We start from the raw sequence: 115,343 nt of genomic DNA, 5'->3' as shown, positions 1-115,343 counted from the left end.
CACAATCAAGAATGGCTAGTGCGAGTTGCTTCTTTATTGTACGAAGTTGGTTGGGTGGTCTCAGAAGCACCGGCGATTATAAATCGCGGCTATACAAACGAAACCCGCCGTCGCGGGTTAAGAGGGCGATCGCTTTGACTTTAGTTCGGTTGATTTACCTCTGAAGGTGATGAGAAAGCCGAACCGTTATACAAGCAAGCATTGGAAATGCGAAAACGCCTGTATGGAGAGAAGCACCCTGATGTAGCTAAAACCCTCAACCACCTAGCTTAGCTCTGCGAATTTCAAGAGCGATATGATAAGGCTGACACCTTTTTCAACCAAGCTTTAGAGATTTTTGAGGGATGCTTAGGAACAGAGCATTCAAAAACTATTAAGGTGCGTGAAAAGCTGGAACGTTGCCACGCCCAAGCAGATGAGCGATCGCTTCAAAATTCAATAGAAACAACTGAGGATTAAATCAGCTGTTATGGAAGAACTATTAGACCTGAAAGAATTACTGCTAAAGGGTGACATCCAAGGATCGTTAGCGATTGTAGAAGAAGCCTACTTGAATGCTATTGATGAGGCTTCCCTAGAGGTAGAAGAAGGACGTTATGAGCCAGAAGAATTAGAACAACTCATTAATAAAAAAGAGATTCTAAATCGTGCCTTGGCTTTAATCTTACCGCCAGCGTAAAGTCGTCTGGAAGTCAGAATGATACTAAAAATTTTATAAAAAAGATTGAGTGCGGTCGCACTCTTCCCTATTCCCTCTTTTCTTTGCGTCCTTTGCGTCCTTTGCGTCTTTGCGGTTCGTAAATCGAATTAGAAAATTCTAAGCCTGCCGCAGGGCATCGATAATTTGGATGTTCGCTTTGGGAAAGGGAAACTGATCGATTTCGTCCAGTGTCACCCAGCGGATTTCATCGGATTCGATCGGTTGGGGAATGCCTGTGAGGTGGCAACAGTGATGGACGTTGAGGGTGACGCGGAAGTGGGTATAGGTGTGGTCAATGGTGATGAGATGTTTGCCCACTTCAATTTCAATGCCCAATTCCTCCTGAATTTCTCTTTTAATGCATTCCTCGACGGTTTCACCAGGCTCTAATTTGCCGCCAGGGAATTCCCAAAGACCGCCCAGAAGACCGTTCTGGGGTCTGCGATCGATGAGAATTTCTTTCTGCTCGTTCCAGATAACGGCAACGCCGATGTTTTTGTGGGGGATGGGGGAAGAGGTTTCGCGCATGGGTAAAGTTGACTGAATATTCAAATTGTATGCGCGACAGTGGGACATCCAGGGACATCTGTTGCAGGCTGGGTTGTGGGGAGTGCAGATAGTGGCTCCCAAATCCATCAGCGCCTGATTAAAATCTCTGGGCTGTTCGGGGTCGAGGAGGCTCTCTGAGAGCTGCCAGAGCGGTTTTGTTGCTTTTGTTGGTGGCACTGGCAATGCTACCAGCCGCGCTAAAACCCGCTTGACGTTGCCATCTAGAATCGCCACGGGTTGATTGAAGGCGGCGCTGAGGATGCCCCCGGCGGTGGTGCGTCCAATCCCGGATAAAGCTAAAACGTCTGATAGGTGGGTAGGAAAAATTCCGTTGTGACGTTGGATAATTTCCTGAGAGGCTTTGTGCAGATTACGGGCACGGGCGTAGTAACCGAGTCCCTGCCAAACTTTGAGGACTTGCTGCAAGTCAGCAGCGGCGAGGGTTTCAATTGTGGGAAATTGGGCTAACCATCGCTGGTAGTAAGGAATAACTGTTTTTACCTGGGTCTGCTGGAGCATGATTTCCGATACCCAGATGGCGTAGGGGTCGGCGTGGTGACGCCAGGGGAGGTCTCGACCGTTTTGGGAGTACCAGGCTAGAAGCGATCGCCTAAACTCCAAAATAGCAGAACTCGGCAGACTGACTTCCCAGTCTGCCGAGCCGCTTTGTTGCTGCAATTGCAGTACAATCATCGGAACTGGCGCTGATGCCGCTCAACTTGCCTATTCAACATCAGATACATTGACTTCAGTAGCACCTGTCAAGGCATTTTCAAAGGTCATTCTTTGTTCGGCGTTCCGCAAGAAATAGCCGCTAATCATCGCCGAAGCCAGCATACGCCCTAAGTTTTCACGATTGGTGGTGATCGTTACACCAAAATGTTCTGGTGGTAGGTGCCCCAACAGCCCAACAATATTGCGTTCCATCACCTGAAATACTTCCTGAGACGCGGGTTTGGAAAGCTGAGTAATCGTCTCTGGACTCATGGATTGGACGTATTGCCAAAGCAAGTTGCCGCCTTCCGACTCACCTTCAAAGAACTCTGAGACTCGATTTGACGGGTTGTTCACTTTGTTTCTCCGTACTTTCTAGAGGCAGCTACTCTCAAATCCTTGTACCAGGGTAGATCGCTGCTCAATACTTGTTCTATCGATCGACTCGGAAACTAGCTCCGAGAGTTGTAAATCCTTCTAATACCCTTAATTTAGCAGGCTCCTTCCGGGGTCACAGTGGGCAGAACCGAACTTTAAACGGCGGATTCTTTTACCTTTATTAAGTGCTGAGAAAGTTCATACTCAAAACTTAAAACTGGCTACTCAGTCCTCAGTCCTCAGTCCTAGCTCCTCAGCCCTAGCTCCTAATCCCTAACTCCTCAGTCCTCAGCCCTCAGTCCTCAGTCCTAACTCCTCAGTCCTAACTCCTCAATTAGCTAGCCGCAATATATTCCCGCATATCGGCTTTGCGCTTGCGAAGCTTAGAGAGGGCTTCCCGTTCGATTTGCCGTACTCGTTCCCGACTGATGTTGAGAAGTTCGCCAATTTTTGCCAACGTCATGGCTTGTCCATCGGCTAAACCAAACCGCAGCGCTAATACCTCGCGTTGTTGAGGCGTTAAGTCTGACATTAGTTTTTCTAAGTCAACTTGGAGGGAAGATTGAGTTGCGAAGTCTTCTGGGGAAGGGCCGGTGTCTTCCAGTAGTTCTACCAGTTCTGTATCCTGATTATCTCCGACACGCAGATCCAAAGAAAGGGGCTGACGCGCCCGCTCTAGGTACTCCCGAACTTGCTTGGGGGTCAATTCTAGTTCGGCGGCGAGTTCGCCGACTGTAGCAGCTCGTCCCAGGTTTTGAGCAAGTTGGCGCTGAGCTTTCTTAATTTTGTTGAGTTTTTCGGTGATGTGAATGGGGAGGCGAATGGTGCGTCCTTTTTCTGCGATCGCGCGAGTAATCGCCTGCCGAATCCACCAATAAGCATAAGTGGAAAATCGGTAGCCTTTGGTGGGATCAAATTTTTCGACGCCCCGTTGCATTCCCATTGTGCCTTCCTGGATCAAGTCCAAGAGGTCTACGTTACGTTTGATGTACTTTTTGGCAACCGAGACGACGAGCCGCAAGTTGGCTTCGACCATCTTGCGCTTGGCGATTTCACCCACTGCGATCGCCTGCTGTAATTCTTTCTCTGACAACCCAGTTGAAGAAGCCCACGCCTCATCGGTTGGCTCGTGTCCTAACTGCAACAAGAGTGAATTTTTTACTTCCTGCAAGGTGGCTAAGCGCTGTACTTGTTTTCCATAAAGGATTTCCTGCTCGTGAGTAAGCAGGGGAACGCGCCCAATTTCTCGCAAGTAAGCACGGACGGTATCTGTAGAGGTCTGAGCAGTTTTCATAGCGCTGAGTCTTGAATCAGAGCGATAATTTAAAGCGATCGCAATTGTAAACTATTGTAACCTTTCTGAAAGATGCTGTGTCTATCCCAAGAGGGGGGTTCCCGTGCCGTTTCCTTCAACATCAGCTAGTAAAAGGGTACCCACGAATCCATCGGATAATTGCATCTTGAGAAACAAAATGAGAAAAATCTTGCAGATGCTTACTGACACTCAGCGACATTGATAGGTGGGGGTAGGACGATGCTCGCGGCACCTTGGTCTCCAGGAAAAAGTATTACGAAGCGTTAGCAACTCCAATTGAGCAATTGCTCTCATCAGTGAGGGACGCGATCGCGGTATTACATTATTGCACCAGGTCTGAGAGCGAAAAGCCGAAAAATAGGGATTTTCTTAAGCAAAAGGATGACTTTCTGGGCGCAAAGTGCCAGAAAACCTGGTAATCGCAGTTTGAGGAGAATCCGGTCTGTCTATTCCGCTTGGAAAACTTGGGAGAAACGACTGAGATTGATTTTGCAGAGTATATTAAATTGGCAGCTTGCTCAAGAGGCTGCGATCGCCATCGCCTTATACCATTTTGGATTTTAGATTATAGAAGACGAGCTAGCGATAGCGAAGCGCTGACTTGTCAGTTCGCGTCTGAAGCCAGCAGCCACTTCCAACAATTGATTGGCGGCGGCCTTTAGGTAAAATCGTATCCGGCTTGCTCTTTGCTCATTATTCCCTAAACCGATGACTCAAACCGTCTGGATTGCAAGACACGCCAACCGCCTCGACTTCGTGAACCCCGACTGGTTTTTAACCGCCGAACGTCCCTACGATCCACCTCTGTCTGAGGACGGCGTGGAACAAGCCAAACAACTCGCGCAGCGCCTGAAGGGAGAAAAGATTGCCCATATTTTTGCCTCGCCCTTCCTGCGAACGGTACAAACGGCGCACCAAGTTGCACAAGTGCTGAATTTACCCATCAAACTTGAGTCTGGCTTAAGCGAATGGTTAAATCCTCACTGGATGCCAGCGATGCCTGAAAGATTGTCAATGGAAGCATTGCACGAGCAATTTCCCCAAATTGACCTCAGTTACACTTCTCGCGTAATCGCGAATTATCCCGAAACTGGGGAAGAAGTAATGGAACGCTCTGGGGAAGTCGCAAGACGCCTTGCATCTGAGTTTTCCGAAGATATCTTATTGGTGGGTCACGGTGCATCAGTGCTGGGTGCAACTCTCGGTATCCGGGGGGGTACAGCCGAAACTGAAGTAAACGCCGCGCTGTGTTGTTTGGTTAAGCTGGTGCGCGATGGTGAAGAATGGGTGATGGAACTCAATGGAGATGTTTCTCACTTGAGTCAAACTGAAAAAGTCATCCGGTTTAATTAAGGTCATGGGATTGTTATTAGCAGGGGATATCGGGGGTACTAAGACGATTCTGCGCTTGGTAGAAGCGTCTGATTCTGGGGAATTATTGCAAACTCTGTATGAGGAGATTTTCCCCAGTGGCAATTTTCCCGATTTGGTGCCAATGGTGCGGCAGTTTTTGACGGCAGCGGCTGGACAACTCGGCGAGACACCGAAACCGGAAAAAGCTTGTTTTGCGATCGCGGGTCCTGTTGTCAACAACACCTCTATCCTGACCAATCTATCTTGGTCGCTTGATAGCAAACGGCTGGAGCAACAATTGGGAATCGCTGCGGTTGGTTTAATCAACGATTTCGCTGCCGTTGGCTATGGTGTCTTGGGTTTAACTGGATCAGACTTGTACACTTTGCAAGCTGGCAAGCATCAGGAAGACGCCCCGATTGGCGTGATTGGTGCGGGTACCGGCTTAGGACAAGGGTTTTTAATCCGCTTAGCATCCAACGCCCATAAAGTGTTCCCCTCGGAAGGCGGACACGCTGACTTTGCACCTCGCTCGGAGTTAGAATTTCAGCTGTTGAAATATCTGCTCGATAAGCACAATATTCAGCGAATTTCAGTCGAGCGAGTGGTTTCCGGTCTAGGCATCGTCTCAATTTACCAGTTCCTAAGAGATCGGAAAATTGCTGAGGAATCGTCAGAAATTGGGCAGATGATTAGAAACTGGGAACAAGAGATCGGGCAGAAAGACAAGACGATCGATCCCGCGGCGATTATTGGTAAAGCTGCTTTGGAAAAGAGCGATCGCTTGTGCGAACAAACGATGCAAATCTTCGTGGAAGCTTACGGTGCCGAAGCCGGGAATCTTGCCATCAAACTATTACCTTATGGCGGTCTTTACGTTGCTGGTGGCATCGCCGCCAAAATTCTGCCGTTGATTCAAGAAGGCAGTTTCCTCCATGCCTTTCTGAACAAAGGTCGCGTGAGTCCGTTACTCGAAAGAATGCCGGTGCATATTGTGCTAAATCCGCGAGTGGGACTGATTGGAGCCGCCGTCTGTGCTGCTAGATTGTAGCCAGTGTCAATAATGGGAAACGCTTTCGGATTGCCAAGAGGGGATACTTTGGCGTCTTGACAAATTTGCTGTACCGAAAGCGTTTAAATTACTTAAAAATCAAATCTAGCCGCTGCTGGGCGTTTTTGAGTGCTTCCTGGGGCGAGCTTTTGCCCAGCAAGACAGATTCCAGCGCTCTGCCGACATTTTCGGAAACCCGATTATAACCCGTGAAGATAGGACGCGATCGCCCAACCTTTGCTTGCTCTAAAAACACTTTCACTGCCGGTTGTTCCGCGACAAAGGCTTGATATTTGGCACTTTGCCGCGCCTTCAGATTTACGGGTAGGTAGCCGGTACCGAGTGCCCATTCGGTCTGAAATTCCTCTCCCGCAACATATTCAGCAAACGTCCATGCCGCTTTTTCTCGGTCTGGGGTTGTTTTTAAAATAAACAGATTCTCGCCCCCCGTCGCCGTAGCTTGTTCTTTTTGTGCTGGGATGGGGAAAACGCCAAAATCAACGCCAGTGGCTTTCAGTTGCCCCAGCGTCCAAGGGCCAGTCAGTTGCATTGCGACCTTTCCGGCAAGGAAGTTATCGGTTTCATAGCCTCGTTCTGGTAGAGACAGAATGGTTGAGCCGTCTTCAATTAAATTGCGCCAGAATTGAAGGGCAGCGATCGCGCCTTGATTGTTGGCTAAAGCGATCGCAGAAGCTTCTTGCCCTTGAGCATTTCCCAACTCACCGCCGCCACTCCACATAAATGGCAACCAAAGGAATACTGCAAATTCTCCCTTTCCTAAGGGCAAAAACATCCCGTGTTGGTCGATGCGCTTGTCGCTATTTGTATCGCGGGTTAAAGTACGAGCAACTTGCCGCAATTCGTCCCAAGTTTTGGGCAACTCGGTGATTCCCGCTGCCTTAAACAAACTGGGACGATAAAAAACTCCGACATTATTCGTCCCAAACGGCACCGACCAAGTATGACCCGCGTACTGCATTGATTCAAACAACGCGGGGTCAATTTCGTCGCGGACGGGGGATTGCGCCAGCCAATTTTCCATAGGCGCGATCGCATCCAATTCTACTAACTGACCCGTCAGCGTTGCGTTAAACCACAACAGATCCGGCGGCGCATTTCCCACTACCGCTGCCAAAATCTTCGGTAACTGCTGATCCGCTTGTCCCACATAAAGGGATTCCACCTGAATCTTCGGATGCGCCTGATTGAACTTGTCCACCAGCGACTGCAACACATCCCGATTCGGCGGCGGATTCACCCCTTGCCACAACGTCAGTCGGATGACATCCGCGGCTTCCGAACGCCCCGACTGTAGCTGACATCCTGCCAATCCTAACAGAACAATGCTTAATAGCAACCCCCGGCTCAAAAAACTCCACAGGTTTTGGAAAAAATTACTAGACCCGTTAAATCCAACTGACATAATTGAATGCCCAATTTTGAACCGAAACAGCTTTAAAATACTCACCATCAGCGACTAAAAGCCATCTTTTTGCTTAAAAACAATTGGTTTTTGCAAATATTTTTTACACTTATAATTTTCTTGCATAAGCTAAAACATCTGCTTTATTAACTTAAAGTAAAGCTTCAGCTATTGGCTACGCAGGGTATAGAAACAAGATTAAGAGGATGTCTGAGAAGTGTCAAAAGTTGATTTTATCCTCCCAGTCCCCCTTAAAAAGAAGGGATAAGTTTCTCAAAGGCCCCCAATTTATCGGGAGATTTAGGGGGATCTCTACCGTTTAAGCATCTCGATTATGACTTTTCAGACATCCTCCTAAGCGGATAGGCTTGGTATGAAGTACGGTTGATTTTTGTTTATCCTATGTTTGGACGATCGTATAAATAATTTCAGTCTATGGCTGGACATAGTAAGTGGGCAAATATTAAGCGTCAGAAGGCGAGAGTGGATGCAGTGAAGGGCAAAACCTTCACCCAGCTAGCTCGCGCGATTATTGTGGCAGCTCGCAGTGGTATACCAGACCCAGCAGGTAATTTTCAACTCCGCACGGCGATTGATAAGGCGAAGGCGGCTGGGATTCCGAATGAGAATATTGAACGAGCGATCGCAAAAGGTGCGGGGACTTGGGGAGCGGATGGCGCTCAGCTAGAAGAAATTCGCTACGAAGGTTATGGTTCCGGCGGCGTGGCGATTTTGGTGGAAGCGCTCACCGATAATCGCAATCGTACTGCCGCTGATTTGAGAGCGGCTTTTAGCAAAAATGGCGGTAATCTCGGTGAAACCGGCTGCGTCTCGTGGATGTTTGAGCAGAAAGGTGTCTGTATCCTGCAAGGAGTGGTTGACGAAGAGGAGCTATTGGAGTCGTCCCTGGAAGGGGGTGCTGAGTCCTACGAACTGACACAGGAGGAGGATACGGAGGGAGCCGACGTGTTTACCTCTGTGGCAAATTTGGAGAACCTAGAGCGAACCTTAAAGGAGAAAGGCTTTAAAGTCACCGAGGTGGAACTGCGCTGGATTCCTAACAATACGGTGGAAGTTGGCGATTCACAGCAGGCGCGATCGCTCCTCAAATTGATTGACACCCTAGAAGGACTCGATGATGTGCAAAACGTTACCGCTAACTTCGAGATGGCGGATGAGCTGATGTCTCTGAGTTTAGTGAATGGCTAATTGATGGGAATTCTGTTTTCCCTGCCTTAAGAGCGATCGCGTGTCTCTACATCCGTCTTCAGGCGCGATCGCTATCTCTGTCTTAAGCGAGGTTAATCTCCGGTCGCCAGCTTATTAAATCTTAATATTGAGGCAAAACGAACTTGTTTCAGCGGCTCAGTTCCCTGAGCTGTCATTAAAGCAAAACAATCGGAGATTCATAAATGACATTTACTACCAACGACACCAGCAAACAAGCCTTACAAAAGTTTCAGGGCTTTGATGTAGATACTCAGCTTGCCATCCTGTGGTTCGGCTACCTCGACATCAAAGACCAACTGACACCAGCAAATGCCACTTCTGCCCAAGAAGAAGCTGCCGCCTTATACCATGCAATCCTGGCAATGCCCAAGGAAGAACAGCTACAGGCGCAACGCGACATCGCTTCACGAGCCGATACTGATATTAGCCGTGCCTATAAAGCTGTAAGTTCTAGCTCTAAGCTGGATGTGTGGCTCCGGTTAGCACAAGGCATGGACAAAGGTGAAATCATTACGGTGCCTTCTGACTATCAACTGCCCGAAGAAACCAACGATTTTGTTGCTCAAATCAAACAACTGGACTTTGAAGAGCGGATTAATTTCACCCGCAGTGCTGTAATCGAAATGGGTGCTAAGTAGTCTGAAGTTGTGCCCTTTGAGAGTATGAAATCAGTCTTAAACATTGCACCGATTTTCAAAACACCTCTTCTAGAGACCGCTAATAAGAAAGAGGAAGCTTCTTCATCTGCCTAACCTTTAGCAAGCTTCCTCATTATGCATCCCCCATTAATTGCTTTGCAATTAGTGGGGTAATTTTTTATTCTACCAAACTGCATCCAGAGCATCGGTGTGTTGTCCTCTCCCTAACCCAATACTTGTTGGCGTCCAAAAACCGAATCCCCAGCCACCAAGGGCAAGGAAAGAGGCTGGGGATTCGGTTGTTTACTAGACATCGCGCTTCTCAACTTGATTGCTCCATCTGTTCGCGTCACAATAGTAAATATTCTTATTGTTTTGACTAATTTTGTTAACAATGGCGCTGGAACAGACCGTTCAAACAATTTCGTCGCCGCAGACATCGGCAGCCCAGCAAGGCTTTGACTACGACTTAGCGATTGTGGGCGGTGGAATTATTGGGGCAACTCTCGCTTGTGCCTTAAAAGATTCTGGGCTGCGGGTAGCGTTAATTGAGCGATCGCCCCAGTCTGCTGCTGTTGCCATCGGACGCGCTTATGCCATCTCCCTCATGTCGGGGCGCATTTTCGAGGGTATGGGGGTTTGGGATAAAATACTGCCTCAAATCAATGCATTTCAACAAATTCGCTTATCTGACGCCGATTATCCTGGCATCGTGCAATTTTCTCCCCAAGATTTAGGGACAGAAAGGCTAGGGTATGGGGCGGAACATCGGGTGCTGCTGACGGCTTTGCAGGATAGCTTGAGAGATTGCCCGAATGTGTCTTGGTTGTGTCCGGCGGAAGTGGTAAGTGCAGACTATCAAGCTGACGCGGTAGAGATCGAAATTGCTGTCACAGGGGAAGTTCCCCACTCAAAAATTCAACCTTCCCAAACCTCGGAGATCCCCCCCAATCCCCCCTTAAAAAGTGGGGGCGATGAGGGGAAGCAAACATCCAAAATCAGAACGCGCTTGCTGGTAGCAGCAGATGGGGCGCGATCGCCCATCCGCGAAGCCGCTGGTATCCGCACCCAAGGATGGCATTACTGGCAATCCTGTGTGGTGGCAACGATTAAACCAGAAAAACCCCACCAGAATATCGCCTACGAACGCTTTTGGCCGAGTGGCCCGATGGGGGTTCTACCGCTACCGGGGAACCGCTGCCAAGTTGTTTGGACTGCCCCGCATACAGAAGCGAAAGCTTTGAAGGAAATTGACGAAAAAGAGTTTTTGGCGGAACTGGAACGACGCACTGCTGGACTGTTGGGGCGTCTAGAACTAGAAGGCGATCGCTATGTTTTCCCGGTGCAATTGATGCAAAGCGATCGCTACACGCTTCCCCGACTCGCCCTGATTGGCGATGCTGCCCATTGTTGCCATCCGGTAGCGGGACAAGGCATGAATTTGGGGATTCGGGATGCAGCAGCGATCGCTCAAGTTTTAAAATCTGCCCATAATTTAGGGGAAGATATCGGGGATATACAGGTACTTAAACGTTACGAACACTGGCGTAAACAAGAAAACCTGACCATTTTAGGTTTTACCGATTTCCTCGATCGGATGTTTTCTAATAATTGGTTGCCAGTCGTGGCAATTCGCCGCTTAGGTTTATGGATGCTGCGGCGAATTCGTCCCGTTAAGACCTTTGCTTTGCAGCTAATGACAGGGCTTAGAGGGCGTCATCCGGAACTGGCTTCTCGGTAAAAATGACCTCTGGTTGAAAAGGACGTACCTCGGCTTGATTGCCATTCGAGATTCCAGTGGTCAAATTCTTTGCTGCTTGAATGATATCGGACGGCATCATAATCACTGTCGTCGTATTATTTTCTGCCCCAATTTCTGTCAGCATTTGTAGACGTCGCAGCTCCAATACAGCGGGGTTCTTCATAATCATTTGCGAAGCTTCTGCTAGCTTAATTGAAGCTTCCTGTTCCGCCGCCGCTTTAATGAGCCTGGCTCGTTTTTCTCGAATAGCTTCCGCTTCTTTTGCCATTGCCCGTTGCATCGCTAGGGGAATTTCCACGTCTTTCATTTCCACCCGTTCAATCACAATCCCCCAAGGTTCTGTGATTTCATCGACTATTTCTTGGACTTTGGTGTTAATCTTATCGCGGCTTTGTAAGACATCATCCAGGATATTTTGACCTACCACATTCCGTAAAGTCGTCAAAGCGATTTGGTAAACCGCCATATTGTAATCTTCAACCCGATTGATCGCCTTTGACGGGTCAAGAATTCGGTAATAAAGAACAGCATTCACTTTAATCGTCACGCTGTCCGCCGTAACAGTTTCTTGGGGTTCAATATTCACCGTTTTGGTACGGACATCGATCTGCATTTTTTGATCGATCCAGGGAATAATCCAATACATCCCCGGCCCCATAACGCCCTTTGTTCGACCCAGTCGAAAGATGACGCCGCGTTCGTATTCTCGATCTAGTTTAAGTCCAGAAGCTGCTAGAACGAAAAAGAAAACTAAAAGTGTGCCTAGAGTGGTGCCCATATTTGGCAAAAGGAAATCGTTACTAAGCCCATTCTAGACTCGCTGACAGAGTTATAGCAGGATACTGATTACCAGCCGGATCTGGCAAACCAAAGCAGCAGTATGGATGCCACGCACAAAGTAATAAATTGCAAAACAATTATTTGAACTAACCACCGAATTGTTAAGATAATTTTCATAGCCTTCCCCTCACTTATAACTGGCTGAAAAATCGCGGATGTCTTCAATATTAGCGATTGATTAATGGAGATTTGTGATGAAAGGATTGCCCAAATGTGACAACGTTTGTCCAGGTTTGTGATGAGTGTCACTTCCGCCTCGTCTTAGACGCTGAATTTGGCTGTGTCGAAAACTGGAATAACCAAAAACAGAATCATTGTGGCATACCGTTTCATGCGAACAGCCCTTCCGTACACTATCGCTGAATCATAACAATACTCTTTTTTAACACGATGCTGGAGGTTTCCCCTAACCCCCCAATCATCCCGGATTTATGAGGAATTTTAAGTATAATAAAGCCCGATGAACCGGATTCATCTTGCCTGATGGCAGCCAAAGTATTACCAATTCGTCAACTTTCTTAGTATAGATTGCGAGTTTTTCGAGAGAATTCCATACTTTTTTAAGGAATAGACTCACTGTACAGACTTATGCAATCAACACTCGCGATTAGAAAGCCTCCAGTCCGCCGCCACCGCTGGTTTGAGAGATTGATGGCAATCATTGCCACGATCAACTTTGTTTTAGTGTTGTTTGACCTCAGTTATATACCCTGGCGTGATTTCTACCTTCGGGAAATTCCCAGTCTGATTCAGGTGTACGATCCAATTAAAGGAATTGAACCGCATCGAGAAACACAGGCTTATCTCAATCGGGTGAACGAACTGGAACAGCAAGTGATGCAGACTGGGCTAGAGTCAGCAGAGGTAGAAAGCTTGCTACAGGACTTGCGTAGCCGCAGTAATGAAATGATTGAGGATAATCCATTTGCGCTGGCGAAGAAAAGCGGTGCTTTAGAAAAAATTAAGAATCAAGTGCGCGATCGCGTGGGGAAAGAATCTGCCCATCAAGCCTTTAATGAATTTTGGAGTCAAGCTTATCTTTCCCAAGCCGGTTGGCAGCAAGAACTCAACTTCTTTAATACAGAAACTCGCCCTTTGATTCAGACTAACTACTATCGCAGTTTGGGAATCAATGGAAAATTTTTTGATGAATTTTGGTTGCTTGACTTACCGTTTACAATTTTATTCGCTCTAGAATTTTTGGTTCGCACTTTCTATATCAGACGCCAATATCCTAACTTTAGCTGGCTACAGGGAATGCTGCGGCGATGGTATGACCTGTTTTTGCTGCTACCCTTGTGGCGGTGGCTGCGAGTCATTCCGGTAATGGTTCGCCTCTATCAATCTGAATTACTAAATTTTGAGCCTGTACGGCAGCAAATTAACCATGATTTTGTAGCTAACTTCGCTGAAGAATTGACTGAAATTATGGGGATACAGGTAATTAACCAAATGCAAGGAGCGATTCAACGCGGCGATCTCGCACGCAGGCTGTTTCATCCGGGGAATAGCCGCCCCTATATTAATATCAATAACACTAATGAGGTGCAAGCGATCGCAACCCGCCTGATTAACCTCAGTGTCCATAATGTTCTCCCCAAAATTCAGCCTGATTTAGAAGCTTTAGTACATCACAGTCTAGAAAGTAGTCTCAATCAATTTCCGGTTTTTCAGCAATTCCAAAATATTCCGGGTTTGAGCCGTTTACCTAGCCAGATTAGTGAAAATCTCGCTAAAAATTTATCTCAAACTGCTTACAGCAACGCCCTGAAAGCAGTTGAAGATCCAGTCGGGACAGAATTAACGACTCGGTTAATTGATAACTTTGGAAAAGCTTTAGAGGTGGAATTACAGAAAAAAGACAACTTTAAGGAAATCGAATCTTTACTGGTAGATATGTTAGAAGAAATCAAAATTAACTACGTTAAAGGCATTGCCGAAGCCGGAATGGATAAAATCTTAGATGAAGTGGAACAATTGCACCAAATTGTTCGGCGATAGATTAAGAATTTACCAGTTTTTTTCAAACTTAGCCTGGAATGAGCTAGGGATACGGTATTGCCGTGTCCCGGAGAGTGGCATCTACGCAACTCAGATGTTGCTATATTTCTTATCTTCTCTCCGGAAAACGAGGGAATAGAGAGAGAAGGGAAGGGAGAAATCCTATTTCCGATGCTTAAAGAGAGGATAGAACCCCTTCTATGTAAATTTTTACAATTGAAATGCTCCCAAATAGTAGAACTTTGGCTGTCTTTGCTGTTACTCGAAAAAATATGCGCTAACACTATCTATATCCACCCGTGAAGTGCATCGCTTAAGCTTAATCTTCCAGTCATCTCAAAATTAGCGAGGCCGCTATGAAATCAATCGTGAGTAGTGTTAGCTTGTTGCTAGCAGGACTACACCTGGTAGGAATTAGCACAGAACGGGTACAGGCACAAGCAATCATTCCAGCACCCAATACTACTGCCACCGTATCTGGTGCGGAAGGGAAGATTCTTCTGGCACAAGCTGCTACCCCCACCAAATTAGACAATGCTTTCGACCGAGAAAATTTAACGGAGATAGTGCCCCAAATTGAGCAAACGTGGGAAAAACAATATGAAGATTACTTTCGGCTCAATTTCTCCGACGAGTCAATTACAGCAAAGGATGTCGCCGATACTCTAGGCAAAATCGCGGTTCAAACGGGTCAAAAGCCTGCTCTAATTTATGTAGTGCCTAGAGCAAAACAACTAGAACTGGTGTTGATTACTCCGGGGAATCAACCGATTCACAAGCGCATCCCGGAAGCGAAGAGTGAAATCCTGCTCAAAGAAGCGGCAAAATTTAGAGAAAATATCGTAGATCCCAGACATCTGAATAGTACCCGCTATCTGCCAGCAGCGCAGCAGTTATATCAGTGGATTATTGCGCCACTGGAGGCAGATTTAAAAACAAATAAGATAGACACGCTAATCTTTTGTGTGGGTGCTGGTCTGCGGACTATACCGCTGGCAGCTTTCCATGATGGGCAAAAGTTTCTGGTGGAAAAGTATAATATTGGGCGTATTCCTGCCTTCAAACTGACGGATACCCTCTATGTCTCTCTGAAGAATTCGCAAGTTCTGGCGATGGGTGCGTCCAAATTCAAGGAGCAAACTCCCTTGCCTGCGGTGCCAGTAGAGTTATCTGCGATCGCGCAAAAGCTATGGCAGGGTAAATTCTTCTTAAACCAACAATTCACCCTGGCGAATCTGCAATCGCAACGCGCCTCAGAACCTTATAAAATTATTCACTTGGCGACTCATGCTTTCTTCGAGCCGGGAGACCCGAGCAACTCCTACGTTCAGTTATGGGACGCGAAACTAACATTGGATAAGATGCGGCAATTACGGTGGAACTCTCCACCCGTGGAACTGTTAGTCCTGAGTGCTTGTAGAACTGCTCTCGGCGATAAACAAGCAGAATTAGGCTTTGCGGGGTTAGCCGTTAACTCTGGAGCGAAGTCTGCTGTCGCCAGTTTGTGGTCTGTCAGCGATGAAGGAACCTTAGCGCTGATGACAGAGTTTTATCGGCAACTGAAAACTGCGCCGATTAAAGCAGAGGCACTCAGGCAAGCTCAGATAGGGATGTTGCAAGGGAAGGTACGTCTGCAAGATGGTCAGTTGCACAGTTCCAGAGGGGAGATATCCCTGCCGCCAGAACTGGCAGGAATTCAGAACGTGAATCTATCGCACCCCTACTATTGGGCTGCCTTTACCTTAGTCGGCAGCCCCTGGTAATTTTTAATTGAATTAAAGAGGTCGATAGACGCGATAGTTGATTTCGGGGAAGATGTTGTCAATTTCCCCCACTTTTTCTAACCAACCGCTGTCGATTTTGCCATCTTTGATCTCGTCGTAGAGTTTGTGGAAGCGCATCAAGTGCGATCGCGTTCTTCTCACCGCATAAGGCACCATCGTTCCGGTTCGCATAATAAACGCCCAGTCAGAAGATTGTGCCAGCAGCACTTCCCGCGCCGCTTGATTGAGCGCTTTCCACTCCAGCTCATCCGCTGGTTCCCGCCGCGCCAGCTCGATCATCCGCTCTGCTGCCTTATGCAAGTGCGGGTAAATCCATGCGTTCGTTTCATTCAGCCAATACTCGTGGAAGCCTTTATAACCCCAACTCGACTGAGAAGGACGGCAGACTTGCTGCGTAGGATTCTCTTGTAAATAATCAGCCAAATGCGTCATCCGATACGTGCCTTGGTCATACCAAGACTTGCGGAACAGATAATCGATAAACCAAGGACCTTCGTACCACCAGTGACCAAACAATTCCGCATCGTAAGGCGAAACGATGATTGGCGGACGCTGCATAATGTGGTGCAAATGCTCAACTTGCCGCTCTCGGTTATAGGTAAAGTTAGCAGCGTGTTCAGCAGCCTTTTCCCGCGCCCAATAAGGGTCATAAAGTTGCTTATCGCCCAACCCTAAACCGCGCCCAGTAATTTTGTGATATTTGATGCCCGTATTCTTTCGCTGACCGTTGGGCATGATGTAGGGCTTGATGTATTCGTATTCCGCTTCCCAGCCCAAATCTTTGTAAAATTCCCGATATTCCGCCGCACCGGGATAGCCTACTTCCGAAGACCACACCTGTTGCGAAGACTCGTGATCTCGACCAAAGGCAGCAACTCCGGTTTCTGTAAAGATAGGCGCATAAGAGCCAAAGCGGGGACGGGGACGGGCGTAGAGAATACCATGTCCATCCGTCAGGAAGTAGCGCAATCCCGCATCAGCGAGCATCCGCTCTAACCCTTCATAATAGGCGCATTCCGGCAACCAAATCCCTTTAGGAGGACGCCCAAAGTTTTGCTCGTAGTGTTCTACTGCGACCTGAATTTGTGCCCAGACTGCCTGAGGATACATCTTCATCAGCGGCAGGTAGCCGTGCGTTGCGCCGCAGGTGATGATCTCCAGGTTATTACTATCTAAAAATTGCTTAAACGCCGTTACCAAGTCGCCGTCATAGCGTTCCCAGGTTTGACGAATCTCGCTAAATTCATGAACGTAATGTTCGGCAAGATAGCGAATATGACCGTTATTCGCATTATGCTCAACTTCTAGTTCAACGAGTTCTTCCAGTTTCGCTAAGTGGTCATCGTAGCGCTCTTGCAGTAGCGGATCGCGCAGCATCGACACCAAAGGCGGTGTCATGCTCATGGTGATCTTGAAGTCAATGCCGTCCCGCTTTAAGCCTTCAAATACGTGCAGCAGAGGAATGTAGGTTTCGGTGATGGCTTCAAACAGCCACTCTTCTTCCAGAACGTAGTCACTTTCAGGATGCCGCACGAAGGGCAGGTGGGCATGGAGAACAAGAGCAAGATAGCCGATGGGCATAGTAATTCTGGGGTCTTAGATGGACATGAAATTGAAGCAGGCTGGGCAAAATTGAATTTATTTTAAGATTTTACGGCGAAAGCGAGTCAGCATTCGGCGGGTATCCCCAATAAGTTCCGGTGGTGGTTCGCCTATCCTGGTAATTGACGATCGATTTGCCTGCTCTGTTTTGAAATCAGCGTAAAGTTCAACCTGTGCTAAAAAAAGTAACTTTGACACTTAGCCTGTTAACCGGCGCTCTTTGCGTTGGTGGCTCTTTTCAATCTACGTTCGCCACTCCCCTTATTGTTGCCCAAGAAGCACCTGTCCAAACACCCGCCCCAGAACCAAAAGTCGCTCCATCCGCACCAGCTTCAGAAGCCTCCCCGGCAGCCTCCCCAGCACCGACCACTCAACCAGCGTCGTCTGAGGTAAAGCTGACTTTAGAAGATTTGCCTGCTGGGTTTCAGGAACTCCCACCGGATGTAGCCGTTGAGATTGCCTCCAAATTGGATGTTCTCAGACAACAACTAACGCAAGCGAACATGAAGCCGGAGAACTTCTTTGCTTTCGTTAATCCGGAGAACTACCAAATCGTTTTGGGCTTCACTGGAAATATGCCAAATCAGCCCGAACAAGCTAATTTTGATGCGGGTCTGCAAGAAATGCAGAACCCTCAGAAGCAACAACAGATGTTGAGCCTACTGCGGGAGAGACTCAAAGCATACCAGGGACTAGAAGTTGTAGAATACAAACCCCTGCCGGAACTGAATAACTTGGGGAATGCTTCTAGTGGGATGACGCTGGCTCTGAAGATACAACAGCAACCTGTGCGGATGGATATCGCTGCTTTTCGCCGAAATTCGACAGGAGCGTTAACAGCGGTGATGTACGTCAATGGGAAAAAGCCTGCGGTGCAGGTAGGAGATGTGGTTCGCAAGCTAGATAGCCGGATTTTGCAGGTGTCTCCTGCTGCCAATCTGCCTCGCGCCCGCTAAAGATCGATAGAAGGCGATCGCGCTGAGCTTTCTCTCTTCTGCCATAGAGGGGGATTGAAGGCGATCGCGTTGCCCAACCAGATTTAAATCCCTTTCGGGGACTTAAATCTGGTTGAAAGTTCGCGGTTTTTCTTTCCCCCGATACAGGCGGAATCGAATTTGAGTGAGATATGCTCGCAGATAAACCCACCGGGCAATAGGAATTAAACGATGGATGACAAGCCGGGAATCGTGTCTGAAGAGACAGAAGCAAACTCCTCAACTTCTGTCTCAAAAACAGACCATGCGGAATCTTTAACGCAATCCACGGATGTCAAGAAGCCATCGTTCTTCGATTCAGTTGCGACTGCTGGGCAAGCAGTGGCGAAAACAGTAGCCGGAGTCGGCATGGCAGTTGGTAACACTGCCTTCCAGACAGGTAAAGCTGTAGCGACAACGACGACTGGGGTAGCTCAAGCGGCGGGGAAACAAGCGCAAAAATTGATCGAACAAACCACACAAGGCGCAGGGCGTGCAGTGACTTTTGTGGGCGACAACTCATTTTTGCGGCACGTCACGAGGGCGTTACCCACGAATTGGTTGCTGGGGATTATCAATCAAGTTGATGTGGTAAAAGCTGAAGCTGATGTTCAAAAGCTACAGCAAAAGTATCCCGACGAAAAACCGAATCAGATTGCTCATCGTCTGATGATGGAGAAAGCGGTTTATGGAGGCGGGATGGGACTGGCGACTAGCTTGTTGCCGGGAGCAGCATTGGCGTTGCTGACGGTTGATTTGGCAGCAACGACGCTATTGCAGTCAGAGATGGTTTATCAGATCGCCGCGGCTTATGGATTAGATTTGAAAGATCCCGCGCGTAAGGGTGAAGTGCTGGGAATCTTTGGTTTGTCTTTGGGCGGTTCTCGTGCAATTAAGGCGGGTTTGGGTTTGTTAAAAGCGACGCCAGTGGCGGGTGCTGCAATCGGTGCTAGCGCGAATGCGACGATGATCTATGCGCTGGGGTATGCGGCTTGTCGCTTTTATGAGGTACAGTTGCATTCTGAGGCATCGACGGAAAAGCTGGTAGAGTCTCAGGCAGCAAGCGAGAAGTATTTAGAAACTGCGATCGCGCAACAAGCGATTATGGATCGGATTCTGGTTCATATCATCGTGGCGAGTCATCCAGGCAAATCTTGGGAAGATATCTTACCGTCGTTACAAGCTGCCAAACTTAGCCCTGCTTCTCTAGAAGCGATCGCCAATAACATCAATCAACAACAGCCTTTAGATACGCTTCTAGATCAACTCAATCGGGACTATGCGTTGCCGCTGTTAGCTCAGTGCCATACAATCTCCCAACTAGATAGCGCAGTGACACCAGCAGAATCCCAAGTCATTGAAAAAATTACCCAAAAATTTGATGTTGACGTAGAAGCAATTAAAAAAATTGCCAGTTCGATACAAGGCTGACAGACTCTACTAACGCTTGTGCGCGATCGCTCTCATCGCCCCAGTCTGCTTCAAAAAGCGAAGATTGGGGAACGAATCTCGTGCGTTTTTGTCTGTTGAGTGTTAGTCAGGCTTTTGATCTGGGAATCCTAGGAAGGAGACGATACTAAATTTCTCTCCTGCGATCGCTGCTAGCCATGACGAAACAGTGGAATTTTCGAGAACAAACCAGCGCCGGGGAAGAAGCACGCACTAGCGTTGCAGCTTTGATGAACAACAAGGCGTGCAACCAGGGGTACGACTTCTCTGCTCGGACTGGATTCTGTAGCGCTACGTCAGCATCAATAAGTTTAAGTTTGATTGCCTCATCTCTTGCATCTGAAAAACTCACCCCTCAGCTTCTTTCCCTTGTAATCAAAGCAGAGAATTACTTCTCTTTCCTGGCAGGATAAACATTGCAGGAAACGCTTCCTGGTACAAGAGATGAGATTTAGGAACTCCAAGTAACTAAATAGGCAGGTAAAAATAAATTTAAAAAATTAATTCTCAACTCAACTTAAGAAGTGTTCGGTTGTTTGAATTTCTTGATGATTAGGTTTGTATACTTACTGATATTTTTTTTGGTTATGACTGAACAAATCTCTCAAATAGCGGCGATGTTTGAACTTGGAGAATCAGAAAGTATTCTTGATAAACTCCCTCCAGAAGCAAAAAAATGGGCGGAAAGCTTGCCTTGGAGCCAGCGCCGTTATGTGCTGTCATTGTGTCATCTAATGTGTGCGGCTACTCCAGAAATGCAAGCCGAATTTCTGGATGATTATACGGCTACTGGCTTAGTTGCCAAAAGACTTCAAGACAAAAATACTCAGCAACGAGTCCAAGACTATTTAACACAATTTCACCTTAAGTTAGACTTAAATGAATCAGTTTTAAGAATTTATATTAGACAGTTTTATATTCATTCAGCTCAAGATGTAAGTAGGCAGCCCGAATTGTACTTAGAATCAGCTCTGCGGCTGGTTCTAAGTTCAGAAGAACGCAACAACGTATTTAACTACATCTTGGGGTTTGAACTAATTAAAATGATGTTTAAAATGAGCTGGTTGCAGCATGAAAGACTCTACCAGCTACAAATTAATCAAGAAGAGTTTTTAAATACTTATATAAAACCAATTCAACATGCTCATCGAATTAATGCAATCGTCGTTCCTAGTCCTAATAATCGGTTTTTTGACAAACGTAATTATTTTGTACAAAAACCTGTAATTACGGAGAGGAAGTTAATACAGCTAGTTATCGCTACTTTTAATACGGATTTAGTTACTCATTTTGGTTTTACAATTATTCGACATCTCAACTCTTTAGTTTTTGACTATGAATATATCTTTGAGGATGAACAAGAAGGTGTATTTAAATAATCCTAATTTGCTTTGGGCTTAAAACTTTATTAGGTTGATCGCGTTAGCCAAGCACAGGGTATGCAATGCTATAGCCTGGGATGACTGAAACCTCCCTACTCCATAAAGTTGCAAAGGTAGAGGAGGCTTGCAAGTACGTTATTTTTGAGCGCAAAAAAAGACAGGCAAAATGCCTGTCTCATAATGATTCAGTACAACGCCAAACTTAGAAATTCATCTCAGCAGCTTGCACTCTTTCAACTTGCTTCTTCTTCAAGACTAGCAAGACTTGACACAACATGATTGCAGCAATAAATGCCATCAACCACTTGATCCGGGTGGGGCTTTGCAAAACGATTTCGGCGTCCATTTGACCAAATCCACCGACGTTCGGATTGGAGGTCAGCGCTTCGCCAGCTTTGACTTCCTGCCCTTCGGAGACAACTAGCTCTGGACCGGCGGGAATTGTATCAACAACTGCATTGCCTTCTGCTGGTTGAATGGTGACTTCAGAGCCACCTTCTTCAGCTTGGGTAATGGAAGTGATGCGACCCGCTACGGAAGCGCTATAGACGGAATTGTTGCTCTTTTCACCTGTGGGGTAAACCTGACCGCGACCCCGGTTGCCACCCACGTGAATCGCGTATTTACCGAAGAAAACTTTCTTATCGGTCTGTGGATTGGGAGACAGAACGGGGAAGATAATTTCCTGATATTGATCGCCTGGAATGGGACCAACAATGACAATATTTTCTTTGTCTTCGCTGTAGGGTTGGTAGTAGAGTTCCCCAATTTTTTCCTTCATTTCTTCAGGAATTCTATCTTCGGGGGCAATTTTGAAGCCTTCTGGCAACATTAACACAGCACCCACGTTCAAGGGACCTTTGCTACCATCCGCTTGCACTTGCTGCGTGTTGGTGTCGTAAGGAACTTTTACGACAGCTTCAAAGACGGTGTCTGGCAGAACCGATTGAGGGACTTCTATTTGTGTGGGTTTGGCACCGAGGTGACAGTTGGCACACACAATCCGCCCCGTTGGTTCGCGAGGGGTTTCAGGATAGGTTTGCTGTGCCCAGAAGGGATAGGCACTGGCTGATTGGGGAAGGGCTAGATCGCTGGCGAGGAATATTGACACGGTGGCGATCGCAACCAGGACGGTTTTGCAAATCGCCTGTTTGCCTATTTTGGATATCGCCGATAAAGAAACTTTTCTCATCTCTCAAGAAGGGATTCTGGGTCGAATTTCAAACAATATCTATCAGTTCTTTGTCCTTAGGTTTCGTTCTTAGTTTTTTGTCCTTTTCATCCTTCGTTTTTGGTCGGTTACAAATAACCGATGACCCATGACGACTAACTGATGACTGATAACTAAGCACCGATGACTAATGACCTTATGTCCACCAAGGATTTTCGCCGGTACGGAAGTCGGTTTCCGTCCAAGGCGTTAATGTAACCTTGTCCTCCGCCACGGTAGCGTGAACCAGTGCCAGAGACAGCGGTGCTGGTCCCCGTACCACCTTGCCGGTGCTGTCATACTGGGAACCGTGGCAGGGACACATAAACTTGTTCTCACCAGAATTCCAAGGAACAACGCAACCCAAGTGGGTGCAGACGGCGTTTAAGCCGTAATTGTCAATGGTTTTCTCCTCGGTCACGACAATGTAGGTGGGGTCGCCTCTGAAGCCTTGAACCAAGGTGCGATCGCCTGGATTATGATTAGCTAAAAAATCACTCACAATGACATCGTTGCCGATGGCATCTTTGGCAGTTAGACCACCACCCGTTCCACCACTCGAAGGGGGGACAAAATACTTAATAACGGGATACAGTGCCCCCAGAGCTGTTCCTGTAATGGTCCCAAAAGTGAGCAAATTCATAAATTGACGACGCCCCATATCGGGAACGTCTGACGAGCTAGAAAGTTGAGCCATGAGTAACGTCTGAGTGTATAGCTATGTGAACAACCCTGGGCTAAGTCCCAGATTTTGTTAAAACTTGCCCAATAAATATATACCAAGCAAGTCGCAAGCCTGTTCGCCACAAACCCTTTTGTAGAAAGGTTTACAGCCTTGCTAAGGGTATTATTACATTCTTTTGCACCGTATCATTAATTTAAGAAGCGCTCCATTTATGACGAAATGTAAAGAAAAGTAATTGCGATAAAACTATGACAGGACAAGACCTTCGCCAACTCCTGATCGACAAGTGGGGACGCTCATACGATATCCAGATCAGGCGGACTCAGGGCAAAATTTTCCTCCAGGTAATGTGGAAATACTTAGAACAGGCGTCTTTTCCGCTGTCGGAGGCAGACTACATAGCGCACTTGGAGACTGTCGCCGAGTATCTTCATGGTTGGGGTGGAGCTGACCAAGTACAACATTATATTGAACAAACGCGCGATCGCCCTCGACTCGGTAAAGCAGTCAGCATCCCCCTAGACCTGGGCGAGCGAGCCTCGGAGTGGATGCTCGAACAGTTTTAGGAGCCGTGCGTGCGATTCTCACTCAATAGAACGACAGCTTCCTGTTGGCACTATTGTCGCATTCACTGCATACCTAAACTATCTTTTGATTCGCAATAGCGACACCTGTTGTCAAGTGCTTTGTCAATTATTTTTTAAAAGATTTTGATGTATGAGGGTTTTTGGGTTGGGAAGCTCCTACTTCTCAAATCAACGTTGACGAACTCATTGCAGAATGGGTAAATTTCTGAATGGAAATTTACCGCAGCACCACAATTATCCAAGGGCAAGGTGTAAGACGAACCCTCTTGCAAGCTCGCTTCAGCCAAGATAAGGGAAAGCCAAGGGGTTCAATTCGCCCTCGGCTTTGTAAAGTATTTTCGTCGGAAAATGTTTCTGAAGACAAGATTGAAAATGTTCAGCTCAGCAATTTCACCCTTGAGGTTCGTCGAGTGCAGCTATTCAGGGCGATTCCCAATACAGCAGCACTCCAGAGAGCCGAAGATGAGGCAGTTCAAAAATTAACTCGTCCAGGTTGCATCGTATTTTGCCGATCTCAGCGCCCTACGAGCTTAACTAAGCCAATCCCGCTGTAGTAGAGTCCCAAGACGGCACCCGCGAGGAGGCTTTGGGTGAGGGGGTCGGTGGAAGGCGTCAGGATGGCACCCAAAATTGCTGCTCCCAGGATCACAAACCGCCAGCCAGATAGCATTTGCCCAGAAGAGACAATTCCCAAAAAGCCGAGTAGCAGCTGAACGATCGGAATTTGAAATGCCAATCCGGTGCTAAACATCAGCAGCAACACGAATTCAAAATATCGGTCAATTGACCACAGCTGCTCGACGACATCTGCCCCGTAACTGATGAAGAAATTCAGAGCGGCTGGAATTAATGCTACATAGGCAAATGCCAGTCCCCCCACAAACAAGACACCCGACCCTAAAACAACGGGTCCTACTAAGCGGCGTTCGCGGCGAGTGAGTCCTGGGAGAACAAACAGGATGAGCTGGTACAGGATAAAGGGGCTGGCTACGAGCAAGCCACTGTAACCGGCAACTTTAATGGAGACAAAGAAGTATTCTCCGGGTGCCAGCTGGAGGAACTTGACGCCCTGCGCCGGTACTTCCAGCAGCTGGACAATTGGCTTGACAAACAGGAAGCAGCCAATAACACCTAAGGCAACTGCAATCAGCGCATAGAAAATCCGCCGCCGCAACTCCTCCAGATGGTCGAATAGAGACATCTCGATCTCAGCGGGCAGCTCATCAAGGTATTCATCTTCTAGATTGCGGTTCGCTGATTCCGGCTCCACGCCTGGATTTAGCTGGGATGCGGTATCGACTTCTGAAGGAAGCGTCATCGGTCAAGTTTGATTTGAAGATTTCTTGACTATTGTATCCGGGTCATCCGTACCGTGCGATCGCGCATGGCTCACCGACCCTTAAAAATTGAACAAAGCACAGAAATGGAAATCAACGCCACTCTTAAAAGCTGGTAATGAGGAATCGGTCATCGAAAATGGGTTTTTACCAATTTCCAATTCCCAATTCCCGATTCCCTAAAGAGCGATCTTTAATCGCGCCTAAGTGTAAATTCCAATTTTTAATTTTTGAATGCGGTTGGCTGACCTTCGGAGTATTTTGCTACCTGCTGGGAGATTTTCGGATTGTACAGGCGTAAGTAATTCCAGTAGTTGCCAAACACATTTTTGACATAACCCTGCGTTTCATCAAAGGGAATGGCTTCGACGAATTCATCTGGATCGCTGACTTTTTTGCCTTGGAGCCACTTTGACAGATTACCAGAACCGGCATTGTAACTTGCGATCGCTAACATGGAGTTATTTTTGTAGCGATCGTGAATTTCATCCAGATACCAGGTGCCTAATTTAACGTTGTCGTTAGGATTTTCCAGGCTATATTTCTTGAGGCCAATGTTTTCGGCAACCCATTTACTGGTTTCCGGCATCACCTGCATTAAGCCAACCGCACCGGCAGTGGAACGGATTTTTGGCTCAAAGCGGGATTCCTGTCGGATGACAGAGATCACGAGCAAGGGATTGAGTTGACGTTGTTGAGACCAGTTTTCAATCGCTTCGACATAAAGCGTCGGATACAAAGCCTGCCAGTAAGCAATTTGTTGTGTTAGAGCTTTGTACTGTGCTTGCTCCTCCGGGTTCTCACGGTCTTCTAAGCTGGAGATTTTAGCAATTCCTTGCAAGTGGTCTCCCATATTGAGCCGAAGCAAACCATCGGTAAATTGTTCTGCCACCGTTGGGTTGACCCGGTTTTCAAACTCCGCTTGCCAGAGCCTCCAGGCATCTTTGCCTTGACCCATTTGGTAAAGTTCTTGTAAAGCAGCAGAACCCACGGGCAATGACGGTCGCTTGGCAGGCCATTCTACTTTCGGATCTCGCTGACGCACGCTGTTAAAGTCTCCCACATCCCAGCCCAGCATGACGGCAGACCGCCAAGCATAGTAAGACTGGGGATACTTCGCCACGACGTTCTCAAAAGCTGCTTTCGCCTCCTGCTTGCGTCCCAGCTTGTTTGACCATTTACCCACCCAAAAAGCCGCCCGACGAGCTAATTCGCTATCAGGATTCTGAGTGGCGATCGGCTTGGCGATTTGCAGCGCCTCTTGGTAATTTCCACCCCGCGCCTTCGATTGAGCTAATTTCCACCGATATTCTGCCGCGGCATCGGTATTGCCATACTTGGTGAGTAATGATTGACGCGCTTCGGCTGCGGACTCAGAACTTTTAAGACTATCGAGAATTTTCGCTTCTAATAGGATGGCTTCGCCAGCTCGGTCGGGGAATTGACTGATAACTTGGTCGAGATAAGGAACCGCCTCGATAGCGGGACCGATTTTGGCGATCTGGATGAGCGCGGTTGCACTTTCGTTCGCATTGGGGAAGTCTTGCACCACCTCTTTATAAGCGCGGAGGGCTTTAACTTTCTTCTCGGCGAGATCGAGTCCCCTAGCGACCCGGTAGGCGTTGTGGGGGGTGCGGGGGGCTTTGGCATAAGCGGTACTGGCTTGACCGTATTTCCGGTTTCCCCAGTAGCCTAAAGCGATCGCTTCCCATACTTCTGGCTTGAGTTGCTCTGCTGGCAAACCTATCAACTTATCTAGCACTGAAGTAATTCCTGGAGTGTCAAAGGCATACTTTGCCAGCGACACCATCAATTTTGCTTGGTTGGGATTGTCTTTGAGTAAGGCGTGGGCGATTTCCAGACTACGGGGATGACTGGGAAATTTCTCAACGGCTTCTTCCCAATATTTCGGTTCCGTCTTCCCCAACACATATAAAGCTTCGACTGACACGGGATCTTGAGAATGGTGTTTTAACAAACCTTCCCAAGCTGCCTTGGCTTTTCGGGTGTTGCCAATCAGTTCGTAAGCTTGCGCTCTCCGAAGAGCAATGTGTCCGTCTAGGACGCGATATTCAAACTCTAATCCTTTTAACCATTCCAGTGCTTTTTCTCCCTGTTTGGAGGCAATCAGATCGCTTGCTAGGAGATAACGGGCGCGGCTGCGGTCGAGGGATCTTGGCCCTGTGGCGATCGCTTCTAGTTGTGATGCCCGCTTTTGTGGGGGTAGCGAGATTAAAGACACAATCGCAGAGTTGTCGATCTGATTTCCCGACATCAAGAAACTGCCGTACCCATGCATCGGCACCCAGCCAACTACTTTTTCCAGCCAGACGCCATACTTAGTTGGCAAAAAGGTTGCTCCCAAAAGGATTGCGCTTAGTCCCACACCCGCAGCGATCGCGACTTTGTTTCTCCGTCTAGATTGATAGGGGCGAGAAAAACTAAACTGTGACTTTCTCCGAGCAAAAATCGAGCGTGACTTCCTCATGTAACCTCCTGGCGGCGGACATTGCTCTCTCCATCTGGCATTTCAGTAACGTCGATTTCGTTATTTGCTTTTTCCAGATGGAAGACCAAACTGGTCGTATTATTGACAAGCCATCCTTCTAATAACTGGCGGCTCGTTGACTCTTTATCGCTAATAGGTAAAAATCCTTTAGAGAAAAAAGAATGGAAGGAAAGCGTGACTGACACGCCGCGTTTGCACTTGAGGGAGATCCCCTGGCATTTGGATGATTTAAGGAAGCGATGGAATTGACCAGCATTCTAAATTTGAGCGATGAGAAGATCGCGAGTATTTTGCAGCCCCTGATTTGAGAGCCTAATTTTAAAGTTGGTAGCCGTGCCATCATACGCTTGGGTTCCGGTAGCCTGATTCGCGGTCATCATGCTTATGGAACTAAACAATAAACGTTGAAATTAGACAGCTCTTACAAAGCAGCCGCTGCTGGTGCCCGATTAATGAATGAAGCACAAGCGCAAAACTCTTTGAATTCGCTGGTTATTGGGTGATACAAGCTCCCGCGCTGACTGCTTCACTCAGCAGCCATTGACATGGAACTCTATCTAAACCAGGATAATCGATTTAAGCGAACAGCCGAAGATTAGTGATCCCCGTCAGTGGGCGCGAGGAAATTTTAGGCAGCAAGCGATCGCTTCTATGAGAACAGCGGTGTTCAAAATTGATTAACACAAATTATTGAAAAATTTATATTATCCCCTCACATCTGGGAGAAAATCCCCCAGTAGAGAGTAGACACGCGGATGTTTCAGCAATAACTGGATAGCCGCAGATATTACCTGCTAGAAGCTGCCCAGAAATGCTTAAAAATTCTTCAAGTTTTCAGGATACATGAAACTTCTTGCAAAAATAAAAATGACAAAGCCTGACGAGAGCAGGCTTAATAAAGTTGTGTTTCTACACGATTTAAAAGATTTTTGCAAGAAGTCTTTGGTTAATTCTTGAGTGCAGTTGGCTGACCATCCGAATATTTGGCGACCAACTGGGCAACCTGTGGATTGTACAATCTCAGGTAGTTCCAGTAGTTTCCAAAAACCTGCCTGACGTAGCCTTTGGTTTCCTCAAAGGGAATTTCTTCAACAAATTCATCAGGATCGATAGATGGCCCTTTTTCTTTTAGCCATTTCGATACATTACCGGGACCTGCATTGTAACTGGCAACCGCTAACAAGGAGTTATTGTTATATTCCTTGTGGGTAAAATCTAAAAACCAGGTGCCCAACTTTACGTTATCGTTGGGATTTTCGGTGTTAAATTGCTTGACGCCAATTTTATCCGCCACCCATTTGCCGGTTCCGGGCATGACCTGCATTAAGCCAACTGCACCCGCAACCGAACGAATTTTTGGCTCAAATCGGGACTCTTGCCGAATCAGGGCGGTGACAAGCAGGGGATTGAGCTGGCGCTGTTGCGACCAGTTTTCGATAATTTCCAAGAACGGGAACGGATACAAGGTGTGCCAGTAAACTGGTTGTTTGCGGATTGCTTTGTATTCAGCTTGCTCTTCGGGTGTTTCTCGGTCTTCTAGAGTCGAGACCAGGTTCATTCCTTTCAGGTGGTTGCCCAATCCCACCTGCATGATGCCGTTAGTAAATTGTTCGGCAACGGTTGGCTGCATCCGGTTCTGAAATTCTGCCTGCCAGAGCGTCCAAGCATCCCATTTTTGACCGAGCTGGTACAATTCCTTCAACGTTTCAGACCCGGCAGGTAGGATGGGATGCTCGTCAGGTCGCACCACCTGCGGGGACAATTGACGGACGGTGGTAAAGTCTCCAACGTCCCAGCCCAACAAGACGGCAGATCGCCATGCATAGTAAGACTGGGGGTATTTCGCTAGGACGTGTTCGTAAGCGGCTTTTGCATCCTGCTGACGCCCTAGTTTGGCGGCCCATTTACCCACCCAAAAGCCAGCTCTGGGAGCCAAAATATGATCGGGGTTTTGGTTGGCGATTGGCTGCGCCCATTGCCAAGCCCCTAAGAAATCCCCTAGCGTCGCCTTGGCTTGGGCGACTTTCCAGCGGTATTCTGCGGCGACATCGGAACTGCCATATTTAGTCAGGAGCAATTGACGAGCTTCCGCAGCTGATTTGTCGCTGTTGAGACGATCGAGGATTTCGGCTTTGGCGAGGAGTGCCTCACCGGCTTCGTCGGGAAATTTGCGGATAACGATGTCGAGATAGGCGATCGCTTCCGGTGGCTGGGATGATAAAGAAGCCAGCCGCCTCAAAGCGAGTCCGGTTTCTTTGGCATCGGGAAATTGCTGAATCATCTGTTGATAAGCAATTTTCGCTTCGGTTCGTTTCTCGCCGAGATGGAGTCCGCGCCCAATGCGGTAGGCGTGGAGGGAGGTGCGGGGGGCTTTGGCGTAGGCTTGTCCGGCTTTGCGGTACTGACCGTTTTCCCAATAGCTATAAGCGATCGCTTGCCAATCTTCTGGCTTGAGTAGCCCTGTACCTTGCTGTTTGAGCGCCGCTTCATGAGAAGTCACCAGCCGATCCAGAATCGGGAGAATGCCGGGGTCGCTTGGAGCATTTTTGGCTAAATGTAAGAGTAATCTGGGTTGATTGGGATTCTTACTCAGGGAAGAACGCACAATTTCCAGGGTGCGCGGATGGCTTTTGAACTGAGCGATCGCTTGTTCTCTGTACTTAGGATTCGTTTGCCCCAGCACAAACAACGCTTCTGCGGCGACGGGATTATCGGGATAACTTTCGAGTAAATTCTGCCAAGCTGCGGTAGCTTTTGCTTTGTCCCCGGCAAGTTGGTAAGCTTGGGCGCGTTTCAGGGCGATGTAAGGGGCAAGAACCGGATAGTCTGCCTCCAATCCTTCCAAAGACGCGATCGCTTTTTTAGGCTGCTGTTGTTGGAGCGAATCGTTCGCCAACAGATAGCGGGCGCGATTGCGTTCTGGGGATGGGGTGCCATTGGCGATCGCTTCTAATTGTGCGACCCGCTGTGCTGCCGGTAGCGACGCCAATGGCAAAACAGAATTCTTGGATTGGCTCCCCGGATTCAAAAGGGTTTTATCGGGGGACTGACCGTTCGGGGTTAATTTCTCCAGCCAACTGGTTAATTGCGGGACTGACAGCGTTGCTCCAGCGACTAGCGCTAGTAGTCCGGCTCCAACACTTAGCAAAATTTTATTTTTCTGTGCAAGCTTTAGCATCGATCCTTATCCTTACCAACCCAAAAAGGGCAACAACCTTGTATTCCGTTAGTACCGTCTACAGAGAATCCAACGCAGCTCCATCGGAGGGGTTTCTTGGATGGGAAACACGTCACGTCCGCTCGTCCAGGATACAAACCAATTAGTGGGGGGCCATGCCTCTTGCGGAAGGTGAGCGCGCTCATAATCAAGCACAGATTCATCTGACAGCATTTCCAGAGGTAAGTCCTCCATCGCTCGCTTCAGCTCCGATCGCGTCATGATATACGATGCCGCTACCTGTGACATTTCCCGCACCCGATCGTTTGGCTCATATCCATCCACAGCTAAGAAGAGGTTGAACAGCAACAGACCGCTACCTTGGATAACATCGCACATTTTCGCCAAGAGTAAGCGGACTTGATCGTTATCCCGGAAGTGAGACACCACTTCCGCCACAATTGCGAATTTGTAATAAGCGGGTCGCATTCTCACCAGGGGATCGAGGATATCACCCTGGATGACTCGAATTGGTAAATTTTCCGCCACTGCCGCATTTAACACTTGTTCCGCCAAACCAGGAGTCAATTCTAAAGCATCAACCGGATGGCCTTTTCGCGCCAAGGGAAGGCTATTGCGACCTGTTCCTGCTCCCACATCAAGAATTGGGTTCCGAGCCGGATCTCTAAATTGGGCAGCCGTTGCCATGACTTTCGCGTCTGGGTGACTACCAAATAGGGGCGGCTCTCGGTTCTGAATCCACTGCTGGTACTCCTGGGCAACCGATAAAATCCTGGTTGAGACGTTACAGGTGAGGCTATTTAAGGAAGTAGGATCGGGTTGGTACTGAATGACTAATCGAGCATGAGGAGAAGCCAGAAAACCTTCTTGAATATTAGATGCAATCAAATCGCGCAATTTTTGCAGTTCTTCAGGAGAGAGTTGGCGACCAATCGCCTCAAACAGCCGCACTAGCCGATTGAGTGCATAATCTAGCATTGATGGCACGCAGGGCATCGTCAGTTCACCGCGGGCAGAGGAATGATGATTAAACTGTCTCTGGAGATCTTGCTGTAGCACGCTCGGATCGGGGCGGGCTACCGACTGGTTGCTAGGAACTGGCGCATTGGATGGCGACGAAAGAGGTTGAGGTTCTCCCCTAGCTTTTGAAACCATCAATCCGCTCCTAAATCCAATCGGAAAAAGTGTATTCCTATAAAGTGTATCTACAGGGGACAAGTTACGCGGGTGGGCAGACGAGTCTTGTTGATGATTTTTGAGCAATACTGTTACAGGTAGTGCTTTAAGGTAAGAGCCGGGGATGGATATTCGAGCGATTGATACGCCGCGTTTGGACTGGGCTGGGGACGCTCTCGCCCTTGGTTTTTTTGAGGATGCGGTAGAGGTCACAGACGATTTAGCGGTGCTGGATGAGAAGTTTGCTGGTACGCTGAACGAACTGATTGCAGAAACAGAATTTAAGGGAAAAGAAGGGAGTAGTGCCGTCACCCGCGTGGGTGCGGGTAGCCCGGTTCGGAAAATTATTCTGGTAGGACTGGGGAAAGCAGAGGCTTTTCAACCGGATACTCTGCGGCGAATTGGTGCGGCGATCGCGCGGTTAGCGAAGAAGGAAAAGAGTAAAATCCTGGGGATTAGCCTGCCGGTGTGGAATCAGGCACCCGATGCAACGGCTGGCGCGATCGCTGAAGGGATACTGCTAGCTCTTCATCAGGATAATCGCTTTAAGTCAGAACCGGAGGATAAGGAGCCGCAGCTAGAGCGGGTGGATTTACTCGGATTGGCAGGTCAGGAAGAAGCCATTAATCGCGCTCAATTCCTATCTTCGGGGGTGATTCTGGCGCGGGAACTGGTTGCTGCACCGCCGAATGAATGCACTCCCATAACGATGGCTCAAACCGCACAAGCGATCGCTTCTAACCACAACCTCCAGTTGGAAATTCTGGAACAAGAAGAGTGCGAACAATTGGGCATGGGCGCGTTCCTCGGTGTTGCCAAAGCTTCCGATATGCCCCCTAAATTTATTCACCTCACTTACAAGCCAGAAGGAACACCCCGCCGCAAAGTGGCTATCATCGGCAAGGGTCTCACTTTCGATTCGGGTGGTCTAAACATTAAGGGCGCGGGTAGTGGCATCGAAACCATGAAAATGGACATGGGAGGTGCTGCGGCTACCCTCGGCGCAGCGAAGGCGATTGGTCAACTCAAACCAGATGTTGAAGTTCACTTTATCTCAGCCGTCACTGAGAATATGATCAGCGGTCACGCGATGCACCCAGGCGACATCCTCAAGGCATCCAATGGCAAAACGATTGAAGTGAACAACACGGATGCGGAAGGTCGATTGACTTTAGCCGATGCGCTGGTATTTGCGGAAAAGCTCGGCGTTGATGCCATTGTCGATTTAGCCACCCTGACGGGTGCTTGCGTCATTGCCCTAGGCGATGATATTGCTGGGTTGTTTACCCCCGATGACACAGTTGCTCAAGAGTTGCTGCAAGCATCGAAAAAGGCAGGGGAAAAGCTGTGGCGGATGCCGATGGAAGAGAAATACTTTGAAGGCATCAAGTCTCCGATTGCCGATCTGAAAAATACCGGCCCTCGTCCGGGTGGTTCGATTACGGCTGCCTTATTCCTAAAGCAGTTCGTCCAAGAGACACCTTGGGCGCACCTCGACATTGCCGGTCCCGTCTGGGCGGATAAAGAGAACGGTGTCAACAATTCCGGTGCTACGGGTTACGGTGTCCGCACTCTCGTTAACTGGGTCCTGAGCCACTGATATCTCAGAGACATCCCGATTATCCAAGGCTTGGTAATCGGGAATGGTGAGTTGTCGTAGGGACACAGGCATTGCCTGTGTCCCTACTTTTCCTCAATCACTCATTCGTTCCCGTCTTTTGTTTTTTGCTTTTCACCCTCAACAGCTTGTTGAACAGCAGGGCTATCGAGAATCTCTTTTGCCATATTCATAAATTTCAGGCTGTCTGGATGAACGGTGCGCTTGAGCTGCGGCACTGGTTCTGGCTGCGACTGAGATTGTTCCGGTGTAAATTTGCGGTTTTCTGAATTCATCAAATACTTGCGCGACCTACACCCCAGTTTGTTCGGGATTGAGAACTGAGCCAAGCAAGAGAATGCTCAATACTCAGCACATTTTGAGGGGAGAAGCCGCACCCTCCAACTCAAAGACATTAAAGATTTACTTTTCCAAATATTTTAACGGAACGAGCCTAATTAGGTCGTGTCTCCCGCCAGGGTGAAGTAGACGGCTTGCCGTGTCCCACGTCCAGGGATTCGCTAATTTCTGCTGTACCCTTGGAGTCGGTCACTGCTGAACCCAGACTCACTGCCAGAGGATGCCTGCGGGCTACCCCCAACACCACGAGAATTTAGGCAATTTATCTGCTCGCTCGCCACGGTGAAGTATATGGGTATACCCAAAGGCTCGATTGCCGAATCCCATTTATGTCTTATTACAGATGATATTACGTGCGCATCTCTTCTAAGATATGGACTGACGATAAAAGTCGTTTTTGGCGAGCCTTTTAATCTAACTTTATCTAAACTTCACAAGAGTCCCCACAAAACCCGGAAATTTAAAGCTTGAGTAAAGATACTTAACCCATGTGTAGATGAGTTCGTAAGTATTGGGTAAAATCTTATGAAGCTTTAAGAAAGTTTTCCGTAAAAACCCCGATCCAATGGTGTAGATTTAACCAAGATAACTGAGGTTGACTGCAACGAGAGAGCGATCGCTCAACCCAGCAACCGCTTCGCTGTCAGTCTACTTAAGTATTATCGCGGGGAAGATTTAGTAGGCCTTCTACAAAGCTCGACGTACCCCACGCCATTCAGGGGAAAGTGCAAGAGCAGTAGGTACTACTAATCTGCATCGTTTTGAAGTTGGTGTTCTCACCCAAGCTCTACTAACACAACATCGGCATCTATCTACTCAAAAAACCGGTCAAAACTTATGGTTGACGTTACAGTAGCCATTCCCACCTTTAATAGTGAAAAGCGTTTACCCGAAGTTCTCGATCGACTCAGAGAGCAGATCAACACCGAACACTTTTCGTGGGAAATTATTGTTGTTGATAACAACAGCACCGACAAAACCGCAAAAATTGTTCAAGAATATCAAGCCAACTGGTCAGAAGTTGCTCCGCTACACTACACGTTGGAAGTTGAGCAAGGAGCTGCATTTGCTCGCCAACGGGCTGTTGAAGAAGCCAGAGGCACTTTAATTGGCTTTTTAGATGATGACAATCTGCCTGACTCTAACTGGGTTGCTGCTGCTTATGCCTTCGGTCAAGCGCATCCAGAAGCGGGTGCCTACGGTAGCCAAATCCAAGGAAATTTTGAAATCGAGCCACCTGAAAATTTTAAAAAAATCGCTTGTTTCTTGGCATTAGTGGATCGAGGTGCGGAAGCCAGCCTTTACGAACCACGCAAGAAGATCCTACCTCCAGGGGCAGGATTAGTGGTTCGCAAGCAAGCTTGGCTTGCAAACGTGCCTAAGCGCCTCGTCCTCAATCACAAGGGGAGAGAAGCTAAGTTAGCCAGTGAAGATTTGGAAGCCACATTGCATATTCAGCGCGCGGGTTGGGAAATCTGGTACAATCCCGAAATGCGTGTTTACCATCAAATTCCCCGCTGGCGCTTGGAAAAAGATTACCTAATTTCTCTCATCCGTTGCGTGGGTTTAAGTCGGTATCACATACGGATGCTCGGTCTGAAGAACTGGCAAAGACCTGTAGCTTTTCCAGCTTACCTGCTCAACGATCTCCGCAGGCTAATGCTCCATCTGATTAAATATCGCGGAGACCAAAGAGATTTGATTGCGGCTTGCGAGCGGGAACTACTGTTATCTAGCTTGATTAGTCCCTTTTTCCTTTTCAAAAATAAATACTTAGAACTTGGACAAGCTAAAATATTTGGCTTGAGAGAAGACATTAATTCTTTACCGGGACTGGTAGATCGCAAAGTATCTACTGCCCCATAAGGAAGGTTGATTAAATTTAAACTTGGACTGGCGACAACAATTAGCCGTGGGGGTTGACGCTAGCTCAATCCACGGCTACTCTGAAGGCAACTTCTGAACCCCAATCAGGGCTGGGCTTGTAGATATGTCTAAGGTAGACTTTACTGTAGCAATTCGCACTTACAACGGGGAAAAGCTTCTACCAGCCGTTTTGGAGCGATTGCGATCGCAGGTAGGCACCGAGCAGATTTCTTGGGAAGTGGTTGTCGTCGATAACAATAGCACTGACAACACCGCCAAAATCATTCAAGAATATCAATCTAACTGGCCTCAAGCATATCCGCTCATGTATTACTTTGAGCCACAGCAAGGCGCAGTGTTTGCAAGACTACGCGCCATTAAGGAAGCAAGAGGTACTTTTATTGGTTTTTTGGATGATGATAATTTTCCGAACCCAAATTGGGTAGCAGCAGCCTACTCCTTCGGGAAATCTCATCCAAAAGCAGGTGCTTTTGGAGGTCAGATAAAAGGCGAATTTGAAGTTTATCCGCCAGAAAACTTTGAAAGAATTCAATCTTTTTTGGCACTGAAAGAAAGAGGTTCAAAACCTAATCTATACGACCCGGAGAATTTAAGCCTTCCTCCAGGAGCCGGATTAGTTGTCCAAAAGCAAGTGTGGCTAGACAACGTTCCCGCTCAACTTGTTCTTCAGGGACCAGTTGGGTCATCCTTGGCAGCCAAAGGAGAAGATTTTGAAGCGCTACTCTACATCGGACGCGCTGGTTGGGAAATTTGGTACAACCCCGAAATGTGTATTTATCATCAAATTCCCAAGTGGCGGTTAGAGAAAGATTACTTAATAACCCTGATTCGAGGGGTAGGCTTAAGTATTTGTCAGCTACGCATGATTAATGCTAATAATTGGCAAAAGCCAATTATTATTACCAGAATCCTTTTAGGAAACCTGCGTAGAGCCATTCTTCAACTAATTAAATATAGAGGTAAGTTGAAAACTGACCTGGTTGCTGCTTGCGAAATGGAATTTTTCTTGAGCAGTTTAGTGAGTCCATTTTATTTTTTGAAAAAAAGTATGCAAATAAAATTTCTAACGGGGAAAAATTAGTAGAAATACAAGAATTACAACTAAGTAGTTCGAGGAATTTTGTTAATTGATTTTATTAAGCTCATAACCGTTGACTTTTAATAAGGTTCAATTAATCAAACGAACGTCTATTGAACTAAACTTGACATAGACGTGCTAAGTTTCGCCTGGTTGAACTGGTTTTTCAAAGGGTAGCTGCATCAACCATGTCAATTTTCAAGAAAAAAATCAAGGTTTTGCTCTATGGAAATGTACATGGAGCTTATCGTTGCGAAAATTTGCTCAAGTTTTTGTTGGATTCTGGATACTATGTTTCCTTCGTCTATCCAGATTTTTACCTCCGAGGAAGAGGAAGACAAACCTTTTTTACTCAATTTATTCGCAAAGTTTTCTCTAAATTTTATCTTATAGAGCTTTTTGTAAAAGCTGCTTTGGCAGACGTAATCTACGTATTGCCAATGAACGCTAATTTTATTCAAAGTGCTTTGTGGGTGTCAAAAATCTTTAAAAATAAAGTGGTCATAGAACCATACATATCGATGTATGACACTTATGTAAGAAATAAAGATGACATTCAAGAAGGAAGTAAAGCAGCCAAAGAAATATTGAAGAAAGATATCCTAGCGTTTACAAAAACAGATTATATCATTCACCTGTCCGCTTATGAACTTGCTTACTGGGCAAAAGTTTTAGACGTTGAACTCGATCAAAATAAAGTTTTTATTGCTCCTTTATTTACCGAATCTAGACTAAGCCTTAAAAGACAATTTATGGGGGATGGTATCCTAAATATCTGCTGGTGGGGAACAATTCTTCCTCTACACGGAGTAGATAATATATTACAAGCCATGAAAATTTTAAAGGAAAAAGAGATACCGTTTACTTGCAATTTATTTGGTGCTTATGGATCTGGATATGCAGAACGGTTTCATGCCTACGAAAAGAAAATCAAGCAAGAGGAACTAAGCGATCGCGTTTTTCTTAGAAAAGATTTAAAGTTTTCTGATGGCTCTCTACCTAAATATTTAGTAGAAAATTGCGACCTAGCCTTAGGTGTATTTGGTAATAACGAAAGGGCGCGTAATAGTGCAACCCCCAATAAATTAGTCGAATCCCTTGCAATGGGAATACCAACCTTGAATATGAACTTTCCTGGTTTAAAAGAATTCTTCGACCCAGAAGTAGACTTTTGGACTTGCGAACCGACAGGTGAATCAATCGCTCAAACAATTCTTACGATCGTCAATGGTACAGCCCCTCCTGTGGACTGGGAACAGACTCGCCTGAAAGCGTTGAATACTTTTAGCCTAACTCGATATCAGGAGGTTGTGACTAAAGTCTTAGATAAAGTTGAAGATGACTTGCAAAGAGAATAGGTGTCAAATATATTAAGTAGCCAGTACATAAAATTACTTAATATAGATACGGGTGCGAAGCGGAAGATTGATTTATGAAGTTAAGTATTATTATTCCCTGTTTTAATGCAGCAGATACCCTTGCGATTCAACTTGAAGCATTGGCAAACCAAGACTACTTTGACTCATGGGAATTAATTATCTCCGATAACGGCTCCACTGACGATTCACTAGCAATTGTGGAACAATATAAAGAACGGTTACCCAATCTCCGCATCGTTGATTCATCTAAACAGCAAGGGCGTTCCTTTGCACGTAATACGGCTGCAAAAGCGGCGACTGGCGACGCACTGGTGTTCTGCGATGCTGACGACGAAGTGGCTCCTGGATGGGTTGCTGCTATGGGGGAAGCGCTCTCGAAGTATGAATTCGTAGCAGGTCGCCTTGAATATCAAAAGCTTAACGAGCCTTGGGTACAAAAAGTTTATACACTTAAGCAGCGAAATGAGCTTCTTGAATACAAATATCCTCCTTATCTGCCCTTTGCAGGTAGCTGCAATCTTGGTGTTAAACGCTCTCTGCATGAATCTATCGGCGGTTTTGATGAAAACATGATCCGACTGCAAGATGTAGACTATTGTTGGCGGCTCCAACTTGCCGGGATAAAACTTCACTTTGTAAAAGACGCAGTTGTTCATTACCGGCTCCGCAGCACTCTGAACGGTATGTACAAGCAGGCACGCCTGTGGGGAGAGTATGATGTTTTTCTATATAAAAAGTATCAACCCTTGGGTATGCCCCAGCTTTCATGGAAGACCAGTGGAAAAGCTTGGTTGCACTTGTTAAAGCGCCTTCCAAAAGAAGTATTCATTAAGGAAACCCGTAGTAAATGGGTAAAAGATTTGGCTTGGCGCATAGGACGTTTACAAGGTTGCGTCAAGTACCGGATTTTAGCCTTCTAAGAATTGCAATTATTGTCTGAGATACAGGACAGAATCTTAAATGTTTTCAAGAATTAGAGTTGGAACATTTCTAACCTTTTGGATACTTTACCTTTTCTCCAGTTTGTCTCTTTTTTTTACCGGAGTACTTGGAGTCAAGCGTTCCGACTTACTATTTCATTCAGATTATCATCGAGTTATTACTCAACTAACCACGTATAAAATTAATTTTTGGCGCACTCATACTCATCCTTTATTTATTCTTGTCTTTAATCCTCTAGGATTTTTACTCAAAAAAATAATTGGTTCTGGGGAAATTGTTGGCATACTATTTAGTACCTTTTTTGGAGCTGTGTGCGTTGTTTTAACCTTAGTTTTTTTCCAGAAACTGGGGTTTAAGCCTTTTCACGCCATTCTCTACTCAGCTATCTTAGGATTATCTACCTCTCATATATTTTTCAGCTCGGTTCCCGATACGTTTATTTTTGCTGCCTGTAGTCTGATTATTATTTATTTGCTGGCAGTTGCTTACCCAGGCAGCTTAATCTACATGGTTCCAGCAACTATTTTTGCGCTCGGCATGGTAATAAGTAACGTAGTGCAGGGGATTATTGCCTATTTTTTCAGCATCTATCAGGGTAGGTTTAATAAAAAAGTTTTTACAAAACTGATTATTTTCATCGGGTTAGTTTTGTCTGGTGCTATTGCTTTGAACCTCTTGCAGAAGTTGATATATCCAAGTGTCGATCTATTTTTTATTCCAGGAAGTTATTACTCTAAAGAGGGAGATTATGTAAATTTGCCCGATCAATCTAGCAGTATTTTTTCGAGAATCCTAAAATTGCTAGGATATATTTTTATATTCAATTTTATTGCCATTAAGCCGCATATATGGAGAACTATTGAAGATAACCCACCTTCTTGGGTAAAACTTAATTCTGCACCTGCACCTTGGGTGAACTTCGATCCTCCATCTATTACAGCACTTTATATACCAGGCATTATCGCTTTTTTGCTGTGGACAGTTTTACTCCTTTGGAGTCTTTATGCCTTTATTAAGTTTCGCGCCGATAAAATGCCGATAATGAGGAGTTTAATTTTTTGTATTTTATTTAATTTTTTACTACATAATATTTATGGAAAAGACTATGAGCTGTTCTTGTTTACTCCGAATTGGACTTTTTTAGTATTGAGTTGGATGGCTCTTTCTCTAAAATTCTATAGTCATGCAGAAGGGATTAGCTCAAAAGTATCAAATGCCTTGTTATTACTGTTTGTAATCACCCAACTTTTAAACAATGCACAATTCGTTGACACGTTAGTTTCCTTGTATCAACAATCAAATTTAAGCTTGAACAAAGTATAACGAGTTTCGTAGTCAAGATAGGGCATATTTAAGTATTGCGAATTTGCTGTAAGCTAGCTTGAACTGATTAAAGGAGTTAATAGGGCTAAAAAAGCGAACTAACAAAAATCTCAAATTCAAATCTAATCAAGGAGTATAGAAGAAGCATATGTATTTTTCGCTTATTTTAGTCAATTTACTGAACTATTGGCGAAGATTAAATCCTTTAACTCGAAACCTCTTGCTCTTTACGTTTGCTAATGTTGTCGTCGTTAATTTTATATTAATAACCCTGTTTTCTACAGAGTGGAAAGACCTAGGATTATCTAGAACTGAAATCTTCTTGCGGTACGGGCGAACCATCAATGATTCATGGGAACCCATGCTAGAAGCGTTCAACTATATTCAATCCGAGCATCAGCAATTATTATACTCTAAGGTTTTTTTTGAAGAACAAACAAAATTTCAGTATCCCCCTAGCTCTCTGCTAGTCTTCTATTTTCTAAAAACAAATGTAGTTGAGGAATTTCTAGGAAATATTGGATTATCCATATTTAATAATTTAAAATTTATTTCATGGAATTTTATTATTTTAACGATTTTTTTTGTTATTCAAATATTTAATTTAAGTTTAAAAAAATACAAATGGAAAGAAAACGTAGCCATATCCAGATTCGAGCGAATTGCTATCAATTTTTTCCTAGTTTGTTTAAGTTTGAGTTTTTACCCAGTAGTGAAAGCCTATACATTAGGGCAAATTCAGTGTTGGCTTAATGCTTTGTTTGCTGTGCTTTTTTGGTGTTGGATGACAGATAGGAAAAAAATCGCAGGCATTTTAGGAGGAATAATGTGCCTGATTAAGCCCCAGTATGCTCTGATTTTGATATGGGGAATTTTGCGTAAGCAATGGAGCTTTACTCTGGGATTTATCGCCACAAGCTTGCTTGGATTGATAGTTTCAATATCCTTAATCGGCTTTGCAGATCATGTTAACTACTTAAGCGTATTATCATTTATTTCCAAGCACGGCGAAACTTTTTTTACAAACCAATCAATTAATGGTGTTTTAAATAGATTGCTATTTAACGATCCCATTCTTAACTTTAATCATAATTCTTTCCCGCCCTATAACCCTTGGGTTTACTTGGGAACAGTACTAAGTTCAATCGCTTTAATTTCAGCGGCTCTATTCTTGCCAATGCTAACGAGTGAGAAAGGAAGTATCACGGATTTCTCTATTATTGCATTAACCTCTACAATTGCTTCTCCAATTGCTTGGGAACATCATTATGGGATTCTTTTGCCAATTTATGCTTTTTTACTTCCTTATTTATTAACCAAAAAAGTATTAGGAAAGTTTACGATTTATTTCCTGGCTATAAGTTATTTCTTAACCAGTAATTATTTTGCGATCGCTAAGGATTTAGCGTACAAAAAAATAGCTTTTCTCCCCTTAAACATTTTTCTGTCTTATCTACTGGCTGGCGGTTTGATGGTTTTAGTATGTCTATACATTTTAAGGGGTACGAAATATGAGATAAATGAGAGTAACGATAACCCTCAAAATAACGTAGTTATGGAGTAGTAATAATTAGTAGTGAACTGCTGCAAATAACCTTTAAAATTATCAGAGCCTACTTAACATAACTAGTTATCAACGATTGTGCAACTTACCTGCGTATTTTTCTCGGATGCTCTTACCAAATTAGGAAGTTAGGTGAGAAATTGCCTTCTTTGCCAAATCTTTATATAAAAGAATGCATATTTATGGAGTCTTGATAGTTTATTAACGATTTTTCGACTAAAATCATTACGGAATAAGCGATTAAATTTTTTCTTATTTAATCTCGGCTTAAACTGGTACATCTAGATAAAAAAGCTACTCTCTGTGAGAATTACGAGGTTATTGCATGAAAGCAGCGCTGCTTACTGGAGGACTTGGTACTTAGGAGAGTAAAGTGGGTATTAAGTCCTAAAGGCGGAAATCATTGACTACATACAGATGCATCCACAGCTTGGGAATAAAAGTCATTTAAACCGTGGTGTTGTTGACTGTAGTATTTACTACAAGCTGGGTTACTTTAAAACGAAGTTTTGCAGTGAATCTTCCTAAAAAAATTATTTCTATCAGAAAAAAGGTTTAAAAGCAAATGAAAATTCCCGGATTTCCTAGTGATAAACAAAATTCAACTAAGCTAGCTGATAATTCTATAAAATTTCCTTATATTAAAGCTTTAAGACCACGCCAGTGGACAAAAAATCTGATTGTTTTTGCAGCGCCCTTGTTTGCTTTCAGTATTAATCTGGAATCTTTGCTAGGCTCTTTACTGGCGTTTGCTTTGTTCTGTTTGACTTCGAGTAGCTTCTATCTACTCAATGACATTGCAGATGTAGAAGCTGACCGTCTACATCCAGTCAAGAGTAAGCGACCCATTGCCGCAGGCTTAGTCAGCGTACCAGTGGCGATGGTAATGGCAGTCTGTTTGCTGGGTACTGGTTTAATTGTCGGCTGGTTGCGATCGCCCTACTTGGGAGCAACCATCACCGCATACGCACTGCTGCAAATTGCCTACAACCTGCGGCTGAAGCGGACTGTGATTTTGGATATTATTGCGATCGCAATGGGTTTTGTCTTGCGAGCCTATGCAGGTGCTGCTGCAACAAACATTGTTTTATCCCCCTGGTTTCTCCTGTGTACTGCTATGCTGGCTTTGTTTCTGGGTGTGGAAAAGCGCAAAGCAGAACTGCGGCTATTGTCAATTAGAGGTGGCAAGACCCGGTCTGTACTGAAGCGCTACTCGTTGCCTCTACTCAGCCGCATGGAAAATACGGTGACAACCGGCGCAGTCATGACCTACGCGATCTGGAGTTCCGGACCTCAAGTTCGTGGAGCATCAACACCTTGGATGTTACTTACATTACCCTTTGTTTTATACGGGGTTTTTCGCTATCAGCTACTGAGCGATCCGCAAGAAATCGCTCGGAGAAGTGATATCGATGACGAAGGAGGACAAACTGAGCGTCCGGAGGAAATTTTATTAAAAGACGTGCCGATTCTCCTGACGGTACTCTCTTGGATCGTTACCAGCTTTGTCATTCTATTCCTGAAACGTCAAGGGCTAATCGAGTAATTTTTGAGTTGTTAGTCTCTGAACTTGTTGTGGCTGAACTTGTTGTGGCTGTGAGTGAAATGACCAAATGTTAAACCGAGTGTCTCTGTTCTTTTCCCGCTCTGTTAAACAAAAATCTAAAAAACCGGCTGTCAACCAGGGGCCTTACAGTTTTCCGAGAGAGGCGTACAGCTTGGCAGCCATAGAGCTTGACTGGCTAAAGCTTTGCGGAATTCAAGGGATTATTATCGATTTAGACAACACCATTGTTTCTGAAGACGATCGCTACGTGTCTCCTGGTGCCGAAGCTTGGATCGAACAGGCAAAATTACAAGGATTTCAATTTTTCATTCTCTCGAATGGCAAGCGCCGGTATCGGGTAAAAGCTTGGTCCCATCGTTTAGAGATTCCAGCAATCAACCCAGCCAAGAAACCCTTTCCTTTTGCCTTCCGTAAAGCCATCAAATATATGCGGCTTAAACCAAAACAAGTTGTCGTTATTGGTGATAGCCGTCATACAGATGTGTTAGGGGCATGGCTAAGCGGCTGTGCGAGCATCCAAGTTGCCACGCTTCCTCATCCCTTTCGATGGTGGGAAAAACTCCTGGGAAAACGAGTCCAAACACCGTGGCCTAACGACCGCGAGCTTTGGGATTTTGATTCTTTTTATTAAGCGATGGCTTAAGCAAGCTGAATATCCAAGAAAGTGTCGTTGTTTATGTTAGCTAATCTTCTATTTCCTTTTTTAATCTTGCTGACCGTTGGCTTAAATACTCTCGCACAAACATTGTTAAAATTGGGAGCCGGTCAAAATCCCTTAAATCTTTACTTGCTGGGTGGGATTTTAGTTTATGGTCTCAGTACAGTTTTCTATATTTTAGTTTTGGGGAAGTTTAATTTATCAGTTGCTTATCCAGTGGTGATTGGCTTAACGGTGGTAGCAACGACGATTGCCGGAGCAGTTATTCTCAGGGAGAAAGTTTCTCCGGTTGATTGGGTGGGAGTGGGATTGATGATCAGTGGAATTTGCGCGATCGCTTTTGGCAGATTGTCTTCAATAACATAGTTAGTATTCTATCGGCAACCTTCTAGGCTACTGCTCTAGCCTACAAGCTCGAATCGCAAAATTAGTCGATTTTGCGATTTTTTTGCTGTTTTTATGAGTTAAAAATTTAAAACTACTAGAGGATCAACTTTTTAAAGTTTTAATAAAGACCCTCTATTTGTTTACTGTATCTTTACAGATATCTCAGTATTTTCCGCTTAGAATATTTAATTAGAGAAAATTGATTTTTTCGACTAAGAATACATTTCTATTATACATGAATCTATCTAAAGGTATAGATTCATTTTCATGAAATAAAGAGGCGATCGCATGAAAGCAGTGATACTAGCTGGAGGGCTTGGAACTCGACTCACGGAAGAAACCACAATCAAACCAAAGCCGATGGTGGAAATTGGTGGACGACCTGTACTGTGGCATATTATGAAAATTTACGCAGCTTATGGAATCAACGATTTCATTATCTGCTGTGGTTATAAAGGCTACGTAATTAAGGAGTATTTTGCCAACTACTTCTTACATATGTCCGATGTCACGTTTGATATGCGGTTTAACCAAATGAATGTGCATTGTGGCTATGCCGAACCCTGGCGAGTCACGTTGGTAGATACCGGAGATCAAACGATGACCGGAGGACGCTTAAAGCGAGTTAGAGAGCATATTGGGAATCAAACCTTTTGCTTTACTTATGGAGATGGCGTAGCGAATGTCAATATTCAAGAGCTAATAGACTTTCATCGAGAGCAAAAGTGTTTAGCAACCTTGACTGCAACTCAGCCACCGGGACGTTTTGGAGCGATTTCTTTAGAACCCGATCAACATAAAATTACCACTTTTCGGGAGAAGCCTGAAGGGGATGGTGCTTGGATTAATGGGGGTTACTTTGTTCTAGAGCCGGAAGTCATTGATTATATTGAAGATGACTCGACAATTTGGGAGCAAGAACCCCTGAAAAAATTATCTCAAGATGGACATCTGGCTGCTTACAGACATCCTGGTTTTTGGCAACCAATGGATACTTTACGAGATAAGAACTACCTAGAAGAACTTTGGAAGAGTGGGAATGCTCCTTGGAAAGTTTGGTAACAAATTTTTAGGATAAACACTCATCCATTTCAGTTGCAGGGGCAAAAATTCTTATGTATGATTTTGCAATTATTGGCGGCGGGATTGTTGGACTTTCTACAGCAATGGCTTTGGGCAAACGCTATCCCTCTGCCCGTATAGTGGTGCTGGAAAAAGAGAGCCAGTGGGCGTATCATCAAACCGGCAATAATAGTGGCGTGATTCACGCTGGCATTTATTACAAACCAGGAAGTTTCAAAGCTAAATTTTGCCGAGAAGGAAGCCGCTCAATGGTAGAATTCTGCCGAGAGCATGGCATTGCACACGAAGTCTGCGGCAAAGTAATTGTGGCAACGGAGGAAAAAGAGCTGCCACGATTAGAAAGCCTCTATCAACGCGGCTTGGAAAATGGGTTAAGGATTAGCAAGATTAGTGCAGAGGAAGTCAAAGAAATTGAACCTCATGTCGCCTGTATCGCGGGTATTCGGGTGTACGCAACCGGGATTGCCGATTACAAGCAGGTGGCTCGGAAATATGCTGAGCTAGTTGAAGCCCAAGGTGGAGAACTTCGCCTCAATACCAAAGTTGAGAAAATTGTTGGAACGGGGGAGAATCAGGTACTTGAGACAAATAACGGCACGTTTGAAACGCGCTTTGTCATCAATTGTGCCGGACTGCATAGCGATCGCGTTGCCAAATTAGGAAACGTCGATCCACAAGCGAAAATCGTCCCTTTCCGGGGAGAATACTACGAACTCACGCCACAAAAACGCTATCTCGTCAAAACCCTGATTTATCCGGTTCCTAACCCAGATTTTCCCTTCCTAGGCGTTCATTTCACCCGGATGATTGATGGAAGCGTCCACGCAGGACCCAATGCTGTTCTCAGCCTCAAGCGTGAAGGCTACAAAAAGACAGACTTTAATCTGCGGGATTTTGCGGAAGTGATGACTTATCCCGGTTTCTGGAAATTGGCAGCAAAACACGCCGACGAAGGCATTCAGGAAATTATTCGTTCCTTCAGTAAAGCCGCCTTTGTGCGTAGCTTGCAAAGGCTGATTCCGGAAGTGCAGTCGGATGACCTAATTCCCACCCACGCTGGGGTTCGCGCTCAAGCTTTGATGAACGATGGCAAGTTAGTAGACGACTTTTTAATTGTTAAAGGCGATCGCTCTGTCCACGTTTGCAATGCGCCTTCCCCCGCGGCTACCTCTTCCCTGGAAATTGGCAAAGCAATCGTAGAGCAAATTCCGGAACCCCAACCCCTACAAACAACTGTTAGCGTTTAGGAATTGAACGAATGAAAGTATTAGTAACAGGAACAGAAGGCTATCTCGGCTCGTTACTCGCGCCCCTTTTGATGAAACGCGGACACGAAGTGATTGGGGTAGACACCGGCTTCTACAAAGTAGGTTGGCTGTATAACGCCACCGATTTAACTGCCAAAACCCTTAACAAAGATTTGCGGCACATCACACCAGAAGACTTAGAGGGGGTCGAGGCAATTGTTCATATGGCAGAACTTTCCAACGATCCCGCCGGACAACTCTCACCCAATATCACCTACGACATTAACCATAAAGGTTCAGTTCGCCTTGCCAATCTCGCGAAGGCAGCGGGTGTGCGGCGCTTCGTTTATATGTCTTCTTGCAGCGTCTACGGCGTAGCAACAAAGGACGATGTGACTGAAGAGTCTCCTGTCAATCCCCAAACTGCTTATGCGGAATGTAAAACCTTCGTAGAACGAGATGTTAAGCCACTCGCCGATGACGATTTTTCTCCGACCTTTCTGCGAAATGCCACCGCTTTTGGGGCATCTCCGAGAATGCGTTTTGATATTGTTTTAAACAACTTGGCGGGCTTAGCTTGGACAACGAAAGAAATCAAGATGATCAGTGACGGAACTCCCTGGCGTCCGTTGGTTCATGCCCTTGATATCTGTAAGGCAATTATCTGTACCCTAGAAGCACCTCGCGACATTGTTCACAACCAAATTTTTAACGTCGGGGACACCGCTCATAACTATCGAGTTAAAGAAATTGCGGAAATTATTGCCTCAGTCTTCCAAGGATGCCAGTTAACCTTTGGAGAAAATGGCTCGGACAACCGCAGCTATCGAGTTTCTTTCGAGAAGATTAACAAAACCCTACCGGGATTTAAGTGTGAATGGGATGCCCGACGGGGTGCCCAGCAGTTATTCGATTTGTTCAAGCAGATTGATCTGACTGAAGACATCTTCTTGTTCCGAGGTTTCACTCGCTTGAAGCAGCTAGAGTACCTGATTCGCACCCAACAAATTGATCGAGATTTTTTCTGGAGTAAGGAGTTATTAAATCATGGCGATCGCTAAGTGTCGTTTTTGCAGCAAATCCCTTGAGCATACCTTTGCCGATCTAGGGATGTCACCCATTGCCAATGACTACCTAACACCAGAACAGCTGCGTCGGGCAGAAAAAAGCTACCCACTTCATGCCTATGTTTGCGAAAGTTGCCTTTTGGTGCAGCTAGAAGAGTTTGAATCTCCCGATCATATCTTTGGGGATGGAGACTACGCTTACTTTTCTTCTTACTCAGACAGTTGGTTGCGTCATGCCAAAGCTTACACGGACTTGATGGTAGAAAGGTTTGGGTTTGACAAAAATCATCAAGTCATTGAAATTGCTAGTAATGACGGCTACCTGTTGCAGTATTTCCATGAAAAGGGAATCCCGGTTTTAGGAATCGAACCAGCGGCAAATGTAGCAAAAGTCGCAGAGGAAAAAGGAATTCCCAGCTTAGTCAAGTTCTTTGGGGTGGAAACAGCTAAGGAACTGGCAGCAGAGGGGAAGCAAGCCAATCTGTTGTTGGGCAACAACGTCCTCGCCCACGTTCCGGATGTGAATGATTTTGTAGCGGGAATGAAGATAGCCTTGAAGCCAGATGGCATCTTGACAATGGAATTTCCCCATTTGTTACAGCTGATGCAGCAAAATCAGTTTGACACAATTTATCATGAGCATTTTTCCTACTTCTCCTTCTTAACCGTCGAAAAAATCTTTGCCGCTCACGGTTTGACCTTATTTGATGTCGAAGAAATCCCGACTCACGGCGGTTCGCTGCGAATTTACGGCAAGCATGACAATGCGGCTGAGCCAGCCATGAGCGATCGCGTCAATCAATTAAAATCCAAGGAAACCCAGGCAGGCTTAGATAAGATAGACACCTATCTGACCTTTGGAGAAAAAGTCAAAGAAACCAAGCGCAAGCTACTGACTTTTTTGATTGAAGCGAAACAACAAGGGAAAGCGATCGCAGGGTATGGTGCCCCAGCCAAAGGCAATACCCTCCTAAATTATTGTGGAGTTCGCACAGACTTTGTTGATTTTACGGTAGATCGCAGCCCTCACAAGCAAGGAACCTTTCTACCCGGCACTCATATCCCCGTCCTCAACCCCGACGAAATCCGCGAAAAACAGCCTGACTACCTGCTAATTTTGCCTTGGAACCTCAAAGAGGAAATTATGCAGCAGATGGCATTTATTCGAGAGTGGGGAGGCAAATTTGTAGTCCCAATTCCAGAAGTGCAAGTTTACCTATGATATTCACCGAAACCAAACTCAAGGGTGCCTTTATTATTGACATAGAGCAACGAGAAGATAATCGAGGATTATTTGCTCGGACTTTTTGTGCCAATGAATTTGCAGATCGTGGATTAAAGCCAAACGTTGCCCAATGCAACCTATCCGTGAACTACAAAAAAGGGACGTTGCGGGGTATGCATTATCAAGCAGCCCCCGCCAGCGAAACAAAATTAGTTCGCTGTACCCGTGGTGCCATATACGATGCAATCGTCGATATGCGTCCAGAATCGCCCACGTATTTGTGTCATGTTGGCATCGAACTAACCGCTGAAAACCGACGTGCCCTGTATATTCCTGAAATGTTTGCCCACGGTTTCCAAACCCTAACCGATGACGCCGAAGTGGTATATCAGATGAGCGAGTTTTATACACCAGGGTATGAGCGCGGGCTGCACTATGACGACCCCATCCTGGGGATTGAATGGCCCTTACCCGTCAGTGAAATTTCCGAAAAAGATTTATCCTGGCCTTTGTTCAGCTCTTATGTTCTTGTCGGGGCATAATTTTTTTCTAACTATTGAGCGAGTTGTTCGATACAGAACTACCCGCTCAATGTTTGGATAATGTAGAGTGAATGGAGCGCTACAACCCTTAAGGAAATAGCAAAGTGAACACAATCTTTTTCGATTCTGATGTTAACGATGAGGTGAGGCGAAAACATCTTTTCAACGGACAGATTTTCGTCTTCTCACCCCGTCCAAGTGCGATCGCGCTGTGCGAATTAGCTCGCGAACTCACCCAAGAAGCGTTTGGTTCTCTAGATCCACGAGAAGCACAATTTAGCCTCCCCGTCGAAAAGTTTGTGGAGATTGTCGCTCCGCTCAAGCCCAGATTTATCCATCACCCCAAGTCAAAGCAGCTGATTCGGGAACTGCTAGAGGATCTTGGCTGCGAAATGAACAAAACCTATTTCGACGTTCCGCGCATGAGGGTTGTGTGTGATGGCACCTACCTCAACGCAGGGGTTGCTTATCCGCTGCACCCGCATCGTGATACCTGGTACGCCGCTCCCCTCTGCCAGATGAACTGGTGGCTTCCCATCTACGACTATGAATCCGAGAGTTCGATGGCATTTCAGCCCCGCTACTGGAGCCAGCCAGTAAAAAATGGCTCTAGCGAGTACAACCACTATGAGTGGAACCGAGAGGGGCGGAAAAACGCCGCCCAGCACATCAAGAAAGATACCCGGAAGCAGCCCCGCCCATTAGAACACGTCGATCTCGATCCGCAGATCCGAGTCGTTACCAAACCAGGCGGAATCATCCTCTTCTCTGGCGCACAGCTGCATTGGACAGTGCCCAACACCTCCGGACGCACGCGCTTTAGCATCGACTTCAGAACCGTACACCTCGACGATGTTATCGCTAAGGACGGCGCACCGAATCTCGACTCCGCGCCTCAGGGCACTACGCTCAGAGAACTCATGCGGGGTAGCGATCTCGCTCGCATTCCTGATGACATCATTGCGCTCTACGAAAACGAGCCACCACCCAGTGAGGAGGGGCTTGTGTTCCAACCTCCAGCGGAAGTCCTAAACTCTGTTCGTTAGAAGTTAACGAGCATTCAGCGAACACTTCCAGATCCAGATGATGCCCTCTTCGGTTTAGGATCTCCCCCAATCCCTTTTTAAAAGGCAATGGGGGGGATCGCCGAGAGCTGAAATGACCGACTCAGATGTATTGCCATCTGATGCAGCAATTAACAACCCTGTAAAGGTCGCTAAAATCAGTGCTAACTTTACGGGTGCTGAAGCTAGTATTAAGGACGTTCGAGTTGCCCTTGATTTTTTGCAAAAGAGGCTTAAAGCTGTGAACCTCACCGATCTGAAGAGAGTTCTTAACCCTAATGAGATTGGCAACGAGATGTACCAGGTGATCTCAAAGCTATATCCGATTTGCCGCAGTATTACAGGAAATGGCTTTCGAGAAACTCTCAAGATTATTCAAGAACTCATTCCTTTAGAAATTCACGAGGTACCGACGGGAACGGAAGTGTTCGACTGGACGGTTCCGAAGGAGTGGAACATTAAAGATGCCTACATCAAAAATTCCCAAGGTGAGCGAGTCGTAGACTTCCAAAAATCTAACTTGCATGTTGTCAATTACAGCGTGCCGGTTCGGAAAAAAATGCCCTTTCAGGAACTGAAAGAACACCTGTTTACCCTACCAGATACTCCTGAGTGGATTCCTTATCGGACTTCTTATTATAAAGAAACTTGGGGCTTTTGTTTGAGCCACAAGCAATTTTTAGAACTAAAAGATGAAGAATATGAAGTCTGCATTGATTCATCTTTAGAACCGGGAAGCCTGACTTATGGCGAGTATTACATCAAGGGAGAAAGCCCAGACGAAGTTTTAATCTCCTGCCATGCTTGTCATCCATCTCTCTGCGACGATAATCTATCGGGCATCGCTCTAAGTGCCTATTTAGCAAAACATCTCAGCTCGATTTCTCTGAGATACTCTTACCGATTTCTATTTATTCCGGGAACGATTGGTTCCATTACTTGGCTGTGTTTAAATGAAGCCCAATCCCAAAAAATTAAACACGGATTGGTACTAACATGTGTGGGAGATCCAGGCAAAGTTACTTATAAGAGAAGCCGCCAAGGTGATGCCCAAATCGATAGAGCCAGCCTTCACGTTTTAAAGCATTCGGGGCAAGAGCATGAGATTATAGATTTCTTCCCCTATGGCTACGATGAGCGGCAGTATTGTTCGCCGGGGTTCAATCTGGCTGTGGGTTGTTTTATGCGATCGCAGCACGGTGAGTTTCCCGAATACCACACATCGGCAGATAATCTAGATTTTGTGCAACCGCAATATCTGGCTGACTCATTCTCTAAATGTTTGTCAATTTTCCACGTTTTGGAAGGCAATGGGACTTACTTAAATCAAAATCCTAAATGCGAGCCGAGACTGGGAAAAAGGGGTCTATATAAAGGAATTGGCGGGCAGAAAGAGGGGGCACTGAATGAAATGGCAATTTTGTGGGTTTTGAATTTAGCCGATGGCAATCATACCTTGCTAGACATAGCAGACAGGTCGGGTTTAGCATTTGATGAGATTAAAAGAGCAGCAGATGCTTTACTAGAACATGATTTATTGAAAGAGTGTTTGAAATCAGCAGCCGTCAGCTGAGATTAATCTAAATCCTTGCATCCAAAATTGAATGTCAGCCTTAAAAGACCAAATTGCAGTTGTAACGGGAGCTAGTAGCGGAATTGGCAAAGCGATCGCTCTCGGTTTGGCAGAGCAACGAGTCACGCTTTGCCTGGTGGGACGTAATTTAGAAGCGCTAGAGGCAGTTGCCGAAACTGCCAGAGCAACTGCATCCAAAGTTCTGCTTTATCAAGTTGATCTGACGCTAGACGAAGACATTCAGAAGCTAAAAACTCGGCTTGAGCAAGATGTAGGAAATGTTGATCTGCTCGTTCATAGTGCTGGTGTCATCACCTTAGGACACATGAAAACTGCCTCTCTGGAAGACTTTGACTGGCAGTACCGTGTCAATGTTCGCGCTCCTTATGCGCTGACACAAGCCTTATTGCCGATGCTAACAGTTCGTCAGGGTCAGATCGCTTTCCTCAACTCGACCGTGGGTTTGAATGCCAGAGGCGGGGTGGGACAATATGCTGCAACCAAGCATGCACTGAAAGCGATCGCTGACAGTCTGCGAGAAGAAGTCAACGCAGATGGCGTGCGCGTTCTCAGTATCTACCCCGGACGCACTGCTAGTCCCATGCAAGCATCGGTTCAAGAGATGGAGGGTCGAGAATACCAGCCAGATCGCTTGCTGCAACCAGAAGATGTAGCCGCCGTGGTACTCAATGCCCTCAGTTTGCCCCGCACCGCCGAAGTAACTGACATCAACATTCGACCTTTGAGAAAAGCTTAAATTTCCTTCAGGTTCATAGAATCAAAGACACATTTGGGTAATAACCAAAGGCTTAATAGGCGTCATAATCCTCAACTTTATGTTTTCACGAGCTGAGATATCATTTGTCTGACCTTATCTTCAGAACTTTTTATAGCATTTATAGGAGTTAAATCAGGTTTTCTATGAAAAATTACTTGATTTTCATTCTTTTAATCTTAGGGGCAGTTGGGCTAAATAGCCTTGCTGATAAATACTTAAAAAAGCGATGGAATTTATGGTTAGGCTATGGATTCCCTGTCTTACTTATGATGCTATTTTTATGGAATATTTCTAATCCACCTGCACAAAATTTATTTGCTGACTTTGACAAAGCTTATTACCCAGCGGGTCGTCTTGTACTAGAAAATCCCCCAAATTTATACCTACCAGATAAAAATTGCTTAGGACAACCTGATTGTCCGGCTGGGACTTTTGTAAATATTCCAATAATTGCCTATTTATTTACTCCTTTTTCATTGTTAAGTAAGCAAAATGCCCACATTTTGCTGATGTTTTTAAGTGGCATTGCGATTCTCTTCACTTACTATTTACTAATCAAGCTAGGCGAACTAACAACCGAAAAACAAAAAATCGCCCTACTCGGACTATTTGCGATCAATGGTCCTCTTTATTACAATTTGCGAGAAGGAAATTCGACTCATTTTGTCTTGTTGTTGCTAATCGCAGCTTTTTTTTGCATCCAGGCTAAACGCGAAATTTGGACGGGTGCGCTCTTAGCGATCGCTGCTTTGATTAAAATTCCCTTGTTCCTTTTTGGTGTTTACTTTGTAATGAGAAGTCGATGGCGAGTAGTGGCGGGGTTTAGTGCAGCGCTACTGGCAATTGTCGGAGCATCAATCCTTTTGTTCGGTTTCGATTTACATCAGACTTGGTTTGAGATGTGCATTCAGCCTTACGCTGGAAAGCCAATCGCCGCCTACAACAGTCAGTCACTTGATAGCTTCTTAGCTCGTTTGCTAACTGACGGTGGTCTTACTAAGTGGCTGCCTCTAGAGGTAGGATTGGGGTTCAAACTGGTGCGGTACGCATTGCTCTCACTGCTGTTTGGTGCGACTATTTGGATTTGCTGGCGCTCAAAAAAACCTGTCACATTAGAAGAAGAAAATTTAGAGCTTTCTGTTGTCCTTTGTTTAGCACTGCTTACAAGTCCTATCTCTTGGACTCACTACTATCTATTGTTACTACTACCTTTATCTCTCTATCTAGGCAACAAATTAGCAGTCCCTAATAAACAGCTTTGGTCTAGCCTAATAATATTAGGCATTTTATTGATATCGTTGCCTGTTACCTATACTCTGGCTTACTTCAAACCAGGAAATGCTCAATTTCTGAGTTATTTAGTATCCAGGGTGTTTATCTCTCATTACTTCTTCGGCGGCATCTTACTACTGGGAGTCTTGTTGGCTGCTCGATGGCAGAATTCAAAACGCTTTCAGCAATCTCAAAGTAGTGTTGGGTCTTTGTGACCATGCTTTATGGCATTAATTCTTAAGGTGTCAGTATGATTGTTTTTGTTATACCGCTCAGAAGTCACCAATCTTCAAATTCTTGGGAGCGCGTTCTTAAGTTATTTGAAAGATGTATCAAGTCAATCTCAATCAAACTTCACCAGATTTTAGGGCGATTATTGTTTGTCACAAAAAGCAGAATATTGAGTTTAATCATCCTCACATTACCTACATTGAAGTAGATTTACCACCGCCAAATCCAGCTTTAAAGAACTGCGGCTATGGAGAAATAGAAAGCTCCTGATTTGGCATATAAGTGTTTAGACAAGTTGCAAAAAGTGATGACAGGTTTCATCTATGCTCAACAGCTAAAACCCTCTCATATAATGCTATTGATGCCGATGACTGTGTAAGTAAGTATTTGGCAGAATTTGTTAATAAGCATCCTCAATCTAATGGATGGTTTGTAGATAAGGGCTATGTATATCAGGAGGGTAGCCAACTCATATATTACAAAAAATATGCTTTCAATAGATCGTGTGGAAGCTGCCGAATTGTCCGGTACGATTTGTATAATTTGCCTGAAAAGATGGAAGATGCCAAGCTAACTTCTCTTATTCGCCTTGATTCTCATAAATTAACCGAGATCAAGCAGGGAGAAAGACTTAAGCAATTACCCTTTGAAGGTGCTGTTTATATTATCGGAAATGGAGAAAATATTTATCAGACAGGTTTCGACACCTTCTTTGGTGCTAAGGCGGGAATCACGTTAAGCCTTCGCTCTTGGATAAGAGAAGCCTTCAATTATCGATTTATAACGAAATCAATTCGTAGCGAAGTTGGCTTATATAAACTGAACTAGCAATTCTAAATAAGCCTTACAAGGAAAAATAGTTATAAAGCAGTTCATTCATTTGATAGGTTGCGCGATCGCATCACTTCTTTTTCGCAGACGTCCCAAAAATAGAGAATAATATTCACTAAGCCTAATATTTTGCTTCCATCTTCTAAAATAACTGGAGTTCCTTCACCCTTAATAGGCAATAAGTCTGCCATACCTGAGATTATAAATAAACTAAAACCGACTAGCAACAGAATATAGGGTGTTGATAATATTCTGCGCCAAAATGCAACGATATAGCTCACTAAACCAAGACCGTATAGGGAATACATAATTACCTTTGGGATACCCACTAATAAATCCAGCGTCAACGTGAGCCGAAATATATCATCCAATAGAAAGATAGTCAGCGCGATCGCAGAGAAGAAGATAAATGGATCGCCTTTGTGACTATGACGAATTCTTTTTAGTAAGGTAAAGCTAAATAAACAGATCGTTAAAGAGATGCACCAGAGGATTTCTGAAAAGTGAGTGAAAAGAGCCAGGTAAGGGATGTCTTTACGAAAAGGTTCAGCAAATAGAAGTTTTATGAAATTAACTCTGGCATAGTAGTCTGAACCGTAGTAGGTGCCTGCCATTTTGACATAGACTGTCATTCCCAGAAACAGTAACAGCACTAGACCATTAAAAACGAGAACGGAGCGGTCTTCTAGGATTTGCTTTTTGAGGTCTTGCCAGATTTTTTTTGTTTGATAATTCCGCATTTTTATTCAAGCTAGTTGTGATTATTTTATAATAGAAAAACATAACAGTCTTAAATAATTAAGTTTTTATACATTTTTATGTATTTGAGTATAAATAAATTTTAGCAAACGAGTCCAGGGAACCGGGAAATATGTTTCATTTATCTTTGGACTGAAGCTTTCTGTATTTCAAGGAATACAGTAGACGAATAGATAGCTTGAGCATCTGAAAAGAGTTGGAAGAACAAAGGGTTGGGGAGACAATCAAGCGAAATTCTGTAATCTAGTCATTGGGTCAGCTTAAGTTATGTTCGTTTTATCGTTACTGTTTATTTTTACATTAGGTTTAGTATGCTTCAACCTAAAATATTTAAAGGATCGTTAGGTTATTGTCTTTAGTTCCGGCTTGGGAACCGCGTTAAGAAAGTCGGTATAGTAATTGACAGCTTCTCGCATGGCTGCTGTTACATATCTGAGCTTTTAGGGAACGCTAAAATATAACCTCAATGAGGTAAGTCTTTCAGTTTGGTTTCGGTACAGTTTTTGTCTTGGATTAAGGTAATAAAGAGAAGGAGTAACTATTTATGGCAACGAGCATCATGCAGCGTAATAATGTCCAGATGCTGGGTGATGGCAGCCAGACAATTATCTTTGCCCACGGTTTTGGCTCGGATCAGACGGCTTGGCGACATCAGGTAGCAGCCTTCGCGCCTAATTTTCGCATTGTGCTGTTCGACCATGTAGGGGGAGGTAAGTCAGATTTTTCTGCCTATAGTCCGCGCCGCTACAGCAGCTTATACAGCTATGCTGAGGATTTGCTGGATTTATGTGCCGAGTTAAAGTTAACCAAGAGCATCTTGGTGGGGCACTCGGTCAGTGGGATGGTTAGTTTACTGGCAGCATTAGTCGAGCCTGATTGCTTCAGCCAACTGATCTTTCTGGATGCGTCCCCCCGTTATCTCAACGATGACGGATATGTTGGTGGCTTCGAGCAGTCTGACTTAGATACACTCTATGCAGCCATGTCAACCAACTACTATGCTTGGGCTAGCGGTTTTGCGCCGATCGCAATGGCTACTCAGGATAAACCTGAATTGGCAGCGGAGTTTGCTAATACGCTAGCCGCTATCCGTCCAGATATCGCGCAAGCGGTCGCTAAAGTGATTTTCCAGTCTGACCACCGAGATGATTTACCACGATTGAATGTACCGACTGTGATTTTACAGGCAAGCGATGATATTGCGGTACCGCCTGAAGTTGGTCAGTACATGGCAGATAAAATTCCTCAAGGTAAGCTGATGAATATCGCTGCTAGAGGACACTTACCGCATATCAGCGCTCCCGACGTGGTAACGAGTGCAATTGCCCAATGTATCGCCGCTTAAACTTAAATCTTCTTCGATCGCGGTTGCTGCTTTGTCCTCCTGACCGACTACCGACCTTTAGAGCCGTCCTAATCTGGCTAACCCTCTTTTTCGTAGGACTGGGCGTGCTGGATGGATGGAAGCCTATGCAGATGGTCGCCCCAGTCATCTTGACAATATGCACGCTACTGCCCCTACCAGCGGTGCAAGTCGCACCCGCCGCAGGGCTTTGTATTCTGTTGTTGGGACTGCTACATGGCGATTGGCGGCTAACCCGCCAGTCACTTGAGCTGGGCAGTGTGGCTGTGTTCGGAACATTTGTAGGCTCTTTTCTGCGGGGAATCGAGTGGCGGTTGGCGTCCCAATCGGTGCTGAGTACTCTTACTAATACCGATACCAGAAATTCTCCCGATATACCGATCCGGCAAGCCCTGATCTTACTGCGGGAGTTTGTTTGTGCCGACGCAGCGATCGCGCTACGCCAACTTGATGATGTCACCGCTGAAGCCTTGGTGTGTATTCCCCAGCAGGCGCTGCCAGATCAACTGACAACGCCCACCTTGTTTGAGAAAGCGATCGCTCAAAATCGCTGTCTCTACTATCCAAACTACCCCGCTACTCCCGGTGCTTCTCATGTCTTGGTCGCTAAAGGGACTCAATCCCTCGCCATCCTTCCATTTCAGTATCCCGGTAGGGGCACGACTTTATCAGCGCCCCATAGCGGTGCAATTTTGCTGATCTGGCATCGCCAGACCAGTATCTCCCCACGTCTGCGCCAATTTATTGAGTCGCTACTTGGCGAGTTACGCACCCTTCTACAGTTCAGCGATACCACCTTGCGGCTGGAGAATCTACAAGCCCGCTTCGGTGCCATGTTAGAGACAATCCATCAGGGAGTGGTATTTGTAGATGAAAGTGGGGAGCAAGGGTGGATCAATCAAGCCGCTGCCGAGCAACTGGGACTCACCCCAGGGGCTGTAGAACCCCCCGTGCTAGCTCAGGCGATGGCATTGCTACGCACGAGCGCTGATAATCAACAGGAAATCGTGGCGCAGGCAGCAAAGTTTTTTTCCCAACCTCAAGCAGTCATTCGCAACTGGATCTGGGTGTTCAAAGGCGACACGCCAAAAACCCTAAGTATCTCTAGCACGGCGACGCGGATACACGACGTGCCCGGTCGCCTCTGGATATTCGATGATATTACCGAGCGATATTTCGCGCAACTGGCACTCGTCGAGCGTACTCAGGAATTATCCCAGGCGAATTTGGAACTGGAAAAGGCAAAAGCAGCAGCTGAAGCAGCAACTCGCATTAAGAGCCAATTCCTCGCCAATATGAGCCACGAAATCCGCACCCCGATGAATGCAATTATCGGCATGACGGGACTGCTACTCAACACTGAGTTAACTCCTCAGCAGCGAGATTTTGTGGAAACAACTCAAAGCAGTGGCGATGCATTGCTAACGCTAATCAACGACATTCTTGACCTTTCTAAAATTGAGTCAGGCAAGCTGGAATTAGAAAAGCATTCTTTTAATTTGCGAGTTTGTGTTGAAGAAGCCCTCGATTTATTAGCTTTCAAAGCAGCCGAAAAAAATCTGGAATTAGCATATTTAATTCATCCGGGAACCCCGCTCTCGATTGTGGGAGATGCCAGCCGGTTGCGCCAAATTTTAGTGAATTTGCTTAGTAATGCGGTCAAGTTTACTCAAACTGGAGAGGTAATTGTATCGGTCAGTGCAAAAGAGGCGATCGCTCAGGAAGAATCGGAAATCAGTCACGAGCCAACCCACGCATTGCCCGATTACCAAATCCAATTTGCGGTTAAAGACACCGGCATTGGGATTCCCGCCAACCGGATAGACCGCCTGTTCAAATCTTTCAGTCAAGTCGATGCTTCCACAACTCGCCAGTATGGGGGAACCGGGTTGGGACTCGCGATTAGCAATCATCTGAGCGAAATGATGGGCGGTCAGATGTGGGTCGAGAGTATGGGAGCGATCGCGGGAAATCCTCCTTCTAACTGGCAACCTACAATAAAAAAAGCTCCGGGTGCAAAGAGCAACCCTGAATTTCATTCTCCCCTTCAAGAAGGCGAAAGCGTTGCGGCAAAACCGCTAGGGCCTACATCCCCTGCTACGCTCTCGGTCGCTAACAGCCCTCATCCAGACGTAGGCTCTACTTTTTATTTCACCATTGTTGCGGCATCAGCTCCCAATGTCTCTGCGATCGCTTCTCAAAATCCTCAACCTCAGTTAGATGAAAAGCGGCTCCTAATCGTGGATGATAACGCTACAAATCGCCAAATATTGACGCTACAAGCCCAATCTTGGGGAATGCTGACTTGGGCGGCTGAATCTGGTTTTGAAGCCCTCGACTGGCTGAACTTAGGGGAACCGTTTGATATCGCCATTCTGGATATGCAAATGCCACACATGGATGGTCTGACTTTAGCGGCTAAAATCCGTCAGCTGCCTAACTATGAAAAATTACCCTTAATTGTGTTGACCTCCATCGACAGGCCAGAAAGGAGTCATGATGTCCAAGCCGTCGATTTCGCGGCATTCCTCACCAAACCCGTTAAACAATCCCATCTCTATAATGTCTTGAGCCATATCTTGGGCGAACAGCCGATCCCGGTGAAACCCTCGCGCCCAAATCTACCGGCAATCAATCCCCAAAGAGGGGCACAATTTCCCCTGCGGATTCTGTTAGCAGAAGACAATATTGTGAATCAAAAGGTAGCCTTGTATTTACTATCACAGATGGGCTATCGAGCAGATATTGCGAGTAATGGATTAGAAGTGCTAGAAGCTCTACATCGCCAATCCTATGACGTGGTACTGATGGATGTGCAGATGCCAGAAATGGATGGATTGACAGCGACTCGCCGCATCATTGGGGAATGGTTGCCTGCTTCTCGTCCCCGCATCATTGCCATGACAGCGAATGCGATGCAAGGAGATCGGGAAGAATGTCTAAAGGCAGGCATGGATGACTACCTAAGCAAACCGATCCGAACCGAGGAACTCATCCAAGCTTTGAGCAAGTGTCAGCCTTTAAGTGAGGCTGAGGAACCAGGATTGTTAGCGAAGCAGCACGTTAGCGAAGCCAAGAGCGATCGCGCCTTAGTCCAGACTGAGGCAGAAATAGACAGTGGGAGAATTTCCCCCGTCATCCCGTCACCCCCGCACCCCTCTCTTCCGACTCCCCAACTCAGTCCTCAGCCCTCAGTCCTCAGTCCTTCTATCGACAGTAGAAGAATTCCCCCCGTCATCCCGTCACCTCCACACCCCTCCCTTCCGACTCCCCAACTCAGTCCTCAGCCCTCTGTCCTCAGCACTTCTATTGATGCCAAAGTGTTGCAATCATTTCGCAAAATGGTCGGTGAAGATGCCGAGGCGATTTTAGGAGAGATGATCGATTGCTACCTCGACGATGCACCAAAACTCTTGGAAGCGATCGCGATCGCAGTTGCCCAAGCAAATGCACCCCAGTTGCAACGCACCGCTCACACCCTCAAGTCAAGCAGTGCCACCCTAGGTGCCACAACCCTCGCCCAACTCTGTAAAGAGTTAGAAATCATGGCTCGGACTGGAAATATTAAAAATGCATTAGACAAATTGCCGCAGCTTGAAGCTGAGTATGAACAAGTTAAGGCGGATTTGCACTCTCAACGCCAGCCAAATTAGCTATGAACACCACCGACGCTAATCAACATACTCCCCTCATCCTCGTTGTAGATGACGACAAATTCATGCGGCTTCAACTTCGCCGAGCGATGGAACAAGCCGGATACGAGGTAGCAGAAGCAAGCGACGGAGAGGAAGGTTTAGCCGCCTACACGCGCCTACACCCAGATATTGTGCTGCTGGATGCCATGATGCCAGTGATGGATGGTTTTACCTGCTGTCATCTATTGCGTACCCTTCCAGAGGGTGATTCTCGTGGAGAGAAGTTTGGCGATTCTCCTACAGCGACGGGAACTGCTGAAAAAAGTCGCCCCCCTAGAGGATCGCGGAACACACCCGTATTGATGATTACGGCTCTTGAAGATCAAGAATCGGTCGATCAAGCATTTGAGGCAGGTGCCATCGATTACATTACCAAGCCGATTCACTGGGCAGTTCTGCGCCAGCGCGTGCGTCGTGTCCTCCAAGCTAGCCAAGCAACAGAGGAATTGCGACAGCAAACTGAGCGGGCACAAATGAGCGAGGAGCGACTAAGGTTAGCCCTAGAAGCTGCCCACATGGGCACCTGGGACTGGAATATCCATAACGGCAAAGTTGTTTTCTCCGCAACCGCAGAAGCGAATTTTGGTCTTCCCCCAGGTTCCTTTGACGGCACCTATCAAAGCTTCCTCACCAAAATCCATCCTCAAGACCTAGAATTAGTCACTCAAGCTTTAGTACGCCCCGTGGAAGAAGGGGCGGACTATGACATCGAATACCGGATTATTTGGTCGGATGGTAGCGTTCATTGGATAGCCAGCAAAGGTCAAGTTTATTACGACCAAACCGGCAAACCCATCCGTGTGAACGGCATCAACATGGACATCACCGAGCGCAAGCACTCGGAACAAAAAATTTGCGAACAAGCGGCTCTACTGGATATCGCCACAGATGCAATTCTGGTTCAAAATCTAGACAACCAAATCTTATTTTGGAACCAAGGTGCGGAACGTCTCTATGGCTGGAAGCAAGAAGAAGCCCTCGGCAATAACACTGCTGAGCTGTTGCATAAGCAAATTTCACTAAAACTTCGAGCCGCCCAAAAAACTCTCATCGAGGAAGGAGAGTGGTATGGGGAGTTGTATCAAATGACCAAATCTGGTCGAGAAATCATTGTTGAAAGTCGCTGGACGCTCGTGCGCGATGAGGCGGAAAACCCAAAAGCAATTCTGATTGTCAACACCAATATAACCGAAAAAAAACAACTAGAAAGGCAGTTTCTCCGCGCTCAGCGTATGGAAAGCTTAGGAACGCTGGCTAGCGGCATTGCCCACGATTTAAACAATGTGCTAGCGCCTATTTTGATGTCAGTTCAACTTCTGCAAATCAAGATTCAGGATCGCCAGAGTCAACAGCTGCTTTCCATCCTCGAAACGAATGCCAAACGTGGAGCTGATTTAGTTAAACAGGTGCTTTCTTTTGCGCGAGGCATGGAAGGCGAACGGACAAATCTCCAAGTCGGGCACCTAATTTACGAGATTGCGAAGATCGCAAATGAAACTTTCCCTAAATCAATCGAGATTCATACGCATATCCAGACAAGAGAGCTGTGGCCTGTTTCTGGCGATGCTACTCAACTACATCAGGTACTGATCAATCTTTGCGTCAATGCTCGTGATGCCATGCCAGATGGCGGGACGTTGAAGATTTCCGCCGACAATACAGTAATTGATGAAAACTATGCCAGGATGAACTCAGGTGCAAAAGTGGGTGCCCATATTGTGATTAGTGTCTCTGATAGTGGAGTGGGAATGCCTACTGAGATGCTTGATAGAATCTTTGAGCCATTTTTCACAACTAAAGAAATTGGCAAAGGTACGGGTCTGGGTCTTTCAACTGTTCTTGGCATCATCAAAAGCCACGGTGGTTTTTTGAATGTATATAGCGAAGTGGGAAAAGGCACAGAATTTAAGATCTACTTGCCAGCAATCGAGGGAGAATTAACATCGCAAGCTCTAAAAAAACCATCTAATCTGTTAACTGGAAACGGCGAGTGTATTCTGGTTGTTGATGACGAAGCTTCAATTTCTCAAGTGACTCAAGCATCTCTAGAAACTTATGGCTATAAAGTTTTAACTGCGAGCGATGGGATTGAGGCAGTCGTACTGTATGCCCAGCATAAAACGGAAATTAGTGTTGTACTCCTCGATATGATGATGCCGTCTATGGACGGGCCAACAACGATTCGCACGCTACAAAAAATTAACCCGCAAGTTAAAATTATTGCGGTTAGCGGACTCTTATCTAACGATAGGGTGAGTGAGCTGGCTCGCGCTGGGGTCACAACCGTTTTGTCAAAACCCTACACTACAGAAGAGTTGTTGAAAGCCTTACATGAGGTAATTATCTAATGCAAGACTTAACAGCAACTGCTCAACTGATGCCATACTTCCTCTGCATGACTTCCTGACGACAAACGTGCCAAAAGTAAAATGCGATATTGAGGATTCCCAGTAACTTCGTGCCATCTTCTAGCATTGCCGGAGTACCATTTCCTTTGATGTGCAAGATGTCCACTAAGCCAGAAATGCCAAATAAGATACCCGCAATTATCAGCAATACATAAGGCGTTGATAAAAGTTTGCGCCAGAAGCATAAACCATAAGCGATCGCGCCAGTACCGTATACTAAGTACATCACCCCTTTGGGCACCTTAGCTACATCTCTCAAAATTAAGGTAATCCGAAATAAATCGTCGGCTAATAAAACAAAAATCCCAATCGCAGAACATAAGATAAATAGATTTGCTTTGCGATTGGGAGAAATTATGTTTAGCAAGCTAAAGCTAAACAAACAAACTGTACCTGAAAGGCACCATAACACTTCAGAGACACTCGTTAATAAGCCGTAGTAGGGTCGTCGGATTGAGAAGGGATCTGCAAAAAGAAATTCAATCCCTTGACCTTTTCCCAGAAATTTTGCGTAAACTGACAGCGCCAAAAATACTAATACAGTTCCGCCATTCAAGAAGAGGATCAGGCGATCGGCTTCTATTTGCTTCTTACTTTCTTGCAAGATTTTATTAAATACGTGAAGCTGCATTCTTATTCAAATCAGTTATCACCTATTTAACATAGCTGATAACTGATTGTACCGGCTACAGTTTAAATAGAAGCCGTTCTGTAGGTTACAACTTCTTGAGGCACGGTAGGAGCCTGAGTATTGATTTTTCTGGAATAAGTAACTCTCGCTAAAGAAATCCAAGCGGCAAGCGAAAACATGGCTGGATATGCCATCTTGAGTGCCATTAAGATTTTTCCTTGCTTGAGTCCTACCAAACTCCAATGCAGTTTGAGAAACGCCTTAATTTCCTCAAGTTTCGGAATAGACGAGCGATATTTTTCATGCACTAACGGGTAGATTCTTTCCTTGATTAAGATATTGGTTTCTAACCGTTTTTGCAGTGAAAACTTCTGATTGCATCCACCCGGCCATAATGTCCGGAAGGTAAGATACTGATTAACAAATGCGGCATCCCCATATTGGGCAATTTTAACCCAAGAGTCGATGTCATCGCAGTTACCATCTAAAGCCGAATCCCAACCGCCTGACTTGATAAAGGCATCTTTTTTGAAAGCAACTTGAACGGGTGTCCCAAAAGGAACCACTTCCATCAACATCCCGTAGTGGATATCCTCTTGTTTCACGTAAAATAGTTTGCCAGGACCGCTCGGCTTGGTGCGGGTAACTTCTTCACCGTTGACATCAACTTGAACGGCTTGACACGAGCAAATCGCTGCTTGAGGACGTTGAGCGATCGCTTTTACCATTTCCCAGACACAGTTGGGTGCCAGATAGTCATCATCATCCAGCGGTTTGATCCAGTCTCCGGTTGCCACGGCAACCCCAGCATTTACGGTAGCGGAGTGACCGCTATTGACTGGGTTGCGGTAGTAAACTACGCGATCGCCCAAGCTGCGGACATATTCTTCGGTACCGTCCGTGGAACAGTCATCTGCTACTACCACTTCGCAGGGCAAAGTTTGCGCGAGCGCTGATTCAATCGCCCGCCGCAGCAGCGGTAAACGATTATAGGTTGTAATTACGATGCTAAATTTCAGCATATAGAGCAGCTCCTGAGCCGTTATAAAGTTATTTGTTATCAGCGCAGCTTTCTACTTAAGCCACAAAAGTCAGGTACTTTTTCAATCCATTAGTTTACTTTTTCAGCCTTTAGGGGGATGAATTAGCCGATTTTACTTACGTAAGTACACTAACATCTACCCGTAGATAGAGAATAGACTTGCAAAATTTATCCGTATAAACACTTATCTTAAGCAATTTTTTTGAAGAAAGCATCAAGATAAGGTGAAGAAAATGTATATCCCGGATAATCTTCTTAAAGTTTTCGTAAAGATATCGGCAACCCGCTATCAATTCATCGGTTTGTATCATTAAATACAAACAAATTTCACAAAAGACGCGATCGCTCGAAAACCCGATTTTACAGTATCAACTATAAACTCACCGTGCTTTTAAGGATGATAACTTCGGCAGGTTTTGGGGAACTCAGTTAAGGAAAGAAGTTTCTATTGCTGTTAGAGACGCTGCCGCCAGTGAGTCGGAGCGATGTCCCATCATCTGCTTTTACAGGCAGCTATAGTGGGAAAAGTGCCAATGCCTACAGCACGCTGCGCTTACCGCGTAGCGATACTTGTAGGGGTTATCGTCGCCTAACCATCATGAGCGAATTCCCAGATTTTTCAGATTTAGGCTATCAAATCGAAAGAGAGCTAGGGCACAACCCTTGCGGGGGTCGAGTTACTTACCTGGCAAGCCGTACCAATACACAGCAGCGCGTCGTTATCAAGCAATTTCAGTTTGCCCATTCGGGTGCCCGCTGGTCAGACTATCAAGCTTACGAGCAAGAAATTAAGGTGCTACAGCAGCTGAATCATCCCAGCATTCCCCAGTACCTCGATTCCTTTGAAACTCCCACCGGCTTTTGCCTGGTTCAAGAATATAAACCGGCTCCCTCTGTGTCTACATCGCGTCACTTTACCCCAGAGGAAATTCAGCGAATTGCCGTTGCCCTGTTAGAAGTTTTAGTCTACTTACAACAGCAAAATCCCTCAATTATCCATCGAGATATTAAGCCGGAAAATATCTTAGTGGATGAACAATTGAAGGTTTACCTGGTAGATTTTGGCTTGGCTCGCATTGGAGGTGGGGAAGTCGCCGCCAGCAGCACCGTCAAAGGCACGTTGGGATTTATGCCGCCAGAACAGGTGTTCAATCGTCAACTCACTCAAGCATCCGACTTATATAGTCTCGGTGCAACGCTGGTTTGCTTGCTCACCCAAACTAAATCCACTGAAATTGGCAATTTAGTTGATGAAGCTTATCGGATCGATTTTAAGCAGATGGTGCCGCATCTAAGTCGGCAATTTGTAGACTGGCTCTCAAAAATGACGGCACCCAGCCTCAAAAATCGCTTCGAGCGTGCAGCGGATGCTCTAGAAGCTCTGAGGTCGATTGATGTTCGCCGCCGCGTACTCAAGCCAAGTGATATTGTCCGCTATGCCAAGGCATTCGGAACTCTAGACCGTCCCACAAAAACCAAGATTCTTGCCGCTGGATTAGTGCTAACATCCCTGGGGTTTGCCACGGTCAAAGACAGACCCAGTTTAGTTAAAGCGGATCTCGTCAGGCAGTTGTTGGAAACTAACCACTGTGACAGATGCGACTTAAGCTATGTTCATCTGAGTCGAGCCGATTTGAGTAACGCCTATCTAACGGGTGCCAACCTTCGGGATGCCTATCTCAGGGGTGCCAACCTCATCGGTGCCGACTTGACGGGTGCCGACCTCAGGAATGCTTACTTGGCAGTTGCCGATTTAACCATTGTTAAGTTCAGGGGTGCCAACCTCGAAGGTGCCGATTTCCAGGATGCTTACTTGGGGAGTGCCGACCTTAGAGGAGTCAAACTCAGGGATGCCAATCTGGAAGCGGCTGACCTTGAGGGTGCCGACTTGACGGGTGCTGACCTCAGGGGAGCGAACCTCAAAGATGCCAACTTAGAGGGTGTCACGATAACCGGAGCCAAGCTGACAGACACCATCATGCCCGATGGCTCGGTTCATCGATAGCTCAATGCAAGTGGTTCCAACGAGCGATATGGATGATAGCAAAAACAGAGCGATCGCATCCGTTACTTTTGCAGCCATCTGTTATAAAAGACTCACCACCTACATCTATCGATAGGTAGGCTCATGGGTAATTTAGCAGACTTTTCTAGCCAAGGCTATCAAATCGAAAGAGAGCTAGGACAAAATCGCGCCGGGGGTCGAGTCACTTATCTGGCAACGAGTCTGGCAACGAGTACAAAAACCCAGCAGCACGTTGTGATTAAGCAGTTCCAGTTTGCCCAATCCGGTGCTAGTTGGTCAGACTATCAAGCTTACGAGCAAGAAATTCAACTATTGCGCTGTCTGAATCATTCCAGCATTCCCCAGTACCTCGATTCCTTTGAAACTCCCACTGGCTTTTGCCTGGTTCAAGAATATAAACCCGCTTCCTCCCTGTCTGCGTCACGTCACTTTACCCCACAGGAAGTCAAGCTAATTGCCGTTGCCCTGTTAGAAGTTTTAGTCTACTTACAACAGCAAAATCCCCCGATTATTCATCGAGATATTAAGCCGGAAAATATCTTAGTGGATGAACAATTGAAGGTTTACCTGGTAGATTTTGGCTTGGCTCGTATCGGAGGTGGGGAAGTCGCCGCCAGCAGCACCGTCAAAGGCACGTTGGGATTTATGCCGCCAGAACAGGTGTTTAATCGCCAACTAACCCAAGCATCCGACTTATATAGTCTCGGCGCGACGCTGATTTGCTTGCTCACCCAAACCAAATCTACTGGAATTGGCAATTTAGTTGATGAAGCTTATCGGATCGATTTTAAGCAGATGGTGCCAAAACTGAATCCACAGTTTATCCGCTGGTTGGAAAAAATGACGGTGCCCAACTGTAAAAATCGCTATCCCAATGCGGTCACTGCTCTGGAAGCACTCAAGCCGATTGATGTAGTCCGCCGTGCCAAAATTCCCAAGGCTCTCCTGCGTCCTACAAAACAAGGGGTACTGGCAGCTGTAGCATTGCTAACCCTAAGTTTTGTCACTCTCAACACCGTGATTCGTCTATTCCAAGAACACCAAATCACGCAGTTGAGAAAACAGCACCTTCGGCAGTTGCTCAAAACAAAACAGTGTCGAGGATGCGATTTAAGCGGTGCCAACTTAGCTGGAGCAAGTCTGAATGGTGCCGACTTAAGCGAAGCCAAGTTGATAAAAGCGAACCTGAAGGGTGCTGAACTCAGAAATGCGACGTTGAATCAGGCAAACCTCGCGGGTGTATCCCTAAGCAGTGCTGACCTGAGGGGAGCCAGTTTAGTTGAAGTGCAGTCAAGTTCGGGTCAATCAAGCCGAAGTGATTGTGCCGATTTTAAAGATGCCAACTTGAGCCAAGCTAACTTAAGTGAAGCTAATCTGGGATGTGCCTCCCTATACAATGCCAACCTGAGCAGTGCCGAACTCAGCGGTGCTGACTTAACAGGAGTTGACCTGAGGTATGGCAATTTGAGAGGAGCAACTCTAAAACTGGTGCGCCTCAACACTGCCAATCTAGGCAGCGCCAGCCTCACAGATGCTAACTTAAGCGGTGCTGACTTAGGGGGTGCTAACTTAAGGAACGCTAACTTAAGTAGTGCCAATCTCAATGATGCAGCTTTAGTGGGTGCAAGCTTATATGGTGCCGACCTCAGTGATGCCAATCTTAGTCATGCCAACCTCAGCACAGCGAATCTGAAGGAGGTCAACCTCAGTGGTGCCAACCTCAGCGGTGCCAATCTCAAAGATGCAAACTTCAGCTTGAGTCAGCTATTGGGTGCCAATTTAATCGGTGTAAACCTAGAGTCGGCTGATTTGAGTTTTGCTAAGCTGAGTGACACCAACCTCAGCCGCGCCAACCTAAAGTTCGCTAATTTGAGTTATGCCACTTTAACGCAGGCCAATCTGAGGGGTGCCAATCTCAACCAAGTGAATCTGAGTCAGGCGAACCTGAGCCAAGCGAACCTGGAGTATGCTGACCTGAGTTACGCTAACTTAAAACAGACTAACTTGAGCCGTGCCAACTTGAACCAGACCAAGCTGCACCAGACTGACCTGACAAACACAAGAATGCCCGATGGTAGCACTCACAAGTAATCAACATTTAAGTTGACTGAACCCATTACTTAAGCTCTGGATGCGCTGCCACAGAAGGCGGGGGAGTCACCATCTGGTTAATCGTAGAAATCATCTGGTACAAGCGCCCCAAATCCCGTTGGTTGAAGTATAAAACCAGACGAGGCAAATCCAATGTTTTATCCACTGCTTCTTGGGGTAATGCCTGAGTTTTTTCAATTCTTCCCTTCACCAAGATGTCGCTGAAATCAGCATTCAGCTGTTCAACCGCTGCATCCGATATTTCCGACTTAAGACGCAGAACAAATTTATCCTCAACATAACGGCTGGAGTGATAAACCCGGTAAAAGCGATTGATCGCTTCACAAGCGACATCTAAGTTATCTGTAATGGTATACAGGTTTGGATCGTCATGACTCACTAAACCGGGTTCGACTAAATGCTTGCGAACATAAGCATCCCAGGACGACCAGTAATCGCCGCCAGGACGGTCAATTAAGACCATCGGCACAGGACCATATCTTCCCGTCTGGCAAAGCGTCAAACACTCCAAGGCTTCATCCTGCGTGCCAAAGCCACCGGGAAAGAGAGCGATCGCATCGCTTTCTCGCAGGAAAAACAGCTTCCGGGTGAAAAAATACTTAAAAGGAATCAGCTTGGGGTCGCCTTCAATAAACGGGTTTGCTCCCTGCTCAAAAGGTAGCTGAATATTCAAACCAAACGATTTTTCAGCTCCCGCGCCTTCGTTTCCCGCCTGCATAATCCCCCCACCGGCACCCGTCATCACCATATAACCGAGCTGGGTGACACGGCGAGCAAACTCAACCGCCATGAGGTATTCGGGACTATCAGACGCAAGGCGAGCCGAACCAAAAATCGTTACTTTGCGGACGTGTCGATAAGGATAAAAAACTTGAAATGCCCGCTCCATATCTTGCATAGAAGCGCTCAAGATTTTCCAGTCCAGCCGGTCGATTTCCTCCCCAGCCAGTCGCACCAGCACTGACAGCGCCCGTTGTATCCATTTTCCGTGTTTCAGGTTCGGTAGCTGGTGAATTAGATCGGCTACGTCTGATTGCAGTGACTCAAGGGCATTAGAAGGAGGAGTGATGGTCATAATTTATGCAAGCACCAGCGGCACTCTATTCTAACGGGATTCGCCCCAGCATCGCCGCTACTGGTATCATCCTATACGATTTTCTCCCTAATCGGCTTTCAGCGCCTGTCTAACAGAAAGGTTGAAGCTTCCATTAAGGGGGCGGAACTCCTCAAAAAAACCCGTTTTCTACAAGAAAACGGGTTTTTTCAGATCGTGCATATCTTTCGTTATTTAAAACAACCTACTGAATGGTTCAAGAAGGCGAGTAAAAAAGACAAATGACAAGCAGAACTGTCAACTCAACTTAGAGAGTCTGGGTTGATAAGCAGCGATTTCACGCAAAAATAGGTAACTATGCTGACGGTTTATCCATTCTTGCTGAGAAAAAGTTGGTTAGAGATACTTTTCCAAAGTATTTGCCAAAGTGGTTTTGGGAACCGCTCCCACCACCATATCCACCCGTTGACCGCCTTTAAAAATCATGAGCGTGGGAATGCTGCGAATCCCATACTGGCTGGCAACGTTAGGGTTTTCATCGGTATTGAGTTTGACTACTTTTACTTGACCGTCGTACTGCTGGGCAATTTCATCCACCACAGGCGCAACCATCCGGCAAGGTCCGCACCAGGGTGCCCAGAAATCTACTAGAACGGGAACTTCACTGTCAAGTACTTCTTGTTTAAACGAAGCGTCTGTAACTTGTGCGGCTGATGACATGCCTAGAAATCCTTAAGCGTAACAGTTTCTAATTTTTAGCAAATTCTACCATAGGCAAAACAGACATTTTCTGACTCAAAAGGTATACATTTAGACATAATTGACGAGTCAGTGGGTTTGACTGCTGGCTGGCTGGCGGTGATTTTAACCCCAAAAAAGGAACCGCCCGAACAGTAGTCCGGGCGGAGTGTGGTGTGAGGAGTGAACGGAAACATTCGTCTCCGCTTTCTCTATTCTAAGCGACAGCTTTAGATTTTCCAGCCCTCTAAGCAGGAGTCCGGAATTTCTTAAGGAACGCAAATGAGTCAGTGAGTTTATTTACCCATTCCCAACTGCTGTGCCTTCTGGTAGACCTTCCCTTCGGTCAGCAAAGAGGGTGCGATAACGACTTCAACTTGCTGCATCTCCTTGATATCTTTGGCTCCCAGCGTGCCCATACTGGTTCTCAAGGCTCCCAGCAGGTTATGGGTGCCATCATCCAGACCAGCGGGGCCGCGCAGGATTTGTTCGCACGTTCCCGTCGTGCCGACGCGAATGCGTGTACCACGAGGGAGAACGGGGCTAGGTGTTGCCATCCCCCAATGATACCCCCGTCCGGGTGCTTCTTTGGCTCTGGCAAACGGAGAACCAATCATCACGCCGTCAGCACCGCAGGCAAGCGACTTGCAGATATCGCCGCCAGTGATTAAACCGCCATCGGCAATCACGGGGACATAGTTGCCGGTTTCGTGGAAATAGTCATCGCGAGCGGCTGCACAGTCGGCAACCGCGGTTGCTTGGGGAATCCCTACTCCCAAAACGCCGCGAGAGGTACAAGCGGCACCGGGACCAATCCCCACCAGCACGCCAGCCGCACCCGCCTTCATTAAGTTCAGCGTCACGTCGTAGGTGACGCAGTTCCCTAAAATGACCGGGATGGGCATTTCTTGACAGAAGTGAGCCAAATCCAGGGGGGTCACTGACTCAGGCGAGAGGTGAGCGGTGGAAACCACCGTCGCTTGCACAAAGAACAAGTCTGCACCCGCTTTTGCCACCGCTGCGCCGTACTTTGTCGCTCCCGCTGGTGTGGCGCTGACGGCTGCGATGCCGCCTTGTTGCTTAATTTCTTGAATCCGTCGTTCGATTAATTCTTCCTTAACGGGTTCTGCATAGAGTTCTTGCATCAGCGCGACAAACTCTTCTTTGCCCACAGAGGCGATGCGATCTAAAATCGGCTCTGGGTTTTCATAGCGAGTTTGAATTCCTTCTAAGTTGAGGACGCCTAATGCCCCCAGTTGAGAGAGTAAAACTGCCATGCGGACATCTACTACCCCATCCATCGCACTGGCAATAATCGGTATTTCTCGCTCGATGCCGCCGATGCGCCAGCGGGTATCTGCCAAACTGGGGTCTAGTGTCCGATTTCCAGGCACTAGCGCGATTTCATCGATGCCATAAGCTCGGCGAGCTGTCTTACCCCGCCCAATTTGAATATCCACTCTTAACTTCCCGTTCCCAAGACTATTTAAGTTAGAGTATCAAATTCAATGGAGAATTTGTTTGGGGCGGGTGGTTAAGTTGGGTTGGGCGATCGCGATCGCGGCTACACAAACTTTCGGCCGCGCAAGGCGAGACTGGTAGGAGGCGATCGCATTCCCAAAAAAGCGCTCAGCACCGATTATTTTGTACAAAGTTCACATCATTAATGCGCCGCAGTATTTTGTCATTTTTCTCTAGTACCCGCATTTGGCAAGAATGATTAGCGCCTGGTGATATGAGGACAAAAACACCGTTAGTGGCTTCGTCGCGCAGAATTTTCCCGTTATCAAAGGTGATTTCGACAGCAGCGACTTCTGGCGAGAGTACCTTACCGTAAGTGAGGGCGTAAGTCTCACCAGTTTTATCGTTCGAGTAGTTGCCGCTTCCATACCACACCAGCTGCTCTGGTGGTAACGGTGGGCGATCCAGAAAGAATTCAGCGCTGTCATTACCGATCTGTTCCCAGCCACTTTCTTTACGCACAAGCACGCTGTGACCCAATATCTGTGGCGACGCTTGCTTGCGATCGCTGCTGGGGCAGATGGCGCTATAGAGTACCACTACACCCTGCGACCATTGGCGGGTACCCAGCACGCGAAAGTCTTGAGCTTGGGTTGTGGGAGAGGAGCAGAGGTTGTTTTGGCGTACAACTTGTTCTGGGGTTGCTGCCACACGCTCAGAACTACAGCTAGAGGCGAAAAGCGCCAGCAACCCTATTAGGGGGAGGATTAACCGTCTCATTGTCGTGTGGCTGGATTCGCCTGGGTAAAATTCCCTTCAAACTTGGCTCAGCCGTTCGTGAGTGGCATCTTCCCAAAGTAGAGTGCATATGCCAATCCTTCTCGGACAAGAAGACCTAAACGCCTTCCCAATTACGGAAAAGAGACGCGATATATCGCGTCTCTACAGGAGAGGGGTTGGAAAGACGGGTTAACTGCTTTGCATACCGTCTTGGTTGTTATTTTGGCTTGGCTTTTCTACTGAGGAAATCATAGCGGTAAGGGCTTCTGGCGGGATACTGCCATTGTTGCTACGAACCAGATTACTAACTTGACCAATTAATGAGCCTAATTTGCCATCTTCAAGCAAGGTGTTAATTAAGGCTAAACCGCTGGTGGATAGTAACATTTTGTTGATGTCACCGGCACCGTTGCCGTTGCTGCCATTTGCGCCGGGGAAGGAGTAAATTCGGGCATCGCCGATCACTCCTGGTTGAGGTGCCAATGCCTTGACAATTTCTGGCAGTTTATCTGCTAAATCGGGCCAAATTGTGGTAATAATCTTGGCTGTGAGGTTAGCATCGCTAATTGTATTTTGGGCAGAAATTTGGGCTTGAATCCCTTCAGCCTCGGCTAAAGCTTTGTCACGGTTAGCATCGGCTAGGGTGCGAATTGCTTCCGCTTCTAGTTCCGCTGCTTGTTGGGCAATTTCCGCTTGCCGCTTGCGCCGGAAAGCGTCAATCTCGACAACGTTGCGATCGCTAATACTCTTTTCTTGGGCTTCTCGTTCGGCGGCAATAATGGAAAGCTGTTTGTCCCGTTCGGCTTTCTCAACTGCACTTGCCGTTGTCACAGATGATTCTGCTCTCGCTTGTTGTGCCTCAGCGACAAAGCTTTCCCGTTTTTTGTTGGCGACTGCGATCGCTACCTCTTCTTGGGCAATTCTTGACAGTTTTTCAGACTCCGCTACCTGCACTTGCGCTTGCAATTTCGAGGATTCTACTGTCTGTAGACGAATAATTTCCGCCATTTCTGCTTCTTGTTTTTGCAGTGTTTGCGCCACTTTGAGTTGTTTATTGCGTTCCTCTAGGGAAATATCCGCCTCAATTTGGCTTTGTTGTACTGCCAGTTTTTTGTTAATTTCTTCCTCCTGAATGATGCGTTGACGGGTTATTTCCGCAACTTCCGCTTCTTGTTTTTGCAGTGCTTGCGCCACCTTGAGTTGTTTATTGCGTTCCTCTAGGGAAATATCTGCCTCAATTTGGCTTTGTTGCACCCCCAATTTCTTGCGAATTTCTTCTTCTTCAACGGATTTAAGCTGCAAAATCTTGGTACGCTGCACGGTTGCAGCTTCTCTGTCTTTCGATTCTTGTATTTCCCGCTGTTTTTGAGCTTTGAGTGCTTCTACTTGTAACTGTTGCTCTTGTTTGGCGTTTTCTTTTTCTTGCTCGATTTGGAGCGATCGCTTTTGGGCATCCAGTTCTTTCTGCTCAATGGTAACTTGAGTCGTTAATTCTACTTCTCGTTTTTGTTGAATCGAGCGTTGAATCGTTTCAGTCCGCAGTCGCACGCCTTGAGCATCAAAAAAGTTATTCGTATCGTAGGTATCGCTTTCTTCAATTTCCGAAATTGCAATATTGTTCAGCGTTAAACCGACTTTCTTCAAATCTTGCTGAACTAAATTTAAAACAGCATCAGCAAACCCAATCTTGTCTGAATCAATCTCGGCTAGACTCTTATTTTTCGCCGCTGCTCGAATCGCATCATCTGCGCGTTTTTCCAGAGCATCTTTAATATCTTCCGGCGTAATTTTTCCAGCTCTAGATAGCCTAGCTGCTGCTGTTAAAACATCTTGTTCGTCGGCATTGATGCAGACATAGAAAGTCACCCGCATATTTGCCCGGAGGTAATCTTGGGTACGAACCGCCAGCTTCCCGGTGCGTTCAACATCAATCGAAATTTCTCGCAAAGGTACGCGGGTAAGCTGATGAAAGCCAGGTAAAACAACGCAACCACCATAGAGGATAACGGATTTACTTTTAATGAAAACGCCGCCTGTCCTCACAAAGGCTTCGTTGTTGGGTGTAACAACATAAACTCGCGTATATGCCCAAATGCTAAATAGCAGTAATAAAACCAAAGCCCCAATAATTCCTGGGAAGACAATCCCACTTCCCAGTTGGGCAATCGTTGGTTGTATCGGGGCAGGCAGGGTTTGAGCGATTAAAGTAGACTCATTTTTGGGTAAATTTGCCTCGGTTTGCCATTGTTGCTCCGAGAGTTCAGATGTGGTAGCAATTGGTAATGATTGAATGAAGGTAAGCCAAAATAGCATAATTTTGAAGAAGTTGATTGTTTGCTGTTAGTTTCTCTAGCAATTGGAAGTTTCGGCTATACAGATGAAACCTATCTACCTAGGCAAATTGAAATTCTAAATTCAGGGTTAGCGTAAGCGCGTAGATAGACTTTGCTTGAATCGCGGTAAATCCTATTTTTTAGAGATTTCCTACTTGATTTTGTGTGCATTTTCTAGCCAATGTTCTTGATCGGGACTATCTTTGGCGACGACTAAATAGTGGTGTTCCAAACGTTCAATGACTAAGACTTTTTCATTGCGACGCGGGAGAACAGTTGCCCAATCAGGTAAAGTGGCGCTGATGGTGACTAGATTGCGCGCTGAATCGATGACATCTACCTGACCAATTTTGCCTCTGTGTTTATGGGGAATAAAGGCAGAACTTACCGTACCGAAACAACCAATTAAGCGATCGCTACTGGCATCTTCCCCAAAGGCAGCAAAGATTTTTCCTAGAGGTCGAGAAATCAACCCCCCTAGAAACAAGCTGATTGCCATTGAACTTAGTAGCACTACTCCCCCTAACCCAAAAAAACGGTAGGGGATGCCACCTGTGAGGCTACCAACCCAAACATTCAGCATCCAGCCGATGACACCCCAGAGGCTAAAATCAGTTCCTAATAATAGGATTAGCGGCGCTTTGCCAATGCCTAACCATCCCAAAATTTCCAAGGAGTTGAAGCTACCATCCGTGTCGGTGTCTACGTCGATAACATCTACGTCGGTATCTATGTCAGCGTCTATGTCGGCATCTACGTCGGAGTTTCCCCCACCGGAAACAATCACCAATAGGAATAAAAGGACTCCCATCCCTAGAAACATCCAGTAGGGTAGGTTGGCTGAATTAAACAGCATGAATGCCTAGTGTCCTTAATTGAGTTGAGTTGGAAATTCCATCGTTTCAAGACTTACGCAAGAAAGCCCTTAATGAAGAAGTTCGTCTTTGCGCTTCATCGATTAATTAAGCTGACTGCACTTCGATCGTCTCAGAGCGGTATTGGCGATTCAGCTCACTTTTTGGCTCACTTTTTAGCTCAGTCCGCCTGAAGCTGAAACTCTAGGTTTCACCAAATGTAAGTTTTACCAGCCCAATATGGTTCGCTAAGAATAGTTGTCACCTCTTGACTTTTAAGACAATCGCTACGCAAGTTTTGGATTGTTTGCTTTAAGGGAACCGTATTGATGACAAGCCTCGCTCAAACGGCTGTCTTAAAGTTGTACATTGGGCGATCTGAGATAAAACATCACCACCCTAGCCGCAATTCCTGAAAAACCAAAAAAACGATAACTTTTTTTTAATTTGTATTTTCTATAAAAAGAATTTAGGGGTTAAATCAAAGTAATTTTATAAATAACATCTCCCTAAAGAAAGATTTTAAGAGCAATAAACTTCACTAAAGGGATAGAGGTAGGTAGCCCAAGCCTGTTCTAGGTTGAAACAATTATCTTCATCAGGAACGCAAATGTCTGCATCTACCAACAAGTCAGCACTGGCTTGCTATTTCACAGTGATGCAAATGCCGATGAGGCAGCGCGACTTGCAAGCACTCACTGAAATATTTGATGATTTTGACACAGAGGAGCTGATGCACTTGGAAGCGATCGCTCCCTTAGAGTCAGCCGGAGTTCTGGAACCTTGGGAGGAAACCGGGTGGGAGACACTTACCGAAAGCCAGTATGAGATGGAAGGTGCCTTTGCCTAAAGAAAGCGGCGCTGGCGGATGTTTGTTCTCGTGCGGTCAGTTAATCAGAGCTTAAAATTAATATAGATAAGCACTTGAATATTTAGATATAGCTTTTAAGCTTTGATTCAATCTGAGACCTTAGAATTACTCGAATGGCCCCGCCTGTGTCAGCATTTGTCTACCTTTGCTGCCACGAAGTTGGGCGCGATCGCTGCCAATCATCTGCAAATCCCAGCGACTCAGCCAGAGAGCCTGCAACTGATCGCCCAAACTCAGGAAATTTACCAGTTGGAGAATCGTCTTTCTCCAGGGTTGAGTTTTGAAGGAATTCAGGACATCGGAGATTCTCTGGAGCGGGCGGAACTTCAGGGAATTTTAGCAGGGGAAGAGTTGCTAGCGATCGCGACCACCTTAGTTGGAGTTAGGCGTCTGCGGCGCATTATTGACGATCAAGAAGATGTGCCAGTGCTGAAAGAGCTGGTTGCCGATATCCGCACCTATCCCGAATTAGAGCAGGAAATTAACCACTGTATCGATGAGCGGGGAGACGTAGCTGATAGGGCGAGTGCCAAATTGGGCGGGATTCGCATCCAACTGCGGCAGCTACGCGGTCGCATTTATCAGATATTGCAGGGGATCTTGCAGCGCCAAGCCAATGCAGTCCAGGAACAGACGATCAAACAGCGGGGCGATCGCTTCGTGATCCCCGTCAAAGCACCGCAAAAAGACGCCATTCCCGGCATCGTCCACGACACTTCCGGTAGCGGCGCGACGCTATTTATCGAACCGAACGCGATCGTGCAATTGGGAAATCAATTGCGGCAGTTGCGGCGTCAAGAACAAGTCGAAGAAGAAGCCATCCGCCAAGCGTTGACGGTACAAGTGGCAGCCGTGAAACCAGATTTAGAGCAGTTGTTGGCAGTGGCGACGACTTTGGATTTGGCAGCTGCTAGGGCACGATACAGCTATTGGTTAGAAGCGAATCCTCCCAGATTTATCGAACGTACCCCGCCAGAAAAACCGGGGAACCCGGAAGAGGCGTCGGAAGAATCCCCAGCCGAAAATCGAAAATCGAAAATCGAAAATTCCATCACCCTGCGCCAGTTGCGCCATCCTTTATTGGTTTGGCAACAGCGACACGAAAACGGGGGTGCCGTCGTGCCCGTAGATTTACTGGTTCAGCCGGAGATTCGGGTCGTAACGATTACCGGGCCGAATACTGGCGGCAAAACCGTCACCCTAAAAACTTTAGGATTAGCCGCACTAATGGCAAAGGTGGGGTTATTTGTCCCGGCGCGGGAGCCGGTAGAATTGCCTTGGTTTGATTTGGTGCTGGCGGATATTGGCGACGAACAATCTTTAGAGCAGAGTTTATCGACTTTTTCGGGGCATATTCGTCGCATCAGCCGAATTACCGAGGGAATGACCCCAAATTCCCTTGTTTTGCTAGATGAAGTGGGAGCGGGAACCGATCCGGCAGAAGGGAGTGCTTTAGCGATCGCGCTTTTACAATATCTCGCTGACCATGCCAATCTCAGCATTGCAACCACTCACTTCGGCGAACTCAAAGCGCTCAAATATGAAGACGAACGCTTTGAAAATGCCTCGGTAGAATTTGACGATCGAACCCTCAGCCCCACTTATCGCCTGTTGTGGGGAATTCCAGGACGTTCTAACGCCCTGACGATTGCGCGACGCTTGGGATTGAAGGGGGAAATTGTCGAACAAGCGCAAACTTATGTGGGTGGCGCTTCAGAAGACATCAACCAAGTGATTGCTGGACTGGAAGCCCAACGGCGCAATCAAGAAACTAAAGCCCAAGAAGCCAGTCAGTTGTTGCAGCAAGCAGAGCGTTTTTATCAGGAGGTGTCGAGAAAAGCCGCCGCTTTGCAGGAACGGGAACAGCAGCTCAAACTGTCCCAGGAACGCGCTGTGCAGGAAGCCCTGATTCAAGCCAAAGGAGAAATCGCCCAAGTCATTCGGCGGTTACAGCAAGGTCCAGCTACCGCTCAAGATGCCCAAAGTGCAACCAACGCCTTGAATGAAATTGCCGAACGTCATCTGTTGCCCTCGCCGCCCCCCAAACCTAAGCCGGGATTTAAACCAAAAACAGGCGATCGCGTCCGGATTCCCCGCCTAGGACAAACCGCCGAAGTGCTGAGCAATCCCGACGCAGAGGGTCAGATGAGCGTGCGATTTGGGTTAATGAAAATGACCGTCTCCCTCGAAGATATCGAATCTTTGGACGGTCAAAAACCCGATCCCATCGCCAAAGCCAAACCGGCGGCGACTCCAAAAGAGCCACCCGCACCTCCCAAACCACAACCCACAATTCGCACCTCCAAAAATACCGTCGATATTCGGGGGAGTCGAGTGCCTGATGCCGAGATGGCATTAGAGAAAGCGATCGCGCAAGCGATGGATGCGGGCTGTTTGTGGATTATCCACGGAAAGGGAACCGGACGGCTGCGAGATGGTGTCCACGAATTCTTGAAACAGCATCCTCTCATCGAGCGTTTTGAATTAGCTGGCACTCCAGAAGGTGGCACGGGGGTCACAATCGCCTATATTAAGTAGCGAATTACTAATGGCGAATTGTTTAAAAACAGTCAGCCATTCGCCATGAGCGACGACCGGAAACTTACTCAAAACCGCGATAGTCTGGTTTCAAGACTCGTAACGGCGAAGTTATTACCAGTTGCGTCACCTAAGCTAAAAATATGCCCTCCATCGTGAAGACACCAACGACGCCAACCCCCCGCTGGGAGGATTTACCCCTTGCTTCCGCGCCAGATCCCGTACAGTTGGACAATATCAAAGCCCAACTGGATTTAATTTTATTGGCGCTCGAAGCATTGGCAGGCATCGGTTCCGACGCGATACTCCAAGCCGCAGCACAATTGAATTTAGAGTCAATGGTGGCAGATCGGGTGGCTTTGTGGCGATTGCGCCAGTCTAACCCTATGCGGAAGAGTTCGGGAGGGCGGAAAAAGTTAGATGTGGAGGAAGCGCGATCGCTTGTTTTAATCATCTGTCACCTTGCCGGACAGCAGCAAGAGCTAATCCGACGTGCCGTTGCCTTGCTCGAACAGCTAGCCGAGCAAAACCGGGAACCCCACGAAGCTTCTTTACTAGGAGATTATCTGGATGCCTTCAGCAACACTTACCAGGAACGCATGGAGGAAGAAGAAAATGTATCGTCCGACGCTTTGAGCCACTTGGCCTTGAAACTTCTGATCGATCTCCTGTTCTACAGTAGCCCCAATGGTCATCGGCGTCTCTGGTTAGCACTTTTGGATCGCGCCCGCTAGCAATTCACACTTAGCAATTAGCAATCCTCTGAATTAGCAAAATGGTTTTGCGACGCTTTACACCCCCCACCTGCACGTTGGAAATCCAGGCGAAAGATTCGCCCCTGTCTCGCTGGGCAGGACAACCCGTGCTGAAGCATCTACGATTTGAGCTAAGCTTTGACGATCCGCGACAGCCAGAAGATCGACGAGTGACGATCCGCGGAAATCGCGCTCAATTAGAAAGCCTTTGCGAAGCTGTTAGCGTCTACGTGCAGGACTTCCTTCAGCAATCCCCGCGATCGCAGCCGGTGGCGCATCAAATGCCCGTAGGCGAGCCGATGATGGCTGCTGCTGCCCCCGCCCAAGCGGCAACCATTCTTTCGCCGCCTGAATCCTCCACTCCTCAAACCTTTGTCCCTTATATACAACCGAGGGGACTTTTATCCCACGACCTATTTTTGGGGCATTTGGCGACGGAAGAAACGGGACCTGTGGTAACGCTGAGTGCGCTGCAACTGTTCGACTTAGCCACGGCTTTGGATGAATACAATGCTGAATTGGTGGCATTGCCTCCCCTCAAACGCACCCAGTGGTTGAAAAATCCACCCATCTGGACTCGGACGGCAGCCATCTTTCTGTTAGGGGTGGGGATAACAGCAGCCACGCTGAAGCTAATGCAGCCTAGTCCCACTATCATCTCCTCTGCACCGGCACCCACACCATTACCCACTACCCCGGCACCAGTGCCCGGTACCGAGGTGTTGCCGGTTCCAATAACGCCGACTCCAACGACGGGAGTGCCGACGCCTCCTCCTTTGTCTTCCCCATCGCCGACGCCAACGGGGTCTCCTTCGTCAATTTTGTTATCTCCGGCTCCTGTGACTACGCCGACACCTTTCAGTGCCAAAAGCCCAGGGGTCGTCGTTGTTCCTCGGAATCCCCCTGGAAATTCCAACCCCGTTTTCAGCAATCTGCCCCCGATTCAACAACGTTCTGCCCCAGAGGGAAGAGCCATTTTCCAGCCCCCTCCTCCCAGTAACTTCCCGCCCATCCCCAAACCCCCGGCTGAACAGCCAAGACAGGCGATTCGCAATAATCTTCCCTTCGAGCCAATCCCCAGTAGCGGTGGGGTGAGTGCGCCCCGAATCGGGCAATCGCCTCCTGGTTCCATCGCCTCCAGTTCTGAGGGTGCAAACCAGTCTCCATCCCCCAATGCCCCCGGCATTCCTGCCGCGCCTCCCCCACTTCCCAATCTGCCGTCGCTTGCCAGCCTTCCTGCGGAAAGCTCAGCTGCAAATAACAGCGATCTGAGTCCCGGTGCGACTCGCGGCAGCGTTGCCCCACCAGCTGCGAAACGCAGCAGCGAATCTGGAAGCGATCGCGCCCAGAATGACCGGCTATTTGACACGATTCCTCAAGTCGCACAAGTGCGGGACTATTTCCAACAGCAATGGAAACCGCCCGCCGATCTGACACAGCCGCTGCAATACTATCTCCGGCTGAATCCGGATGGCTCCATCGAGCGCATTCGCCCCTTAGGAGAAGCGTCAGTCAAGTATATTGACCGTACCGGGATGCCAGTACCGGGGAAACCGTTTGTTTCTCCCATCGAAGGTGAGCGTAACGCCCACATCCGGGTAGTTCTTAGCCCTGATGGCAAAGTGGAAACGTTTCAGGAACCTTAAGCGGGTTGTCGAGCCAGAAAAATAGAATTCTTGAGAAACCGGGTTTTATAAAACCCGGTTTTTTTGTTTTCCAGCAAATTAATCTAGCAATTCTCGATGAGAGGCAGTAGGGTTTAAATCCCACTCCTGCCCCTCCCCGTGAACGGGGAGGGGTTCAATACAATCACTTCTCGGTTAACTCCCTCAACTTCCCTCCTACGTTAGCGTTCGCGTAGCGGCGCTCTCTTCGCGTTATCCGAGAAGTATTGAAATTCAATATTCTCCCCTCGCCGTAAACGCAGAGGGGCTGGGGGTGAAGTTCCTATATTGCAAGTGCGAACCGCTCTATATAAATTTGCTGACATGGCAGGAGATTTCTAAAGCCTGAATTTTCAGGCTTTAGTTCAGATTTTCTGCGGTTTCCGGCGTTAAACCCCAAAAATAACTAATTTTTAGGTGGCAGTGCAGAGGGAAATTAGGCAACAATAAATCCATCTATTGATAGATGAATCGCCCTATGAGAGAAGAACGTCTCGAAGCCTATCTCAATCTGATCCAAGTGCTACTCAGTTCCTCTAGTGGCGAGGAAATGGAGATTTTGCAGACGAATCAAGCGCTCATTGATGCCGGGTTAGTGCAGACAATGGAAGCCGTAGCCGCAATGCTGGCAGAACGGGGCGATGGAGAAGCGGCGGAGTGGTTGCGGAATGTTGCAGCGCCAATGGTTACAGAAATGGGTAACTCATCATCGACACCCACTGTCGTCAAGAGGATTCCCGAATCGCCTGTGCAATTCTTAACGGAGGTATTGCAAGCAACCGCAGATAGCAATGGCGATCGCAAAGTAGTGTATCCGTTGTTACAAGCAAATCTCGATCAACTGAATGAGAAACTGGCTGAGATACTGCACGATTGGGCAATGGGAATTCTGCCGCAAGTTGAACCCCAAGAAGCAAAATTTATGGGGGCGACAATCGGCGGATTCAGCAACCTGATGGCGCAATTTCCGCTAGGAGACAAGGAGAAAAACTTAGAAGTTGCCATCACCGGCTACGAGATCGTGGTTACAGTTTTTACCCGCGAAGCGAGTCCAGACGAGTGGGCGACGACGCAAAATAATCTCGGTAATGCCTACCGCAATCGGATACAGGACGATTTGGCTGACGAAGATAGATTGGCAGTACGTGCCGATCATCTAGAACGAGCGATCGCGTGTTACAAGCAAGCATTGCAAATCTATACCCGCAAAGCCTTTCCCCAAGATTGGGCAATGACGCAAAATAATCTCGGAAATGCTTACCGCGACCGAATACGGGGCGATCGCGCTGATAATCTAGAACGAGCGATCGCGTGTTACAAGCAAGCATTGGAAATCTACACCCGCGAAGCGAGTCCCCACGAATGGGCGACCATCCAAAATAATTTGGCACTTGCTTCTGAAAATTGCGAAGCATCTAATGTGCCAATTTAGACTGTAGGAGAAGAGTACAAAAGAGAGTAGGGACGGAGAGACTCCGCTTCTATAACCCTCAGAATTTCTTCACCCAACGCCAGACTTTCACGAAGAAATTCTCCAGCCATAGCATCGCCTTATCCAGCCATTCCAGCAAATACTCTAGGGGGTGTTTGACGTATCCGGCTGGAGTCACCTCAGCCTCAATCCAGTCTGGCGAATGGGTGGCAAAGCTTGTCCGATTGCTTTGTGCGATCGCTGGCGATAGATTTGAAAGCGCCCCTTCGGCTTCTACTCGTGGCGTCTGGAAAGCTGGCGCTTTGGTAATCTTTCCTGAAATGTCTTTTTTGCGAGATTTTTTGGTTGTAGAAGGAGTTGGTGTTGGACACGCCGCCATTGGCTCAGGCGCTGTGGGTTTGCGGGGCGTCAAAAGCGTTTGTTTGAAACTCAGGCGAAGCTTAATCGACTTCCAGAGAGAATCCCCAGCAGGCAGATCCGGCTGGTTGGCTCCGGGGAGGGCAGTCCGGGTCTTCTTTCCTGGCAGATGAGCTGACGGTTGCTCTTTGCCTGCCACCCTTGGTAATGGTCGCTTAGGGGCGGTTCGCGTTGCCTGCTTGCTGGTGGGTGCATCTGGCTTCCCGAATAAATCATTCATGGTCAGCCAGGGATCGGCAACACCTGTTGCGGTTAGTTCTGGATGGTTGCGTTGAGCAGATGATAAGGAGGCAGAAGCGCCACCTGATATCTGATGCGTTTGGCGGTAGGAATCAGAATCGATTTCTGGGGTAGATTCCCAAGGTAATTTTCCGTTGCGCCTGCCAAAAAAGTAGTCAATTGCTGCCTGAATCAGCGCTTGAATATTGTGTGCTTGAGCGTCTGTAACCTCGGGAGACGCCGGTTGTCGCATCGGCTGGCTGAATACAGCTTGTATTCGTTGTAAAGGCGATTGTAAAGGCGATCGCTCAACGACCTCTATTTTCCCAGCATGGGGTGTCAGCTTTGCCAAAAAGTCTTTTTGCCGGACTTCGATTGCAACCATCGTCCGATCGAGGAAGATTAATGGCTGAAGCAGTAAGGAGGAGGAAGGATGAAGGGCTTTGCTGTTTCCGAAGGGTGGAAGACTTCCGATTTCCTCTCTAGAGGCGCTCAATTGCGTTCCAATTTCCTCTTGTGTTGTTTCTTGCCACCGCACCAGCGTTGATTCTTGGAAGAGATTGGCAGCGATCGCAACCGGCCCTTGTTGCACCCAGGCGATGACTCCCCAGAACAGACGCACGGGTGGTAACAGATGGCGCTGATTGACAGGAGGGCGAAGTTGTGCTGCAATTCCTTTCGCCGACGCTTGCACTAACCGCCACTGACGCCAGTAGTTTGCCAATTCCCAACGAATTCGCTGTTGTAATTTTTGCTGTTGTTCAGGGGTAAGAATATCTAAAATTTGATTGTCAGCGGTGACGAGTACCACGGAACGGGTAGCGAGTTGTGTCGCAACTCCCCGAACGACAATTTGATTGCGTAATGCCGCTGCCAAAGATTTTCCGCTACTTGTTCCCGCCGCCGCTTTGGGCTGTAGCGTTTGCACGACAACAGTTTCCGGGAGATTGAGCGGGGGAAGGGTTAAATTTGGGGAGATTGAATGACTCGATCCGCCCGCAGCGCTACGATCGAAAAATTGGAATCCAAAATATGTCGTAGAGACACGATTAATCGCATCTGCAACTTGACTGAAAATTACTGCTTTGTTACTAGAAGTAGCAACAGAATTTGCCGATGGATTTAAAGCGAATTCTGATTCTTCCTGACCCGCGATCGCTCGTAGCACTTCCTGAATTGGCGCGTCTGTCGGTGGCGGCGTTGGCGGCGAGTTAGGACGTTTTGTTCGGTCTTTTTTACCAGAATGTAATTGTGGGAATTTTTCTTGCGTCGCTTGTTGTAATTGACGCCCCGCTAATTGGGAAGTTTGAGCCAGCAGATACACCGGATAGAGGAGGATTTGCGCTCCCCAAACCGCTGCGACTTTCAGATTTCGCACAGCGCGATCGCTCTCATCCTTCAACTGGCGAGATTTTCGGGAGAGGAAATTAAATAATTTGCTTTTATACCGACCATTGGGAGGGGAGGACATTTTGCTAAATGCTAAATGTTAATTGCTAATTGCTAAAAATAGTAGATGCCCTGATTTTATCGAAAAGATGACCGATTCCAAGACACCTTTTGTAACGCCCTCATCCAGCCTCCTGAGCGAAGCGATTGAAAAACTCTCTGCGATGACTCAGGTTAACGTTCAGACTGGCTGGCGCTACTGTGCCGCAGACCTGACAGCAGATACCGTCCGCCAATCTGATTTCGGGAATGATTGGTTATCTGTGGAGTTGAATGCGAGGGGACATATTGCTTGGCAAGCAGGGCAAAAGGTGTTGTGGCTTAGTCAAAAATTGATGATTCCCCAAGATTTACAAGGTTATGCTTTATCGGGGTTGGCGTTGCGGCTGGTGCTAACTTGGTGGGCAGAAGACGCGCAAATCTTTGTCAATGGCGTCAAAGTGCAAGCGGGAGACTTATTTGATTGCTCAACGAGGGTACTGCTAAGTCCTGCTGTGACGCCGGGTGAGGAGATTACCGTTGCCTTGCGTCTGGTAAGTCCCGGACATGATGATGGGGCGTTAGTGCGATCGCGCTGTATATACGAATTTACCACCGACGATCGGATTGAACCCGGTTTTGTCGCTGATGAGTTAGCTGTCTTACAGCGGTATTTAAAAACCTTTGAACCGGAAAAACTGGATATCTTGGCATCTGCTGTGGCTGAGATTGACTGGACAGCGCTGCCTGATGGACAAAAGTTTGAGCGATCGCTTTCCACCCTCCGCCAAAACCTGCTTGACACCCTAGGGTCAACAGAATCTAAAATCCAAAATCTAAAATCTAAAATCTGTTTGCTCGGTCATGCTCACTTAGACTTGGCTTGGCTATGGCCTGTCAGCGACACCTGGGAAGCTGCTCAACGCACTTTTGAATCGGTTCTCAAACTCCTACAAGAATTTCCCAACCTGACTTTCTGCCATTCTACACCCGCACTTTATGCTTGGATTGAGCAACATCGCCCGGATTTATTTGCCGCCATTCAACAACAAGTTGCGGCTGGACGCTGGGAAGTTGTCGGCGGAATGTGGGTGGAACCGGAACTAAATATTATTAATGGCGAATCGATTGTCCGCCAGTTGCTCTATGGTCAGCGTTACGTCTTAGAAAAATTTGGGCAATTGAGTACAGTCGCTTGGTTGCCAGATAGTTTTGGCTTTTGTGCCACGCTGCCCCAATTTCTGAAATCTGCTGGGATTGAATACTTTGTCACCCAAAAATTGCGCTGGAACGACACCACAAAGTTTCCCTATGAAACATTTTGGTGGCGATCGCTTGATGGTTCCCAAATCTTCAGCCTCATGTCTGCTCCGATTGGTGAAGGCATTGACCCGATTAAAATGGCGTCTTATGCCTGTGTTTGGGAAACCCAAACCAGTTTAAAAGAGAGTCTTTGGCTTCCAGGTGTGGGCGATCATGGCGGTGGCCCTACCCGTGATATGTTGGAAGTGCAAGCGCGCTGGGAAAAATCCCCCTTCTTTCCTCGTCTAGAATTCACTACATCTGAGAGCTATTTACAGCAGATTAGCACTCAGAATCCCAACTCAAAACCGTTCCCGGTTTGGGACGATGAACTCTATCTAGAATTCCATCGGGGTTGCTACACCACCCACGCCGATCAAAAGCGCTTTGAACGTCGCAGTGAAGGGTTGCTGTACCAAGCAGAACTTTTCGCTTCCTTGGCTAGTATCAGCACGGGTGCGCCTTATCCCAAGCAAGAGCTAGAATCTGCGTGGAAAAAGGTGCTATTTAATCAATTTCACGATATTCTTCCCGGTTCCTCCATTCCCCAAGTCTTTGTAGATGCGAATCAAGCTTGGCAAGAGGTGGAACAAGTGGGTTCGGAAATAGTACAGCAAGCCTTAAGCGCGATCGCAACTTCTATTGCCCTTCCCCCACCGCCGCAACCAGACGCCCTGCTGGTTATCGTCTTCAACTCCCTGAACTGGCAACGCTCGGAAGTCGTTGCCGTTCCCTTACCGACATCTGGAAATAACTGGCAAGTTTACGACTTAGAAGGGAAACTGCTAACGTCCCAGCTTTCTGAAGGTACGACGCTACTATTTCTTGCCGAGAATATCCCATCGGTGGGTTATCGTCTCTTCTGGCTATATCCTCAGAACCTAGATCCTCAAGCCGAATTACCCTCAAAAAGGCAAGAACACGGGCAGCATAGCACTAGCTTTCCGGATTCTAATGCACCTAATCGAGATAATATCAGATTTAGCGAAAAAAATTGCATTTTAGAAAATGACTTACTGCGGGTAATCGTTGATTCTCAAACAGGCGATTTAAGCAGTGTTTTTGACAAAATTAATCATCGAGAGATCCTCTCTCAAGTCGGAGGAAATCAACTCCAAGCCTTCCAAGATAGCGGTCAATATTGGGATGCTTGGAACATTGACCCCAACTATGCCCAACACCCCTTACCTCCCACCCAGCTAAAGTCAATTGAATGGGTAGAACAGGGGACAGTACAAACCCGTCTGCGCGTTGTGCGACAGCTAGGCGAGTCGAAATTTTGCCAAGATTACGTGCTGCAAGCAGATTCGCCGCTACTGAAAATCATTACGACTGTAGACTGGCAAGAACGCCACGTACTTGTAAAAGCCGCTTTTCCGCTTACCTTGACGGCGGATTCTGCCACCTACGAAATTCCCTGCGGCGCGATTGTGCGAAGCACACGCGACGCTAACGGGCGTTCTACTCAGCCTCAAACACCCGCAGAAACCGCCAAATGGGAAGTTCCTGCCTTGCACTGGGCAGATTTAGCTGACAATGACTATGGCGTTAGTTTGCTCAATGATTGTAAATACGGCTACGACGCCCAACCCTCACAATTACGCCTTACCCTATTACGAAGTTCGAGTTGGCCCGATCCAGAAGCAGACCGAGGTTGGCATCAATTCACCTATGCCCTCTATCCTCATCAAGGTAGCTGGCAGTCAGCGCATACTGTGCGCCGAGGCTATGAGCTAAATTTACCGCTCCAAGTGATGCTGCTGCCATCGGTAGGCGAACAGAATTCGTCCTTACCCCCCGTTGGTCAATTGTTAGACTTGCAAACTGAGAATCTGATTTTAATCGCGTTGAAGCAGTCAGAAGATAACTTGCAGCAGTGGATTTTGCGCTGTTATGAGTGTCACGGGGAAGAGGCACAGATGCAGCTGAATAGCGATTTGGATTTAGCGATCGCGCACCCAGTTGATTTGTTAGAGCGTCCCATCGATGCACCCGAAATGTCCGCTTCTGGGCAAATAGCCAGCATCCAGCCCTGGAAAATCGCTACTTTTGTTGTGAAACGAACAGACGGCTGAGAAAATAAGCGTATGAACAACCCAATACCACCAGTTCTCGATAAAATTTTGAGCCATGACAGTACACCCGATGCTGTGTTTTCTGCCTTAGTGCCAGCTTTGGGTGAAGTCTTGCAGTGCGATCGCATTTTTCTCTATCTGCGCGATCCCCATACCTCCATCGGTAAAGTTCCTTACTGTTGGCGTCGCACTCAAGAATATCCCAACATTCTTGACGCTGACTGGAAGAAAGAACCAGAATCTTTGCCAAAAGAAGATCCGCTTTTTGCTGCGGCACTGCATACAAAACCTTCTGTCTTTGTCGAAGATGTAGAGACAGCGAATCCGGAAGTTGTTAACAAAGCTTTCGAGCAAAAAGAATTTGGACATCGAGCATTAGTTCACGCTCACCTGTGCAAAGATAATTTGTTGTGGGGAATTCTGCAACCTTGTGTCTTTGGTCAGCCTAGAGTATGGACGCCGGAAGACCGCTCTATTATGACCACAGTTACAGAGAAATTAACACCCCTTGCTGTTGCCTATATATTGGCAGCAAAGTCTTCCATACCTACGAAGGGATAAATTCTCTAGCTACTAACACCGAAATGTAGAGACAAGGGTTATCGCGTCTCTACTAAATATTGCTTGTTTCCATAGCTGAATATAAATGAACCTGAATATAGGGAGGGGTGTAGAATTATACGCCCCTACTCTTTACTTAGGTTCCTTACCTCGGTATATAATTGCCAAAATTGTTACACTTGCACAACTCATAAAACTAATTAAGTTTCCATACATTAAAACCAAATCGTTTCGATAATACCCATAGAGAACCCCATTAAGCTGAATAAAATTAAAACCGAGAAAAGTAATTAAAGACAAATTTTTAGAACTCTTAGTTTGAACAATCCTTAAGGCTTGTGGAATAAATAAGCTGGCGTTAAACACCATACCCAATCCAAAAAACAAGGTGACAATATCTTTCATAGTAGATACAAACTAAAGGTGATAAAAAAATGCAAATTAAAAGTTTTTAAGATAATCTAGCAATACCAAATTACCAAACCGCTCCGTTACTCATTTTCTACTTGTTGTCTCTGCCATTGCTTCAAAACTTCAAAAGCATTAAAACCTCTATATTGCAAGTAATTTAATAGCTTGGCTTTGGTTTTTTGGTCGATAATTTGAAAATCATCAATTTTATACTTTCGCATGATCTTTGTTTTTAAACCATCCAGATCGTCTGTTTCCTCACTTCCCTCTGCTTCGATTTGTTCGTTCCAAACTTGCTCGAATACCTCGGAGGAAATCCCTTTTTCCATACATTTGCGCCTTACCATAGATTTCCCATATTTGCCTTGAGAGTAGGCAATCAAGTTGGCGGCTAAGCGCGTGTCGGATTGATAGTCTCTCTCTTGCAAATAATTGATAGCCTCGGAGATTTCGTTTGGCTCAAACCCCTTTAATTGTCCTTTCTTTAAAAGTTCGTAAGCACTGTAATCTCGGCGGGAGATCAGGCGAAAAAAATAGTCAGTGCAACTCATTTATTAAACAGTTATTATGTTTATTGATTTTAACACATACAAAAGTTTAATTGTTGTATAGAAGTCTAGAATAATGTATGTTCAAAATATATTTTTAGGCACAAATACCCAAAAAATAATTATTTAAGAAATGAAATAAATTGTTAAAATTTGCCTTAAAACAATCAATGCGAATCGCAAAAAGCCAGCTTTTATACCCAATCCGATTCAACTGGCTTCGAGAAAATTATTCCTTGGATAAATTGCTGCATTTGTTCATAATGCGTGCCTTTCCAATAAACATGAGCGCATTCACGACAGCGGCTAAATTCATCAATAGATTGTTGGATATTGGGTGGCACTTGGTCAAGAATCGATTCCTTATCCACAGGTTCTAATAAACCATTGCAACGCAAACATCGTTGCAATGGTTTGACGAATTCAATTAGAGCAAAGCGTCCCATTATCTCGCCCACCTGTCGCTCTGGATTAGTTTCTCTGACATAATATCCATGTGTTACCAAACTACGCATCAATAGACCCTTATCGCGAGTCAAGAGAATTCGTTCTTCAGATGCCGAAATTTGGGCTAACTCTAGATCGTCATAGTCATTTCGATACAGGGTATCAAAACCCAACATTCGTAAAGATGTTGCTAGTTTCCCTAAATGAATATCGAGAACGAAACGAGGAAATTTTAGCGGTTGAGGACGAACGAGTGAGACGCTAGATGTCTTTTCAGTCGCCGCAGAAATTGGATAAACATGGATGCGATCGCTATCAGTCACAATATAGGAAAAATCGACGGGTTTGCCGTTGACTTCGATATAATCCACTTCCGGATGAGGGACGCCAAAAGATTCGATCGTGTCCTTAATTGAGGCTCGTTCCTCAAAAACATGAGTAATGGTTACGTCCCGCTTTTTCCGTGGCAAGAAATCATTCAATTCTGCGTAAAAATTAAAATCTGCTTTAGCCATATTGAGAAATTAATACACCGTAGTTCAGAACCCCACCTCAACTCTCGTAAATAAAATTTATTCCTTGTCTTCCTCCACTTGCGAGGGAATAGAGGGGGTACGGGGAAGCCGAAATCCTGAAATTCTACTTCCCCATGAAAAAAAGTTTTTCTTTACCTTTCCCCTGCCTGCGGGGGGATAGTTGTAGGTCTTTGCAAATTTTCACAAGTGAGATGCTTGCGATCGCTGGTTGCCCGCTTGTGGCAACTCAATTTATTGTAGTATGTTTGTAGTATGCTTAAACAAGTGGTCGAGTTCTTGAAGCCACTGGGGAATTCATCAAAGTAATCAGAGCGTTCCTAAACATCTGCGGGGATACGCTCCAGCTTTGTAATGCAAGGAGTCAAATTATGGATGCAACTCAACCAGCCATCTTGAATATTATTCTGCATCTGCGCTCTTGTAATGAGCCATTTCTCCTTCGTTATAACGGGCAACCCCCACGCTGGAGCGATGAATCTCTGCATCGGGAAGCTTACGAACAAAATCCAGAATTGTATGCGCTTTTAGCTCTCATCACTCATGTTACAACGGGGCAGCGCCTGCGGATTTTGTTTCAGTTGCTGCAACGCTCTCGCGTGGGGATGTCGAAAGAAGCACGTCAAACAAGCGATCGCGTCATTAATTTCTTGTTGGCAATTTTGCACCCCGACCAAGTTTTGACCGTCTTTTTAGCACTGCGACGGGTACGAGCTAATCACAAACATACCGCGAGGGCGATTCTCCAGTACATCCTCAATCATCCCCAATTTGAGGATATGGCTTTGCGCCGCCGTCCTGCGGTTGTGGATGCGATTGAACACGCGCTGGGGAAGAATGTGGCGAGGGGTTCTGTGAAAAAGCTGTCGGATGCAACTGTTGATAAAAGCGATTTGCGTCGCTATCTGTTGCGTTATGCCCATAATCCAGAATCGGTGAAAGCAATTCTACCTTTTCTGTATCATTCTCCTCTGGGAACAGGTTTAATGCCTGCGGAAGGCGAAGTTAAATATACTCTCGTTCATCAACAATATCGTCAATTTGAGGTACAAACAGAGCGTCCCAAGACAGTAACGGCAACCAATCGTGGTGATATTTCCGCAACCTTGGTGCATTTGTATCGGGGTGGAAAATCGCCGGAATTAATGTCAGCTTTGCAGCATTATGTCGAACAAGCTGTGGTAAACCTGCCGAAATTTTCAGGTCAAGTGGCATTGGTATTGGATGCGTCTGCTTCGACAAGAAGTTATGGCGATCGCGAATACTGTTCTCTAGCGCAGTCAATCGCCCTGAAATTGGTACTCGAAAAATGCTGCGCGAACCTCAAAGTCCATACCCTTGGGGGAGTTGGCGAATTACCCATGCCAGAAGGTTACACCGACTTAGCAGGTGCTTTACTGGACGCTTTAGAAGACTCACCCGATTTAGTCGCCATTGTCTCTGATGGGTATGAAAATATGTATCCGGGAGACTTGGAAAGAGTCGTCGCCACCTTACCGCAATTGGGTATTCATACCCCAATTATCTTCTGTCATAGCAAGTTTACGGCGCTGGATGACTTGGAATTGAGACGACCTGCGCCTAATCTCCTCCAAAGAGAATTCTGGCATCAAGACGATTTTGAAGACTTACTAAATTCGCTATTTGCGATTGCGCTACCGCGCAGCCTTCGGATCGCGGGTGCAAAGCAAACCGAAACTTCTTTGCAGGAATTCCTCCGCCAAAAACTCACATCCCAAGAAAAGGAGTTAGCCACATGGACTACCAGCCATTAGAGTTATTAATTCCCGACAAAGTCGATCTCTCTCCTTATCATTTTGGAATTCCTCAACAGTCTGGAGCCATGACTGTAGTCCCTATCTTCAGCCCAGATTGTCCGGGTCAATTTACCAGTCCCCTGTCTGGGTTGAAACTCAGTCGAGTTCATGGCTATGGAAATGTAGAACTCCATAACCCATCAACGGGTGTGGCAATCGTTCCCTTGCACATGGGTTATATCCAAGACCAAGCCCAAAATCATGCTTTGTGTCGGTCAGCATTTATTGCTGCGGGACAGAAACTCATGTTTAAAGATGCCTGCTGCGTGCAATCCGGTCAAGGCGGTTATTTGGAAGGTCGAGAACAATGGTTCTTCATTCTCCCCCTGCAATTGCGCTTTCAAGCCTTGAAACTCCGGGGTCAGGAAGACTACAGCAAACTCTGGAAAGAAATTGAGCGTCTAAATCAGCGGTTTGATTTACCTCAACGCGGTCACTTAGAGCAAATTCTCAGTAAAAAACGCACCTTTCTGACGCAATATCAAAGCCGATTTGAATTGCTTCCCCAGCAAACCGGGGCGTTGTTCTTGATTCGGAATCAGTTAGTTGGCGTGGAAATTGCTCCCACGGCGGCTTACTTCCGGGAAGTGTGGATGCCTCTGGTTTGCTTCTGCTATGGTGTGGCAGCAATGTATGCCCAAAAGCACGCAAAAGCAAGCGACAAACCCGTGCTTCCTTTTGCAGCCAGCAATCTGCAAGAACTGCGCCAGCAGTTGCACAAAAGCCGTCAGGAAAAACAGTTACAAGTCAGCAATTGGCTAAGTCAAACACCCGCTGAAAGATTTCAGCTCAAAGAAGAAGAACGCTTCTTGAGTCTGCGGCTGCATACTTGTAAAGGGAAAAACTTTGCGGGTCAGTTGGTCGAAGAGTCTGGACAACTCGTGTATGCTTCGTTGTTTGCTTTAGCAATTTAATCAAGTTAACGCTTGACAGGATAGAGAAGCACTGAGTTGTCAATTCGCTCAATTTGTACTACAATACATTACAGTTGGAACTGAGTTAGGCATTGGCGTTTACTTGATGATTCCAAGTCATGGTTAAGAAACGCTACCGCGCTAACCGCTTGTCCAACTGTTATTTTCCGCCCTATCTAAACTTTATACAGAAAATTTAACCCCCTTCCCTGTCCGGGAAGGGGGTATTATTATGTCCTTTGCACCGCTCAAGACTCTTTGGGATTGGGTAGCCTGAGATATCCTTTCCGCCAAAGCCAGATCCCAGCACTGACTACCAAGGCGACAGTCACCACAGGCAACCAAATCGCCAGGATGGATAAAATAATCGCACCACCTGCTTCCAGGGTGGAAACCACCCCATTACCGAATCCTCCGGTGAGTGCGGTTGAAGAAAAGCGAACCATACCCGTCAAGGCTTGCACGATACCCGCCGAACCTCCACCCGCAATCACGGCGATTGTCCACTGAACTAAAGGATCGTCGTGGGGAAAGATGGCAGCAGTCAAGAATGTGCCGACTGCGATCGCAGTTGGTGTAGAAACGATATCCAGCAAATTATCTATCCACGGAATGTAATAAGCGGCAATTTCAACACAAGTTGCCACCGCAAATGTCACTAACGCCGGATAAGTTCCCATCCACTCAAAATTCGGTGCCAGTGGCAGATGTCCAAACAGTGCTGCCATGCTCATCACTAGCGGCGGGACAAAGATCCGAAAACCACAAGCCGCACTCAAACCAATGCCAATTGCAATACTTAATAATGTATCCATACTACTCAAATTCAATCATTCGATAGGGTTGCTCTCGCCAAATCTGCTTCAATCACCTTGGCATTTTTCAAGTTGACCCCACTCAGGTTCGTTCCACTCAAATCTGCGCCTCTTAAGTCGGCTAATTCTAAATTTGCTCCCCTTAAATCAGCTTCACTGAGGTTCGCTTCACTCAAGAAAGCTTTACTCAAATTTGCCCCTCGTAAATCTGCCAGCCGCAGGTTAGCCTTAGTTAGATTCGTTCTTGTTAGGTTGGCTGTACTCAGATTTGCTTCGCTCAAATTCGCTTCACTCAAATCCGCCTCACTTAAGTCCGCTTTACTTAGATTAACTCCGCTTAAGTTCGCTAAATTCAGTTTTGCCCAACTCAGGTTAGCTTCGCTCAATAAGCACTCACAAAGCCAAGCACCCCTCAAGTTAGCATTGATAAAATACCTTTCTCCGGCTGCATAACGCCGCTTCAGCTCATCCGCAGCAAATTTGATTAAAATGGCACTTTTGTCTTCACAATAGCACCATTGCGCTCCGACTAATTTAGCCGCTGTGTTAACAGCTAATTCGTCTTTTTTCGGTAATACCACCCCATTACAACCATCCCATTCACCGCCGAGGATAAAAGCAATTTCTTGGGCAGCATACAAGGAGTCGAACAAGAGAACATCTTGCCTTATCCGGTCTCCAGAACTACTAATGCCGTTGCTGGAGAATGATAATAACTTTTGGATTAATTCTTTCATCCGGTGTTTTCAGCAATTTTATTCAAGGAGCATTCAAAGCGATAAAACTTTTTTATATCCTTTAAATACTTTAGCTAACACAACAGTAAGGGACATCAATCAATAGACATATTCAGCTTTAAGAAGGCGAGATAGTTTCATTCCAGTTGTTGCCCCCATTGTTATCCCAATTATTTCCATCGGTGAAAGCAAAATTTAAAGTTGTTCCCGTAGCAGGAACAGAGAGCTTTGTCTCCCAGAAGCCATCCTCTCGCTGGCTCATCAAGTTGTCAGTAACTTGCTGCCAATTATCGTATCCCCAGTGCAGTTTGACTTGTTCGGAATTTGTCAATAATCCTTTGTAATAAATCGTTAAAGCTAGCCCTTGTTTCGAGTCAGCTTCCTGATAATCTACCGTTTTGCCTTGATGCGGTTTGGATGAATTGACGACATAGCGTTGATAGACAACCTCCGGCATATCCATTACTTTATGAGTATAATTTGATGCCAGCAACGTGATGTATTCTCCCATCGACCAGGAAAGGGGAGTCATTGATTTAGTGGGACTTCCGGGAGTATAACCAGAGGGTGCATTGAGATCCCAAACTTGCTCGGAAATCATGTAAGAAGGATTGGCAAAGGCACGCATTGTTGCCAGGTAAGAGTCTGCTTTGTTACCACGTGCGATCGCAAAGTGACCGCGTTCTCCGGTAAAAATAGGCCACAAACGCCCGATTCCCGCACCTGTATAATCTGCACCCGTTGATGTTTCTCCATAACCGTCGTGATTGTAGCGAAACCAACCCTCTCCTTTGCCGGGAATTGTTTGTTTAATGGTGGAATCAATCGCTGGAAGGGAGGAGAGAATATAGGGATTATTTGCAGCTTTTACTCCATGACGCACTAATTCTAAAAAGCTACTGTCAACGATAGAACGTTCATCCCGATCGCCGCCACCGTTGCCAATGTGTAAAATGTGTCCGTCATTGGGATTTCCATTATCATCAATGCGTTCAAAATATTTGCCATTGCCAATCGAACCGCTAGTCGTAAACGTCCAGTTTTCTACCATGCCTTGCCAGTAGTCTGCTGTTGCCAAATAGCGTTTCTCGCTGGTTGTGTCACCGTTAACTTTGGCAATATCTGCGGCACAAACTAAACCCGCAATTTCCGCAGCAATGGTGCCGGGAGAATAGCCTGCGTTTTCTTCCCAACGTTCTTGCCCCGTAACTGGGCCATTTTTCACAATATAATCAGCAGCTGGCTTGATGTGTTTGATATAGGTGTCTGCATCAGTACGATCGAGTTTCCACGCCAAAATAATTGGGAAGGCAGTCTCGTCCATTTGAATGCCATTCCAGTAAGGCGTACCGTCCGCAAAGGCATTCTGAAGAAAATGTCCATCTGGTTGTTGCAAAGTGCTTAGCAACCAATCCAGGGCTTTTTTGGGGGTAGCCGTGTCGCCTGCAACAAGTAAGGCGCTGGCAAATTTATACAAGTCACGAGGCCAAATGAGGTGGTAGCCGCCTGACATTTCGATGCCGGATGGAGTGCAAATTGAGTAGTTAGAGTTCCCCCACGGATTCCCCAAACCTGCAACCATCGCACCCGATGCTTTGTCAGTCGCTGCCTTCAGTACCATTGCCGCAACATAATACTGAGTATCTGCGGTGCCGCCATAGGTATTTAAATGATTGGTGTAGCTGTTCCATTGTGTGTTGTAAGCGGACAGCATCGTAGAGAAATTATCTTTTAGGGTTCCTACGGCTTCCGATTCAGCGTTTTTGTCACTGTTGCCAAAGCCAAGTACCAGGTTAAAAGTGACCGATTTCTGGTTGGCATAAGGACTGAGATCGAACATTGCCATCTGTGCAATGTTGCCATTGGTTGCCTTCTCATAAGTCCAGTTCATCGTATTATCAACTTCACCGCCTTTGAGGTCTTGCCAGCCGTCGCTGCGTCCGACGAATCCAGAAGACATCATGCCTTTTTTAAAACCTAGAGAACTCGCCAATGCCGATGCTTGATTGCTGGTGGGATTTTCAGCAATCAGCATTTGAATATTCTTGTAAGTAGTGCTGTAACCTGTAGTGGCTTTTCCGTTATTGTCAATAGCTGGATGATACAAAGTATAAAGATTAAAATTATCCAGCGTTCCGCTGAGTGCGGTGAATGTTACCTGCTGAATTAAAGTATTGCGATTGGGGTCGGTGAAAATTGTCTTGTCGATTTGATACTTGCCGTTTTTCGCCGTATTGGTAATCTTCCAAGATAGCGATCGCGTATTATTCAAACTAACCTGGCTGATAGTATCCTGCTTTTCTTCATCAACCCAAGTTTTTGCCGAATCGCCTACTAAAAACTGCCAATCTACCGTCGCTGCTTTGTCAGCCGAAGGATAAAATATCTGGCTAATGATGCCATCGAAACCCGTGAACCACACTTTTGAAGTTGGGTTTTGGGCAGTACCGAGAAAGGTGAGGGTTGAAGGCGACCAAGTTGGACAAGTGCCGGGATGACCAAAGGCTTCATCTTGGGTCATGGCACCGAGAAATAAAACTTTACTTTCTAGGATAAAAGTTGTTAACAAAATAACGATAATGGTACTTGCAAACCAATAAATTCTTTTCAATTAATTCGCCTTTATAACTGGGTGAAGTTGACTTGATTAGTCGAATATAGCAATCTTATTTGATTGTTTGGCGAACCGCCTTAGCGAAGCCATGCGCGTTAGCGCTTTAGGCGCAGAGGGCGCAGAGAGAAGAGGTATAGAGAGAATTTAGAAGTTAAACAAATATTGATAGGAAATAAATTAAAGGGTGCGGGTTTATTCGCATCGATAGTTTCTGGCGATCGCTCGGAAATCATACCAAGGCGGTAAGCATTCAAAAATGCCCGTCGATAGGATGAAATTGCAAAGAGCAACAGCTAAGAAACTTTATGCTAGTCCACATCATCGCTGATTACGGCTTTGGCGATCTCGCCTTTGCGGAAGTAGTGCAGCGTATCAGGTTCTATCTACCAGATGCTGAGCCAATACTCACCCCCGTGCCTGCTTTTGCCACCCTGGCTGCTGGCTTCTGTATCGCCCAGTTAGGTTTGAATGAAGCCCCGGCTGGAACAATCATTTACCACAACGTTGCGCCCCGCGAAGACGATGAACAGGCGCGTGTCGGGAATGCCGGTGAACGTCTGGCTTTCGCACGCCTCCCGACGGGTGTGCGGGTGATCGGAGTCAATGCTGGCTATGCCTTCTCGTTTGTCCGCGATGTAGCGGAATTGAGCTGGGCTGCTGTTGCTGCGGAAGGTTCGCAGTTTCGTTCTCGTGACTTGTTTCCGCAAGCGGCGGCGGCGATCGCGTTGGGACAACCAGATGCGCTAGGGGATAAGATTGAGCCTTCGGATATCCCCGATGTGCCGTCGAATCGAATTGCCTATATTGACGGCTATGGCAACTTAAAAACGACGATTCAATATGATGCCAGTAATGGCAGCGATCGCGCGAATATCCGTTTGCGGATCGGTGACATCGAGCAAGAAGCGACAATGAGCGATGGCAGCTTTGCCGTTGAACCCGGACAATTAGCCTTCGCACCCGGTAGCAGCGGTTGGAAAAATGCCCAAGGCGAAGAAACACGCTGGATCGAACTGTTCTTACGCGGTGGCAATGCCTGGGAGTCCTTCAAGCGTCCGTCAGTGGGCACGCAGATAGAGATTATCTGACAATTTTTCTGGGGTTGGGCAAATAATCCCATTGAAACCTCTCCCTAGCCCCCTCCTAAAAAGAGAAGGAATCGGAATAAATGTTTTTTATTTTTACGGGCAATAGGGGAGTTGATAGCCCCTCCCCGCAAGCGGAGAGGGGTTGGGGTGGGGTTCCGGATGCTGAGGAATTATGTCTAATTCGCCGGACATAATCTTAACCAAGAAGTTCTATTCAACCTCAACCCTCAACCCTCAGCCCTCAGTCCTCAGCCCTCAGCCCTCAGTCCTCACTCCTCCGCCCAATGTTTTGCTCTTTCAACTGCTTTTTGCCACATTGTAAAATTCGCCTGTGCCTGGGTAGCTCCTGCACCGGGTTGAAAAGTTCGGTCGATTTGACGACTCGCGGTTAATGTAGTGTAATCTTGCCAAAAATGAACTGCTAAACCAGCAGCAAAAGCGGCACCTTGTGCAGAGGCATCGAGAACGGCTGGACGTTCTACTGGTATTCCTAAAACATCCGCTTGGAATTGCATTAAAAAGTCATTTTGACAAGCTCCGCCATCTACTTTTAGTAGGGAAATGTCGGTGCCGCTATCTTGGTTGATTGCTTGTACAACTTCTTTGACTTGGAAGGCGATCGCTTCTAGTACCGCCCTGACCATGTGTTCTCGCTGCACCCCGCCCGTAATGCCGAAAAATGCCCCTCTCGCACTCATATCCCAGTGCGGCGCACCCAAACCACTCAACGCCGGAACGAAGTAAACACCTCCGTTATCCGCCACCTGCTGCGCCATTCGTTCTGTATCCGTAGCCGCCGTAATGAGTTTAATACCATCCCGCAACCATTGGATGCAAGCTCCAGTGGTAAATATACTGCCTTCCATGCCATAGCCGACTTGGATTTTTCCGTCATTACCTGTCTGCGTCCAAGCGACAGTCGAAAGGAGTTGATTGCGCGATCGCTGTATTTTTTCTCCGGTATGTGTAACTAAGAAGCAGCCAGTGCCATAGGTGCATTTTAATAAGCCAGGGCGATCGCAACCATGAGCAAATAAGGAAGCTTGTTGATCGCCTAAAATCGCCGTAATGGGCACCTCACTGCCTAATAATTCCGGCTGAGTGTAGCCAAATAAGCCTAAACTTGGCTGAATTTTTGGCATCAAATGAACCGGAATTTTAAATAAATTCAGTAGCGTCTGATCCCACTCCCGCGAAGCCAGATTCATCAACATCGTGCGGCTGGCGTTACTATCATCCGTGGCGTGTACCTTACCGCCCGTGAGGTTCCAGAGAATCCAGGTATCAATCGTGCCTGCTAAAACATTCTCTAAATCGATGGGGGGATGTTCTCGTTGAATTTCCTCCAACAACCAAGCTAATTTAGTTGCAGAAAAGTAGGCATCTAATACTAACCCTGTGCGATCGTAGATATCTGCTGCATGACCTTGACTTGCAAGTTGATTGCACAGGGGTGCAGTGCGTCGGTCTTGCCAGACAATGGCATTATGCAAAGGTCGCCCCGTGGTTTTGTCCCACAACAGACAAGTTTCTCGCTGCACGCTTAACCCAATCGCAGCAATATCTTTTGCAGTGATGTCCGCCTTCTGCAATACAGTCTGCATCGCCCAACAAGTATCTTGCCAAATTTCTCTGGGGTCATGCTCTAACCAACCCGGTTGGGGATAATACTGAGTGAGTTCTTTGTAAGCAGAGCTAACAATCGTCCCTTCAGCATTAAATAAGATCGCTCGGTTGCCGGTAGTACCGAGGTCTAGGGCGAGAACGTAGGCAGGCGTCGATGCAGTCATTGCAAGCTTTATTAGTAATAAATTGAGAGTTTTTCAACGGGCGAATTAAGCCGAAGTCTCGATCGTCAACGTTGCCAAGAATGCCAAGAAAGCGATCGCTGCTACACGCATCAGACTTTGAGCGTGCAACGTCTACGTTTCTCGGCTTTTTTGTATTCCTCATAACAGACTAACTTCACTCAGAGCCTTTCCTGGGGTAGAAGTTAGCAGAAATCGTGGCAGTTAGTTTGGAGGTAGACTCTCCACGTTCTGAGACTTTGCACAAGTATAAGAGTCTGCCAAGAACCAGTTCTCATCAGCAATGCGATCGCATCAGTATTCACTCAATAGCGCTCGCTGTCCCAAGCAAATTTTTGAAAGGAGGGCTAAAGCGATGCCCGACGCGACTCAGACTAACGCGACTCAGACTAAGCTAACCGATACCGTGCGCCAAATTGCCCACCCGCTCACAGGTGCCACCTCGGACTACGACCCCTTAATGGAACTTATTGGCGATGCCCGCTTTGTCTTGCTGGGTGAGGCATCCCACGGCACCCATGAATTTTATCAAGCGCGAGCCGAAATTACCAAGCGGCTGATTCAAGAAAAAGGCTTTACAGCGATCGCTGTCGAAGCCGATTGGCCCGATGCTTACCGCGTCAACCGCTACGTCACTGGTATCAGCGACGATACCACCAGTAACGAAGCACTCTCTGGCTTTGGACGCTTCCCCGCTTGGATGTGGCGCAACGCGGATGTGATCAACTTCATTGATTGGCTGCGCCAGTACAATAGCGCCCTCCCTGAAAATGCGACGAAGACTGGCTTCTACGGTCTTGACCTCTACAGCCTACACCAGTCAATCGCCGCCGTTCTCGACTACCTTGACAAAATTGACCCAGAGGCGGCAGAACAGGCGCGTCACCGCTACTCGTGCTTTGAAGACTTTGGTGAAGACGCTCAATCCTACGGGTATGTCGCCAACTTCGATGATGAGGAATCCTGTGAGAGCCAAGTTGTCAACCAACTTCTAGAATTGCAACATCGTGCTAGCGAGTACGCCCATCGGGATGGTCGCGTAACAGAGGACGAATTTTTCTATGCCGAACAGAACGCACGACTGGTCAAGAACGCCGAGGAATACTACCGCTCAATGTTTCGTGGTCGGGTATCGTCGTGGAATTTGCGCGATCGCCACATGGCAGAAACGCTGCAACACCTCGTCGCTCATTTGGACAAACAAAGCGATCGCACCAAGGTCGTCCTTTGGGCACACAACTCCCATCTTGGTGACGCCCGCGCAACCGACATGAGCGCACACGGCGAACTGAATGTCGGTCAACTGGTGCGCGAACAGTACGGTCGCGACGCGGTACTCGTCGGCTTCAGCACCTACACGGGAACCGTCACCGCCGCCTCAAATTGGGACGCACCCGCCGAACGCAAACGCATCCGTCCGGCACTCCCAGACAGTTATGAAGGGCTGTTTCACGATACGGGTTTGCCGCGCTTCCTGCTCGCCTTACGCGACAGTGGCTCATCAATCAAAGGATTGCGGGAGCCTCGATTAGAACGGGCGATCGGTGTCATCTATCGACCCCAGACCGAGCGGAGCAGCCATTACTTCCACGCACGGCTAGCCGACCAATTTGACGCCATCATCCACTTCGACGAAACCCAAGCAGTGCAGCCACTAGAGCGTGCCGGATGGGAGACAGACGAAGTGCCAGAGACTTTTCCCTCTGGTTTTTAACTCGCCTCGCAGGAAGTCCCGTCCTCTACCGGATCGAGGGGGAGCGGGATGAAACCCCGCGGGATGAAACCCCGCCTGTTGACGATACTCCTATGACCCATGCCGTTCGTGTAGCGTCTCGGAGAGAAGGCGAGGAAAGAGGAGATGGAGGAAACAGCCAGTTATTAGACCCCACCGTAGATTTATGAATCGGCTTTTTCCCAGCGAACAGGGACGGCTTCTCCCTAACGGGACTTAGACAAAAACTGATAAAAAAATGGCTTCAAACTTAGACAGAGAAAAATTTTCAGCTCAAAAGAGCATAAATCCAGTATTCACAAGGGTTTCAGGCATTTTTTGATTATCGACCTTTTTTTCTTGCTCAGAGAGGTTTTCAGCCCCTAAAGGGGCTAGAAAATGCCTAAGTCCCACTAAGACTTTGGTACCGCATTCTAAGCGTGGAATTCTCCTCCAGCACGGCGACTTAGCTAAAACGTAATATATTTAGTTAGGTTTTTTGGAAAAAATTGCGGCATGGGGATTGAGGTACTGTGGAGTGCTGAGTCGATTATTGGGGTTCAGCGCTTTTTTGGGGCTAGCTGGAGTTGGTTCTTTAAGACCCTTACCATACTAGGGACAGTTCCGGCGATCGCCGTGGTCTTTGCTGTGGTGTTGTGGATCTGGGGGCGAGAGCTTGCCTACGGCTTGCTGGGTATTATCCTCTGGGCAACCTTTACAAACGTCCTAATTTGGACACTTTTCCCTGTGCCGCGTCCGCACGACCCGCAGATCGAGATCCGGGAAAAACAAACAGTACCGTCCTTTCCCAGCGGACACACCGTTACTGCAACTACCCTGTGGGGAACGTTGGCTGCGTTCGATCGTATCCCGATCGTGGTTGCGGTGGGTATTGTTGCGGGGGTGATGCTGAGTCGCCTATATCTCGGCGTACACTATCCGGTAGACTTACTCGGTGGTGTGTCGATCGGGCTGATCCTGGTGCTGACTTATCAGCGTTTGTGGTTCGTGCTTTTGCACTGGTTCTCCGGACGCCCCTTTCGATTTTTCTTAATCCTCGGTCTTTCCGCACCCGTTGCAGTGTTTCCTTTCACCGGCTTTTTGCCCCAAGCTTGGGAAATTTTTGGTGCTGCACTGGGTATGGGAATTGGAATGCCCCTGGAATATTGGTACGTTCATTACTCTCCAGATATACTTCCCCTCCAAAAGCAAATGTTGAAGCTGGCGGTCGGTTTGGGAGGACTTGCCTTGCTCGTACTGGTGCCTCGCCTCATCGGCATTTACGGGGTGGCGCTTGAGGTGGTGACGTTTGCGATCGCGGCGTTGTGGATCGTGTTCTTGGCACCGGCATTGTTTGTACGCATGAAACTATCATCGACAGGACTGACGTAGCCATTCTGCAATCAAGCTGAAAACAGGCAATTGGGATTAAAAAAACGCTCCTTTCAAACGAATTTGCTGGAAGCGATGGATGCTACCGCCTCCCGCTGCGCTAACGCATTGCAAACGATTCCCCTGACAAGTCACTTCTGCCCCATCTAGCCAAGCTTGCTGCACTTCCATCCCGTGAAGTTGCACTTGGACACTGGCGTAAGGGAAAGCATAATCCCCGTGTTGTTCTTCCCAGGTCAGTTCTAAACCGTTCTCGTCCCGCACCATCCGGAACCGATCGAGCCGCGATTCTCCATATCCATCTCCGGCGTCGCTGTAAAGATGAGCTTCGCCGGTTCCTTGCACGGGTGGATAGAGGTGGAGAATCAGTTGCCCCTCTTCCTCCATTGGGAGAATACTCCCCGCCCTCACCAGCACCGGAATCTGCTCTAGCGGTGCATCCAGATTCACCAGCTGCGAACCTTCCAGTACGGCATCATCCCAGAAACGATACCAACGACCCTTGGGTAACAGGACTTCACGCGATCGCGCTTTATCCTCGACAATCGGACAAATCAGCAGTGCATCGCCCAACAAGAAAGCATCCTCTACATCCCAAAGTGCAGATTCATCGCTGTCAGCCCAGAAAAGCGGACGAACTGGAGAATAACCCTTCTGGCTTGCTTCCCAAGCCAATGTATAGAAGTAGGGCAGCAGTCGGTAGCGTAATTGCAAGAATTGCCGAATAATACTCAGGTAAGGTTCGCCATACGTCCAGGGCGTGCGGTGTTCAACGTTATTAGAAGAGTGGGTGCGGCAAAAAGTCAGAAAACTTGCCATCTGGAACCAGCGCAGGTAAAGTTCAGCACTCGGATTTCCCTGAAAACCGCCGATATCCGGGCCGCTATAAGGAACTCCCGATAGTCCTAACCCCACAACCGTCGCCACCGTCTGCCGCAACGCCGCCCAAGTACACTCAATATCACCCGTCCAAGTCCAAGCATAGCGCTGGAGTCCCGCCCAACCCGAACGCGAAACAATGAACGGGCGTTGATGGGGTCTATGTTCCCGCAGACTTTCGTATCCCGCCTCCGCTTGCAGCAACCCGTAGATGTTATGCGCCTCGCGGTGGTCGCCACCTCTCCCTTCCAAGAAATGCCGTGTCGGTTTGGGAAGAGAGCGATCGCCCCAAAGAATAAAAGCAGCCGGTTCGTTCATGTCGTGCCAAAATCCCGCCACGCCGACATCTAGCAAGTATGCATACTGCCGACTCCACCACTTGCGTACCGTTGGATTTGTGTAATCGGGGAAAACTGACCAACCGGGCCAAACTGGGGCAACAACAAGCTTACCGTTGGGGTGTTTGCAAAACGCATCGAGAATCTGACCCTCTAAGAACAAGTTGCTCTGGCGGCTGTACTTAATTCCAGGGTTGAGAATGGCGATAAACTGTACCCCTAGCTCAGCCAGTTCTTGCGTAAAACTTCCTAAGTTGGGAAAGCGTTCTGGGTCAATCGTGAAGGCTCGGTATCCCACCTGACAGTCAATATCTAGGTGAATTGCACTCAGCGGCAAATTATGAGCCTGAAATGTCTTGGCTTCTTTTCGGACTGCTTCTTCGGTACCATATCCCCACTTCGACTGATGATATCCCAAAGCCCAGCGGGGAGGCAGGGGAGAACGTCCCGTCAGCTCCGTGTAACGCTCTAGTAGTTCCGCAGGGGAGCCGGAAGTAAAGTAGTAACGCAGCGATCCTCCGTCGAAGTCGGCTGTGGCGACATCCGCAAACGTAAAATTGGCATTAAAAGAATTTTCATAGAAAACCAAGTAACTGCCAGCGGAGTGAAGACCCCAATAAACTGGAATGCAGATATACATCGGATCTGAACCGGGGGCATACATCCCAGCAGCGTCATAGTTCCACATCCGATAGGTTTTCGGTTGCTCGGTAACTTGTCCTTTCTTTGTCACCTCCCTCGCTGCACGCAGGTTGAGGGAAGAAGCGCGTTCTCCCAAGCCATAAATGCGTTCTTCTTCTCGCAGTTGGGCTTTGTGAATCCATCCCCCATCTTTTCGCTGCGGCGGGAGTTCTTCCCGAATGGTTTGTCCAGAAGCGTCGCAGAATTTCAGGCTGCCATCGATTCCGACGATAACGGTGAGATTGTGGCTCGAAACCGTCCAACCCTCCGCCGTTTCTTCCAACGTCGTCTCGACTTCCGACCAATCCTGACGAGCGATCGCATACGGAATCGGCGGTATCCCCGGCTTCCAATCCACTCGGACTAAATCGTCAGTCAGAAAACAAATTTCTAACTCTGCTTGCTCGAAGTAAAAATTAGCACCTCGATTGCTTGGCTCGCCCCGCAGTAATTTTCCGGGGTTGTCAAAAGCCTCATCGGCTGGCGGATTGAGAAACTCTTGTTCAATGCGATCGCGTTGGCGAGAATAGACCCATGCCTGCGGCATATAACTCACATAGAGCAGCGATCCTAGAACAAAACGTATCTTTAGCGATATTTCTTTGAAGAGACTCATCGTATTTATGCCAGAACAGAGCTAATCTTTTTAACCGATTTAACAAATCTTTTAATCGAGCAACTCTTCAAGAGAAAAGCAAATTTATCTTAGTAAGCTCATCAATCCTAAGTATGATCTCTTGAATTAAAATCTCAATATGCTAAAAAATATTCTGGTAATTAAAAAGACACGGGTGACAAATTCTGGCAGAGCCGGGTTGAAAGCCGTTGAAAGCGAGTTTCGTCTAGATAGCCAGTATAAACAAGGGTTGTCGCGTCTCCATCTATACTTTTTGAGTATAAATAGACAGAAATGAATAAACAGAAACTAATCAGAAATGTTGGTTTTTTTAGCCAAATTTAAGCCCCAAGATAGGGTATTTCTCTAAACCGACGAGTCTAAGCTGAAAGAGATAAATTCATTTAAATTGAGGAAAAAATTATGCCAGGTGGTCATGCCAGTCATAAAAGCACTTCACCAAAACCCAACACGAATGCGAATGGTCGGATTGATACTGCTGCCGACCTCTCAGTAGAGCCAGCCGATCTTCTGGATGAAGGTGTTGATGCGAGAAGAGCCGAAGAAGAAAGTCCGGAGAATGCCGCCGCGACTCAACGACCGAATCAAGGCGGATCGGGGCAAGAACAGCAGTAATCGGCATTTATAGACCATTGCCAATTAAGATGAAGGGTGCCCAATAATAAGGGTGGCTAAGGCGATCGCTAACATTACCGGGTATATCGCGAATCCGTTCGACGACAAAAATGCCCCGTTCTTGACCCAAAGCTGTATAGTCGCCGGTAATCAAGGCGATTTGTGCTTGGCGGAGGGATTCAGCTTTTGGGGTATTGCCATTTTCTAGGGCGGTATAGAAAGCATTCATCAGTGCTTGGGTACCGCCATCATCGACCGTCCACAAAGACGCGATCGCCGCCCTCGCACCCGCCTTTTGCATCAGGTACCCAAAGCCTAAAATCTCTTTCCCATCACCTAATTGACCGCCGACTCCGGTTTCACAGGCAGAAAGGACGACGAGATCGGTGTTTTTCAAAGGCCAAGTTTCGACATCGCGGAAATTTGCGCGATCGCCATTGCCAAATAAAATAAACGAATCTTCTGGTTTCCCCGTGACAAAGGCGGCATGAGTCGCGAAGTGGAGGATAGAATAATCGCTGATCCGGGCTAATATTTCCTTTTCGCTAAAGTCCCGGTTGAGTAAACCTGTCGTGTTAGGAAGCATCGCCGCCAAGTTTTCGACTTCCTTCCCTGCAAAGCGCAATCCTCCAAAGTTGAAGTTGCGATCGCCGACTTGAAAGCTGTAATTTCCCTGACTGAACGCACCCGCTAAAATCTTAGGCGCTTGGGGTTTCTTGTCCCACTCGATCAAACTCAAGGCAGTGATATTATTGACGCGGTACTTCTGCACCAACCACTGATTGCCGTCATACAAAGCCGCCAGGGGAATGTAACGCAGTTGCCCGTCTGGGGCATAGATAATCGTCTGGGCGTTCGCTTCTTTAAGGGCAGCTTCTATCGGTTGAATGAGCCAATTGTAGAGTTTTTGGGCAGGTTCTTTCGCATTCGCGTTCGGATTTTTCAAAGCTGAGCGAAAATCGACAATGGTGCGGTTGAGTTCTTCTCTTTTGACGGGGACAGTTTGATGAATCGGAGGCGCGTAGGGGGTAATGAGTACCAGTTCCAGGCGGTCTTCGAGAATCAGCGGATAGAGAAGAACGGCATCTTGTGCCAGTTTCTTGAGATTGTCCTGTAAACCTACAAGCATTTGTGGGCTGAGGTTTTCGCCGCCTGTAGTTTGGTTCAGTTGCCCGACAAGGGCGACAATTTGGGGAGAAACGATGAAATCGAGAAATTTTCGAGTTGTTGCCCGCTGAGCGGTTTCAATCTGCCGTCGGCGCTGTTCCTGCTGTGGAGTGCGATCGCTTGCGGGAATCTTCTGGAGTTTCTGTAGTTCTTTACCAATTTGGACAACGGAAGCGAGTTCAGTATTGTACTCGCCCAAAAGTCGCTCTTCTAAGGGTAAATATTCCACCCCCGGTTTTGTATTTTCGTTCCCTTGTACGGTGCGGAGGTAATCGTCGAGTTCTTGAACTTTGAGCAAGTCGAGGACTCGTTGCGCTTCGAGTACCCTGTTTTCTTTGAGCAAAAGGTCAGCGAGACGACGATAGGTGGCTGCAACGGTTTCGGTGTAAGACTGCTGTTGCTCTTTTGGCAGGCTTCTTAAATCTTTGCGAATGGCTTCCGTGACATTGACGGATTGTTTCAAGAAAGCGATCGCCAATTCTGGCTGCTTTTTCTCTAAAAGCCAACCAATATTATTGAGGGTTACACCTTCCCCAGGCTTATCGCCAACTTCTTTGCGAATGGCTAAAGCTTGTTGATAAAACTCCAACGCTTTTGGGTACTGTTTCTGGTCGTAGTAAACTGCCCCAATATTATTAAGGGTTACACCTTCCCCCGCCTTATCGCCAATTTCTTTACGAATGGCTAAAGCTTGTTGATAAAACTCTAATGCTTTCTCGTACTGTCCCCGGTTGTAGTAAATTGCTCCCATGTTATCAAGGGTTGTCCCTTCGCCCGCCTTGTCGCCAATTTTTGTGCGAATGGCTAAAGCTTGTTGATAGAACTCCAACGCTTTCGGGTACTGATTTAACTTGCGGTGAACTATCCCGATGTTGCTGAGAGTGTTCGCTTCCTCCGCCTTGTCGCCAATTTCTTTGCCAATCGCTAAAGCTTGTTGATAAAACTCCAACGCTTTCGGGTACTGTCCTAGATTGGCGTAAACTAACCCAATATTGTTGAAAGTCACCCCTTGCCCTGCCTTGTCGCCAATTTCTTTGCCAATCGCTAAAGCTTGTTGATAAAACTCCAAGGCTTTTGGGTACTGTCCTAGATTGGAGTAAACTAACCCAATATTGTTGAGAGTCGCCCCTACCCCCGCCTTATAGCCAACTCCCTTGCGAATGGCTAAAGCTTGTTGATAGAACTCCAAAGCTTTTGAATACTGCCCCAAATTGGCGTAAACTACCCCCATGCTGTTGAGGGTGTCTCCTTGCCCCACCTTGTCACCAATTTGAGTGAAAATGGCTAAAGCTTGTTGATGGAACTCCAAGGCTTTCGGGTACTGCCCCAGATCGCCGTAAACTCCTCCAATATTGCTAAGAGTCACCCCTTCCCCCGCCTTATCACCAATTTCTTTACGAATGGCTAAAGCTTGTTGATAAAACTCCAAAGCTTTCGGGTACTGCCCCAGGTTGTTGTAAGCTAACCCAATGTTGTTGAGGGTATTTCCTTGCCACGCCTTAGCACCAAGTTTACTGAAAATGGCGAAAGCTTGTTGATGGAAGTCTAAGGCTTTCGGGTACTCTCCAAGACTGTTGTAAACTGTCCCTATGTTGCTGAGAGTTGCCCCTTCCCCCGCTTTGTTTCTAACTTCTCTGGCAATGACTAAAGCTTGTTGATAAAACTCTAAGGCTTTCGGGTACTGTCCCGACTCGTTGTAAACTGACCCCATGTTGCCGAGGGTTGTCCCTTCCCCTGTCTTGTCGCCAATTTCTCTGCGAATGGCTAAGGCTTCTTTGAAGAACTCTAAGGCTTTTGGGTACTCCCCAAGGCTAGTGTAAACTGCTCCAATGTTGTTGAGGGCTGTCCCTATCCCTACCTTGTCACCAATTTCTTTGCGAATAGCTAAGGCTTGCTGATAGAACTCCAGGGCTTTGGGGTATTGACTTAGTTTGCGGTAAACTAACCCGATGTTATTGCGAGTGTTACCTTCCTCCGCCTTGTCCCGACTTTCCATAAAAATCGCTAAAGCTTGTTGATAAAACTCTAAAGCTTTGGGATATCGATCCAAGTTATTGTAAGCTAGCCCAATGTTGTTGAGGCTGACTCCCTCGCCTTTGCGATCGCCAATTTCTCGATCGATCGCTAAAGCCTGCTGGAATTTCTCTAAGCCTTCTCGAAATTGCCCCCGGTCTAATTGCTGAAGTCCCTCTTCGTTCAGCCGCTTCGCCTTAGCATTTCTATCTTGGGTCGTTTGCGCCTGAACTACCAACGGCTCAAAGTTTGAGGTAAGCGGTAAAAGGGGGAATGTTACCGAAAGTAGTAGAGTCGCAGTAGTAAAGCTGAGGTATCTAAGACGGTAGTGCATTGGGAAGTCCTCTTGCCGATTGGTAGATGGCTTGCTCCCTTATCTATATCTTTATCTGAGCCACAGTTATGTAAAAATTTGCTCAATTATCAAGCATTCCGGTTAGTGGCAAAGCTCATAGCTTGCACCATTGCTAAGTCGAAGGGCACTGACAAAAGAGCCTTGAGATAAATCTCAGGCTTTGTAGAGACGCGAAATTGCATACAACTTAATTTAGCGAAATGATTTTTAAGTCGGCTCACCTAATAGCAACCAGGCGAAATTATACTAAATTTTAGGGCAATTAAAATTCTTAAACTGCGATTTGCTCTTAACTGAACTGAATTGAGGAATTAAAACTTACAGTTTGGATGGCACAAGCTTCCTCCCCCCTGTAAGATTCCTCAAAACGATTAACGATTAATGGGTGCTACGCAATCTAGATTGACTGCGGACGTGACCATTTTGCGAAAAGCGCTCTGCCAAGATTTGTTGATAAACTGCTTCGTAACCGTCCGTCATCCGTTGTGCGCTGAAGTGGCTTAGCACGTGTTCTCGACAAGCGTAGCGGTTCAATTGAGCAGCTTGATCAATTGCAGCGATCGCTTCTTCAACGTTGTCGGTCAAAAAGCCTGTCTTCCCGTGAGCAATCACTTCTGGCGTAGAACCCATCTTCATTGCAATCACTGGTGTTCCCGATGCCATCGATTCAATCATGACTAACCCAAACGGTTCGCGCCAGGTAATTGGGAATAAAGTTGCAACAGCCCCTCCCATCAATGCATTCTTTTGAACATGGTTTGCTTCACCTAAATATTCAATCTGCTTACCATCAATGTGAGGCTTGATTTCCTGCTCAAAATATTCCGCATCAACGACATCCACTTTCCCTGCCATTTTTAAGTGCCAGCCAGAACGTTTAGCAATTTCTATTGCCAAATGCGGGCCTTTTTCCGGTGAGATTTGACCTAGAAAAGCCAAGTAAGGGGGGTTATCCGGCTGGGGGTAAAACTCATAAATCGTTGGATTGATGCCGTTATAAACTGTAGCGACGCAGTTCAGATTTAGTCTGGGTTCCCGCTGGTCATTGGAGATACTAATGAAAGGTTGACGACGGGCGTGCATAAACAGCTTTTCATTGTCTGGGGTAAAAATGCCATGCAGGGTGTGAACAGTAGGCGTTTTTACCAGATTCGCATAAGGCAAGGCAGCGCAGCCCATGTGAGAGTGAATGATATCAAACTTATCTGCTTGCTCGTAGACTCGACTCAATTGCAGCATTTCGTAAATGCTATATTCCTTCACTGAGGAGTCTAAACGGAGTGCTTGTGGATGAACAGATTCTAATTTAGCGAGACTGATGGAATCACCAGATGCAAACAAAGTGACCTCATGACCGCGCCGGACTAATTCATCGCAAAGTAACCCGACAACCAATTCAATGCCGCCATACGCTGGAGGTGGAACACGCTCCCATAAAGGAGCCACTTGTGCAATTCTCATCACTAACCTCCTAATTGTAGTAAAGTCTAATTTAGATTAGAAGAGGCTCTGTTCTATAGATCTTTTATTCCTTGTGAAGGATTTTATAAACAGAGGAAATTACTTCACAAAACTTTAATAAAGATTATTTAGTTTTGTAAATGCTACTTTAGGCGGAAATTTGGAATTAAGAAGGTAGAGATGTCCGAACCTAAAAAATATAAAATTTGAGATATTATTTTGAGAATTAAAATACTTGTATTATGAGAATTTTGCGCGTAATAATCTCTTTTTATCTGGCGCTATAACAACCCTATTGGAATTGTGAATCAGCAGAACAGATGACCGACTTCTTTAAGGAAGTCGGTCATCTCGCTCTCACGCATCATTTAGGACTGCTATACCTTTCCGGGAGCAATCGGGCAAAACATAACTAACATGTGAGGTGCGTTCCATTTACCTCCCACTCAGCTCAGTATTGAAGTAACCGATTAGCTTCCCACAACAGGTTTCGTTGAGGCAGCACAATAACTATCACTCACGACTGTAGAGGTAGAAGACATCTTTACAACTTGTCTGCCAGATTCTCCGGACTGCAACTGTTTCTCCGGATGCATCACAATCTTCTTACAAACAACTTGATGGCTGCCTACATCTGCAAAGCTCCAGATGTAATTTTCAAAGTCACTGCTAGTCGCGTTAGCTGGAGATAGCGCTAACGCAGACAATAACACTATCTCCAAAGTTAATAGAGCTACGATCGCAATTCTCAGCATAGTATTTCTACCGAACTAAAAATTTTCCTCATCTGTATTTCTCTAATTATTCCCTGAATTTTCGTCTTCGTAAAGAACCAGGCTTAACCTGGATTCCAGGGAGATGCAACCGTACCACGCTTCAATCTCCAGCTGCAACACTACTGGAGATTGAAGGCTGCTGTGGGTGTGTATTTTAAAATCTCAGTTCAAGCCACTGATGCGGCGATTGAAGCAGCGCTCAACAGACAAATTGGAATAATCCTTTAACTTGTGGGAATGCACAAAGCTGTTATGTGAACAAATTAACCGCGATCGCACTTGCAGTGATTGCGATCGCGGTTAGTTGTCGTTTCAGCAACAGACAGAAGGAATTCCTTCTGTTGCCATGTCTCTCAGGAGGAATGGAGGATGGGAAGCGCATTAATTAGGAAGCGATCGCTGATTCAGCTTGAGCCTGGTCATTATGACCGTTACCTTGTTCGCTATTCGCTTCTACCGTCGTGGAAGCATTTGTGGAAGCATTTGCCCCAGCGATTTCCTTTGGCATCGCTATAGCGCTATCGCGCATGGCTACGCTAACGCTGCCCACGCCTTGGCTTTCACCCAAGTTGAGTCTGACAACTCGGCGTTGCGCTTCTTCCACCTTAGGTAAAGTCAGCGTTAAGACGCCATTCTGGAAGTCAGCTTGTACCCGCTCGTTTTGGATATGAACCGGCAAAGGAATCATCCGTTGGAATTTACCGTAACGAAACTCCGAGCGGAAATATCCTTTCTCTTCAACCTTGTTTTTAGAGCGGTGTTCCCCCGAAATTGAAACTGCATCACGAGTCACTTGGACATCGAGATCCTTAGCTTCTAATCCGGGAAGTTGTGCCCTGAGAATGAGGTTGTCATCCATATCTTGAAGTTCAACCAAAGGCGTCCAAGTCATCTCAGACTCGCGGTTGCCTCTTGCAAGTTCCTCAAACAGTTCGTCAAATTGACGGCGTAAGGTTTCTATTTCGCGGAATGGTTGCCAACGTATTAGTGCCATACGTTCAGTTACCTCCGTTATAGACTTAACTCACTCAACGTTATCGTTTGATAGGCTCGCGCACAGCTTCTTTGATTGCGATTACTTAATATGGAGAAGCTGTTTTACCTGAGGCAAGAAAATAGTCTTTTTCAGTAAATGGGTACACTGCTAATTACTTTGAGAAAGCAGCTTTCAGTCACAAGACTTATTTACTTGCCTTAATCTAATATTGTTCTATCCAAAAAGTTTTGTCATTAGGGAAAACCCTACTTAGTAAGTAATGCTTTCAGCCCCTATCGTAGGGGCGCACAACCGCGAACCTTTCCTGCTCGTGTACGGCAATAACGAATGCGTAAGGTGGTCAACACCGTCCCGCTCGATTTCTCTAACTTTATACAATAGCGACAGCGTGAAGGACTCAAACCAGGAATCCTTCCCTCAGATGTTTATGATTTATCTTCCAGTTTCACTACTTCTATTTATCCTGTTCCTGCTGCTATAGCAATCCCAAGTCAGTTGTGAGAACCTAGAGAAGATTCCAACAGGTTGAGATAATGGCTCTATGTTAGCTGATCTGAACGACTTTATTGGCTCTAACCCGGATGCGCGT

General features: G+C 46.8%; 96 protein-coding genes (2 of these 96 only partly in view). 55 read left to right on the top strand and 41 right to left on the bottom strand.

The genetic code is table 11. The features are described 5' to 3' along the window. Window positions 1-3 carry the 5' portion of a hypothetical protein gene (locus NDA03_RS04945; RefSeq protein WP_190412162.1) on the bottom strand. The gene continues 381 nt to the left of window position 1, outside the view, so only the first 3 of its 384 coding nucleotides appear in the window; its start codon is at window positions 1-3; its stop codon lies beyond the left edge, outside the window. Between NDA03_RS04945 and NDA03_RS04940 the strand changes: the two genes are divergently transcribed. Then, window positions 1-138, top strand: the 3' portion of a protein-coding gene (locus NDA03_RS04940; RefSeq protein WP_190412163.1) for a hypothetical protein. Its footprint begins 6 nt before the window's first position; the window shows 138 of its 144 coding nt (coding positions 7-144); the start codon falls outside the window, past its left edge; it ends in the stop codon at window positions 136-138. The two genes, NDA03_RS04945 and NDA03_RS04940, sit on opposite strands and share 9 nt — an antisense overlap. 331 nt (window positions 139-469) lie before the next feature. After that, window positions 470-679, top strand: coding sequence for a hypothetical protein (locus tag NDA03_RS04935; RefSeq protein WP_190412164.1), 210 nt, complete (start codon window positions 470-472; stop codon window positions 677-679). A gap of 138 nt (window positions 680-817) precedes the next feature. On the opposite strand, the gene mutY is transcribed toward NDA03_RS04935, so the two are convergent. The 3 genes from mutY to NDA03_RS04920 all read right to left on the bottom strand — a co-directional run bounded on the left by mutY (window position 818) and on the right by NDA03_RS04920 (window position 3,635). Beyond that, window positions 818-1,942: an A/G-specific adenine glycosylase gene (gene mutY / locus NDA03_RS04930; protein ID WP_348237450.1), complete on the bottom strand. Its 1,125-nt coding sequence runs from the start codon at window positions 1,940-1,942 to the stop codon at window positions 818-820. A 30-nt stretch (window positions 1,943-1,972) separates the two neighbouring features. Continuing rightward, window positions 1,973-2,320 (bottom strand): DUF760 domain-containing protein, encoded by a 348-nt coding sequence (locus tag NDA03_RS04925; RefSeq protein WP_348237449.1) that lies wholly within the window; start codon window positions 2,318-2,320, stop codon window positions 1,973-1,975. 355 nt (window positions 2,321-2,675) lie between these two features. Beyond that, complete coding sequence (locus tag NDA03_RS04920) at window positions 2,676-3,635, bottom strand: RNA polymerase sigma factor, RpoD/SigA family (RefSeq protein ID WP_190412167.1); 960 nt, start codon at window positions 3,633-3,635, stop codon at window positions 2,676-2,678. Window positions 3,636-4,364: 729 nt separating this feature from the next. Between NDA03_RS04920 and NDA03_RS04915 the strand changes: the two genes are divergently transcribed. Next, window positions 4,365-5,009: a histidine phosphatase family protein gene (locus NDA03_RS04915; protein WP_190412168.1), complete on the top strand. Its 645-nt coding sequence runs from the start codon at window positions 4,365-4,367 to the stop codon at window positions 5,007-5,009. 4 nt (window positions 5,010-5,013) lie between these two features. Beyond that, window positions 5,014-6,060, top strand: a complete 1,047-nt coding sequence (locus tag NDA03_RS04910; protein ID WP_348234312.1) for a glucokinase — start codon at window positions 5,014-5,016, stop codon at window positions 6,058-6,060. Between the two features lie 88 nt (window positions 6,061-6,148). On the opposite strand, the gene NDA03_RS04905 is transcribed toward NDA03_RS04910, so the two are convergent. Next, window positions 6,149-7,483 carry an ABC transporter substrate-binding protein gene (locus tag NDA03_RS04905; RefSeq protein ID WP_348237448.1) on the bottom strand — a complete coding sequence of 445 codons (1,335 nt, stop codon included), beginning with the start codon at window positions 7,481-7,483 and terminating at the stop codon, window positions 6,149-6,151. A 435-nt stretch (window positions 7,484-7,918) separates the two neighbouring features. Between NDA03_RS04905 and NDA03_RS04900 the strand changes: the two genes are divergently transcribed. The 3 genes from NDA03_RS04900 (at window position 7,919) to NDA03_RS04890 (ending at window position 11,092) form a co-directional block, all read left to right on the top strand. After that, on the top strand, window positions 7,919-8,692 hold the full coding sequence (locus NDA03_RS04900; RefSeq protein ID WP_190412171.1) for a YebC/PmpR family DNA-binding transcriptional regulator: 774 nt from the start codon (window positions 7,919-7,921) through the stop codon (window positions 8,690-8,692). A 203-nt stretch (window positions 8,693-8,895) separates the two neighbouring features. Then, window positions 8,896-9,351 carry an orange carotenoid protein N-terminal domain-containing protein gene (locus NDA03_RS04895; RefSeq protein ID WP_190412172.1) on the top strand — a complete coding sequence of 152 codons (456 nt, stop codon included), beginning with the start codon at window positions 8,896-8,898 and terminating at the stop codon, window positions 9,349-9,351. A 394-nt stretch (window positions 9,352-9,745) separates the two neighbouring features. Continuing rightward, window positions 9,746-11,092 carry an FAD-dependent hydroxylase gene (locus tag NDA03_RS04890; RefSeq protein WP_348237447.1) on the top strand — a complete coding sequence of 449 codons (1,347 nt, stop codon included), beginning with the start codon at window positions 9,746-9,748 and terminating at the stop codon, window positions 11,090-11,092. Here NDA03_RS04890 and NDA03_RS04885 read toward each other — a convergent pair. Beyond that, the gene (locus NDA03_RS04885; protein ID WP_190429825.1) at window positions 11,058-11,891 is read right to left on the bottom strand and encodes a slipin family protein; all 834 of its coding nucleotides are present in this window, start codon (window positions 11,889-11,891) and stop codon (window positions 11,058-11,060) included. The genes NDA03_RS04890 and NDA03_RS04885 overlap by 35 nt on opposite strands. Before the next feature lie 650 nt (window positions 11,892-12,541). On the opposite strand from NDA03_RS04885, the gene NDA03_RS04880 reads away from it, so the two are divergent. Together NDA03_RS04880 and NDA03_RS04875 are read left to right on the top strand one after the other, a co-directional pair. Then, window positions 12,542-13,954: a hypothetical protein gene (locus tag NDA03_RS04880; protein WP_348237446.1), complete on the top strand. Its 1,413-nt coding sequence runs from the start codon at window positions 12,542-12,544 to the stop codon at window positions 13,952-13,954. 356 nt (window positions 13,955-14,310) lie between these two features. Then, window positions 14,311-15,717: a CHAT domain-containing protein gene (locus tag NDA03_RS04875; RefSeq protein WP_348237445.1), complete on the top strand. Its 1,407-nt coding sequence runs from the start codon at window positions 14,311-14,313 to the stop codon at window positions 15,715-15,717. A 12-nt stretch (window positions 15,718-15,729) separates the two neighbouring features. Here the strand turns inward: NDA03_RS04875 and NDA03_RS04870 are convergent, their stop codons facing one another. Beyond that, complete coding sequence (locus NDA03_RS04870) at window positions 15,730-17,319, bottom strand: glycoside hydrolase family 57 protein (RefSeq protein WP_348237444.1); 1,590 nt, start codon at window positions 17,317-17,319, stop codon at window positions 15,730-15,732. A 194-nt stretch (window positions 17,320-17,513) separates the two neighbouring features. On the opposite strand from NDA03_RS04870, the gene NDA03_RS04865 reads away from it, so the two are divergent. Beyond that, on the top strand, window positions 17,514-18,296 hold the full coding sequence (locus tag NDA03_RS04865; RefSeq protein ID WP_190436095.1) for a hypothetical protein: 783 nt from the start codon (window positions 17,514-17,516) through the stop codon (window positions 18,294-18,296). A gap of 210 nt (window positions 18,297-18,506) precedes the next feature. Beyond that, entirely contained in the window at window positions 18,507-19,745 is a 1,239-nt protein-coding gene (locus tag NDA03_RS04860; RefSeq protein WP_199300645.1) for an EcsC family protein, read from the top strand. 145 nt (window positions 19,746-19,890) lie between these two features. Here the strand turns inward: NDA03_RS04860 and NDA03_RS04855 are convergent, their stop codons facing one another. Further along, window positions 19,891-20,115, bottom strand: coding sequence for a hypothetical protein (locus NDA03_RS04855; protein WP_190412179.1), 225 nt, complete (start codon window positions 20,113-20,115; stop codon window positions 19,891-19,893). Window positions 20,116-20,350: 235 nt separating this feature from the next. Between NDA03_RS04855 and NDA03_RS04850 the strand changes: the two genes are divergently transcribed. Continuing rightward, window positions 20,351-21,142: a cobyrinic acid a,c-diamide synthase gene (locus NDA03_RS04850; protein WP_190412180.1), complete on the top strand. Its 792-nt coding sequence runs from the start codon at window positions 20,351-20,353 to the stop codon at window positions 21,140-21,142. Between the two features lie 205 nt (window positions 21,143-21,347). On the opposite strand, the gene petA is transcribed toward NDA03_RS04850, so the two are convergent. Both petA and petC read right to left on the bottom strand, forming a co-directional pair. After that, entirely contained in the window at window positions 21,348-22,337 is a 990-nt protein-coding gene (petA, locus tag NDA03_RS04845) for a cytochrome f (RefSeq protein ID WP_190536466.1), read from the bottom strand. Window positions 22,338-22,512: 175 nt separating this feature from the next. Next, entirely contained in the window at window positions 22,513-23,052 is a 540-nt protein-coding gene (gene petC, locus NDA03_RS04840) for a cytochrome b6-f complex iron-sulfur subunit (protein ID WP_190412182.1), read from the bottom strand. A gap of 236 nt (window positions 23,053-23,288) precedes the next feature. Here petC and NDA03_RS04835 point away from each other — a divergent pair, with 236 nt between their 5' ends. Next, window positions 23,289-23,606 (top strand): DUF3067 family protein, encoded by a 318-nt coding sequence (locus NDA03_RS04835; RefSeq protein WP_190536465.1) that lies wholly within the window; start codon window positions 23,289-23,291, stop codon window positions 23,604-23,606. A gap of 230 nt (window positions 23,607-23,836) precedes the next feature. After that, window positions 23,837-24,181, top strand: a complete 345-nt coding sequence (locus NDA03_RS04830; protein WP_190536464.1) for a hypothetical protein — start codon at window positions 23,837-23,839, stop codon at window positions 24,179-24,181. Here the strand turns inward: NDA03_RS04830 and tatC are convergent. The 6 genes from tatC to NDA03_RS04800 all read right to left on the bottom strand — a co-directional run bounded on the left by tatC (window position 24,142) and on the right by NDA03_RS04800 (window position 31,806). Continuing rightward, on the bottom strand, window positions 24,142-24,945 hold the full coding sequence (tatC, locus tag NDA03_RS04825) for a twin-arginine translocase subunit TatC (RefSeq protein ID WP_190536463.1): 804 nt from the start codon (window positions 24,943-24,945) through the stop codon (window positions 24,142-24,144). The two genes, NDA03_RS04830 and tatC, sit on opposite strands and share 40 nt — an antisense overlap. Window positions 24,946-25,187: 242 nt before the next feature. After that, window positions 25,188-27,452: a transglycosylase SLT domain-containing protein gene (locus NDA03_RS04820; protein WP_348237443.1), complete on the bottom strand. Its 2,265-nt coding sequence runs from the start codon at window positions 27,450-27,452 to the stop codon at window positions 25,188-25,190. Beyond that, window positions 27,449-27,658: a hypothetical protein gene (locus NDA03_RS04815; protein ID WP_190436084.1), complete on the bottom strand. Its 210-nt coding sequence runs from the start codon at window positions 27,656-27,658 to the stop codon at window positions 27,449-27,451. Before NDA03_RS04815 ends, NDA03_RS04820 begins: the two co-directional genes overlap by 4 nt. A gap of 72 nt (window positions 27,659-27,730) precedes the next feature. Further along, entirely contained in the window at window positions 27,731-27,853 is a 123-nt protein-coding gene (locus NDA03_RS04810) for a hypothetical protein (RefSeq protein WP_277878931.1), read from the bottom strand. 566 nt (window positions 27,854-28,419) lie between these two features. Beyond that, window positions 28,420-30,651 (bottom strand): transglycosylase SLT domain-containing protein, encoded by a 2,232-nt coding sequence (locus NDA03_RS04805; protein WP_348237442.1) that lies wholly within the window; start codon window positions 30,649-30,651, stop codon window positions 28,420-28,422. A gap of 48 nt (window positions 30,652-30,699) precedes the next feature. Continuing rightward, entirely contained in the window at window positions 30,700-31,806 is a 1,107-nt protein-coding gene (locus NDA03_RS04800) for a class I SAM-dependent methyltransferase (RefSeq protein WP_190668189.1), read from the bottom strand. Window positions 31,807-31,951: 145 nt separating this feature from the next. Between NDA03_RS04800 and NDA03_RS04795 the strand changes: the two genes are divergently transcribed. Next, a complete protein-coding gene (locus NDA03_RS04795) occupies window positions 31,952-33,427 on the top strand; it encodes a leucyl aminopeptidase (RefSeq protein ID WP_348237441.1) in 1,476 nt (491 codons plus the stop codon). Between the two features lie 101 nt (window positions 33,428-33,528). On the opposite strand, the gene NDA03_RS04790 is transcribed toward NDA03_RS04795, so the two are convergent. After that, complete coding sequence (locus tag NDA03_RS04790; protein ID WP_190428861.1) at window positions 33,529-33,720, bottom strand: hypothetical protein; 192 nt, start codon at window positions 33,718-33,720, stop codon at window positions 33,529-33,531. A 901-nt stretch (window positions 33,721-34,621) separates the two neighbouring features. Here NDA03_RS04790 and hpsE (NDA03_RS04785) point away from each other — a divergent pair. From hpsE (NDA03_RS04785) to NDA03_RS04690, 20 genes are all read left to right on the top strand, one after another. Continuing rightward, window positions 34,622-35,650 carry a hormogonium polysaccharide biosynthesis glycosyltransferase HpsE gene (gene hpsE / locus NDA03_RS04785; RefSeq protein WP_190412193.1) on the top strand — a complete coding sequence of 343 codons (1,029 nt, stop codon included), beginning with the start codon at window positions 34,622-34,624 and terminating at the stop codon, window positions 35,648-35,650. Window positions 35,651-35,774: 124 nt separating this feature from the next. Further along, window positions 35,775-36,752, top strand: a complete 978-nt coding sequence (hpsE, locus tag NDA03_RS04780; RefSeq protein WP_190412194.1) for a hormogonium polysaccharide biosynthesis glycosyltransferase HpsE — start codon at window positions 35,775-35,777, stop codon at window positions 36,750-36,752. Window positions 36,753-36,937: 185 nt separating this feature from the next. Continuing rightward, window positions 36,938-38,107: a glycosyltransferase gene (locus NDA03_RS04775; RefSeq protein ID WP_348237440.1), complete on the top strand. Its 1,170-nt coding sequence runs from the start codon at window positions 36,938-36,940 to the stop codon at window positions 38,105-38,107. 74 nt (window positions 38,108-38,181) lie between these two features. Further along, window positions 38,182-39,048 carry a glycosyltransferase gene (locus tag NDA03_RS04770; RefSeq protein ID WP_348237439.1) on the top strand — a complete coding sequence of 289 codons (867 nt, stop codon included), beginning with the start codon at window positions 38,182-38,184 and terminating at the stop codon, window positions 39,046-39,048. Window positions 39,049-39,088: 40 nt separating this feature from the next. Then, on the top strand, window positions 39,089-40,393 hold the full coding sequence (locus NDA03_RS04765) for a hypothetical protein (RefSeq protein ID WP_348237438.1): 1,305 nt from the start codon (window positions 39,089-39,091) through the stop codon (window positions 40,391-40,393). Between the two features lie 361 nt (window positions 40,394-40,754). After that, complete coding sequence (locus tag NDA03_RS04760) at window positions 40,755-41,957, top strand: glycosyltransferase family 87 protein (RefSeq protein ID WP_348237437.1); 1,203 nt, start codon at window positions 40,755-40,757, stop codon at window positions 41,955-41,957. 565 nt (window positions 41,958-42,522) lie between these two features. Further along, window positions 42,523-43,503 (top strand): decaprenyl-phosphate phosphoribosyltransferase, encoded by a 981-nt coding sequence (locus tag NDA03_RS04755; RefSeq protein WP_190412199.1) that lies wholly within the window; start codon window positions 42,523-42,525, stop codon window positions 43,501-43,503. A gap of 67 nt (window positions 43,504-43,570) precedes the next feature. Beyond that, window positions 43,571-44,155 carry a YqeG family HAD IIIA-type phosphatase gene (locus tag NDA03_RS04750; RefSeq protein WP_190412200.1) on the top strand — a complete coding sequence of 195 codons (585 nt, stop codon included), beginning with the start codon at window positions 43,571-43,573 and terminating at the stop codon, window positions 44,153-44,155. 45 nt (window positions 44,156-44,200) lie between these two features. Further along, window positions 44,201-44,548: an SMR family transporter gene (locus NDA03_RS04745; RefSeq protein ID WP_190412201.1), complete on the top strand. Its 348-nt coding sequence runs from the start codon at window positions 44,201-44,203 to the stop codon at window positions 44,546-44,548. Window positions 44,549-44,857: 309 nt separating this feature from the next. Further along, complete coding sequence (rfbF, locus tag NDA03_RS04740; protein WP_190412202.1) at window positions 44,858-45,631, top strand: glucose-1-phosphate cytidylyltransferase; 774 nt, start codon at window positions 44,858-44,860, stop codon at window positions 45,629-45,631. Between the two features lie 53 nt (window positions 45,632-45,684). After that, window positions 45,685-46,899 carry an L-2-hydroxyglutarate oxidase gene (gene lhgO, locus NDA03_RS04735; protein ID WP_190428868.1) on the top strand — a complete coding sequence of 405 codons (1,215 nt, stop codon included), beginning with the start codon at window positions 45,685-45,687 and terminating at the stop codon, window positions 46,897-46,899. Window positions 46,900-46,910: 11 nt separating this feature from the next. After that, window positions 46,911-47,960, top strand: coding sequence for an SDR family oxidoreductase (locus NDA03_RS04730; protein ID WP_190536454.1), 1,050 nt, complete (start codon window positions 46,911-46,913; stop codon window positions 47,958-47,960). After that, window positions 47,947-49,188, top strand: coding sequence for a class I SAM-dependent methyltransferase (locus NDA03_RS04725; RefSeq protein WP_190428869.1), 1,242 nt, complete (start codon window positions 47,947-47,949; stop codon window positions 49,186-49,188). Before NDA03_RS04730 ends, NDA03_RS04725 begins: the two co-directional genes overlap by 14 nt. Continuing rightward, the gene (rfbC, locus tag NDA03_RS04720) at window positions 49,185-49,733 is read left to right on the top strand and encodes a dTDP-4-dehydrorhamnose 3,5-epimerase (RefSeq protein ID WP_190412206.1); all 549 of its coding nucleotides are present in this window, start codon (window positions 49,185-49,187) and stop codon (window positions 49,731-49,733) included. The genes NDA03_RS04725 and rfbC overlap by 4 nt, the downstream gene beginning before the upstream one ends. A 104-nt stretch (window positions 49,734-49,837) precedes the next feature. Next, a complete protein-coding gene (locus NDA03_RS04715) occupies window positions 49,838-50,779 on the top strand; it encodes a hypothetical protein (RefSeq protein ID WP_190412207.1) in 942 nt (313 codons plus the stop codon). A gap of 313 nt (window positions 50,780-51,092) precedes the next feature. Beyond that, complete coding sequence (locus NDA03_RS04710; RefSeq protein ID WP_348237548.1) at window positions 51,093-52,370, top strand: DUF4910 domain-containing protein; 1,278 nt, start codon at window positions 51,093-51,095, stop codon at window positions 52,368-52,370. Window positions 52,371-52,401: 31 nt separating this feature from the next. Then, window positions 52,402-53,127: an SDR family oxidoreductase gene (locus tag NDA03_RS04705; protein WP_348237436.1), complete on the top strand. Its 726-nt coding sequence runs from the start codon at window positions 52,402-52,404 to the stop codon at window positions 53,125-53,127. Window positions 53,128-53,414: 287 nt separating this feature from the next. Beyond that, window positions 53,415-54,635 carry a glycosyltransferase family 87 protein gene (locus NDA03_RS04700; RefSeq protein ID WP_348237435.1) on the top strand — a complete coding sequence of 407 codons (1,221 nt, stop codon included), beginning with the start codon at window positions 53,415-53,417 and terminating at the stop codon, window positions 54,633-54,635. Window positions 54,636-54,747: 112 nt separating this feature from the next. Beyond that, a complete protein-coding gene (locus NDA03_RS04695) occupies window positions 54,748-54,921 on the top strand; it encodes a hypothetical protein (protein ID WP_348237434.1) in 174 nt (57 codons plus the stop codon). 12 nt (window positions 54,922-54,933) lie between these two features. Continuing rightward, the gene (locus NDA03_RS04690) at window positions 54,934-55,479 is read left to right on the top strand and encodes a hypothetical protein (protein WP_190428874.1); all 546 of its coding nucleotides are present in this window, start codon (window positions 54,934-54,936) and stop codon (window positions 55,477-55,479) included. A gap of 44 nt (window positions 55,480-55,523) precedes the next feature. Here NDA03_RS04690 and NDA03_RS04685 read toward each other — a convergent pair whose 3' ends face one another. Further along, on the bottom strand, window positions 55,524-56,222 hold the full coding sequence (locus NDA03_RS04685) for a hypothetical protein (RefSeq protein WP_348237433.1): 699 nt from the start codon (window positions 56,220-56,222) through the stop codon (window positions 55,524-55,526). Window positions 56,223-56,785: 563 nt separating this feature from the next. Here NDA03_RS04685 and NDA03_RS04680 point away from each other — a divergent pair. From NDA03_RS04680 to NDA03_RS04670, 3 genes are read left to right on the top strand one after another with little or no spacing between them, the layout of a single operon-like run. Continuing rightward, window positions 56,786-57,586: an alpha/beta hydrolase gene (locus tag NDA03_RS04680; protein WP_190412211.1), complete on the top strand. Its 801-nt coding sequence runs from the start codon at window positions 56,786-56,788 to the stop codon at window positions 57,584-57,586. Then, window positions 57,571-61,257, top strand: coding sequence for a response regulator (locus NDA03_RS04675; protein ID WP_348237432.1), 3,687 nt, complete (start codon window positions 57,571-57,573; stop codon window positions 61,255-61,257). Before NDA03_RS04680 ends, NDA03_RS04675 begins: the two co-directional genes overlap by 16 nt. A gap of 2 nt (window positions 61,258-61,259) precedes the next feature. Further along, window positions 61,260-63,647: a response regulator gene (locus NDA03_RS04670; RefSeq protein WP_348237430.1), complete on the top strand. Its 2,388-nt coding sequence runs from the start codon at window positions 61,260-61,262 to the stop codon at window positions 63,645-63,647. A gap of 22 nt (window positions 63,648-63,669) precedes the next feature. On the opposite strand, the gene NDA03_RS04665 is transcribed toward NDA03_RS04670, so the two are convergent. Next, window positions 63,670-64,338, bottom strand: a complete 669-nt coding sequence (locus tag NDA03_RS04665) for a hypothetical protein (protein ID WP_190412213.1) — start codon at window positions 64,336-64,338, stop codon at window positions 63,670-63,672. A gap of 62 nt (window positions 64,339-64,400) precedes the next feature. Then, on the bottom strand, window positions 64,401-65,357 hold the full coding sequence (locus NDA03_RS04660) for a glycosyltransferase (RefSeq protein WP_190412290.1): 957 nt from the start codon (window positions 65,355-65,357) through the stop codon (window positions 64,401-64,403). Window positions 65,358-65,828: 471 nt separating this feature from the next. Between NDA03_RS04660 and NDA03_RS04655 the strand changes: the two genes are divergently transcribed. Next, entirely contained in the window at window positions 65,829-67,385 is a 1,557-nt protein-coding gene (locus tag NDA03_RS04655; RefSeq protein WP_348237429.1) for a serine/threonine-protein kinase, read from the top strand. Window positions 67,386-67,508: 123 nt separating this feature from the next. After that, entirely contained in the window at window positions 67,509-69,497 is a 1,989-nt protein-coding gene (locus NDA03_RS04650; RefSeq protein ID WP_348237428.1) for a pentapeptide repeat-containing protein, read from the top strand. Between the two features lie 25 nt (window positions 69,498-69,522). Here the strand turns inward: NDA03_RS04650 and NDA03_RS04645 are convergent, their stop codons facing one another. The 7 genes from NDA03_RS04645 to NDA03_RS04615 all read right to left on the bottom strand — a co-directional run bounded on the left by NDA03_RS04645 (window position 69,523) and on the right by NDA03_RS04615 (window position 76,740). Then, complete coding sequence (locus NDA03_RS04645) at window positions 69,523-70,593, bottom strand: LOG family protein (protein WP_348237427.1); 1,071 nt, start codon at window positions 70,591-70,593, stop codon at window positions 69,523-69,525. Between the two features lie 375 nt (window positions 70,594-70,968). Continuing rightward, window positions 70,969-71,292 carry a thioredoxin gene (gene trxA, locus NDA03_RS04640; protein ID WP_190412216.1) on the bottom strand — a complete coding sequence of 108 codons (324 nt, stop codon included), beginning with the start codon at window positions 71,290-71,292 and terminating at the stop codon, window positions 70,969-70,971. 314 nt (window positions 71,293-71,606) lie between these two features. Beyond that, the gene (locus NDA03_RS04635) at window positions 71,607-72,770 is read right to left on the bottom strand and encodes a GuaB3 family IMP dehydrogenase-related protein (protein ID WP_190412217.1); all 1,164 of its coding nucleotides are present in this window, start codon (window positions 72,768-72,770) and stop codon (window positions 71,607-71,609) included. A 45-nt stretch (window positions 72,771-72,815) separates the two neighbouring features. Then, the gene (locus tag NDA03_RS04630; protein ID WP_348237426.1) at window positions 72,816-72,962 is read right to left on the bottom strand and encodes a hypothetical protein; all 147 of its coding nucleotides are present in this window, start codon (window positions 72,960-72,962) and stop codon (window positions 72,816-72,818) included. Next, window positions 72,940-73,551 (bottom strand): hypothetical protein, encoded by a 612-nt coding sequence (locus tag NDA03_RS04625; protein WP_348237425.1) that lies wholly within the window; start codon window positions 73,549-73,551, stop codon window positions 72,940-72,942. The genes NDA03_RS04630 and NDA03_RS04625 overlap by 23 nt, the downstream gene beginning before the upstream one ends. A gap of 189 nt (window positions 73,552-73,740) precedes the next feature. After that, window positions 73,741-75,864 carry a flotillin domain-containing protein gene (locus NDA03_RS04620; RefSeq protein ID WP_348237424.1) on the bottom strand — a complete coding sequence of 708 codons (2,124 nt, stop codon included), beginning with the start codon at window positions 75,862-75,864 and terminating at the stop codon, window positions 73,741-73,743. A 171-nt stretch (window positions 75,865-76,035) separates the two neighbouring features. Next, window positions 76,036-76,740 carry a DUF1449 domain-containing protein gene (locus NDA03_RS04615; RefSeq protein ID WP_348237423.1) on the bottom strand — a complete coding sequence of 235 codons (705 nt, stop codon included), beginning with the start codon at window positions 76,738-76,740 and terminating at the stop codon, window positions 76,036-76,038. Window positions 76,741-77,348: 608 nt separating this feature from the next. Between NDA03_RS04615 and NDA03_RS04610 the strand changes: the two genes are divergently transcribed. The 5 genes from NDA03_RS04610 (at window position 77,349) to NDA03_RS04590 (ending at window position 83,998) form a co-directional block, all read left to right on the top strand. Beyond that, window positions 77,349-77,588: a hypothetical protein gene (locus NDA03_RS04610; RefSeq protein ID WP_190524838.1), complete on the top strand. Its 240-nt coding sequence runs from the start codon at window positions 77,349-77,351 to the stop codon at window positions 77,586-77,588. Window positions 77,589-77,690: 102 nt separating this feature from the next. Beyond that, complete coding sequence (locus tag NDA03_RS04605) at window positions 77,691-80,147, top strand: endonuclease MutS2 (protein WP_190986919.1); 2,457 nt, start codon at window positions 77,691-77,693, stop codon at window positions 80,145-80,147. Between the two features lie 143 nt (window positions 80,148-80,290). Then, the gene (locus NDA03_RS04600; protein WP_190524834.1) at window positions 80,291-80,881 is read left to right on the top strand and encodes a DUF3038 domain-containing protein; all 591 of its coding nucleotides are present in this window, start codon (window positions 80,291-80,293) and stop codon (window positions 80,879-80,881) included. Between the two features lie 41 nt (window positions 80,882-80,922). Next, entirely contained in the window at window positions 80,923-82,548 is a 1,626-nt protein-coding gene (locus NDA03_RS04595) for a DUF4335 domain-containing protein (protein ID WP_348237421.1), read from the top strand. 484 nt (window positions 82,549-83,032) lie between these two features. Beyond that, on the top strand, window positions 83,033-83,998 hold the full coding sequence (locus NDA03_RS04590) for a tetratricopeptide repeat protein (protein ID WP_348237420.1): 966 nt from the start codon (window positions 83,033-83,035) through the stop codon (window positions 83,996-83,998). Window positions 83,999-84,056: 58 nt separating this feature from the next. On the opposite strand, the gene NDA03_RS04585 is transcribed toward NDA03_RS04590, so the two are convergent. Beyond that, on the bottom strand, window positions 84,057-86,105 hold the full coding sequence (locus tag NDA03_RS04585) for a hypothetical protein (protein ID WP_348237419.1): 2,049 nt from the start codon (window positions 86,103-86,105) through the stop codon (window positions 84,057-84,059). Between the two features lie 67 nt (window positions 86,106-86,172). On the opposite strand from NDA03_RS04585, the gene NDA03_RS04580 reads away from it, so the two are divergent. Together NDA03_RS04580 and NDA03_RS04575 are read left to right on the top strand one after the other, a co-directional pair. Continuing rightward, window positions 86,173-89,439 (top strand): alpha-mannosidase, encoded by a 3,267-nt coding sequence (locus NDA03_RS04580; RefSeq protein WP_348237418.1) that lies wholly within the window; start codon window positions 86,173-86,175, stop codon window positions 89,437-89,439. A gap of 12 nt (window positions 89,440-89,451) precedes the next feature. Then, on the top strand, window positions 89,452-90,000 hold the full coding sequence (locus tag NDA03_RS04575; RefSeq protein ID WP_348237417.1) for a GAF domain-containing protein: 549 nt from the start codon (window positions 89,452-89,454) through the stop codon (window positions 89,998-90,000). Window positions 90,001-90,132: 132 nt separating this feature from the next. On the opposite strand, the gene NDA03_RS04570 is transcribed toward NDA03_RS04575, so the two are convergent. The 3 genes from NDA03_RS04570 to NDA03_RS04560 form a co-directional block, all read right to left on the bottom strand. After that, window positions 90,133-90,405, bottom strand: coding sequence for a PQ-loop domain-containing transporter (locus NDA03_RS04570; protein WP_190412229.1), 273 nt, complete (start codon window positions 90,403-90,405; stop codon window positions 90,133-90,135). Window positions 90,406-90,491: 86 nt separating this feature from the next. Next, window positions 90,492-90,962 (bottom strand): regulatory protein RecX, encoded by a 471-nt coding sequence (locus tag NDA03_RS04565; RefSeq protein WP_348237416.1) that lies wholly within the window; start codon window positions 90,960-90,962, stop codon window positions 90,492-90,494. Between the two features lie 191 nt (window positions 90,963-91,153). Continuing rightward, a complete protein-coding gene (locus tag NDA03_RS04560) occupies window positions 91,154-91,921 on the bottom strand; it encodes a Mut7-C RNAse domain-containing protein (protein WP_348237415.1) in 768 nt (255 codons plus the stop codon). A gap of 389 nt (window positions 91,922-92,310) precedes the next feature. Here NDA03_RS04560 and NDA03_RS04555 point away from each other — a divergent pair, with 389 nt between their 5' ends. Together NDA03_RS04555 and NDA03_RS04550 are read left to right on the top strand one after the other, a co-directional pair. Continuing rightward, window positions 92,311-93,714, top strand: coding sequence for a VWA domain-containing protein (locus NDA03_RS04555; RefSeq protein WP_348237414.1), 1,404 nt, complete (start codon window positions 92,311-92,313; stop codon window positions 93,712-93,714). Then, window positions 93,696-94,670, top strand: a complete 975-nt coding sequence (locus NDA03_RS04550) for a DUF6569 family protein (RefSeq protein ID WP_190412233.1) — start codon at window positions 93,696-93,698, stop codon at window positions 94,668-94,670. Before NDA03_RS04555 ends, NDA03_RS04550 begins: the two co-directional genes overlap by 19 nt. A 248-nt stretch (window positions 94,671-94,918) precedes the next feature. Here the strand turns inward: NDA03_RS04550 and NDA03_RS04545 are convergent, their stop codons facing one another. From NDA03_RS04545 to NDA03_RS04535, 3 genes are all read right to left on the bottom strand, one after another. After that, window positions 94,919-95,485, bottom strand: a complete 567-nt coding sequence (locus tag NDA03_RS04545) for a DUF4126 domain-containing protein (RefSeq protein WP_348237413.1) — start codon at window positions 95,483-95,485, stop codon at window positions 94,919-94,921. 11 nt (window positions 95,486-95,496) lie between these two features. Beyond that, window positions 95,497-96,222: a pentapeptide repeat-containing protein gene (locus tag NDA03_RS04540; protein ID WP_348237412.1), complete on the bottom strand. Its 726-nt coding sequence runs from the start codon at window positions 96,220-96,222 to the stop codon at window positions 95,497-95,499. Window positions 96,223-96,340: 118 nt separating this feature from the next. Beyond that, complete coding sequence (locus NDA03_RS04535) at window positions 96,341-98,833, bottom strand: glycoside hydrolase family 15 protein (protein WP_348237411.1); 2,493 nt, start codon at window positions 98,831-98,833, stop codon at window positions 96,341-96,343. A gap of 308 nt (window positions 98,834-99,141) precedes the next feature. Between NDA03_RS04535 and NDA03_RS04530 the strand changes: the two genes are divergently transcribed. Continuing rightward, window positions 99,142-99,924 carry an SAM-dependent chlorinase/fluorinase gene (locus tag NDA03_RS04530; protein ID WP_190529635.1) on the top strand — a complete coding sequence of 261 codons (783 nt, stop codon included), beginning with the start codon at window positions 99,142-99,144 and terminating at the stop codon, window positions 99,922-99,924. 269 nt (window positions 99,925-100,193) lie between these two features. Here NDA03_RS04530 and glpK read toward each other — a convergent pair whose 3' ends face one another. Both glpK and NDA03_RS04520 read right to left on the bottom strand, forming a co-directional pair. Next, entirely contained in the window at window positions 100,194-101,714 is a 1,521-nt protein-coding gene (gene glpK / locus NDA03_RS04525) for a glycerol kinase GlpK (RefSeq protein ID WP_348237410.1), read from the bottom strand. Next, a complete protein-coding gene (locus tag NDA03_RS04520) occupies window positions 101,641-101,877 on the bottom strand; it encodes a hypothetical protein (RefSeq protein WP_190536164.1) in 237 nt (78 codons plus the stop codon). Before NDA03_RS04520 ends, glpK begins: the two co-directional genes overlap by 74 nt. 210 nt (window positions 101,878-102,087) lie before the next feature. Between NDA03_RS04520 and NDA03_RS04515 the strand changes: the two genes are divergently transcribed. The 3 genes from NDA03_RS04515 to NDA03_RS04505 all read left to right on the top strand — a co-directional run bounded on the left by NDA03_RS04515 (window position 102,088) and on the right by NDA03_RS04505 (window position 104,835). Further along, window positions 102,088-103,446 carry an erythromycin esterase family protein gene (locus tag NDA03_RS04515; protein ID WP_348237409.1) on the top strand — a complete coding sequence of 453 codons (1,359 nt, stop codon included), beginning with the start codon at window positions 102,088-102,090 and terminating at the stop codon, window positions 103,444-103,446. Continuing rightward, on the top strand, window positions 103,401-103,634 hold the full coding sequence (locus NDA03_RS04510; RefSeq protein WP_348237408.1) for a hypothetical protein: 234 nt from the start codon (window positions 103,401-103,403) through the stop codon (window positions 103,632-103,634). Before NDA03_RS04515 ends, NDA03_RS04510 begins: the two co-directional genes overlap by 46 nt. Before the next feature lie 325 nt (window positions 103,635-103,959). Next, complete coding sequence (locus tag NDA03_RS04505; RefSeq protein WP_348237407.1) at window positions 103,960-104,835, top strand: phosphatase PAP2 family protein; 876 nt, start codon at window positions 103,960-103,962, stop codon at window positions 104,833-104,835. Between the two features lie 36 nt (window positions 104,836-104,871). Here the strand turns inward: NDA03_RS04505 and NDA03_RS04500 are convergent, their stop codons facing one another. After that, the gene (locus tag NDA03_RS04500; protein WP_348237406.1) at window positions 104,872-107,349 is read right to left on the bottom strand and encodes a glycoside hydrolase family 31 protein; all 2,478 of its coding nucleotides are present in this window, start codon (window positions 107,347-107,349) and stop codon (window positions 104,872-104,874) included. A gap of 423 nt (window positions 107,350-107,772) precedes the next feature. Here NDA03_RS04500 and NDA03_RS04495 point away from each other — a divergent pair, with 423 nt between their 5' ends. Next, a complete protein-coding gene (locus tag NDA03_RS04495; RefSeq protein WP_190412242.1) occupies window positions 107,773-107,985 on the top strand; it encodes a hypothetical protein in 213 nt (70 codons plus the stop codon). Window positions 107,986-107,992: 7 nt separating this feature from the next. Here the strand turns inward: NDA03_RS04495 and NDA03_RS04490 are convergent, their stop codons facing one another. From NDA03_RS04490 to NDA03_RS04480, 3 genes are all read right to left on the bottom strand, one after another. Beyond that, window positions 107,993-111,499, bottom strand: a complete 3,507-nt coding sequence (locus NDA03_RS04490; RefSeq protein ID WP_348237405.1) for a tetratricopeptide repeat protein — start codon at window positions 111,497-111,499, stop codon at window positions 107,993-107,995. 399 nt (window positions 111,500-111,898) lie between these two features. After that, complete coding sequence (locus tag NDA03_RS04485; protein WP_348237404.1) at window positions 111,899-112,981, bottom strand: glycosyltransferase family 4 protein; 1,083 nt, start codon at window positions 112,979-112,981, stop codon at window positions 111,899-111,901. Window positions 112,982-113,451: 470 nt separating this feature from the next. Continuing rightward, entirely contained in the window at window positions 113,452-113,736 is a 285-nt protein-coding gene (locus tag NDA03_RS04480; RefSeq protein ID WP_190667661.1) for a hypothetical protein, read from the bottom strand. A gap of 275 nt (window positions 113,737-114,011) precedes the next feature. Here NDA03_RS04480 and NDA03_RS04475 point away from each other — a divergent pair, with 275 nt between their 5' ends. Then, window positions 114,012-114,146 carry a hypothetical protein gene (locus NDA03_RS04475; protein WP_348237403.1) on the top strand — a complete coding sequence of 45 codons (135 nt, stop codon included), beginning with the start codon at window positions 114,012-114,014 and terminating at the stop codon, window positions 114,144-114,146. Here the strand turns inward: NDA03_RS04475 and NDA03_RS04470 are convergent. After that, window positions 114,143-114,751: an Hsp20/alpha crystallin family protein gene (locus tag NDA03_RS04470; protein WP_348237402.1), complete on the bottom strand. Its 609-nt coding sequence runs from the start codon at window positions 114,749-114,751 to the stop codon at window positions 114,143-114,145. The two genes, NDA03_RS04475 and NDA03_RS04470, sit on opposite strands and share 4 nt — an antisense overlap. Window positions 114,752-115,343: the final 592 nt, after the last annotated feature.

It is taken from the genome of Trichocoleus sp. Lan (assembly GCF_039961855.1).
Classification (GTDB): Bacteria; Cyanobacteriota; Cyanobacteriia; order Cyanobacteriales; family FACHB-T130; genus FACHB-T130.
The sequence above is the reverse complement of the archived record's forward strand: the minus strand, read 5'-3'. Positions and strand labels throughout refer to the sequence as shown.

Coding starts and splice junctions, on each gene's coding strand:
- NDA03_RS04580 (WP_348237418.1), top strand. CDS start 86,173: ATGACCGATTCCAAGACACCTTTTGTAACGCCCTCATCCAGCCTCCTG.
- NDA03_RS04600 (WP_190524834.1), top strand. CDS start 80,291: ATGCCCTCCATCGTGAAGACACCAACGACGCCAACCCCCCGCTGGGAG.
- NDA03_RS04730 (WP_190536454.1), top strand. CDS start 46,911: ATGAAAGTATTAGTAACAGGAACAGAAGGCTATCTCGGCTCGTTACTC.
- NDA03_RS04545 (WP_348237413.1), bottom strand. CDS start 95,485: ATGGATACATTATTAAGTATTGCAATTGGCATTGGTTTGAGTGCGGCT.
- NDA03_RS04770 (WP_348237439.1), top strand. CDS start 38,182: ATGAAGTTAAGTATTATTATTCCCTGTTTTAATGCAGCAGATACCCTT.
- NDA03_RS04495 (WP_190412242.1), top strand. CDS start 107,773: ATGCCAGGTGGTCATGCCAGTCATAAAAGCACTTCACCAAAACCCAAC.
- NDA03_RS04470 (WP_348237402.1), bottom strand. CDS start 114,751: ATGGCACTAATACGTTGGCAACCATTCCGCGAAATAGAAACCTTACGC.
- NDA03_RS04625 (WP_348237425.1), bottom strand. CDS start 73,551: ATGAGACGGTTAATCCTCCCCCTAATAGGGTTGCTGGCGCTTTTCGCC.
- NDA03_RS04700 (WP_348237435.1), top strand. CDS start 53,415: ATGATGCTATTTTTATGGAATATTTCTAATCCACCTGCACAAAATTTA.
- glpK (WP_348237410.1), bottom strand. CDS start 101,714: ATGACTGCATCGACGCCTGCCTACGTTCTCGCCCTAGACCTCGGTACT.
- trxA (WP_190412216.1), bottom strand. CDS start 71,292: ATGTCATCAGCCGCACAAGTTACAGACGCTTCGTTTAAACAAGAAGTA.
- NDA03_RS04670 (WP_348237430.1), top strand. CDS start 61,260: ATGAACACCACCGACGCTAATCAACATACTCCCCTCATCCTCGTTGTA.
- NDA03_RS04810 (WP_277878931.1), bottom strand. CDS start 27,853: ATGATGACCGCGAATCAGGCTACCGGAACCCAAGCGTATGATGGCACG.
- NDA03_RS04665 (WP_190412213.1), bottom strand. CDS start 64,338: ATGCAGCTTCACGTATTTAATAAAATCTTGCAAGAAAGTAAGAAGCAA.
- NDA03_RS04575 (WP_348237417.1), top strand. CDS start 89,452: ATGAACAACCCAATACCACCAGTTCTCGATAAAATTTTGAGCCATGAC.
- NDA03_RS04590 (WP_348237420.1), top strand. CDS start 83,033: ATGAATCGCCCTATGAGAGAAGAACGTCTCGAAGCCTATCTCAATCTG.
- NDA03_RS04490 (WP_348237405.1), bottom strand. CDS start 111,499: ATGCACTACCGTCTTAGATACCTCAGCTTTACTACTGCGACTCTACTA.
- NDA03_RS04760 (WP_348237437.1), top strand. CDS start 40,755: ATGCTAGAAGCGTTCAACTATATTCAATCCGAGCATCAGCAATTATTA.
- petC (WP_190412182.1), bottom strand. CDS start 23,052: ATGGCTCAACTTTCTAGCTCGTCAGACGTTCCCGATATGGGGCGTCGT.
- lhgO (WP_190428868.1), top strand. CDS start 45,685: ATGTATGATTTTGCAATTATTGGCGGCGGGATTGTTGGACTTTCTACA.
- NDA03_RS04885 (WP_190429825.1), bottom strand. CDS start 11,891: ATGGGCACCACTCTAGGCACACTTTTAGTTTTCTTTTTCGTTCTAGCA.
- NDA03_RS04850 (WP_190412180.1), top strand. CDS start 20,351: ATGACTGAACAAATCTCTCAAATAGCGGCGATGTTTGAACTTGGAGAA.
- NDA03_RS04570 (WP_190412229.1), bottom strand. CDS start 90,405: ATGAAAGATATTGTCACCTTGTTTTTTGGATTGGGTATGGTGTTTAAC.
- petA (WP_190536466.1), bottom strand. CDS start 22,337: ATGAGAAAAGTTTCTTTATCGGCGATATCCAAAATAGGCAAACAGGCG.
- NDA03_RS04895 (WP_190412172.1), top strand. CDS start 8,896: ATGACATTTACTACCAACGACACCAGCAAACAAGCCTTACAAAAGTTT.
- NDA03_RS04560 (WP_348237415.1), bottom strand. CDS start 91,921: ATGGCTAAAGCAGATTTTAATTTTTACGCAGAATTGAATGATTTCTTG.
- NDA03_RS04530 (WP_190529635.1), top strand. CDS start 99,142: ATGCTAGTCCACATCATCGCTGATTACGGCTTTGGCGATCTCGCCTTT.
- NDA03_RS04755 (WP_190412199.1), top strand. CDS start 42,523: ATGAAAATTCCCGGATTTCCTAGTGATAAACAAAATTCAACTAAGCTA.
- NDA03_RS04800 (WP_190668189.1), bottom strand. CDS start 31,806: ATGGTTTCAAAAGCTAGGGGAGAACCTCAACCTCTTTCGTCGCCATCC.
- NDA03_RS04790 (WP_190428861.1), bottom strand. CDS start 33,720: ATGAATTCAGAAAACCGCAAATTTACACCGGAACAATCTCAGTCGCAG.
- NDA03_RS04565 (WP_348237416.1), bottom strand. CDS start 90,962: ATGAGTTGCACTGACTATTTTTTTCGCCTGATCTCCCGCCGAGATTAC.
- NDA03_RS04540 (WP_348237412.1), bottom strand. CDS start 96,222: ATGAAAGAATTAATCCAAAAGTTATTATCATTCTCCAGCAACGGCATT.
- NDA03_RS04860 (WP_199300645.1), top strand. CDS start 18,507: ATGGATGACAAGCCGGGAATCGTGTCTGAAGAGACAGAAGCAAACTCC.
- NDA03_RS04585 (WP_348237419.1), bottom strand. CDS start 86,105: ATGTCCTCCCCTCCCAATGGTCGGTATAAAAGCAAATTATTTAATTTC.
- NDA03_RS04725 (WP_190428869.1), top strand. CDS start 47,947: ATGGCGATCGCTAAGTGTCGTTTTTGCAGCAAATCCCTTGAGCATACC.
- NDA03_RS04500 (WP_348237406.1), bottom strand. CDS start 107,349: ATGAGTCTCTTCAAAGAAATATCGCTAAAGATACGTTTTGTTCTAGGA.
- NDA03_RS04705 (WP_348237436.1), top strand. CDS start 52,402: ATGTCAGCCTTAAAAGACCAAATTGCAGTTGTAACGGGAGCTAGTAGC.
- NDA03_RS04620 (WP_348237424.1), bottom strand. CDS start 75,864: ATGCTATTTTGGCTTACCTTCATTCAATCATTACCAATTGCTACCACA.
- NDA03_RS04645 (WP_348237427.1), bottom strand. CDS start 70,593: ATGACCATCACTCCTCCTTCTAATGCCCTTGAGTCACTGCAATCAGAC.
- NDA03_RS04650 (WP_348237428.1), top strand. CDS start 67,509: ATGGGTAATTTAGCAGACTTTTCTAGCCAAGGCTATCAAATCGAAAGA.
- NDA03_RS04875 (WP_348237445.1), top strand. CDS start 14,311: ATGAAATCAATCGTGAGTAGTGTTAGCTTGTTGCTAGCAGGACTACAC.
- NDA03_RS04905 (WP_348237448.1), bottom strand. CDS start 7,483: ATGTCAGTTGGATTTAACGGGTCTAGTAATTTTTTCCAAAACCTGTGG.
- NDA03_RS04890 (WP_348237447.1), top strand. CDS start 9,746: ATGGCGCTGGAACAGACCGTTCAAACAATTTCGTCGCCGCAGACATCG.
- NDA03_RS04765 (WP_348237438.1), top strand. CDS start 39,089: ATGTTTTCAAGAATTAGAGTTGGAACATTTCTAACCTTTTGGATACTT.
- NDA03_RS04915 (WP_190412168.1), top strand. CDS start 4,365: ATGACTCAAACCGTCTGGATTGCAAGACACGCCAACCGCCTCGACTTC.
- rfbC (WP_190412206.1), top strand. CDS start 49,185: ATGATATTCACCGAAACCAAACTCAAGGGTGCCTTTATTATTGACATA.
- NDA03_RS04900 (WP_190412171.1), top strand. CDS start 7,919: ATGGCTGGACATAGTAAGTGGGCAAATATTAAGCGTCAGAAGGCGAGA.
- NDA03_RS04675 (WP_348237432.1), top strand. CDS start 57,571: ATGTATCGCCGCTTAAACTTAAATCTTCTTCGATCGCGGTTGCTGCTT.
- NDA03_RS04920 (WP_190412167.1), bottom strand. CDS start 3,635: ATGAAAACTGCTCAGACCTCTACAGATACCGTCCGTGCTTACTTGCGA.
- NDA03_RS04745 (WP_190412201.1), top strand. CDS start 44,201: ATGTTAGCTAATCTTCTATTTCCTTTTTTAATCTTGCTGACCGTTGGC.
- NDA03_RS04750 (WP_190412200.1), top strand. CDS start 43,571: ATGTTAAACCGAGTGTCTCTGTTCTTTTCCCGCTCTGTTAAACAAAAA.
- NDA03_RS04805 (WP_348237442.1), bottom strand. CDS start 30,651: ATGCTAAAGCTTGCACAGAAAAATAAAATTTTGCTAAGTGTTGGAGCC.
- NDA03_RS04555 (WP_348237414.1), top strand. CDS start 92,311: ATGGATGCAACTCAACCAGCCATCTTGAATATTATTCTGCATCTGCGC.
- NDA03_RS04520 (WP_190536164.1), bottom strand. CDS start 101,877: ATGAGGAATACAAAAAAGCCGAGAAACGTAGACGTTGCACGCTCAAAG.
- NDA03_RS04510 (WP_348237408.1), top strand. CDS start 103,401: ATGGGAGACAGACGAAGTGCCAGAGACTTTTCCCTCTGGTTTTTAACT.
- NDA03_RS04505 (WP_348237407.1), top strand. CDS start 103,960: ATGGGGATTGAGGTACTGTGGAGTGCTGAGTCGATTATTGGGGTTCAG.
- NDA03_RS04910 (WP_348234312.1), top strand. CDS start 5,014: ATGGGATTGTTATTAGCAGGGGATATCGGGGGTACTAAGACGATTCTG.
- NDA03_RS04680 (WP_190412211.1), top strand. CDS start 56,786: ATGGCAACGAGCATCATGCAGCGTAATAATGTCCAGATGCTGGGTGAT.
- NDA03_RS04615 (WP_348237423.1), bottom strand. CDS start 76,740: ATGCTGTTTAATTCAGCCAACCTACCCTACTGGATGTTTCTAGGGATG.
- NDA03_RS04480 (WP_190667661.1), bottom strand. CDS start 113,736: ATGCTGAGAATTGCGATCGTAGCTCTATTAACTTTGGAGATAGTGTTA.
- NDA03_RS04830 (WP_190536464.1), top strand. CDS start 23,837: ATGGAAATTTACCGCAGCACCACAATTATCCAAGGGCAAGGTGTAAGA.
- NDA03_RS04695 (WP_348237434.1), top strand. CDS start 54,748: ATGTATCAAGTCAATCTCAATCAAACTTCACCAGATTTTAGGGCGATT.
- NDA03_RS04775 (WP_348237440.1), top strand. CDS start 36,938: ATGTCAATTTTCAAGAAAAAAATCAAGGTTTTGCTCTATGGAAATGTA.
- tatC (WP_190536463.1), bottom strand. CDS start 24,945: ATGACGCTTCCTTCAGAAGTCGATACCGCATCCCAGCTAAATCCAGGC.
- NDA03_RS04835 (WP_190536465.1), top strand. CDS start 23,289: ATGACAGGACAAGACCTTCGCCAACTCCTGATCGACAAGTGGGGACGC.
- NDA03_RS04595 (WP_348237421.1), top strand. CDS start 80,923: ATGGTTTTGCGACGCTTTACACCCCCCACCTGCACGTTGGAAATCCAG.
- hpsE (WP_190412193.1), top strand. CDS start 34,622: ATGGTTGACGTTACAGTAGCCATTCCCACCTTTAATAGTGAAAAGCGT.
- NDA03_RS04685 (WP_348237433.1), bottom strand. CDS start 56,222: ATGCGGAATTATCAAACAAAAAAAATCTGGCAAGACCTCAAAAAGCAA.
- NDA03_RS04515 (WP_348237409.1), top strand. CDS start 102,088: ATGCCCGACGCGACTCAGACTAACGCGACTCAGACTAAGCTAACCGAT.
- NDA03_RS04795 (WP_348237441.1), top strand. CDS start 31,952: ATGGATATTCGAGCGATTGATACGCCGCGTTTGGACTGGGCTGGGGAC.
- NDA03_RS04820 (WP_348237443.1), bottom strand. CDS start 27,452: ATGAGGAAGTCACGCTCGATTTTTGCTCGGAGAAAGTCACAGTTTAGT.
- NDA03_RS04610 (WP_190524838.1), top strand. CDS start 77,349: ATGTCTGCATCTACCAACAAGTCAGCACTGGCTTGCTATTTCACAGTG.
- hpsE (WP_190412194.1), top strand. CDS start 35,775: ATGTCTAAGGTAGACTTTACTGTAGCAATTCGCACTTACAACGGGGAA.
- NDA03_RS04550 (WP_190412233.1), top strand. CDS start 93,696: ATGGACTACCAGCCATTAGAGTTATTAATTCCCGACAAAGTCGATCTC.
- rfbF (WP_190412202.1), top strand. CDS start 44,858: ATGAAAGCAGTGATACTAGCTGGAGGGCTTGGAACTCGACTCACGGAA.
- NDA03_RS04710 (WP_348237548.1), top strand. CDS start 51,093: ATGTACCAGGTGATCTCAAAGCTATATCCGATTTGCCGCAGTATTACA.
- NDA03_RS04880 (WP_348237446.1), top strand. CDS start 12,542: ATGCAATCAACACTCGCGATTAGAAAGCCTCCAGTCCGCCGCCACCGC.
- mutY (WP_348237450.1), bottom strand. CDS start 1,942: ATGATTGTACTGCAATTGCAGCAACAAAGCGGCTCGGCAGACTGGGAA.
- NDA03_RS04935 (WP_190412164.1), top strand. CDS start 470: ATGGAAGAACTATTAGACCTGAAAGAATTACTGCTAAAGGGTGACATC.
- NDA03_RS04485 (WP_348237404.1), bottom strand. CDS start 112,981: ATGAGAATTGCACAAGTGGCTCCTTTATGGGAGCGTGTTCCACCTCCA.
- NDA03_RS04870 (WP_348237444.1), bottom strand. CDS start 17,319: ATGCCCATCGGCTATCTTGCTCTTGTTCTCCATGCCCACCTGCCCTTC.